This window comes from Psychrobacter sp. ANT_WB68, from assembly GCF_008369115.1.
In the GTDB taxonomy this organism is placed as follows: Bacteria; Pseudomonadota; Gammaproteobacteria; order Pseudomonadales; family Moraxellaceae; genus Psychrobacter.
On record NZ_VOAZ01000002.1, the window covers coordinates 346029 to 461371 of the forward strand.

Here is a 115343-nt window from a genome sequence, read left to right on the forward strand (position 1 = left end):
CGCGACTTCTCGTGCTTCAGCCAGTTCCTCTGCATGTAAAAACTGAGTGTGAGCGGGTGCCCTTTTAGTACGTGACCACTCTTCTAACATCTCATACTTTATTTCTTCAGTAATCATCGAGACTTTTTCTTCTGAGGTAATATCATCGTAGGTGAGTTCCATACGATGGCCGTTAGGATCAAAGAAATAGATAGAGTGGAAGATACCGTGATTGGTCACACCGACCACATCGATACCGTTTTCTTCTAAATGCTTTTTAGCAGCCATCAAAGCATCACGGTCTTTGACCTTCATCGCTAGATGTTGGACCCAGTTAGGGGTATTAGGGTCAAAACCCATTTCAGGCTGATTAGGTACTTCAAAAAATGCTAAGACATTGCCATTACCTGCATCTAAAAATACATGCATATAAGGGTCAAAAGCTTTAGTCGAAGGCACATGGTCTTCAGCGAATGCTAAGATGAAATCCATATTGAGATATTTTTTATACCATTCAACGGTTTCTTTAGCATCTTTGCAGCGATAAGCCACATGATGGATTTTTTCGATTTTAAAACTCATATCAATGTCCTTTTGATAAAGCATGCGATTTAATAGACTGTCAGAGCATCATTAACAGGTAATAAAGATCTGACAGTGTGTTCCGTTTGTTTGTACGCCTAGTTTATATTCGACTGCTATTTGTCAAAATAAAATGTCAGCGCAGGCAGTACTTTGCCACGCACTTCACCAAAGCCGACACGGATTCCGTCTTTTTCACTGTAGCCTTTCATAATCACGGTATCGCCATCTTCGATAAAACTGCGTGTCTCGCCGCCTTTTAAAGTGACAGGTTTGGTGGCATTCCACGCAATCTCTAACATCGAGCCATAAGAGTCTGGCGTCGGTCCTGAAATCGTCCCTGAGCCCATCATATCACCTACTTCTACTTTACAACCCGTGATGGTATGGTGGGTTAGCTGCTGCGCCATTGACCAATACATATATTTAAAGTTGGTCTCACAAATTACAGTGGCTTCGTCAGCATTTTCAGGAAGTATCTCTACTGATAGAGTGATATCGTAGCTATTGTTGCTGTCTTTTTCGGCTAGATAAGCCAGTGGTTTTGGCTCTTGAGTCGGGCATGGGGTTTTAAAAGGTGCTAATGCATCCATGGTTACAATCCAAGGCGACACTTCAGAAGCAAAGGTTTTGGCGTTAAATGGACCTAAAGGCACATACTCCCATTTTTGAATATCGCGGGCTGACCAATCGTTGAGCAAAACCATGCCAAAGATATGCTCAGCTGCTTCATTGACTGCAATCGGTTGACCAATATTATTGCCTTTACCAACGACAAAGGCGGTTTCAAGCTCAAAGTCCAAACGCTTACAAGGCGAGAAAATAGGGCGGTCATCGGCATTCGGTTTCAACTGACCAGATGGGCGTATCACATCCGTGCCACTAACGATAACGGTGCTGGCGCGTCCGTTATAGCCAACTGGCATTTCAGTCCAGTTAGGGAGTAGGGCGTTATTTGGGTCACGGAACATAGTGCCGACGTTGGTCGCATGTTCTTTAGAAGAGTAAAAGTCAGTAAAACCGGGTACTTGAACGGGCAGATGCATGGTGACGTCTGCTTGCTTAAACAGAGCTTTTCGCTGCAAGTCTGCATTGTCGCGCAAGGTGTCATTATCATCAGACAATAGCGTTTGAATAGTTATGCGAGCCTTAGTCCAGTTTTCGCGACCAGAATCAATAAAGGCGTTTAGGGTTGGCTGATCAAAATAGGGGCCGCCAGTCAAACTTAATAAACCTTCTGCTTCAAGTACCGACAAATCCAGCACTCGCTCACCGATAGCGACGCCAGCGCGACGCTTACCGTCGACAGTATCACTAAAGATGCCGTAAGGCAGGTTATGAATTGAGAAGTCAGAATCATCGGCAATATCGATAAATGAAGTGAGGTTTTTGTCAATCGTTGACATGGGGAGCTCCTTGCTAAAGCGTCTATTGAATTACGTTATAATTAACTACTTACGTATAATGTAATTTATAGCTTGATACATTGCAAGGTTTTTTATGCAGTGTTTTTACAAGTATGAATCTTATATGGTCCTCTCTTACTAGGGAAAGCGTATCTATTGCAACTGTTTTCAATATTAAACAACATGAATGTAAGGCATAAAAAAAGCTGAGAAATAACCCAGCCTTTTTCTTAATTAGTTTTTTATTTAATCGCGTCAGATAATTAATCTTTTAAGACGTCGACCATCGCATTGGCAACATAATCGATATTACTGCTGTTTAGGCCAGCAACACACATACGTGAGTTCGATACCATGTAGATACCAAACTTGCTTTGTAGTTGCTCGACTTGTTCAGGCGTTAGACCTGTGAAACTAAACATGCCGTTTTGCTCAGTTAAGTAATCGAAGTTGCGACCAGGAATTTTTTCTTCCAATACCGACTTGAGCTTTGAGCGCATAGACTTGATGCGGTCACGCATCGCATATACTTCGCCAACCCATTGCTCATGTAGCGCTTCGTCGTTCATGACGATATCGACCACGCGACCACCGTGTGATGGTGGGCTTGAGTAGATACGACGTACCGTAGAGTTCAACTGACCAAAGACGCGCTCAGTCTCATCTACTGTTGGGCAAACAACTGATAGACCGCCGACACGCTCGCCATATAGCGATAAGTTTTTAGAGAATGAGTTGCTGACAAATACTGGTAGACCCATTTCGACCGCTTTACGTATAGCGTAAGCGTCGCTGTCCATATCTTCGCCAAAGCCTTGATAAGCGATGTCCATAAATGGAATCAGCTCACGCGCTTGAATGACATTTAGCACGGTATCCCACTGCTCACGAGTCAAGTCCATACCGGTTGGGTTATGGCAACAAGGGTGCAGTAAGACGACATCGTTTTTGTTCAAGGTTTCAAAAAAAGCAATCATTTCATCAAATTTGATGCTGCTGGTCGCTTTGTCGTAATACGGATATTTACCGACTTCGACGTCCGAGCCTTCAAAGATAGCAATGTGATTGCCCCATGTTGGATCGCTGACATAGCACTTAGACTGCGGGAACCATTCATGGATAAATTCTGCGCCCACTTTTAAGGCACCAGAACCACCGATAGTGGCAATGGTCGCCACCAAACCGTCTTGTAAGATTTGAGCGTCTTTACCAAACAGCAATTCCTGACAGCCTTTACGGTGTCCGGGCAAGCCGGCCATTGGTAAGTAAGGACGAGGAGAGATTGGGTCGGCAATACGCTCTTCAGCCGTTTTGACACACTCAAGGACGGGCAATTTGCCATCCTCATCATAATAAACGCCCACGCCTAAATTGACTTTATCTGGGTTGGTGTCGGCGGCAAACTTATCCATCAATCCTAAGATCGGGTCACCGGCATAATAATCGATACGTTCAAACATTTTTTTTCCTTACAAGGGAGATGAGTTAAGGCGTTAAAAAGCATAAACCAGTTTGGCGATTAACTCAACGTTAGATTCAGTGATACTGATTAATTAACGCATTTTTTTGTTTATTGGCAAGTTTTTTGCTGAAATTGAGCCTTTGCTAAACTTAAGTAATGATTTGGTTAAAGGAGGCGTTAATACGCTTAAACACTCTGTAAATCATCAAAGTGGCTGGCAAAGTAAGCCTGCAAAAATTGCTTAAAGGCAATGCTGGCCGGTGATAATGCGCGTGAGGAGCGTTGGTAAATAAAAAAGCGGCGCATTTTGACTGGTTGTGCCAATGGGCGCATTTGCAAGCCGTTGGCGCTGACCCAATCTATCACCTCCGGCATATAAGGCAAGCACAAGGTAATACCAAAACCTTGACGGGTCATCTCAAGGGCAGTGGACATGAAGTTGACTTTATAGCGCGCTTGCTGGATGTGGTTGGCGATATTCTCATCAAGCTCGGCAGTTACTTGCTCAATAAATGGACCTTGTAAGGTAATAAGCGGAATATCTACCAAGTCTTGCCAAATAATTTCAGATTTTTGCGCTAGCACGTGGCTATCAGGCATCACCACGCAAAACGGCAGCTGGTATAACAAATCGGCGCTGATGTCATCCTCTGATTCCATAAAGCCAAGTTCAGTACCGACGCCCAAATCCACCTCGATGTTCTGAATGTGTTCTAAGACATTTTCTGCCGAACAATCAAGCAAAGATACGCTGATATTGGGATGGACTTTAGCAAATTGGGCAATGACCGCTGGCATGGAAGAGGCGGCAAATTGCGAGACGGCAAGTCGAACCTGACCTTGCGCCAAACTTGTCAAACTACTGGCTTCATTTTCAAACAGCTGCATCTCATTTAAGATACGCCGCGCTTGCGGTAATAAATGATGCCCGACGACAGATAAAGACAGCTGGCGCGTGGTGCGATCAAACAACACGATACCGAGGCTAGATTCGAGCTCTTTAATCAAACCACTGACAGCAGATTGAGTTAAATGCATCTGCTCACTGGCACGGGTAAAACTGCCATTGTCGGCGACGCTGACGAAAGCGGTCAATTGGCGAATACTGATATTCATAAGTAAACCTGATAAATAAATCAAAAAAAACGATTAGTCTTATAAATCAAGCTAATCTAATATAACTCACTCGTCAATAGGAATACTTGATGAAACTTATTTTTTGCTAATTTTTAGCGATTTATACCACCAATCGAAATTAAGGATGATGACAATGTCAGAGTTAAAGGCAGATTTATTTGAAAACCCAATGGGATTGCAAGGGTTTGATTTTGTCGAGTTCGCCTCACCTCAACCACAAGCCGTCGCAGAATTATTTGAGCAGCTGGGTTTTACCCATGTGGCCAATCACCGCTCAAAAGACGTCGCTTTATACCGTCAAGGTGATATCAACCTTATCATCAACCGTGAGCCAAAAAGCCAAGCCAGTTACTTCGTTGAAGAGCATGGCGCTGGTGCTTGCAGCATGGGTTTTCGGGTCAAGGATTCTAAAAAAGCCTATGAGCTGGCGATTGAAAAAGGCGCGCAGCCAGTAGATGTGCCAACAGGGGTGATGGAGTTAAGACTGCCTGCTATCAAAGGTATCGGTGGCTCGCTTATCTATTTGATTGACCGTTTTAAAGACGGCGAATCTATCTATGACGTCGATTTTGAATTCTTACCAGATATTGACAGACGCCCTGCAGGTTATGGCTTTAAAGTTATCGACCATCTAACGCATAACGTTTATCGCGGTCGTATGGCGTATTGGGCAAACTTCTATGAGCGCATCTTTAACTTCCGTGAAATCCGTTATTTTGATATCAAAGGCGAGTATACCGGACTGACCAGTAAAGCGATGACCGCCCCTGATGGCAAAATCCGTATTCCGTTAAATGAAGAGTCTAAGCAAGGCGGCGGACAAATCGAAGAATATTTGATGCACTTTAATGGTGAAGGTATCCAGCATATTGCTTTAGCCAGTGATGACTTATTTGCCAGTATCGATAAGCTAAAAGCTGCCGGTATTCCGTTGATGACAGCGCCGAATGAGACCTATTATAAAATGCTGGATGAGCGCCTACCAGGTCATGGTGAGAATATCTCTGAGCTACAGATGCGCGGTATCTTGCTAGATGGTACCACTGAGGGCAATGTTCCGCGTCTGCTCCTGCAGATTTTCTCTGAAACTATTTTAGGTAGCCCAGTTTTCTTTGAGTTTATCCAACGTAAAGGTGATTACGAAGAAGGTTTTGGTGAAGGTAACTTTAAAGCACTGTTTGAGTCTATTGAGCGTGACCAAGTCCGTCGCGGCGCCATTGGTCAGTCAGAGACAGAAGCACTGTAATTTAGCAGAGCTCAGAATAAGAAGAAGTTACGAATAGACAAGACGAAAGGATGCCGTCTTGTCTTCATGAGCCGTCATTATGATGACAGTCATTTTGGAATACCGGTTTAGTTAAGCTTATTTACACTTAGTTTAACTAAGGTATCTTTACGACAGGTTAATGTAATGATGCAAAGCTAATGTACCCACGGCAATAAAAGGAATACAGGCATGGAGCGCCTATCACAGACAACGTCTCATAGTAAAACCGTCAGTGCCAATAGTGTGGTTTCAACACCACTAGCGACTGATGCGTCTCATCTCGACAATACAACTCCTAAAAAGCAGCCTTATTTATCGCGTCAACCAGACAGTGATGGTCATATTCATTACAGTGCAGATGAAAATACGATGTGGCAAGCGCTGCTTGAACGTCAAGCCAAGCAAATACATAATCGTGCCTGCTCGGCATATCTAGATGGGCTTGAAGAACTGAATTTACCATCGACACATATCCCGCAGCTACATGATATCGATGAGGTGCTGCAATCCACTACCGGTTGGAAAACTGCTGCGGTTCCTGCGCTCATCAGCTTTGGTAAGTTTTTTAAACTACTGGCCAATAAATCTTTTCCTGTCGCGACTTTTATCCGTCGATTCGAAGACATGGACTATATAGAAGAGCCTGATATCTTTCATGAAATCGCTGGACATTGTCCACTACTGACCCATCCTGCTTTTGCGGCCTTTAATGAGACCTATGGCAAGCTGGGTCTGAATGCCAGTAAAGAAGAAAGGTGGTTTTTGGCACGGCTTTATTGGTTTACCATCGAGTTTGGCTTGGTTGGTAATCGTCCTGAAAATCGCAGAATCTATGGCGGTGGCATCTTAAGCTCACCCTCTGAAACCCTCTACGCGCTCAGTGGTGATGAACAACAGCAATCTCAGCCCCAACAGCCTCAATGCAAACAACCTCAATATGAGCAGCCCCATTACCAACGACCTGAGTATAGAGCGTTTGACTTGCTGGATGTGCTACGTACGCCTTATCGTATTGATCATATTCAGCCGATTTATTATGTGATTGATGATTTAAATACGCTATTTGACATCGTCAATAGCGATATTATGAGAGTGGTTAAACAAGCGATGTCACTTGGATTGTTTGAACCCACTTATGGGGTAAAAAACTCCTAAACGATTGAGGAAAAAGCTTGGCATTATTTAAGACCTTGCACTATTTAAAACGTGGCATTGTCTAAATAGTTCGGTGCTGAAGTAATAGCGTCAACAAGGACGTTCGTTTATTAACAAATAATAGTTAACATAAAAGGAAATTATAATGACTACATTATCACAAGCCAGCTGTGAAGCCTGCCGTATCGGCGCACCGACCGTCGACGATACGGAAGCACGCGAGCTATTACAACAAATCCCTGATTGGTCGCTCATCGAAGTCGACGGCATCAAGCAATTACAGCGTCAATATAAATTCAAGAATTTCGTTACAGCAATGGCATTTGCCAACGAGCTTGCAGACATCGCTGAAGCAGAAGGGCATCATCCGGGTATTTTGGTAGAGTGGGGCAAGGTGACAGTCACTTGGTGGTCACATAGCATTAAAGGTCTGCATCGCAATGATTTTGTCATGGCAGCCAAGACCGATAGCCTAACGGGTAAGTGATGAGGGTGGCAATAAGCATTGCAACTCATTAAACTTGTCCAACCCAAAACCAACCCTAACGCCAGAATATATATGATGGCACCATAAGGATGTGTTATGCCTCCACAAGTACTTACTGAGCTATCTCCTAAGGTAGCTTTTATCATTGCTAGCGTTGTCATCGCGATTATGGGTGTGACCATGATCGGCTTTGGCTGGGTGCCGCATCTGTCATTGATGCTTGCTATCGTTGTTTTATTAGGCCTTGGTATGTATAAGGGTCTAAGTTTCGAGAAGATGCAAGAGCAGATGTCGTCGGGCGTTGTCAGTGGTATCGGTGCTATTTATTTATTATTTTTTATTGGATTGCTGGTCGCAGCGCTTATGATGTCAGGCGCTATTCCTACCATTATGTATTATGGTTTCGATCTTATCTCGCCGCAGTATTATTATATTTCTGCTTTTGTTTTGACTTCAATTATTGGTGTGGCTCTAGGCAGTAGTTTGACCACAGCCGCGACGCTAGGTGTGGCCTTTATTGGTATGAGCAATGCCTTTGATGCCAATGTCGCAATTGCTGCTGGCGCGGTGGTTTCGGGTGCCTTTTTTGCCGATAAAATGTCGCCTTTGTCAGATACTTGTACGCTTGCTTCTTCTGTCGTCGGTATCGATTTATTCGAGCATATTCGCAATATGATGTATACCACGGTACCAGCGTGGCTCATTACGGCTGGGCTATTTTGGTATTTTTCTGGGCAGACAGGTACCGGCGACTTAGGTCAAGTGACCTTATTGCAATCGCAATTAGTCGATAGCGGCTTAGTCCATGGTTATGCGGTGCTGCCGTTTGTCTTGCTAGTGGTATTAGCTTTATGCCGAGTAAATGCCATCTATACCATCATTTGTACGATTGCGACCGCTTTAGTGATTACTTATCTGCATAGTAGCCCAAGTATTGGTCAGCTAGGCGGCTATCTGTTCGCTGGTTATACGCCTGCCGAAAACTTAGAGCTAGGCGAAGTGGCAGGTATGATTTCACGTGGTGGTATGCAAAGTATGTTCTTTACGCAGACTATTGTGATATTGGCGTTAAGTTTGGGCGGTTTATTACGTGCCTTGGGCATCTTGCCAGCGTTATTGTTAGGTATTAAACATATGCTGACAAGCTCAGGTCGTGCCATCTTTGCCGCGGCGATGGCGGCTCTAAGCATTAACGTGCTGATTGGTGAGCAGTATTTGAGTATCTTATTATCAGGGACTGCGTTTCGCCCGACGTTCGAGCGTTTAAATTTACACCCTAAAAACCTATCGCGTACTATTGAAGATGCGGGTACGGTTATCAATCCATTAGTACCTTGGAGCGTGTGCGGCGTGTTTATCAGCCAAGCATTAGGTGTTCCCGTGCTCGATTATCTGCCTTATGCCTTTTTCTGTTATTTATCGCTACTACTAACCATATTGTTTGGCTTTACAGGGATAACGATCACGCGCAAAGATGGGACTAATGTTCGTAAGCACCATAAAGCTCAACTAATTCAAGCAGCTAATTAACGAGAGGCTGTTTTACAAGCTAAGTCCATACAATATGAATTGCTCAAAAAAACCACTTTAATCCGATTAAAGTGGTTTTTTTTGAAGCACTATTGACCTTTTTAGCTTTGTATTTGGTATTTATAGTAAGTTTCCAACCCGTGAAAGTATTAGGGTGATAGCGAAAAAACAAGTGTTTTGGACAATTGAATGATATATCTAAAAGTAACTGAATAAGAGATAATAGGTTTTATAGATGTCTAACCACTAAATATGCGTAGAAAATGCGGATTTAAATACTGCTGCCGCTTGGTAGTGGCAGAACACTAATAATTTTACTTAAATAAAGAGGCAGCCCTAAATGACCCATAATAATCCATATAACTTAATACCCTTGCAGCCTACGGGAAGAAATGACACCAATACTGCGAATACTTATGCGCCTGAAGACATGATTAAAATATACGAGCAGCAGTTTCTTACCGAAGTACCAGAGGATAAACTCACAGAATTTTTGCCTTTTTTAAAAGCTTTTTATGATATTGATGACCATACATTAGATGTCAGTGCCGTTATTTTCGATGCTATCGCTGATTTCTGTATTATTTATAATCATAAAGTTAAAGTAGGGCGTTATCAGATATTAGAAGGATTGGTAAAAGAAGATATTGGAGAAGACGAAAATGATGCAGAAGGCGAAAGCTCTGAAGAGGAGCAAGTACAAGCTTATACACTGGAATGTAAGCGTACTTTTTTCATCAATGATGTAGAGCTGCCTTATCATTTTAATTTATTTATTCATGGCGATAATTATTCTACCTTGACTAAAAGAGAAAGCTTGTTAGAAAAAATGTACTGGTTTGTCAGTGACAGTTTTAATGAGCAATTATTAGATAGCTCTAAAGATACTGAGAGCTTGGCATCTATTAATGAGAAACTGGCAAGCTTGGGTATTCGGGAAATGGATCTGACTACTATTCATGAGCTAGTGGACTATATAGAAGACAGCATCATAGATGACGCCATGGCAGAAGCCGTTAACAAGCTATTGGATGAAGCCGAGTAGAATTGAATATACTTTCCACTGTTAAAAAACGACCACGCTAAGCTAATTAGCGTGGTCGTTTTTTTGATAGGATAGCAAATTTTAAACAGCAAGCAATAAAAAACCCTCGTAATCGATAGATGGCGAGGGTTTCGTATATGGTACCGGTGGTCGGACTTGAACCGACACGCTTTTAAAGGCAACGGATTTTGAATCCGTCATGTCTACCAATTCCATCACACCGGCGTGTTAGGTGATAAAGTTTATATAATGCAAACATTATCGAATTGGGCTACAGGGTTAACTCTGTATAGGCTGCGTATTATAGCAGCCTATTTTTGAGCGTCAAGAATTATTTATCATATTTACGATAAAAATTCATTTTAACCAACGAAGGCACGTTCGACGGCATAATCCGCTTGCACACCCATGCGTGGAGAAACAGTAAGACCAAAGTCATCTAAAATCGCTGACACTTCGGCGTTAAAAGGCATGCTACCGCAAATCATGACACGATCGTCGTCTTTATTCATAGGAGGCAAACCAATATCTTCAAAGAACTTACCAGATTTCATAAGGTCAGTGATACGTCCGGTATTTCTAAAGTCTTCACGCGTGACGGTAGGGTAGTAAATAAACTTCTCGCGGTACCATTCGCCAAACAGCTCATCATTAGGCAACTCATTTTCAAACATTTCACGATAGGCTAAGTCTTTGACCTGACGCACGCCGTGTACCAAAATAATTTTGTCAAAACGCTCATAGACTTCAGGGTCACGTGACAAGGCTAAAAATGGTGCAAGTCCCGTGCCAGTTGATAGCATATATAAATGCTTACCCGGTAATAAATCATCTAGTACCAAAGTGCCTGTGGGTTTTTTACTGACCAATAATTCATCGCCAACTTTGATATGCTGCAAACGCGAGGTCAATGGGCCATCTTGTACTTTAATAGAGAAAAATTCCAGATGCTCTTCATAGTTAGGGCTGGCAATCGAGTAAGCGCGCAATAGCGGTCTACCATCGACAACGATACCAATCATCGCAAACTCGCCATTACGGAAGCGTAAGCCATCGTCGCGCGTGGTTTTGATGCTGAATAGAGAGTCATTCCAATGATGAACCTCTGTGACCGTTTCGGTGCGGAGTTTTGACATAAAGCCCTCGTTAGTAAGTGGTAATGTGTATTCGCAAATTGAAATCTGTGTTAAATAAAAAAGTTTAACGTTATGTAACGTTTTAATAAAATAAAGATTTTATTGAGTCAGACAAGCAAATGGCGCCAGCAAAAACCGTTATTTTAACATTATTATCAGGTTTTATAAGACGTCAGGTTTTATCAAATCAGCCTTGTTCATAGAGTAAGTCTTGATGCCCGTACTTTATGAATGAAGGCTTTGTGAGTGCAACTGTATGAATGCAAGCCATTCTCAATAAATTTCTCGCTCATCATAACAAACTTTAAAGTAAAAATCCGTCTGGCTGCCTGTCTGTAGCATGATAAAATGGAATATCGTTAGCGAATAATTTTCTATGATTGGCGCGTGCCATTTATTATCAGCCATTTATTTCTTGGGATTGGATTTATGACTTGTCAGACTACGGCACATTTAAGTCATCATATTTCGCCTATTATTGGCTACCATCGTGCACCGCTGTCGCAAAAATTTGGCGCCCCAAGGCAGCCAAATTTGGTGGCGCTCACCAGTGTGATTGAGATGATTGCGCCGTATGATACGCCAGCCGCATTTATCGGATTGGAAGACTTTAGCCACATTTGGGTCAGTTGGCAGTTTCATCATAACTATCTATATAAAGACAAGTTATATAAAGACAAGCAGACCAGTTTAGATAACCATAATCAGCAAGAGAAAGTCGATAGCGCTTTTCGCCCGCAAGTTCGCCCGCCACGCTTGGGTGGCAATCAAAAAATCGGCGTGTTTGCCAGTCGCAGTATGTATCGTCCATCCGCGCTTGGATTGTCTGTGGTAAAAATTGAACGCATTGAGATTGTACAAGATCGAGTGTTACTTATTATCAATGGTGCTGATATGATAGATGGTACGCCCATCATCGATATCAAACCTTATGTGGCTTATAGTGATGCGCTACCTGATGCACAAAGCGGCTTTGCACCCTCTGCGCCACACTTATTGGATGTGACTGTTACTGAATTGGCTTATGAGCAGTTTATACAAATTATAGCCAATCAGATTATTCATAGTGAAACAGAGGAAAGCGCTAAAAATAAGCAACCATCAGTCAAAGAATTGATTGATAAAATCCAAAGTCAGTTAGTAATGCCTGATCTTGATACTATCAAAGCCTTGATAGCCCAAGACCCGCGCCCCGCTTATCGGCGTACAGAGACACATGCGTCATTTGTTATGCGCTATAAGTCTGTTGATGTCAGCTTTCAATTGCTGGAATCAGGTGAATTACAGATAACGAATATCGTCAAAATATAGTTAAAGTAAATATCGCCGCCGACCAAATGCTCTAAACCATAGAAGAAGACAACTATGCCTGCTCAAAAATATTCAATAGTGATTGATTTACGTTGGTGCCTAGATGAATTGTTGGCAGACAGGGTGATTGATCAGCGGGGCTATAATCTGGTCATTACCAGCCGCCGTAATAAGGCGCAGCATCCGCTCTTGACAATTAGTGAGTTTGGGCTACCAAATGGTCATGCGCTTGATAGTAATTCTGAGAATAAATTAACGCTGGCGTGGCTCAATCAATGGTTGGCTGCCAAAGCAGATATGCCGCTAGTGCGTATTGACCCGTTAAAGGTCGATGTACCGGCAGTAACGCAGCTGATGTCGTTTGAGTATGCACGCTCGCAGCATATTTTACCGATTGAAGTAACGCTTGATGAAGTGGTTATCGGTACCGATCAACCGTTTTATACCGATTGGCATGGCAATATTGAAAAACTTATTAAGTCAAAAAGCTATCGTACGGTCTTTATTAATCCTGAACAAATCAATCGCTATCGGCAGGAGTTTTATCAAGTCACGCAAGCGATTGCGGGGGCTAACTCCCTACATAAACGTGCCGCAGCGGATGTGACCAATGTCGAAGCCTTGTTGCAGCTAGGCGATAACACCAATCCCGATGCCAATGACCAACATATTGTCAAAGTCGTCGATTGGCTGTTGCAATATGCCTTTGAGCAGCGCGCCAGTGACATTCATCTAGAGCCACGCCGCGAGACAGGGAAGGTGCGCTTTCGTATTGATGGCGTGCTGCATAGTGTGTATGAGATGCCACTCGCCATTATAGTGGCGGTGACCGCACGTATTAAAATACTAGGGCGGCTCAATGTGGCAGAAAAACGTAAACCGCAGGATGGACGATTAAAAACCCGTACGCCCAAAGGGTTAGAGACGGAACTGCGTCTCTCTACTATGCCGACTGCTTTTGGTGAGAAGCTTGTGATGCGGGTGTTTGACCCAGAAGTATTGGTGCGCTCGTTTGCCCAGCTTGGATTATCGGGTAAGCAGCTTGATACTTGGCATGAGCTGACCGCACATCCAAATGGCATTATATTGGTCACTGGTCCGACGGGCTCAGGTAAAACGACCACTTTATATAGTACGCTTAAGCAACTCGCCACTGAGCAGGTCAATGTCTGTACGATTGAAGATCCGATTGAGATGATTGAGCCAGCCTTTAATCAAATGCAGGTCAATCCAGGGGTTGATTTACATTTCGCCGATGGTATTCGCTCCTTGATGCGTCAAGACCCTGATATCATTATGGTTGGCGAGATTCGTGATGCTGAGACCGCAAATATGGCGGTACAAGCATCTTTAACGGGGCATTTGGTACTTTCAACGTTGCATACCAATGATGCACCCAGTTCAATTACTCGTCTGCATGACCTGGGTATTCAGCCATTTTTAACCTCAGCGACTATTTTGGGCGTCATGGCGCAGCGTCTGTTACGGACATTATGCCCGCACTGTAAGCAAGCGGTTGATGTTACGCCAGATAGCGAGATTGCTATTCAGTGGCAAGAATTGGTTCAGCCTTGGCGCGCATCAGCGCCAGCCCAAGTTTATACAGCGCAGGGCTGCGAGCATTGCCGCCATACGGGTTATCAAGGTAGGATTGGTCTGTATGAAATCATGCCATTATCCAATGAGCTAAAAAAACTGGTCGCCGCCGATGCCAATCTAGATGTGCTCAAGCAGCAAGCTTACCGTGAAGGTGTGCAGCCATTGCGATTATCAGGAGCAAAGCGTATTAGCGAAGGGCTAACAACCATAGAAGAGGTCATGCGCGTGGTGCCATTACATTGAGAAATGCCTTTAAAGTATATGCTGCGATAACAATGAGGTTTAAAAATACTTATATAGACGTTCGTTAAACAAGAATTGAAAAGCATGCTTATCAGGGCAATTAATACTATTACGATAACCAAATACAGATTTTAAGATATTCCATTTATTGATTTTTATTAAAGAGATTATTTATGTTTACTGATAGCCACTGTCACCTAAACCGTTTGGATTTGACCAAGTATGATGGTCAATTATCAGGCGCAATTGCCGCTATGAAAGAAGCCAATGTGACTCGTGCGATGGCCATTATGTGTGATTTCGCTGAATATGATGAGATTGCCAATATTGTCAGCACCTATGGCGATGAGACGCTAAATCTTGGTATGAGCGTCGGCATTCATCCTTGTGAGGATATCAGCGTTTTACAATCTGCGACTGTCGAGCGGCTGATAAAAACGGCTGATGCTAAGCATGTATGGGCAATAGGGGAGACGGGGCTGGATTATTACTGGTCGACAGAAAATAAAAAAGAGCAACAAGCCAGCCTTGAGCGTCATATTCATGCCAGCCAAAGCTTGAAGAAACCCCTAGTCGTGCATATGCGTGATGCCAAAGAAGACACACTGGATATCCTAAAAGCAGAAGGCGCTGAGCATGGTATTATTCATTGTTTTACCGAGGACTGGGAAACCGCCAAACGGGCGCTAGACTTGGGGTTTTATATCTCATTCTCGGGCATTGTTAGCTTTAAAAGTGCCAAAATGATTCAAGATGCGGCAAAAAATATGCCTAAAGATAGAATACTAATCGAGACCGACAGTCCGTATTTAGCTCCTGTCCCTAAACGTGGTAGACCCAATGAGCCAGCATATGTGCCTTACGTGGCAAGCTATCTTGCCGAGATGTACGGCTGTAGTGGCGAGGAAGTAGGTGTACTGACTGCAAAAAACTTTGAGAATTTACTGGCACAGTATCACTAAAATGGTTATGCTATGACCACTCAGTCATTTATTGGCTAGTCTGGTGGTTTTGTTTTATAAGTATTCATAATGCTTAACTTAACCCTATGATTATCAATGACTATTTAGCAAACATAAGCATATTTCCTTTGGTGGTATTTGTATAGCAGTTGTATGATTGATACGTGCTTGGGCGATACACTGATGTAAATAATGGTGATATGCATGATATTGTCAGATTTTAGGAGAGATTATGAGTCGTCAGCACCAGTTCAAGGCACGAGAAGAGAATATCTTAGCGATGGCAGAGCAATTGCTACTTGAGTCAGGCGATGGTGATATCACTTTGGACAGTTTGGCAGACCAGCTTGATTTGGCTAAAGGTACCTTATATAAGCATTTCTCCAGTAAAGATGAGCTTTACTTGCGTATTATTATCCGTTATGAAGAACAGCTGTTTGAGATTAACCGTATTGATGACTGTCCTTCGGCAGGTGTCGCTCGTATGATTTTTCAACAGTTATTCAATCCGCAAAAAGCCATGTTACTTAACCAAATCGAAGAGCGTTTAGCGGCATCGGTGACGGGCTTGAATCGCTTATTTGGTGAGCTTTACGATATTCGCCGTCAGCGTATGAAGCGTTTAATTGATATTATCAGTGCTTATTTACAAGAGCAGCATAGTAGCTTAAGCACGCGTGACTACTTATCTTCGATTTGGGCGATGGGTCAAGGCGGTGCTGGATTATTAAACTCAAGTTTTTATCAGCGTTACTTAGGTCGCCGTGATACCTTGCGTTATGCCTTTGTTCAGCAAATGCTCGAATTGCCAAGCCATTATCCAGCTGTTGACGACGAGGTGATGGATGAGGATATGCAAGAGCTAGTAGAACAAATCGATACTGAATCAGAAGAGCACCGCAATACCAATTACTAGATTTCTACTATATTTTGAATATAGCGGGTCATTATTTTATAAAAATCCGTGTTGTCATATTCTGTATGGCAGCACGTTAAATTTATATTCTACAATGTTTATAAGTTCACAGTTTTTATAACTCGTCACATCTATCGTCTTGTATACACAATAAATATATCGTCATTTTAACGAGATGACGCCATTCTAGATGACCTCTGTATGTCAAAGTCGACTTCCTCAATAGTACCTCATCAGATGCACAGGCAAGCGGGATTTACCCTTGTCGAAATTGTGGTGGTGGTTGTCATCTTATCCATATTTGCAGGTATGATGAGCTTATCGGTTGGTAGCAGTGAATCGCGCAAAAACCGTGCTTTCTATGAGCATTTAACGGATTCATTGAGCTATGTAAGGCTTTTATCGGCTGAGCATATGCAACCCATGGGTTTAAGCTTACAAGCGGATAAACAAGGTCAAATCACGCCCGTGATTGTCACTTTATCTAATCCTTATATTGCTTACCAAGCTCAGGCTTCCACCTCTTTTAGTGGAGACAGCACACCTAAGAACGCTATGGAGCTGTCAGCAGATTTGACGAGTATGTCAGGTGCTGCTTCAGATAAAGTGCCCACACCAAGCTGGGAGATTGAGCCAGAAGTTAGTTTGCCTGTCTTACCTGCTGGTGTGAGTATAAGGGTGCAAAGCTTGGATGCGGGTAATCAGTCAAACGCAGAACAAACGCAAGCGATGCAACCATGGTTTACCGACCAAAACGTACCACAATTACTATGGTTTGGCACAGGTCAGGCAACGCCTGTGACGATTGAAGTGCGTCATAATTCGCGTTTGGTAGGCGAGGTCATTACGATTATGCCTGATGGCAGTATGTCGATAGGGCAAGGGCGATAGCTAATGATAGATAAAGATAAAGCTCTAACTACTAAGCTAAATAGAAAACCAATTCCACTAACACCATCCCTATCAAAACGTGAGCACGGATTTACCCTGATTGAAGTCATGGTTGCTTTAGCCATTTTAGCAGTCGTTGCTGTCGCTGCTAGCCGTGCCAGTAGCGCGTATTTAAGCTCAGTAGAGGTATTGCGCACACGCACACTGGCGCAGTTTGTCGCACAAAACGCCGCTGCGGATTTGCGTATTCAAGATACTTGGCTGACGGCCAATAAAACCCAAACTATCAATGCCCAAGGTCGCGATTGGCAAGTGACGATGACTGTTGCTAATGCCATCACACCCGCATTAAAACAGGTGAATATCGCTGTTGCCCCCATTATAGACGGACAGACAGGCAGTGCAGTGACGGATATCAATGTGATGCTAAGTAACGCTGAGCAAGAAGTGGGTAGTTTGGATTTAACCAGTTTAGATCCAAATAGAGGTAATCTGTGAGAGCGCAGCATGGATTTACTCTGCTTGAGCTGATGGTTGCGATGGCAATATTTGCCATGCTGGCAGTTGCAGGTTGGCAGGTATTTGATGGCGTTAACCGTGCTCGTGAACGTGCGCAATTTCATGCTGATAATTTAGCAGTTTTGCAATATGCCTATTTGCAATTACAACAAGATATGGGACAAATGATTCCCTATCAGGCATTAGATACTCAAAAATCTAATTCCTCAAGCAATAACGCCGCAACGAATAATGCTAATAATAGCAATCAAGAGAATGTACCAGCGCCTGAACCTTTTATGAGTCTAGACGGTGAGCGTGTCAGCTTTGTTCGTTTTACCGACCCTGACCCTCGTTATCAAAGCAGCGCCAGTCTACAGCATATCGAGTACATTTTTGCTGATGAGCGCTTAATTCGCCGTCAATATGTCAGTCTTGGCAGTGACAGCATAAGCTTAGATAGTATCTTGCTTGATGGCGTGACGGCGGGGCGCTGGCAAGCTCATTTACCTGAAGTAAGTGCTAAGTTCCCCAATAAAGACAATCGTAATAACATCAGCAATAACACACCATCAGGGCAGTTGGCGAATTCAGCCAATGCACAGCCTGAGGTTATGCTGTTACCAAAAGGAATTGTTATTAACTTTACTTATCAGGATATGCCAATTACTTGGCAATGGGCACTGACTCCTCAACCAATACCAAATATAAGCAAAAATACTAGCAACAATCCTAATGGTAGTAACAATAACAATAACAATAGTAATAGTAATAACAATAGTAATGACGGTATCAATAACGGCAACGAAGCCAATGGCAATGTAGAAAATAATAATTCAGGCAATAGTAATGAAAATGCCCCATTTGGTCAATGATAGAGGCTATTTATGCCAAGTAAGCTAGCAATGAAGCCAGTTACACCCATGAATGCCAACTCCCAACGTGGAGTCGCACTACTGACTATCCTATTATTAGTGGTCAGTATTACTGTGGTTGCAGGGGCGATGCTTGCCAGTCAAAAGATTGCCATTAGGCGCAGCGGCTTATTGTTTGACCAAAACCAGCTCTTACAAGATATCAATGCGGGTCAGCAATTAGCCGTTACTCTCATTCGTGCTGATGCTAAATTAAATGACACTGATAGCATGCAGGATATTTGGGCACAGCCAATACCGCCTTACACGATAGGCGGACATAGCATTGGCATCGAATTACGCGATGAGGGCAGTCGTTTTAATATTAATAATTTATATCATAATGGCGCCGTTGATACTGCTGCCTTGGCAGTATTTCAAAGGTTGCTCACACAGCTAAATTTAGAACCTGATATCGCCATTGCGCTCCTTGATTATCAAGATACCGACAGCGAAGTATATCAAGATGGTGGTGATGAAAGCGTGGTTTATGCTCAGCAGTCTAATCGCGGCGCGGACAACGCCTTACCCAACCAAGCTTTAGTCAGTATTGATCAATTAGAACAGGTCAAGGGTGTCAATGCGGAAGCATTAGCGGCGTTACGCCCGTATATCACAGCGGTACCGTATTATTTACCCATTAATATCAATACTGCCAGTCCCGTTTTGCTGGCCGCTTTGGTTGATGGTGCGACCAGTCAGCAAATGCAGAGCATCGTTGAATTACGAGCAAAGCAAGCATTTGGCTCTATTGATGACGTATGGCAGTTGCCGATATTAAGTAGTGTAAAAGAAGAGCAGCGCAAAGCGTTAACACCATTATTAGCGGTTGATAGCCAAGCTTTTATGGGGCTTATTACTGCGAGTGATAATGCGGATAATGGTCAGGTAAGGCAACGCTTTGCGACTGTTGTCATTAGTAAAACTGCCGCTAATGCTGAAATAGGAAATAGCACCACTAATAGTAATAAAAACAGCAATGATGCTAATAATACCGATAGTAATGCTAAAGACTCTCAAAACAATGACAATAAAAAGCCCAAAGAAGTACGCGTAGTAACGCAGCGGCTTTGGGCTTTTCGACCGAGTTTTTAATGCCAATAACTATATGAGGGCAACGACACAATTACCTTTAAAAAGCTTATAAGGTAACTATCATCAAACTGCTCGCAAAGATTGAGCGTAATTAATCACTTAAGCGGGTTTCTTCGGTCGATTTCCAGTTGTAAGCACCATAAAACAGCATCTGTGCTTGCCGAGTACAGTTATGCAGCATAAGCTGCTTTTTATTTTCAATCTCAGCCAAGTCGACTTCATCATCATGGTCTTCGGTATAAGTCAGCTCTAGCCAATCAATAATCCAAGAAAAAAACATATTCACCCCAGCTTCAGCCAGCAGCCGACGGTCATAAGTATTGATATGGTTAAAGGCAGGCTGGAGGGCTAAATCCTCTGCTAGGCTTTGTCCGTGCTTTTTAATCAGCTCGTTGATGGCTTTACGTACCGCTTCTGAGCCGCCATAGCGTTCGCTGACTAAGAATTGCCAGTAGCAAGGCTGCTCGCTGACCATATATAAAAACATCTGAATACTTTTAGCGATTTGACGCTCAAAGCTACGTTTGCGCCCAATTTGCAAGTTTTCACTTAAAGTAGCAAGCGTACCGCCCAACTCTTCGATAACCAAGGCACGACCAAGCGATTCCATATCATCAAAATGGCGATAAAACGCAGTCGGTACCACACCAACCTCGCGTGTGACTTGCCTGAGACTGATTGAGCTAAAAGACTGCCCTGTCATACATAAATCGAGCACCGCATTAAAAAAAGCGTGCCGAGTTTGAAGTTTCTTTTGTTCGCGACTACTCATAATATTTCAAAATTACCTGATAGATGTCTATCATACTCATTTCATTGCGAAAATACGAATAAAAAAGACGGTTATCGTTGATGGTTTGGTTTTAGGTTTGTTTATACTGGCTTCCAAACTTGTTGCTTAAACAATGGTGCCCCAATGCCCTTGTAGCTCTTGTGCCAATCGATACGCTTCATGGTCATTCATACCCGTTATAAAATCTAAGACATTGAGCATATTGTGATAGGTATTATCGGATAAAACCCGACGCTGCTCATCGAGATGCGGCTGGAGCAATTTTAGCAGACGCTGCTGCTCAAAGGACATTAAAGACATTGGCGCGCTGGTCTCATTTGTCCAAGCTAATGGCATAAAAGCATCGAGCAGGCGCTGAAGACATTGATTGGCCATCAGCTCCATCCGTACTTTGCTTGGGTGATTAAATATCTTCTCACGTGCCAATTGCTTAGCTTGGCCGATGCCGCTCTGCACGGCCGCATCACAATGGGTAAATAGGCTGCCATGTAGCGTCCCTGCCAGCATAGCGTCACTGTTGGCCACAAAGGCATCGGTAACAGCATTGACCAAGCGCATCATTGCCCGTGCTCGCAGTGATGCCAAATGTTGTCTGACTGACACTTGCGTTGGTACATTGAGATGATTAGGGTGCTCGCCAATCAACTCGTAAAAAATAGCTGCTACCTCCGCATAGGTTAGCATATTCAAATTGATACCATCCTCTAAGTCTATCAACGCATAACAGATATCGTCTGCCGCTTCTAATAAATAAGCCAGTGGATGACGAGCAAAGCCATCGTGCTGCTCCGAGCGCGGTAGATGTAAACACGCTGCTAGCTCTTCTAGTTGTGCTGCTTCACTATAAAAGCAGCCAAATTTTTGCATGTTGGTGGTGGGGCTACCTTGATAAATGCCATTGCTATGGGTCGCAAGCCAGGGGTATTTCATAAACGCGCCCAAAGTGGCACAGGTTAGGCGCATACCGCCCATATCAGGATGATGCTCATTGCGGGCAAGGATACGGAATCCCTGCGCGTTGCCTTCATAAGCGAGCAAATCCAACTGCTCATTGCTATTTAGATTGTGCAAGAATTTTTGACGGTTAGGATGCATAAACCAGTCACGAATGGCGTACTCTCCAGCGTGACCAAACGGTGGATTGCCGATATCATGAGCGAGACACGCCGCTTGTACAATAACGCCGACATCAGCGGGCGCTACGCCATTTGGTAAGCCGCCATCCAGTTTATCATGCAGCTTCTCTGCGGCCATGATGCCCAAAGAACGCCCAATACAAGAAACCTCTAGCGAATGCGTTAAACGCGTATGTATGCCTAGCTGATTGGTCAGAGGATGGACTTGGGTCTTTTGATTCAACTGGCGAAAGGAGTGTGAAAATACCAGTCTGTCGTAATCTTTATGAAAGGAGGAACGTGCGCTGTCTTGGGCAGGGGCTTTTTTATTACTACCTAAACGTTGGGCACTAAATAGTCGCGCCCAGTGCTCAGATGAAGTGCTTGGTTGATCAAATTGAGTATTCATAAATCGTAGTCCATTATTGGTTATTATTATTTTAAACGATTTCAGCTATTCTAAAAATTTTGTATAGATAAAAGGCTGGTACTTACTATAGTAAAATCAAGCGCATAAAAAAGCCAGCAACGAGGCTGACTTTTGGTTGTTCAATCTTAAGACTGTGTAAACATGCTATCCGCTTTACTAAACTTTGAAAGTTAAACGTTAAAACGGAAATGCATCACGTCGCCATCTTGTACGATATAGGTTTTGCCTTCTAAGCGTGATTTGCCAGCTGCTGCAGCGCCTTTTTCACCGTTGTATTCGATAAAGTCATCATACGCAATTACTTCAGCACGAATAAAGCCACGTTCAAAGTCGGTATGAATCACACCAGCGGCTTCAGGAGCGGTTGCGCCAACAGCGACTGTCCAAGCGCGAACTTCTTTTACGCCAGCAGTAAAGTAAGTCTGCATATCAAGCAAGTCATAACCACCGCGAATCACTTGATCGAGACCTGCTTCTTCCATATCCATTTCAGCCAAGAAGTCTTTTTTGTCATCTTCATCAAGCTGAGCAATTTCCGACTCGATTTGGTTGCATAGGGCAATGACAATAGAGTCTTCGCCAGTGGCATAGTTACGGACTGCGTCAAGATATGGGTTATTCTCAAAACCATCTTCAGCAACGTTAGCGATATACATGGTTGGTTTTAGGGTAATAAGACCATAACTTCTGATGAGTTTTTGTTCGTCTTTGTCTAGATTGGCACCGCGAGCCGCTGTACCTTCCGCTAATAAAGGCTCAATTTTTTTGAAAATATCAAGCATGGCGCTCGCGTCTTTATCACCGCCTTTGGCTTTTTTGGTTAAGTTGTGGATAGCGCGCTCAACGGCTTCCAAATCTGCCAAGGCTAATTCGGTATTGATGGTTTCGATATCATCAATCGGGCTGACGCGGCCGTCAACGTGGACGACGTTGTCATCGTCAAAGCAGCGTACCACGTGCGCAATCGCATCGGTCTCACGGATATTGGCTAAAAACTGGTTACCCATACCTTCGCCTTTTGAAGCGCCCGCAACCAAACCTGCGATATCAACAAACTCCATCGTCGTCGGTAGTACGCGCTCAGGCTTGACGATATCAGCCAGTTTTTTCAGGCGTGGATCTGGCACAGGTACGATACCCGTATTGGGATCTTTGGTACAAAAGGGAAAGTTTTCAGCGGCGATACCCGCTTTGGTCAAGGCGTTAAACAGGGTGGATTTACCCACGTTTGGTAGACCGACAATGCCGCAATTAAAACCCATAACATGCTCTCAATATATTAATAAAATCAGCCAGTATAAGACTTGGTGCTTAGTCATTATCAAGCTCAGTAAAATAGTAACTCAAAATTGGGCGTATTGTAGCAAATTACAGCCAAAATAGGTGAGGATGTTGTGCTTACTGTTTCAATTTTTATAGTCAATAACAATACTTAATAACGATTTAATATCATCACTTAATATCAATGTTCGTTATCAACGAAGCTCAGAGCTTTGTCTATTATGATAAGCTATTAACTATAAATGATGATTCACGCTGCTACGCTGTTATCAATAGATAGCACGACAAACCATACCAAAGGCAATTTTTAATAATGACCACCATTTTTGCTACCCACCATTATAATTATCCGCAAAATTTCATTGATATGAAACCCAAGCTTACGCGGCTCGAGCAGGCGATTAAAAAGCTCGAGGCCAATTTGCTGGATGCAGATAATGAGGTGTTAGAAGAGAGGCTTTCCAGTCACTTAGGTTTGCAAGTGGATTATGCCAGAGAGCTTAATGCCAACCAACTATTGGCGGCAACGACTATTGAGGGCAAGGTATTGGTCATCGCTGGTGCGGGCTCTGGTAAAACCAAAACGTTGACTTATAGAACCAGTTACCTGATAGAAAACGGCGTAGCGCCAAAAGAGATTTTGCTATTAACCTTTACCCGTAAAGCGGCTAATGAGATTAAAAGTCGGGCTAGAACTTTACTGGCAAGCCGTCTCGCGGATAATAGCCATATAAATGGCAAGGCGCTAAACGATATCACTAGCGGAACTTTTCACTCTTTTTGCAACATGTTATTGCGCCAATATTCAGGACTGCTTGGCATCAACCCGCGCTTTACTATTTTAGACACGGGCGATAGTGAAGACGCCATCGACTTAATTCATAAAGAAAAGAAGTATCCAACCAAGATAACCAATCAGGCATTTCCGCGTAAAAAAACGTTGCAAAATATCTTTTCAACTTCTAGAAATCGCCGTATTCATATCCGCGATTTAATCGAAAACACTTATCCTGATATCGCCGTGCATATTCCCATTATTGAACAATTGGCCGTTGACTTTCATGAGTATAAACGCGCCAACCATTTATACGATTTCGATGACATCATCAGCCAAGTGGTACGGCATCTAAAGCACAATGACACCTTTCGACAGCTACTACAAAAGCAATATCGTTATATCATGGTCGATGAATATCAGGATACCAATATCCCGCAAAAAGATCTGATTGACCTTATCTGTGCGCCTATGTCGGTATCGCTGATGGTGGTCGGTGATGATAACCAAAGCATCTATGCGTTTCGCGGTGCTAATTATGAAAATATCTTATTGTTTGGTGAAAGTTACCCTGAAGCAAAACTGATTAAATTGGAGCAAAATTATCGCAGTACGCCAGCGGTTTTAGACTATATCAATGCTTTATCGGCTCAAATCACTTTAGGTTATCAAAAGCAGCTGTACTCGGACGTGTCAATAGAAGGCACAAAGCCGGTCTTTCGCCGTCTCAGTGACGAAACCAAAGAGGCAAAATATATTGCCGATAAAGTTATTGAATTAAAACCGGACTATGATTATCAAGACTTTGCGGTATTGTGCCGAACGTCCTTTCAATCTAACTACGTTCAGCTTGAATTTATGGAGCGCAATATTCCATTTATTGTCGTAGGCGGCATCCGCTTTATTGAAAGACGCCATATCAAAGACGTCTTAGCGTTTGTCAAAATACTCTATAACCCGAATGATACGATTGCATGGCACCGTATTTTGACCTTGTTTAAAGGGGTGGGGGCGGTGACGGCGACGCGCTTGACCCAAGCAATTAATGCCGATAACAATTCCTTCGAGCCTCTATTAGCACCGTCATTTGCGAAAAAAAGCCCACAGCTTAAATCATTGCATGCGACTTTAACCAAAGCCAGTCAGGCCGCATCGGTCGAAATGGTTATTGAGCTGATTCTAGAGTTTTATATTCCAGTTTTAAAAACGATTGAAGAGAATTGGCGGGAGCGCAGCGAGGACTTTCGTGTACTCAAAAATTTGGCTACAGAATATGACAGTCTCGATAAATTCTTAGAAAACCTTGCCCTTGATCCGCCGAATGATTCAGTTGCGACAGCGGGCGAGCCTATGCAAGGCGAAGAAGGTATCGATAAAAACAGGGATAAAGTTACTATCTCTACCATTCATAGTGCCAAAGGGCTTGAATGGCCAGTCGTTTTTGTCAATTCATTGGTCGATGGGATGACGCCGCATTATCGCTCGCTCAGTGATTTCGAAGAGCTTGAGGAAGAACGTAAGCTTTTTTATGTCGCTTGTAGTCGCGCTAAGAGCAGGCTGTTTTTAACGGCGCCCGATTATTTTTCAAGCTATTCAGGATATTTCGATAAGCCGTCACGGTTTATCGCTGAGCTGCCTCCTGATAAGCTGACGGTCGAGACCAGCAAAAAATCTATAAATGAGAGTGAGAATCCGATTTGGTGGTGATAAATAGAGGATAGGAAGCATTGTTAACGCTAAGACAATCATCAAGTCATCAAAGCTGCTAACATCACAAAACTTAGCAGCTTAATTCTGTGATATTGATTAGTTTTTTCTTAATCTCATTGATCTAAATCATGGCTATTTTGTGAATCACCCTTCCATTATTCCTATCGAAAATATCTTCCTCTGAAATGTATAACCAAAAGTATTTAATAGCAAAAATATTTATATTATAAGGGTTTAATCTGGCGCTCAATGCGTTACTATTACTACCTTATCTAGTATTTCTCATATTTTATACTTTGTATTAAGACCTTAAAAAAGGACACGTTATGCGCTATGAAGTGATCGTTATCGGTGCAGGGATGGTCGGCACCTCAGTTGCTTGGCATCTACAAAAAAATAACGCTCAAGTTTTACTATTAGACAAAAAACTACCGGGCTCTGAGACTTCATACGGCAATGCAGGTTTGATTCAACGCGAGGCGATTCATACGCATCCGTTTCCACGCCAGTTAACTGAAATGATACGCGTATTGCCAAATCAAGGAACCGATATTCGCTATCGCATTCCAGCGATTTTGCGTTATCATCAGGCGCTATTGCAGTATTGGAAATACTCTACACCCGCTTCAGTTAAAAAAATCGAAGCGGAATGGCAGACACTGATTGAGCATTGCACCAGTGAACACCAAACCATGATTAGCGCCTCTGGTGCTGACGAACTGATTACGCGTGACGGTTGGTTGCAGCTGCATCGCTCTGAAGAGACTTTTCAAGAAGCCATTGCTTCCGCTATTGATGCACGCAATCAAGGTGTTGAGCATAATGTATTGACGGTAGATGAATTAAAAGTAATGGAGCCTAGTGCCAATTTTGACGAGTTCGTAGGCGCGATTCATTGGCTCAACTCTTGGCAGGTTTCAAACCCAAGCTCGCTCGTAAAGGCTTATGCCAAAAACTTCCAAGAGATGAATGGCACCATTAAAGAAAGCAGTGTCAAAGAAATTGTGCAAGAGGAAAGTGGCTGGAAAGTCATTACCGACAATGACACTTATTACAGTGACAAGTTAGTCATAGCCGCTGGACCTTGGTCTAATGATTTAATCAAACCGCTTGGCTATGATTTGCCGTTGTTCCCGATGCGCGGCTATCATCAGCACTTTAAAGTGAATGAAAAAAATACCATTCATCATAGTATGTTTGATATGGATAAAGGCTTCGTGATGGGGCCAATGCAACAAGGTATCCGCATTACTACCGGCGCTGAGATGACGACGATGAATGCGCCAAAGAACTTTGGCCAATTAAATACCGTATTAAAACTTGCTCGAAAAATCCTGCCTTTAGAAGATGCCGTTGAGAGTGAAGCATGGGCAGGCTCACGTCCTTGTATGCCAGATATGAAGCCAGTTATTGGCCCTGCGCCTAATCACGATAAATTATGGTTTGCTTTTGGTCATAGCCATCAGGGCTTCACTTTAGGACCGATGACCGGTCGTCTGGTTGAAGAGATGATTCATGACAAACCAACACTCGTTGATATTAAACCCTTTGGCGCTGATCGTTTTTCTCGCTAAGCAAGGTTTAAATAAAACGTGATTTATTTATATGCTCATCTATTTGAAAGTATTAAAAATTAAGGATAATAATCCATGCAAAAGCTTCATAGTAACCAACGGATGAGTCAAGTTGTGATTCATAACCAAACTATTTATTTATCAGGTCAAGTTGGCAATAGCGATGATGATATCAAAGCCCAGACTTTAACTTGCCTAGAAAAAGTCGAAAAACTACTGCAAGAAGTGGGTAGTGATAAATCGAAACTGCTATCAGCAACCGTCTGGTTAAAAAGTATGTCAGATTTTGCAGCAATGAATGAGGTGTGGGATAAATGGTTTGAAGGTTTACAGCCGCCCGCACGCGCATGCGGCGAGTCTGCGCTGGCTCGTCCTGAGTTATTGGTCGAAATTACCGTTATCGCTGCTGAATAAACGCTTAGTTTGATATTCAAAAGAAGTGGACAAGGTAGCTATTACTTTGTCCTTTTCTATAAAATAAACCCTACTCTTAAACTCTTAGCCCGATCTGTTTTCTAGTCTTATAAAGTTTTTGATTTACTCATTTATCAGTTCATCTAATAGCTTTGTATTATTAAGACGATGTAAATTTAGCGTTAATAACCTTATATTATCAAAACTATCGTTTAAAATTAAATCTTGATAGTCTTTTATTTGATGAGCTACTCTGTTCAGTAAGTCTTCAGTGCAATGAAGTGTTAGCTTTTTAAAAGCTTGATAGGATTCTTCAATCTTGCCAAGTTTATAAGCGTTTAAACACCATTCGTAATAGCACCAGTATTGATAGATGTTATTTATAATAAATAAGCGATTACCTTGAGGTATAGTTAGTTCACTAGCTTGTTTGGCATAGCAATACGCTAATGCTGCATTCTTGTTCCAACTGTGTCTTCTAGATAAGTGGTACCAGCACTCTGCCCTCATTGGGTCGAGCTCTACCCCTAAGCGCCAGTAATATAGAGCTTCTTTATAGTTTTCTTTCCTTTCGAACAGCAAGCCTAGCTCTGTGTAGCTACAATACACCTCGTCTTTCCATCCTTCATTTTCTAATATCACTCTTTCTTTATACCATTCAATGGATTGATCAATCAATCCTGAGTCTCTATAAGATTGAGCGCAATAAAAAGCATAGCGTGGTAGTAAGTCAGTATCTTCTCCAGAAAAATAAGCTTGTTTAAGCATCTCAGCGTCATCTGAATATTTGTTTTTATTCAAACTTCTATTACCTTTTCTACCTGATATAACACGATAGTCACCATTAATTTCCTCTCGTGTTTTTTCATCATTACTTTTAAGAAACTCATGCAAAACTCCGTGCCACTTATATGTACCATTATTTTTTATAATCAACTTTCGGTAATATGTAAGAGTGTTTGACTCATCTGACATCTGGAAATAGTAAGCATCTTTCTTTAGTTCTGGTAAGTTCAAATCACCACATACAGAATCATCGGCATCAAAAATCAAAACATAATCTCCTTTGCCTTTGCATTCATATAAAGCAGCGTTTCTATTGTGGCTGAAGTTTTTCCAAGGTTCTTTATGTATATGACCTTTTATACCTTTATTTTTAAAAAAATTCTTGATAATAGCAATGGTAGCATCACTAGATCCAGTATCAGAAACAACCCAGTAAGTAAGTGGAAAGTAGGAGCAAATATTCTCTAACGTATCTTCAATGATATGACTTTCATTTTTTACAATCATATTAAGGCAAAGTGACATAATTACTCTCTTATTCTACTATTGCATACCGACTTTCTTCCTTGAAACAGCTTCATAAAAGACAGTTGATATATTAGGTAATGGGCAATGATTGTTTTGATATCGGACTTAGCGTTTAATCTAAGCTAATAAAGGGCATTAGTATCGTAAACCATATTAGCTATATCTAAAATATTGTTCAATTATAGATATGGTGCTAAATCTTATCAACTTTAGTTTTAAGTTTTTTATTTCTGTCAACCTTGCTGATAGAAGTAACCACTGTCATTCAACATTTGCCATTACTCATATCCATTACTAAAATTTAGGCTATAATCCTCTTCAAATAAAATCCTTAAAATTTTATTCCTACATTAATAATTCAATTATGAGTCGCTCAGCTGTTCAAAGAACGATGCCATCATTAATGCTATGAATACCATCAAAACCGTTAAACGACTTAGCGCTGTTAATTGACGCGCAACCAAACAGGGCCACCAATCATGATTAATACCAAAATATATAAATCTATTTATGTTTTAGCAGAAAAACTGCTAGAAGCTGACAGTAAAAACGATCAAAAAACCTTTGATGTGCTGTATGCGCAGCTAAAGGATCTCTGTATTGAAAACGAAAAGAGCGATAAAGACCATCCTGAACAGTGGGAGACATTGGCTGACTTTACCGAGGATTTGGATGAAGCGCTGGTTATCTACCAAAAAGCATTAGATAAAGCCGCTGCGATTAATTCAAAAGATCATTTAGCATCGATAGCCTTTTCTATGGCTGAGCTGCAAATCGAATTGGGTCAGACAGATGCTGCTATCGAAAACCTACAAAATGCTAAAATTAGTGCCAATAAAATCGAAGACAGAGAATTTAAAGTTGAGATAAATGAATTGTTGACCAAGCTCTTGGCACAGTAATTTTAGCTATTGCTATTTGTTATTGAGAAAAGCGCCTTTTATTATTTAAAGAAGCGCATGTAGGCCGACAGCATTATTTTACGTTATAAAATGCTGATATGGTTATTAACGTCCAGTCCAGACCGCATGGCGCTTTTCAATAAAGGCGTCAATGCCCTCACTTACATCATCCGCCATCATGTTGCAGGTCATTACCTCGCTGGCATACTCATAAGCATCCGCCAACTCCATATCCAATTGCTTATAAAACATCGTTTTGCCAGTGGTCACAGCAACTGAAGATTTGGCAGTAATGGCGTCTATCAAAGATTGGAGAATCGAGTCTAATTGTTCAGCGCTTGCCACACGATTGATGAGTCCTTGCAGCAGTGCAGTATGGGCATCGATAAATTCACCGGTAATCAGCAACTCAAATGCCTGCTTACGAGATAGGTTGCGACTGACTGCTACCGCAGGGGTAGAGCAGAACAATCCTACATTTATGCCAGAGGTTGCAAATTTGGCATTGTCCGAAGCAACCGCTAAATCACAAGCTGCGACCAGCTGACAGCCAGCAGCAGTTGCTATGCCTTGCACTTTGGCAATGACCACTTGTGGCATGCGATTGATGGTGAGCATCATCTGGCTACATTGCTCAAATAAGGCGCGCTGAAAAGCCTCATCTGGGTTGGCACGCATCTCTTTTAGATTATGTCCGGCACAAAATGCCTTGCCATTTGCAGCAATCACCAATACTTGTATATTTGTGTCTTGCGCAATATTGTCCAGCTCCGCTTGCATAACGGCCAGCAACTCAACCGATAAAGCATTAAATTGTTTAGGACTGTTAAGGGTTAAAGTCACAACGCTGCCTGAGTTTTCTCTGATAACCAAAGGCTCGTTAGAGTCTATAGAGGAAGAGTGTGATTGAATGGGGTTAAATTGGGTCATTTATCGTCCTTGATAATATGTTTATAAACTTAGCATAAAGTATAAAAGCGATTTAAATCATCACTCAAATAGTAGCATGCTTAATCAGTTAAGCAATAGCTCAGTGACATGGATACAGCTGATATAAAAATAGCGCTCTTATATGCTAAGAGCGCTATTGCAGTAAGAAATTATTTTTTTATAAAAAGCTGTATTCAAATGGTGCGCTTACTACAAAGTATTATGTTTATTTTATACTTTGACCTAGTTTTATCGCCGCAGCAATATTGGCAGCGGTTATTTCAATATTGTGATAAGCGTTTTTAAAGACATTATCAATCGTATCTAGTTTTTGGATACTGGGCATAATGACATCGAATTGACTGGTCTGAGCCGATTCTAGACCATCAACACTACCGCAAATAGCAATCACTGGCGTCTGGCTCATTTTAGCAATTTGGCTGATGCCGCCAGCTACCTTACCCATCGCAGTTTGGGCATCAAGTTTACCTTCGCCAGTGATGACTAAGTCTGCATCAGAGATATGCTGTAATAAGTTGGCAACTTCTGCAACTGTATCAAAACCCGACTTCAACTCAGCTTGGCAAAAGCTCATTAACGCATAGCCAAGTCCACCTGCTGCGCCAGCGCCCTCTATCTCTTGGTAATTCTGATAGCCTTGCTGCTCGCAGATAGCGGCAAAATGACTTAACGCTTGATCCAAATCATTGACTTGTTGCGAGCTAGCGCCTTTTTGAGGGCCAAATATTGCACTCGCACCTAACGTGCCACATAGAGGATTGGTTACATCACAAGCCACCTCAAACACTGTCTCTAATACGCTGGTATGGAAGCTTGTCGCATCTAATCGTTGCAAACTCGCAAGCGCGCCACCGCCTTGGGCTAACGTAGTATCATCACTATCATGAAACGTCATGCCAAGCGCCGTTAGCATACCAACACCCGCGTCATTGGTAGCACTACCACCAAGACCAATGATGATACGTTTGACCCCTTCTTCTAAAGCATCTGCAATCAGCTCGCCAACCCCATAGCTGCTCGCGATGACTGGATTGCGCTCTGCTACAGTCAATAGATGTAAGCCGCAAGCTTGGGCGACTTCGATCACCGCAGTCGCATCAGGCAGTAATAAATATTTTGCGCTAATAGGCCGCATCAAGGGGTCATGGACGCGCACTTCTTTCCAGCGCCCACCTAACACATAAGATAATACCGCAGAGGTGCCTTCGCCACCATCTGCCATAGGCAATAGCTTATAGTCCGCATTAGGAAATACTTGACTGAATCCAGCTTGGATAGCATGGCAAACATCTAGTGCCTCTAAGCTTTCTTTAAACGAGTCGGGGGCGATTAAGATTTTCATGAAATGCTCTTATATTTTTGATGAGTCAACTAAGGCGTTAGATAAATACCAAGGTCAATAGCCAGATAAAGATGATACTGGTCACGCCTTGAATACCAGTTGCTACTGAATGAGCTTTATAAGCCTGCGCCACACTCATACGGCTAAATTGGCTAACAATCCAAAAAAAGCTGTCATTAGCATGTGAGATAGTCATCGCGCCTGCACCAATAGCCATCACACAAAATACGCGACCAAGCTCACTGTCGAGACCTATTTGACCCAATAATGGTGCAACCATTGCTGAGGTAGTCACCAAAGCAACCGTGGTCGAGCCTTGCGCTGTTTTGAGTGCAGCAGAGACAATAAACGGCATAAAGACACCAAGCCCCAGGGCGGATAAAGTCGTCCCCAAATAATCACCTATTGGTGTGACTTTGAGCATAGCACCAAACGCGCCGCCAGCACCGGTGATTAAGAGAATAGGCGCTGCGACGACCAAGCCTTGAGAGATGCTATCACTGATTTGCTGTGTTTTCTGTTCAGTATTGATCAGTAAAAATGATAAAAACAAACCAATCAGTAGGGCAGTTAGTGGATTACCAATAAATACTAAAATATCTGTTATGGTGCCAGTACCAAATGGTGCGCTTGGTAAATTGGCAACAGACGATAAGCAAATCAATACAATAGGCACAATAATAGGTAAAAATGCCATGGTCGCTGACGGCAGCTTGCTATATTCGTCGCGAGTTTTCATATTGTCTGGCACAGTCGCGGCTGGCGCGTCGAGTGCATCGATATTGTCAGGAGTGACATCAAGAAAGCGATTAGACCATAGCCAACCGGCAAGTACCGCAACGATAGTGACGACGATACCGACCATGATGACCAAACCCAAATTTGACTCAAGTCCCAAGTTTCCTGCTGCCGCAATCGGACCGGGTGTTGGCGGTACAAAGGTATGAGTGGCATATAAGCCAGTTGCTAAGGCAATACTCATCGCCACACTTGAGACTTTTAAGCGCTCAGCTAATGACTCTTTTAACGAGTTTAAAATAATATAGCCTGAGTCACAGAATACCGGTACAGACACTACAGCACCTACGATAGACATGGTCAAAGTAGGGAAGCGTGGTCCCAAGACTTTGATGACTGTTTCCGCCATTACAATAGCAGCGCCCGTTTTTTCAAGGATTAAACCGATAATGGTACCGAAGACAATCACCAAGCCGATATATCCTAAAATACCGCCAAAGCCATCAGAGATGGTTTTGGCGACTGTATTAAGCGGTACTTGATAAAACAGTGCGACCAAAAAGGCAGATAGTATCAACACTAAAAAAGGATGCCACTTGAGTTTTGCCGTGGCAAAAATAATAAAAAGAATGGTCAGCACCAGCCAAAATACGATCATCACTGTCTCTATATAGTTGTTAATGTCTTATGACAAATTATGAAAATTATGCAGCATGCTCTTAGCTGAATCTCAATAGTCATATGAATTTTTAAAGGGGCATATTCTATAGTAAATCCATGCTACTAGGGAATCTATTCGGCTCATCTTCAATTTTATTCATGGTAAAGCCGAGATACTCTGCTAGTATGTGGTTTTCGTTTGACACGTACTAGATTTAGGATGCTTCCTTTGACCATATTTACCGCTCCAGTAATTCCCAATATTGAAAATAATGAGCTACGCCAGCAGCTACAGCAAGTTATTGATTTAAAGACCAAGCCGCTTGGCGCACTTGGGCGCTTAGAGAGCCTTGCGCTGCAGTTGGGCATGATTCAAGGGACGCTCACGCCAAAGATTGAGCAGCCACAAATTCGAGTATTTGCTGCCGATCATGGTTTGACCAAGCATGGGACATCCGCATTTCCTAGTGCCGTGACCGCGCAAATGGTTTACAACTTTCTGCAAGGCGGCGCTGCCATCAATGTATTGGCACGCCAGCATAATATCGAGCTGAAAGTAGTTGATGCTGGGGTAGATGCTGACTTTGCCAATTCTCCTTTTAAAGACCATCCGCAACTACTCGATTATAAAATTCGCCATGGTAGCCGTGACGCCCTGACAGAAGCTGCGATGACAGAAGCGGAATGTTTAGCTGCATTAGAAAGCGGTATGAACGTGGTTAAGAACATGGCAGGCAATCTATTGATTGTCGGTGAAATGGGCATCGGTAATACTTCAGCTGCGAGTCTATTGCTGGCGAGACTGGGCAACTTATCCATCGCTGATTGTATTGGTCGCGGCACAGGACTTGATGATGCAGGATTAGAGCACAAAGCGAGCATTCTAACGCAAGTTTTAAAGCGTCATAGTGAAGCACAAGCGCCATTGGAAGTACTTGCTGCATTTGGCGGGCTTGAGGTTGCTATGATGGCAGGTGCACTGATTCAGGCTGCCAGTGAGCGCCGTATTTTATTAATTGATGGTTTTATCGCCAGTAGCGCATTATTGGTTGCTGAATGCTTAACACCGGGTGTGGCGCAGTATGCTATCTTTGCGCATCATTCAGTCGAGCCGGGCCATGTGCATTTATTAAAACTGCTAAATGCTGAGCCATTACTCAATATGGGTATGCGCTTAGGTGAGGGTAGCGGTGCGGCATTAGCGTATCCACTATTACAATCTGCCTGTGCCATTATCAATGAGATGGCAAGTTTTAGTGATGCTGGTATCAGTGAGCAAAGCAAGTGATGCCAAGCTCATCATCAAAGCTGTCTATATTGCAGCGACTTCGTTATGAAGCTCGATTGGTATTGGTAGCTATACAGTTTTTAACCCGCCTACCTATACCGTCTTTTAGTCATTATGATCCGCAATGGCTACATCAAAGCAGCCGTTATTTTCCAGCAGTTGGCTTATTGGTTGGTGTCCTTTGTGCTGGGGTATTTTGGCTTACTAGTCTCTTATTTACGCCATTGGTTGCAGCAGTGATGAGCACGGCTTTTGGCATTAAGCTGACGGGTGCTTTTCATGAAGATGGTCTTGCTGACAGCTGCGATGGGCTGGGCGGTGGGCTAACTCGCGAGCGCACCTTAGAGATTATGAAAGACTCACGCTTAGGTACTTATGGTGTTTTGGGTTTGGTGTCAGCGCTATTACTTAAGATTAGCTTGCTTGCTGCGATGCCAGTATCCGTTGCTATCGTTGCACTCATTATTGGACATACTGCGTCGCGCTTATTTTGCATTAGCTTACTGACGCTATTGCCTTATGGCGGTGAGATTGAACATGCTAAGGCAAAACCGATGGCGCAGCAGCTTACGCCATTACAAGGGCTCTATAGCAGCGGTTGGCTCATATTGGCGATTATTTTGGTCACACTTATATTTCCCAATAGGATGCAGCAGATTGGTGTTGTTCAGTGGTTGTTAGCGCTGGTGTTAGCGCTAGTAGCCACTGACTATATGCGGCGCTTATTACACAGGCGGCTTGATGGCTATACAGGCGATGGACTCGGTGCGACGCAGCAGCTTAGTGAGATTGCCATTTATGTAGGGCTTGCTGCTTCATTACCATTGATATAGGATTTACCAATCACATATAGGAAATAATCATTAATGATTCTTTATATTTGGCGTCACCCCAAACCTATGGCGGCTAATGGTTTCTGTATCGGGCAGACAGATATAAAGGTCGATAGACGCAAAATTAAACGTTTGGCTAATAAAATACAGCGTTTTGTCCGTCTGCATCAATTACCAAAAGTGATTTGGGTCAGCCCGTTACAGCGCTCATTAAAAGTTGGTGAGATACTGGCGCAGCAAGGGTTTCAATGTAAGGTTATGCCTGAGCTTGCTGAAATTAATTTTGGTAAATGGGATGGTCAGGCTTGGGCACAAATACCGAAACAAGAAATCGATGATTGGTGTAATGACTTTGCTGACTTTGCACCCAAGGGCGGCGAAAGTCTACAGCGATTATTCAATCGTGTTGAAAGCTGGATAAATGAAATGACTATTGAAAACAGCGAAAGACCGTTATTAGCAGTCGGTCATGCAGGCTGGATTAATGCTGCTAGTATGATAGTCGCTGGGCAAGAGGTACCGAAGATAGCCGCTGAATGGCCACGACCTATGAACTATCTAGAGCATCGTCAACTAGATTTTTATCCAAAAAAAACTGACCTTTCATAAGGGCCAGTTTTTTGGATAGTAGCTATCTTAACAACTTATCTTTCTTAAGAACCTATCTTTCGCCAATTCATCAATAAAGACTTCCTAAACTATCTTATCAAACCAAGCTTTATTGTCTTTAGGACTCATAGAATCAAAACTAATATAGATACCTTCGTCATCTAAAGTCGCGTACCAGTGATCATCGTTATTACCCGTCAGCACCTGAAAGTATTTATTATTAACAATTCTACCAACGGTATATATCTCGCCTTTTGAATAAAACTCGTTACCTTGAATACATATTAATTTGTCATCAGTGTTTATCATATTATCCCATTTTGTCCATAAGCATGTAAATATACGGATATAGGATAGCAACTGGGTTAATACTATTAAAGATGATTTAATAAGCAGTATTTTATTATTAAGTATGAGTTATACAGTTGTTTTATTACCAATTATTGCTCTTATATACCATTGTAACTTTTTATTAAAGATAGCTCATAAACCTTGGCGACGTTTAAGAAATAAAAAAGCCAGCAACATGACGTTACTGGCTTTTCTTTAGACTCGTACTAAATATTACTCTTCAGAGTAATCTTCGTTCTCGTCTTCAACTTCTTCTGCTGAATCTTGGTTATCGCCATCTTCTGAAAGAATGGTAACTAAAATAGTAGCAGTAACGTCGTGGTGTAGCTGAATATCAACATTATATTCGCCAACTTGACGTAAAGTGCCTTCAGGTAGCTTGATTTCAGCACGGTCAACTTCTAGACCTGAGTTAGTCAATGCTTCAGCGATATCGCGAGTACCGATAGAGCCGAATAGCTTGCCTTCGTCACCTGATTTAGCGCGCATGATAACATTAACGTCCGTTAATGCGTCAGCACGTTCTTGAGCAACAGCTACTTCTTTTGCTTCTTCAGCTTCAAGCTCAGCACGACGTGCTTCGAACTTTTCAATGTTAGCTGCAGTAGCAGGTAGTGCTTTACCCAAAGGGATAAGAAAGTTACGTCCGTAACCTGGTTTCACATCGACAGTTTCACCGAGTTTACCAAGGTTGACGATACGCTGTAACAAAATAATTTGCATGAGTCATTCCTAGTTAACGGTTAACCCTGATGGTTATCAGTGTATGGAAGTAGCGATAAATAACGAGCTTGCTTGATAGCAGTCGCTAGTTGACGCTGATATTTAGTAGATGTACCGGTAATGCGGCTTGGTACGATCTTGCCATTATCACTAATATACTGTTTTAGCAATTCAACATCTTTATAATCGATGTGAGTGATGCCTTCAGCAGTGAAACGGCAGAATTTGCGACGGCGATAGAAACGTGCCATGAGTATTCTCCTTTAATTAGTCTTCACTGTGGTCGTTGTCGTCACTATCGTTTTCACGACTGTCAGGACGACGAGTAGTTGCTTTGCGTGCGCGTTTTTCATCGGCATTCTTGGCTAACTGCGACTCTTCAGTGACAGCATCGTCACGGCGCATAACTAGACTACGAATGATCGCGTCGTTATAACGGAATAATTCTTCAAGTTCAGCTAAAGTCTCGCCGTCAGTTTCGATGTTGAAAAGAACGTAATGAGCTTTGTGAATCTTGTTAATTGGGTAAGCCAGTTGACGACGACCCCAATCTTCTAGACGATGGATTGCACCGCCGTTATCTTGAACCAACTTGATATAGCGTTCAACCATGCCGACCACTTGGTCGCTTTGGTCTGGGTGTACAAGTAACACCAGTTCGTAATGTCGCATTATGACTCCTTACGGATTAGTAGCTATTAACCCTATGTTAATAGCAAGGAGATTTATAAGGTAAGCCCAAATTTTATCGAATTTTACAGAAAAACAATAGGGGATAAGCTTAGTTTATAAAGCGCCGTATTATAACAGTAGTCAGTGCTTAACACAAAGGTTAATCACTGAGCGGCTGTCAATAAGTTATAAAAGTAGTAAATGCTGCTTTATCAATAAAAAAGCAGCGTCTAAACACCACTTTTTAATATAACTTTATGATATTTCTATCAATAATTTTTATAACAAGTTTATAAGCCTATTATTTTACTTTTGGCTGTTTGACTAATTGACTGCTATCCGCTTTTACCACTAAGGTTTTAGCAAGTTTGTCATGCCAACCGATATTTTCAGGGCTTTTTGATGCCATATAATAATGAACGGCAATCACCACAAAACCTAAAAAGCTGGTAAAAGAAAATAATAAGTTATAAATAATGAACAATAGCAACGTACGTATGCCGATAAGCTTGGTAAAAGATGGCAAGCGATGGGTCGTTTGATCAACGACGCGAATACCAGTAATCAGCTTACCGAGTGATTGTCCACGCAAAGTGATAAATACCAGCTGCAGCGCAAACAAACCAAATACCATTACTTGCGACACCATCAAGGTGGTGCTAGGAATACTTTCCATCAGTGTCATTGAGTACTGATAAGCGGCATCCATATTTTGGATATTTTGGAATTTAGTGTAATCCACGTCCATCTTGGTCAGTGCCATGACGAGCGGAAAAATCGCTAATATATACAGTAAGCCATTTAGCGCAGTCGCTAAGACCCGCGACATGATAGGTGCAAGGACAACATCACCGATGACTTTATCTGTGTCTGATATCTTTTTAGCGGCGCCGGATTTATTCAATGACACCTTATTATTTGGTGTGTATTGACGGTTGGTTGTCATGTCCACTTTGCTGTTTTTAGTGTTTTCTGCTGGACGCTCAGGCTTGCCATATAGGCGATCTAGCGATACCGATTTTTTGTCTTTATTAGAATCTGCGTCATTATCTTCTGGGAAGATAGTGACATTGTTAATAATAGAATCGTTAACCTCTTCCGTTGCTATAGGAGCAGGACGGTAGTAGGTTTGATTGTTGGTTAAGTTGCCAACACGCTGCCACTGATCTAATCCTTCATGCCATATCAAATCATCTAATACGACTTCGCCAGAAGTGAGCATAATATTGAGCTGATCCAAGGTGTATGGACCGGCTTGTACGTTATTTCGAGCAAGGAAAATCTGCATAATTGCCTACATAGTTAGTCATATCTCAAGTCACTGTTTTTAAAAAGCTATCTTTAAAAAACGGCTTTTAAGTCACTTTTAGTAATACATTATATTAGGGTCTATTTGAGAAAATCAAATAGACCCTAATGGTTATATCTTAAATGACGGTGTGAATTAACGCTGTGACTTAACGTTACGGCTTACTTCGCTTCTTCACCCGCTAAGAAGAACCAAGTATCTAGCACTGAGTCAGGGTTTAATGACACTGAGCTGATACCTTGTTCCATGAGCCAGAAAGCTAGGTCTGGATGGTCTGATGGACCTTGACCACAAATACCAACGTATTTATTTTGCTTACGGCAAGCGTCGATCGCCATAGACAACAGCTTCTTAACGGCAGGATCACGCTCATCAAACAGATGTGAGACGATGCCTGAGTCACGGTCTAGACCAAGGGTTAACTGGGTCAAGTCGTTAGAACCGATTGAGAAACCATCAAAGTGCTCTAGGAACTCTTCTGCCAATAAAGCATTAGTTGGTAACTCACACATCATGATAACACGCAGGCCATTTTCGCCACGTTTTAGACCATTTTTCGCTAGCAACTCGATGACTTCTTTGGCTTCGCCAACAGTACGTACGAATGGAATCATAATCTCGACGTTGGTCAAGCCCATTTCATCACGTACACGTTTAAGGGCTTTACACTCAAGCTCGAAGCAATCACGGAAGTTGTCAGATACATAACGACTGGCACCGCGGAAACCAAGCATTGGGTTTTCTTCAGATGGTTCGTACAGCTTACCACCTAATAGATTGGCATATTCGTTTGATTTGAAATCAGACATACGAACGATCACTGGCTGATCCATAAAGGCAACGGCTAGGGTTGAGATACCTTCAACCAATTTGTCCACGTAGAAATCAACCGGTGAGGCATAACCTGCGATGCGCTCATTGATGGCTTGTGCAATTTCACGTGGCAAGCTGTTCATATTTAGCAATGCTTTTGGATGCACACCAATCATACGGTTGATAATGAACTCTAAACGCGCAAGACCGATGCCTTCGTTTGGCATTTGGGTAAATGAGAAGGCGCGATCTGGGTTACCAACGTTCATCATCACTTTAAAGGCAAGCTCTGGCATAGACTCAACAGAGTTGGTCTGTACTTCAAAATCAATCTGACCTTCATAAATAAAGCCAGTATCACCTTCAGCACAAGAAACAGTCACGTCTTGACCATCAACCAATAATTCAGTGGCATTACCACAACCGACGATTGCTGGAACACCAAGCTCACGGGCGATAATCGCCGCGTGACAGGTACGACCGCCACGGTTAGTGATGATAGCAGAGGCACGCTTCATGACTGGTTCCCAATCTGGATCCGTCATGTCTGATACCAATACATCGCCGTCTTGAACTTTGTCCATCTCGTTTAAGTTACTAACGATACGTACTTTACCAGCACCAATACGTTGACCGATTGAGCGACCTTCACATAGGATTTTAGCATCGCCAGTATTGATGACATAGCGCTCCATGACATTGCTGTCTTGGCGGCTCTTAACGGTTTCTGGACGTGCTTGAACAATAAAGATTTCATTGGTATCGCCGTCTTTTGCCCACTCGATATCCATGGCTTGACCGTAATGCTTTTCGATGGTCATTGCTTGTTTGGCAAGTGAGTTAAGCTCTTCAGTCGATAAAGAGAACTGCATGCGGTCTTGTTTTTCAACATCAACGGTTTTTACTGATTTCGTGGTACTACCTTCATCACCATAAATCATTTTCTTATGCTTGCTACCTAGGTTACGACGGATAATTGCAGGTTTACCGTTAGCAAGTAATTGTTTTGACACATAGAATTCATCAGGGTTAACTGCGCCCTGTACGACCATTTCACCCAGACCGTAGCTTGAGGTGATGAATACGACTTGATCGAAACCACTTTCTGTATCTAGAGTGAACATGACACCAGCAGCGCCGGTTTCTGAACGTACCATGCGTTGAACAGCAGCAGATAACGCCACGCCTTCGTGCTCAAAACCTTTATGAACACGGTAAGAGATAGCACGGTCATTATATAATGAAGCAAATACTTCTTTAATGGCAATTAGGACGTTATCAATGCCGCGAATGTTCAAGAAAGTTTCTTGCTGACCGGCAAATGAGGCATCTGGCAAATCTTCAGCAGTTGCAGAAGAACGTACAGCAACCGCAATTTCTTTACCGTCGCTCATTGCTTCGAATGATTCACGCACAGCTTGCTCAAGATCTTTTGGCAGCTCTTGTTCAATAATCCAAGTACGGATTTTTTTACCTGTTTCAGCAAGCTTGTTTACATCATTAACGTCAAGTGTTTTAAGCTCGTTATTAATTTTGTCTAGTAAGCCTGTTTCTGTCAAAAAGCGGTTGAACGCATTTGAAGTGGTCGCAAAGCCACCTGGAACGCTGACACCCAAATCAGATAGATGGCTGATCATCTCGCCGAGCGAGGCATTCTTGCCACCAACCATATCAATGTCGTCTTTTCCTAGCTGATCAAGATTGATTACAAGTGCTGTAGATTGCGCTGCCATGATAACTCCAGAAAATAAGGTTATTTAGTAAAGATTATAACGGTCGATTATACCTCTATATTTGGATAATTTCGATACCTAGAACCAAAAAATTCGTCAAAAAGATACAAATTGTGGGGATTGCTACATATTTGAGCCCATAGAACGTAATATATGGATGATAGAATATAGTGATAATACAAAGGTGGCTTGTTTTATTACTTTATAAATAATAGCTATATACTACGTAAAGAAGGCAGAATCGCCATGGAACAGCCTTAAAATTTGCGCTTCTCTTTTGTGTCTCTATATATAGGTAACAATATCATTATCATTGAACCAACTATTCATAATCATACGTTTGATGATTTGCTTAAGTTTTAAGGTTATTTCAATGCTCACTTTATATGGAATAGCTTTTATATATAAAACTTTTGTACATATACAAAAGCTGTGAAGTGTACGCCTGTAACATTCATTTCTATTAGACGGGTATTATGCGTATAATATAGAGCATAAATAGGATCTGGACGCGACCGTGCTATTTAACAGCAAATGACCATAAGTAGCATGGCGACATTATGATAATAAGTTGTCATAAACAGCTATTAAGAGCCGATCGAAGATTTTTCAGCGCTATGCAAAAGCGATTATTGAGGTTTTAACGTTTTAACAAAGGTGTTCACGTTATGTTCGCAAACAATCCGCCCGAATCAGCCAATCCGACCATCCAAAACGAACAAGCATTACAGGTAGATAACGCCCAAAATATAAGAACAGCCTTTTTTATCTCTGACGGTACGGCTATTACCGCAGAAACCCTTGGACGCGCTATTTTAAGTCAGTTTGCCTCTGTACCTTTTGAAACCCGAGTCTTGCCCTATGTTGATAGCTTAGAGCGTGCCGAAGATGCCGTTGAACAAATCAACACTGCTTATCAACGTGATGGTTTATTGCCATTGGTATTTGATACGATTGTAAGTCCTGATATTCGTGAAAAAATCAATTCGGCGCATAGCTGTAATCTGGATATGTATGAAGGTTTAATCGGTCGGGTAGCGGAAGAAACCGGTGTCGAGCCAGACGGACATTCAGGCCATGCCCATGATGATGTCGACTCAGAAACTTATAAAGAACGTATTGATGCTGTGCATTTTGCTTTAGATAATGATGACGGCGCGCGCACCCGTCATTATCATGCGGCCGATATTATTCTAATCGGCGTTTCGCGTTCTGGAAAAACACCGACCTCATTATATTTGGCGCTACAATTTGGTATTCGGGCGGCAAACTATCCTTTAACTGAAGAAGATTTAAACGACAATAAGCTGCCTAAAGCCTTACGTGAGCATAAGCATAAGTTATTTGGCTTATTAATCGATACTGATCGATTGGTAAAAATTCGCCAAGAACGTCGCGCGGGTAGCCGTTATGCTAGTTACCAGCAATGTCAGCAAGAGCAGCGGGCAATACAGGGGATTTATATCTCGCAAGGGATTCCAAGCCTTGACGTGTCAGAAATGTCTGTTGAAGAGATTGCTACACGTATCTTGCAGATGACGGGTCTTAAGCGCCGTATTGGTTAAAAAGACAATTTAACGTGAAATATAAACATTAAGATAAAATATAACTATTATAGAGAATGCTATGAACCTATCTTATAAGTCTACTAAAAACTCTTTATTGCTAACGGGTCTGTTAGGTGCTGCTACTTTACTGAGTGCTTGTCAAACATCGCCATTTGCTCGTGAACCAATGCCTGAGCCACGCTATATTCCAACAATCGTATTGGGTGAAGCGCAGACTTTGACGATTATGCCAAATCGTGTTGCTTGTGCCTCAGCATTACCTATGCAGTGCTTACTGGCTAAATCTAGCAAAGATGGTAGTGTTTTTCAGGTGCCTTACGATTGGATTGACGATTTCAAACCAAGCCTTGGTACAGAGTATATTATTAGCGTACGACCACAAATTGATGAAGCTAAGAACAGTCTGACTGGGCATTGGACATTGCAAAATATCCTATCACAACGTATGGTAGGCAAACTTTAGCGCCATGACCCTAACTTCATTTATAACGGTAGACATTCATGGCCTAAAAAACAAATAGATTCATAAATTAATAAAGAGGATATGATGGGAAGCAAACCTATAAGCGACGCGACCAACGATATTGGTAAAGATACTCACACCGAAGTGTCCAATAAAGAGAGTGGCCGCGCGCCAAACCCTGAGCATACTGAGGGTAAGAATAAAAAAGAAAGAATTGAGCAAACCCATGAGCAAGTCACCGACGATATCATGCATCACCCTGACTTGGTTAATCCACTAGATGATATCCGCATTGATATTAAAACCCCTTTTACCAAAGACTCGCAGCGCATCAAAGGCGATAAACATAAGTATGAGTATGATGTTGTCGTCCTAGGTGCAGGGCCTGCTGGTGAAGCGGCTGCTATGAAGCTGACTAAGTCTGGCAAAAAGGTAGCGGTTATTGATCCGCGCGAACAGGTCGGCGGTAACTCTACGCATGTTGGCACCATTCCAAGTAAGGCATTACGTCAATCCGTTTTTAACTTGATTAACTTTCGCCGTGATCCTATGTTTACCAAGGCGATGGAGTATCAGCAAGTACCGCTAAACCGCGTGTTAGCCAACGCTCGTCAGGTAATACGCAATCAAGTGAGTACGCATACGCGCTTTTATGAGCGCAATCGTATTGAGGTGATTCACGGCTGGGCAAGCTTTATTGATGAGCATACCTTAAGCGTCGAAAAAGACGAAGGTGTCTTTGAAACCGTCACCTTTAATAAAGCCATTATTACCGTTGGTAGTCGTCCTTATCGTCCTGATATTCTAGATTTTAACCATCCGCGTGTTTTTGACTCTGATAAAATCTTGCAAATGGATTATGTGGTCAAAAAAATCATTATTTATGGCGCAGGGGTGATTGGTTGTGAGTATGCATCTATCTTTACTGGTCTTGGCTATAAAGTTGACTTGATTAATAACCAAGATCAATTGCTCAATTACCTAGACAGCGAAATTAGTGATGCCATCGCTCATGATTTTAGACAATTTGGCGTACTTATTCGCAGCAATGAAGAGATTGATCATCTTGAAACGCATGATGATTATGTGGTCTTGCACCTAAAAAGCGGCAAGCGCATTAAATCGGATGCCATTCTTTGGTCAAACGGGCGCTCAGGTAACACAGAAGGCTTGAACTTAGAAGCAATCGGGCTTGAAGCCAATAGCCGTGGTCAGCTCAAAGTTGATGATACCTATTGTACTGGTGTCGAAAACATCTATGCCGCTGGTGACGTTATCGGCTGGCCATCATTGGCTTCTGCCGCCTACGATCAAGGACGCTGTGCGGCGGCCTTCATGGTTGGCGATAGTGATGCAGAACCGGTATCGAGTGTGCCAACAGGTATTTACACCATTCCTGAGATTTCTTGTATCGGTAAAACTGAACAAGAGCTAACCGATGAAAAAGTTCCTTATGAAGTCGGGCAAGCATTTTTTAAACATCTGGCACGCGCGCAAATCATTGGTGAACGTTCAGGTGTGTTAAAGATTTTGTTCCATCGTGATACGCTTGAGATCTTAGGCATTCATTGTTACGGCAATCACGCGTCAGAGATTATTCATATCGGTCAAGCAGTCATGAAGTGTAAGAGTAATAATACCCTTGAGTATTTCGTCAATACGACCTTTAACTACCCAACGATGGCAGAGGCTTATCGTGTGGCAGCCCTCAATGGTTTAAATCGCGTTTTTTAAAGGTTAATTTTTTAACTGTTAAATCGTAAAGCAAGATACATAAAAAAGCGCCTGCTCAATGAGTAGGCGCTTTTTTTGTGGCATTTTTTAATATCATAAGTGCTATAAAGCTCTTTTTAACTTAAAAAGCGGTTTTGCTTTGCGCGGTAAGCCAACGAAAAAGCAGCAGTAATATAAAGTAAAATAGCCACAATCCTGCCAATGCATAAAATCCCGTCGCGACTTGGGCTACACTGGCACCCATCTGATTGAGCTGAACAGAAGTATTGATGCCAGGTGTCGTCGGTATTAACCAGCGTATGATTTGTAAAAATTCTGGTAATTGATGGGCAGGCCATGGATAACCACTGACAAAAAACATCGGTAGTGAGCTGAAAATTAAAATTTGCATACTGCGCTCACGCTGGCGGAACCACAGCCCAAACACACAGCCGAGGGTGGCGACGGTCGGACAAAATAGCAGCAAAAATAACAAGCTGCCGAGCATGTTTTGTCCGCGCGGATAATGATGCAGCTCAAAGGTCCAGCCATAATAAAAGCAGCCGATGATAAAGCTGAACATACTGAGCGCTGCAATACGTCCGAGCCAGCCGCGAATACTGGTGGCATGACGACGCTGCTCATACCATGTACCAATCAACATCGCTGTAGACATCAAAAGGGTTTGCTGCAGAATAAGAATAGCTACCGCTGGCACCACATACGCGCCGTAGCCTTCGGTTTGGTTATATAAAGGAATAATTTTTAAGGGTACCGCTTGCGTGCTTGCCGCTGCGGTCGCAGAATACGCGCCTTGCGCCACGCTTTTTTTAATCTCAACCCCTGCTGATACCGTACTGACCGCTTGTAGAAACCCCATTTGGACGTTTTTATTTAGCAAGAAATAGCCGCCATTACCCAGTACGCTGACGCTTGCCGCTTTTCCAGACAGTACTTGCTGCTCAAGTCCGCTTGGAATAATCATATAACCAGCGATGTCATCTGACCATATAGCCTCGATGGCATCTTGCTCATTGAGAAAGCGCTTGGTATCTAGCTGTGGGCTTGCACTGGCGTAACGGACGATGGTTTTAGATAAGTTGCTGTTGTCTTGATCAATAATACCAACTGGCACATGGTTAATCACTTCCGCTGAATACGGCCAAGGATAAAAAAAGCCATAAATAATCGGTGCAATCATTAATAATAACAGCACGCCTTTATCAGAAAAGACGTCCTTAATAGTTTGCAAAAAACTGCCTAAAAAGCTTTGCGATGAAGAACAGTCTTTTGAATCTGCTGCTGCGTTAGATAACTTGTCTTTTGCTGATACAGGCTCTTTTGGTGAGCCAGAATCTTTTTTTAACATAGACATTAGCGTGCTCCCCAGCGTTCAGGATGTGCGAGCGCGCGTTTGCTCAATAAAGTGGTTAAGAACATAGCAATAAGGGTCGCTAACGTCAGTCCATAGACAATCGGGAGTGAGATGGCAACGGGTGCTTGCATCTGTAATTGCGCGATATGCAGCTTAAGATAATGGGTGAGTGGTAAGACGTCTGACCAATGCTGAGCACTGTCACTGATGGCGATATAAGGAAATGTCACCCCTGCAAAAGCATAAGAAGGCGCTGAGATAAACCCCGTAGACGATAAGCCCATACGTAATGAAAATGAGGTTAAAGTAAATATTGCCCCAAGCCAAAATGACAACATCATAAGCAAGACAAGACCGATATAAGTCGCAATAATGGAACTAATAGCGAGCGCTTGTTGCGGAGCGGCCAGCCACAACGCCAGAACTGACCATAGGCTATAAGCTAGTATTGGCCAAAAGTACTTACCCAATAAACCAAAGAGTAAAACTAATACACTTGCTTTTCTAGGCTTACTATCTATAACAGAGGTGTTATTGTCTTCAGCAGAGGTCGAGGCTGCTATGATTTTGCTGTTTGCAATGTTAGTTTTAATATTGGTTAAGTCAGGATGACCGCTTTCAATAAAGTCATACCAACGACCGATTTGCTTATCGCGTAGCTCGCGACCAATGGTGGTGGCACCGATTACCATGGCCAAGATATGTAGCAGCGCCGGGATAACGGTGGATGCTAAAAACTGCTGATAATCCGTTGCGGCATTAAATAAGCTAATACGCTGAATACTAATGGGCGAGTAAGCAATCGCTGCTTGTGACGGTGCCATGCCTTTTTTCACCAAGCGCTGTATCTCAACGCCTGCTGATAGCGTACCAATTACTGATTGTACACTGGTCTGGATGATGCCAGAGTGAGTACCGTATTGGGCGTTTACTTGCAATACAATCGGCGCAGGTTTACTGGATGAAATATTGCGCGAAAAATCTTCAGGAATAATAACTACCGCATAAATATCACGTTGCAAGAGGGCAGCTTCTACCGCTGCTGGCGAGTGATAAAGCTGTCTGACCGTTAGGTTCGGGTTGGCTTCCAAATAACGCACGGCAGTATTGGCAATAGGACCGCGGTCGTTATCCATTACACCGATGGGTAAATCGGTAATTTGTATTTGTGAAAATATCCACCAAATCAATAGCACAGTCGCAAGCGGTATCCAAAGCACCATGCTTAAATCCCATGGGTTTTTGGCTAAAAAACGTCGCTCGTAGCCAGCACTGCGTACAAAAGAGCCAATTAAACCCTTTTGCTCACTTAACTTCTTTTGCTTAGTCAAGCGCATGGTTTACTCTTGGCTCTGATTAGCAAGGGCTGGATTGATATTGACAACCACACTCATACCCGAACGAATACGACGATCAGGAGCTGATGGACGCGCTTTAACCTCAAAGGTACGTACATCAAAACCATCGTTATTATTGGTTGGACGCCAAGTAGCAAAGTCAGATAATGTTGAGGTGGCATAAACGGTAAACTGCTTGGTATAAGGTTTTTCAGGCGATGACAAAGCGGGAATCGTACCCATAAAGCGCTGACCAATCGCAAACTGATTTAAATAGGTTTCGGTCACGTTGAGTACCACCCATTGATCATTGGTATTCACCAAAGTAAGTAGCGGCACGCCTTGACCAATGACTTCGCCAGCATTAACAATGACATTATCCACGATACCAGCAATCGGGCTTCTTAGATTGGCTTCTTCTTTTGCGACCAACGCTTCTTCTAGTTGTGCATCGACTTGGGCAACTTGGGCGGACGCCGCTGTCTTATCTTCACTACGTGCGCCTTCCATTGCCAAGTCGTATTGTAAACGCGCCGCTTCAGTCTGGTCTTGAGTAGCCAAATATTGCGCGTAGGCTTCATCACGTTTTTGCCGTGCCATCAGTCCTTCTTCATACAGACGATTGACCCGCTGATAGGTGTTTTCTGCCAAATCAGACGCCGCTTTATTGGCTTGCCAAGCCGCTTTTGCTTGCGCAATTTCTTGTGGACGGGCGCCATTCTCTGCTTTATCGAGCTGACTCTGTGCCATTTGTTTACCAGCACGTGCTTGATTTATCTTAGCGTTAATCTCAGGTGAGTCCATCTCAATCAATTGCTGACCGACCGTAACCGCATCCCCTTCTGTGACCATGATTTTCGCGATACGTCCTGGTACTTTTGCGGCGATGGACGTTTCCTGCATTTGCATCTGCCCTTGCAGGGTAATGACTTCAGGCTCGTTGTGCTCACTGCTTTTATACAGACCATAAGCAATTGCCGCTAAGACAAGCAGTACAAGAAGCCTCAAAATCACCTTTTTTATCATGGCAGCTTTATCCGCTTTTGCAGGCTCGCGCTTATAAGGTGGCGCTGCTTGCTCTTGATTAATATCAGCGGTATCGACCACAGATTCAGTCGGTTCAGTGGCATCGATGGGCGTTTGCTCATTATGACTGCTGCTTGATTCAGCGGATTGGTCTGAATCATTTAATTTGCGTGAGTCGCCTGATTCATTATTAGATTCAGTCATGACAGTGAGATTCCTAAAGCAATAAGGTCGGTAATAAGCAGAATAAGTCTGATTTTATTCAATCGTGTTATTTAATATGTCTTACTAGGTAGGCTATTGGCCATTTCATGCTATTTTCTGTGCCCTGTTATTTGCTATACAGGGTCGGTAGTCGAATATCAGCGGCGTTGAGATAAGCATTAAAGGCAAGGGGCGTCCCGCAGCTTTGCATCAGAGCGGCAAGAGACTGTACATAAGTATTCGCTGCTTGCGCCTGTTCTGTACGAGCTTTGAGTGATTGCGTCTGTGCTTGTACCACATCGATAGGTGTATTCACGCCTTCTTGCAACCCAAGTTGCCGCAAGCGTAATACCTCCGCTGCCAGATCCACATTACTTTGCAATGCCTGATACCGTGACTGGGCATTATTCACATCATGCCAGTTTTTTTCGACCAACAATAATAGGTTGTCACTGACCTCAATCTCAGACAGATCGGCTTGGCGTATTTTGGCATTACTGGATGCTAGTGAAGCGGTTTTATCGAGCCCACCCCAGAGCTTCCAACTCGCTGAGATACCCGCGACCCAACTGGGGTCTTTTTCAAGTTGTCCGTAGCCATAAAGCATGACAGTAGGTTTGTAACCGGTATCAGATAGCGCATGCAGTTGCTGAGCCTGTGCCCGTTTAGCGGCGACTTTTTGCAGACCTGGATGATTGCTCAGTGCCAAGTCTTGAAAATAGTTGACATCAGGTAAAGGACGACTAGAGACAAATAGAGGCGTGGTCGGTTTGATGCGGTAATCGGTACGCAAGAGACGCTGCAGCGCCATCATCGCAAGACGCGCATCATTATTGGCATTGACCGATTCACTTTTTGCATCGGCAAGTGCCGATTGGGCTTCTAGGCGATCGACACGTGAGATAAAACCTTCTTCAAAAAGACGCTGCGCCATATGGTCAACCTGCTGCACTGTATCATAAGCATCTTCGCGTAAATAGGCGGCAATAATGGCCAATTGTGCTTTAAAGTAACGTTCAATTAAGGTGTTATAAAGCTCATTTTTATCTAGTAGGCTATCTGCTACAGCTTCTTGGGTACGAGCAGTGGAAGCGCCTGTCAATGCCGTAGTGCGTCCAGCAGTATAAATGGGCCATACTACACCGAGACCTGCGCCAGTCGTTGAACCTGAGCGCTTTAAGTTGTAATTATCTGGGATACGCTCGCCGACCAATTCACCAAAATCAGGCAAATTTGCTATGGGTGGAACAATGCTATCAACGCTACTATTTATATCGTTGATAATGCCGGTTTTAATCGTTGATAAATCAATATCTGCATCTAAGTTATACGCACTGGCAGAGACTCGCGCAAATACCAATGGATTGTCTATAGTTTTTAGGGCGTCAGTTTCATATTCGCTCGCAGCAATCGCTGCTTGATTGGCGGCAATTTTGGGCGAAACTTGCAATAAAATATTTTGCGCCTGCTCAAGACTAAGCAGGCTAGATACCTCTAAGGGATAGCTGTTATCAATGCTTTTATGGGTGATAGGATCGATAAGAGTGCTTAAGCCAGTTTTAGATTCAGCTTTATCCATCTCAATCTCTGTCATCGCCGCTCTATTTTGTACGCTACTTTTTTGAGTTTCGTTTTTATAAGTTTGAGTACGATTGGTTTGAAGACGGTTTTCTTCAATGCTGCCCGGATCGGCCGCATCAATAATTTGCGTCACTACAACTGGCGTTGGCTCATTTTGTGATGTGATATTATCATCGTGAGCGTTTGCGGAGTTAGACGCGGCTAAGCTCATGAGCGTAACCGTCATCACAGCAGTAGACAGAGTCGATAAAGCAAATTTCATAAGTCACATAAGCCATTAATTAGAATGCAAAGTGTTTAGAACGTGTTCATGCAGGGCAATATTATAGACTATTAAGAGAAAGTAAAAATTGGTTATTAATAACAAAGCATACACTGTAGGGCCATAATGGCGACGGGTCAGTGCTCACTATTTGCTTATTTCACGTTGAATGAGCCCCTTTTTTATGTTAAGTGTCTCATTCAAGGATAAGTGATAGCATTATCTATAGATATATCTATGATTTTTTGATAAAAAGTCGTTTAAATAGCAATAAAATCCATGCAATAAGTATTATTAGTAAATATATGGTTATAAAAATTAGCTGTTAAAAGTAAATAAAATAATATTATATTTAAAATAGGACGTGAGCAATGGCAGGATATATTTTAGCGCTAGATCAAGGCACGACATCGAGTCGCGCGATTTTGTACGATGACCATGCCCGTCCGATTAAAATGGCGCAGCAGCCGACGACTTTAAAGACGCCGCAAGCAGGTTTCGTCGAGCAAGATGCACAACAGATTTGGCAAACACAGATTAGCTGTGCCCACGACGTGATTAATCAAGCAGGACTACTTGCAACCGATGTCACCAGTATTGCGATTACCAATCAGCGTGAATCTATCGTGATGTGGGATAAGCAAACGGGTAAACCTTTAGCGCCTGCCATTATTTGGCAAGACCGCCGTACCGCAAGCTACTGTAAGACGCTTGCTGCAGAAAGCGCGAGCGGTAAGACAGATAATAACCATGATGATATGGCAAGCGAGATACAACGTATTACAGGGTTGCGTTTGGACCCTTACTTTAGCGCCAGTAAAATTGCTTGGCTATTAGAAAACGATCCTAAATTAAGGGTACGCGCTAATAAAGGAGAGATTGCTGTTGGCACCATAGACAGCTGGCTTATCTATAAATTAACGGGTGGCGAGCACGTCATTGAAGTGACCAATGCTTGTCGCACTCTGCTATATGATATTCATAAACTTGCGTGGTCAGAGGAGCTATGTGCCTGTTTCGCCATACCTATGAGTATATTGCCTAAAGTATTACCATCTGATGGGGATTTTGGCAAAACCAAAAAGGGACTATTTGCTAAACAAATTCCTATTCAGGCGGTATTAGGCGACCAACAAGCGGCGTTGTTTGGACAAGGCTGCCTTGATGCAGGCATGGCAAAAAACACCTATGGCACGGGCTGCTTTATGCTGATGAATATAGGTCAGACGCCAAAACTGAGTGAGCATAAGTTGCTAACGACCATCGCTTGGCAACGTAAATCAACGCCAATTCGTCCAGACAATTTATCATTTGATCAAATCGTCCAGTCTGGTAGACGTATGCTACAACCACCCAAAAAAGAAGTCACTTATGCCTTAGAAGGTAGTGTGTTTATGGCCGGTGCTATCGTGCAATGGTTGCGTGATAATCTGGGTATGATTCAACAAAGCGGTGAGGTTGAGAGTTTAGCGCGGCAAGTAGATAGCAGTGAAGATGTGGTTTTATTGCCGGCATTTACAGGGCTTGGCGCGCCTTACTGGCGCTCCGACATCAGTGCCAGTATTACCGGTATGAGCCGCGGTACGACCAAAGCTCATATCGCGCGTGCGGCATTGGAAGCGGTGGCGTATCAAACTTATGATGTACTCATCGCTATGCAGAAAGACAGTCCTCATCCATTGACTGAGCTAAGAGTCGATGGCGGCGCTGCTAATAATGACTTACTCATGCAGTTTCAAGCTGACTTATTGGGAGTGCCTGTACTGCGCCCCAAAGACACAGAAATCACTGCCAAAGGTGCGGCTTTGTTAGCTGGATTAAAAACGGGTTTATATGATGAAGCAACGATGCAAACGTCATGGCAAGTCGACCGTATTTTTGAGCCTGAAATGTCCGCCGATACTCGTCAGCAGCATCTTAATAAATGGCAACAAGCTATTGATAGAGCGTTAAAAGTAATGTAATTGTTTAACTTGAGACATTTAAGCGTTATGACAACTCAGTTAAAGATTACTTAAAGCGCTCCGGTAACCTACAAATTCGTGATAAAGATACAGGCTGTAACGCAAGGCAATCGCAATTTGGACAAAGTTTACATAACCTGTCTATCTGTCGCTATTCATAAATCCCTATACTTTAGATGAGTTAATAAGCAATACCGCTGATATTTAATTTTCTATTGATTAATAAGTTAGCAATTAATAAATCTAATATATAACAAATAATTTAAGGATAATATTATGAATAACGATGGACGCATTACAGACCCTAACAACCGTGTAATCGCTGATGACTATCTTGAAGTCGGCGATAGAGAGCGCATAATCGATGACAATGAACGTCGATTAACTGGCACTGATCATGATATCCATGGCAATAAGATTATTAGACATGAAAATGATAATATCATCGAAGAGCATGATGCTGTTGATCGTAATGCTGTCAAGCATATGTCAAAAGAGAGCAGAGAAGATTTGAATGCTGACCCAATCACAGGTGAGCCAGGCTCACATCCGCTAGGTACAGGTATCGGTGGTATCGGTGGGGCAGCAGCAGGTGCGGCTATTGGTACAATGGCAGGTCCGTTAGGAACCTTAATCGGCGGTGCTATTGGTGCTATCGTTGGTGGCGGGGCTGGCCATGCAGCAGCAGAAGCGATTGATCCGACTCGCGAGGAAGCTTATTGGCGTGCAGCACATGCCAATGCTGATTACTATCGCGAAGGTCATGACTTTGACCGTGACTTACATCCAGCGTACGCTGTCGGTTATGCCAATCGCGCTCGTTATCCAGCCGATGCTCGTTTTGAAGATCACGAATCAGATTTAGAACGTTCATGGCATGAAGTAAAAGGTGAGTCGCGTTTAGAATGGAACGATGCGCGTCGCGCAACACGTGATGCATGGAATCGCGTATCTTAATAGTAGTGATATCCTTACCATGTAAGAATAAAAAGTAATGGTAAATGAGCTTTGACTTATTAAGCTTAACCAATAGGTTATTTGATATAAGTAAGTAAATAATACGAAAGCTTACTCTCTCATTACTAGAGTTATTCTGATTGTAGACTTTGCTCTACTAACAGACAAAATAAGACAATTTTATGCTACTTTAAAGCCTCCAAAGGTTTCTTTGGAGGCTTTTTTAGTGTATATTTTTATACATGAATATACTTAATGTTGTTATGTATAAATATATTTAATGGTAAGACATAATTATCAAGAATAATAATAATAGGTAATTTATGATTGAAGGCAATGATTCAAAGCAGTTTTATATAGCGACTGCTAATTTACTTAATTTTGCCAATCCTAACCGAGTTTATTACGAAAACGCGCCTGCTTATACCAATAAGGAATACGAGCATAAGCTGCGCGGCATTACCGATTTGTTGGTAAAAGCACATGCTGACATTATCGCTGTACAAGAGGTATGGGATAGTCATGCGCTCGAGGCATTGGCGATTTCACTGGGTTTTAAGCCTGAGCATGTGATCAGTCCGCTGGCCAGTAATGACAGTGCAAGCCCTTATACCCAAGGCAAGGGAGCACAGAATACACCCGCCGTTGGTATTATCACTCGCTTCGAGCAGTTAGAGAGCACGTTGCTACAAAAGGTAGAACCAAAAGCGGTCATTGATATTCCTGATATAGGACCTTATGAGCGCTTTACTCGCCCACCGCTTATATTACGAGTGAACGCTTATGGGCAGCCGATAACGATTATTACTGCCCATCTTAAAAGCAAACGTGCTTTGTTCTTACGTGATGCAAACGGTAATCTGTTAGAGGATATGAACGATCCCAATATTCGGGTTCGTGCCAAACTGCGTAGTTTATGTATACGCGCAGCAGAAGCTGCCTCTATTCGCATGTCTATTATTGAGCGCTTACATCATACTCGCGAGCCGCTGATTTTGTTAGGTGATATGAATGATGTCACCGGTAGTGTCACGACCCAATTGATGACCGAAACTGGTGAAGTCAATTATGATAAAAGTATGCGTGACGTGGCATTGTTTGATGCGGCTCGTATCCAAGCCCGTTACGGTTGGATGAAAGATGTTGCTTATACCCATATTTATCAGGGTATGCCAGAAGTTATTGATCAGTTATTTGTTTCTGAAGAGTTTTTATCTGATAGTAAGTTTTCGCTCGGTCAGGTTGAGCGAGTTGACTACTTTAATGACCACTTAAAGTGGGATTATGCTGATAGAGTTACTGATCATGGTATTATAAGAGCGAAAATAAAACTTCATAATTAATCCTGTTTGACAGTTAATTGGTGAATTATTTTTTAACCTATTCATGTCCCTTGCTTCATAGTATACAAGCGTTTATCATGCCTCTTCGTTGAGTATAGTAGCGGTGCTATTAGCCCAAATTACCGGTTGATAGAATGTGGTCCTTTAATTTAGGACAGATACTATCTGATGAAGACTATATTTATGAAGATAGGGCGTAACAATAAGAGATTTATAATGAGCGAAAATAAAGACGACAAAATTGAAGATGTGCTGGTAGATTCAGAGCTGGCAAAAAAACTGGTCCCTAATAAATTTAAATTTACCAGTCAGCAAGGTCGTGCACGCCGTCAAAAGCTACTGATGGGCGCGAAAAAACTGAGTGAAACTCAAGCGATTAATGATATTACTTTAGCGGCTGTCTGCGAAGAAGCAGGTATTCCAAGAGCTTCTGCTTATCATTTCTTTCCAAATATCGAAGCGATATTTTTAGCATTGCGTTTTTTGAACGCGATCGATATCTTAGAAGTATTAACAACCGTTGAAACGGGTGACTATGATAGATGGCAAGCGTATTTGACCGCGTTGATTGAGCGCTGTGTAAAAATCTTTGATGAAGATCAAACCAAAGCCAAGTTGATTTATGACACCAATACCCCTGATTTTGAAGGCGACAGTTTTGGTGAGCATATGGACAATCAAGTGGTGCAATTGGTATACAAACGCCTATCAGAGCGTTATGAAGTGCCCAAGTTTGAAGATATTCAAGATGTGTTGTTGATTACTTTTAGTATTATTAACGCCATCTTTACTGTCTCTTATCGCCGTCATCAGAGCATTACTGATAAGTATTTGCAAGAAGCCAATACCGCGTCTATCGCTTATCTGCGCTGCTATCTGCCAGAAAAATTACCACGTAAAAATCGTTAATATTTATGGAATTAGGCTAGAGTTTTAAGCTAAATAACAAACGTAAAAAAGCCGACATGATGTCGGCTTTTTTGTTGCGCGTTTTTAATAAACGTTTATTAAATATTGATTGAACTTTTATTGAATATTGATTGTGCTGTCAATGCGCCTACTTTTTATCAATCGTTGCTAGCACTTGACCATTACAAGTATCATCGCTTGAGTCTAGAGGTGCGTATTCTTCATAATAACGCACGATGAGCGCTTGTAAAGTAACGTTGGTTTTTGAATCATGGGCATTGACGAAAGCTTCGCGTGCTTGCTCAAGCCAGCGATCGGCCATCCGAAAATGACTGTTTGATGATTTTACGCCACGTTCACATTGGTCGGTAGCTGCCCATATTAATGCCACTTCACTAAAAGCTATTTCACGCGGCGCATTCACGATACCGCCACTATCTTTAAGGGCGTTTAAAGTTGCCCATAAATCAGGTCGCATTAACGTTGAGGTCGATGGGATATCTTCAATAAGCTCAAGCGCCTGTTCTTGATTATTTTTTAATGCTTGTAGAATAGTCTCTGCAGCTTGGGCGGCTTGCACAGCAGTGTCTGAACGACTATTCATACTGTCTTTATGAGTAGCGTAGTTCAGCCAAGCTTGAGCTTTGTAAGCAAAATATTTCTGGCGGGTGGTCATGTCTTTTTGCTGATAAACTTGTAGTTCGTTCAGCATGCAATTCATGGCGCGCTGTTGTACACTTTGGGCTGTATAATCAGTCGCTTGGCTTGTAGTGTCAGTGTTTTTTCTGATAAGGCAGTAGTCTGTTGCATTTAGCGTAGCGTTTTTTGGCGAAATGCTTGTAGTCGATACACAGGAAATAGTTGACAGAAGCAGTACAGCTGATAGCGCAGCACATAGGGGTTTTTTGTAAGGAACTGCTGTAAATGCAGAGTAAGGCATAAGATAAACCTTATAATAAGGTAGTGGGTATTAGAAGGTTGTTTGGACGGAGTTTAAAGTAGGTATCTTCTATAGTGGTGTCGTCATCGAGAGTATTTTAGAAAATTTAATTAACTACGGTATTCAATGATACATCAGTAGATTTTTTTGCAGGTAATAGTTTGATGTTCCAACGAATATAACGGTATTCAACAAGAGGGGTTTTAGTGACTTTACCAGCTACTTGACGCATTAATGGTATGTCAGCATAGTTTTTTCCATCTATACTAGCTTGAGCACTAATAGGATATGCTTCACCAGTGAATGTCATGCTGGTGGGGATTGGCAGGGTAATAGTTAAGTCATTGATATCTTGTGCTAAGGTATTAGTGTAAGTGACTTTATACTGAATAATAGTGCCAGCTGCTGCAGTTCGTACAGGTATGTAAGTTATTTTGCCTCGCTCATGGATAACTACTTTATTCGTTATCAGTTCCATTTTTAGTCCATTGTTAGCATAGGCCGTATTGTATAAAAATCCAGAGAATAGAGGTACTAATACTATAATCTGTAAAAGACTAAGGCGATTCATATTATATTTCTTCCTCAACTTATATCACTATCTGCTTGCGTATTAAGTATAAATTTGCTTATTGTCATTGGCTATTATGGACTGTGAATATTGCATCAAGATATAAACTAGATAGCGCCTCAAGATTTTAAGAATTATGATGTAATTCTAACGAATATGCTATTTAATTATGGAGTGTTAAATAGTGATGACTTTATCTTCAGATAACTAACTATAAATATTACCTTGTTTTTATAGTCATGTTTGGATTATGAACTTTCCATAATTGAACCTCACTTAAATCTTTATTAATAACTAATCTTAGTATTATAGGTGGTTTATTTTTGATAAAGGATATGAGGTGTATAGACAGTATTAAACTTGCTAAAAATCCTTAAGTAAGTCATTGCAAGAATAGCGAATTATTATCGACTCTGTCTTCAAATATTCATCTAATAACTAATCACTATTTATTTCAGAAATACTTGTCATATTGGCATTTATTCATAGCTATAAACAAACCCTTAATAAGTAACTATAATAGAGTGTCATTATCATTTGATAGTGAGTGTCAGATATAGGCTCTCGTCAGGTTTTACAACGATATCTATTTATCTCGCTATGCTAATAGACAGTGATATAAGTTGCTTAGATTTTTCTGTCATCACCATGAAATATAATGCAATGCTTAGATGCAGCAAGGAAGTCATCAAGTAATCGATTGCTCATTAGAATACGTACCACACTCTGATTTAATAACACCCTGTCATTGTGCAGGGCTGACTGATAAAAAGGATTAAGAAAGATGAATTATTATAAGGATGCTGATAGCACCGAAACCCAAGAATGGCTGGAAGCCTTTGAGTCCGTTATCAAACATGCTGACAAGGATCGGGCGCAGTTTTTATTAAAAGCGTTATACAACATGGCGGTACAAGAAGGGCTGCCCTTTAACCGTCTCGATACGGCGTATATCAATACCATCGCAGTCGAAGATGAACCGATGTACCCAGGCGACTTGACGATTGAGCGTAAAATTCGCGCTTTGATTCGTTACAATGCGTTGGCAATGGTTATGCGTGCCAATAAAAATGACGATGATTTGGGTGGTCACTTAGCGACCTTCGCTTCAAGTGCGACTCTTTATGAAACAGGCTTTAACCATTTCTTCCGTGCTGCCAGTGATCATTTCGGCGGTGACATGATTTATTATCAAGGTCACTCAGCGCCTGGTATTTATGCGCGCTCTTATTTAGAAGGTCGTCTGACCGAAGAGCAGTTAGAAAACTTCCGCCGTGAAGTGGGCGGCAAGGGTCTCTCAAGCTATCCGCATCCGTACTTAATGCCAGATTATTGGCAGTTCCCAACCGTGTCGATGGGCTTGGGTCCGATTATGTCCATTTACCATGCGCACGTGCATCGTTATATGGAAAACCGCGGTTTGTTAGAGAAAGAGGATCGCAAGATTTGGACGTTCTTGGGTGATGGTGAGACCGATGAGCCAGAAAGCTTGGGTGCCATTTCGCTTGCCGGCCGTGAGAAATTGGACAATTTAATTTGGGTCGTCAACTGTAACTTACAGCGCCTTGATGGACCAGTGCGTGGTAACGGCAAGATTATTCAAGAGCTTGAGTCCGTATTCCGCGGTGCTGGCTGGCGTGTAATTAAGGTGATTTGGGGTGGTCAGTGGGATACCTTGTTAGATAAAGATACGACTGGTGTGCTTAAGTATCGCATGGAAGAAGCGGTCGACGGTGAATATCAGTTGTATGAAGCCCGTACGCCTGAATTTACGCGTAAAGAGTTTTTCGGTAAATATCCAGAGCTAGAAGAGATGGCAAACGAGCTATCTGACCATGATATCTCACGCTTAAACCGCGGTGGTCATGATCCGATGAAGGTGTATGCTGCTTTTAGTGAAGCCATGAAAACCAAAGGTCAACCGACCGTTGTCTTGGTCAAAACCGTTAAAGGTTATGGTTTGTCGACCCAAGCGCAAGCGGTAAATAAATCGCATCAAATCAAGAAATTGGATCATGAAGCCCTGATGTATTTCCGTGATCGCTTTGATTTACCTTTTACCGATGAAGAGTTAGAGACGCTACCGTTTTATCGCCCGAAAGAAGATTCTTTGGAGATGAAGTACTTAAAAGGTCGTCGTGAAGCCTTAGGTGGTCATCTGCCCAATCGCCGTAGTGGTCATATTCCATTGAATATTCCAGATTTATCTATTTTTGATCGCATACTGAAAGGCAGTAATGGTAAAGAACAATCGACCACCATGGTGTTTGTACGCCTCTTATCTGCGATGTTAAAAAATAAAGACATTCAAGACCGCGTTGTGCCTATCGTTCCTGATGAAGCGCGTACCTTTGGTTTAGAAGGTATGTTCCGTCAATTGGGGATTTACTCGGCTTCTGGACAAAAGTATACCCCAGAAGACAGTGAAGCTTTGATGGGTTATAAAGAAGCCATCGATGGTCATATGCTAGAGGAAGGTATCAACGAAGCGGGTGCGATGAGTACCTGGATTGCACTGGCAACCAGTTATTCTGTCAATGCGTTACCGATGATTCCAATGTATATTTACTACTCGATGTTTGGTTTCCAACGTATTGGTGACCTTGCATGGGCGGCAGGTGACTGTCAGGCGCAAGGCTTCTTACTTGGCGCAACAGCAGGTCGTACTACGCTAAATGGCGAAGGCTTGCAGCATCAAGATGGCCATTCTCAGATTCTATTTAACGTCGTACCAAACTGCGTGACTTACGATCCTTGCTTTGGTTATGAGCTGGCAGTGATTATGCATGATGGTCTACGCCGCATGTATGGCGAGGGCGAACGCGTTTATTATTACTTAACCTTAATGAATGAAAACTACGAACAACCTGCTATGCCAGAAGGCGTGGAAGAAGGTATTAAGCGTGGTATGTACTTGCTAGAAGACAACGGCTCAAGCCAAGTTCAGCTACTCGGTTCTGGTGTTATTTTACGTGAAGTACAAAAAGCGGCACGAATATTACAAGACGAGTTTAACATCAGCTCCAATGTATGGAGCGTGACCAGCTTTAACGAGCTGACTCGCGATGGCATGGCGTGTGATGACTATAACCGCCTGCATCCGATGGAAGAAGAGATAGTGCCTTGGGTTACTGAGCAGCTGGCTCCGCACGAAGGTATCGTGGTTGCCGCAACAGATTATATGCGTAACTACTCAGAGCAAATCCGCGCATGGTTACCGGACAATCGCCCTTATACGACTTTAGGTACTGATGGCTATGGTCGCTCAGACACCCGTGAGCAATTACGTAGCTTCTTCCATGTCGATGCCGCTCACATTGTTGTAGCAACGCTTAAGCGCTTAGCCGATGAAGGTGAAGTTGAGATGCGTCTGGTAAAAGACGCTATTTCAAGCTTTGGTATCGAAGCGGATCAACCGCCTGCATGGCAACAACAGCCTTATTATGATCATTTCCCAGACGCGCCAGCCCCTGATAATGTTAATCCGAGTCCTGTACCAGAGTTTGTCGATGAAGATGATGATGAAATAAGTAGCGAAGGTCGCGCAGAGGACCCAGCTGACGCCGCCTTACTCAATGATGATGACGTCAAAGAATAGCCAAAAGACAAGGCAATCATAATACAAGGAGAATTACGGATGGACATTAAAGCCCCCGATTTGGGTGTTGATAGCGCCGAAGTCAGTGAGATTATGGTCGAAGTTGGCGACGTTATTGCAAAAGACGACAATATCATTTTATTAGAATCTGACAAGGCGTCAGTAGAAGTACCGAGCTCGGCTGCCGGCAAAGTAACTAAAATTAGCGTGGCAGTTGGTGATCAAGTGAGCGAAGGTATGGTCCTCATTGAGATTGATAGCGAAGCTGATACTGACAGCCAAAACCATAGTCCAAGCACTGATACAGAAAATAAAGGAACGCCAATCGCTGATCAACAAAATGAAAATCAAGCAGACAGCAAAGCAGCTCAATCAAATACTTCTAAACCTGTCCAACAAACAGGTGAACAAGCAAGAAAAGCAACGACTCATGCCTTGCCGGACTTAGGAGTCGATGAAGCGCAAGTGTCTGAGATTATGGTCAGTGTCGGTGATATCGTCAGTGCTGATCAGTCGATTTTGTTGATTGAATCTGATAAAGCGTCGGTTGAAGTGCCGGCGCCAGAAGCTGGAAAGGTTGAAAAAATATTAGTGCAAGCCGGTGATATGGTCGCAAACGGTCAAGACTTTATTGTCATTATTGGTGAAAGCTCTGATAGCACCAGTAGTACGAATGAGACTAAAGCACATATTTCTCAGTCGCAAGAGTCAAAAGCTGCTGATTCAACCAATAAAGCTGAGTCGGCTGAGAAATCTCATCAGTCGCAGACAACAAGCGCGCCAAAACAAGCTACTAAATCTACGACTGATACTAGTGCTGCAAATGATAAGCTTACCGAAGCACAAGTCAATAAAAAAATGGTCGATATCCATGCCGGTCCTGCCGTGCGTAAGCTTGCGCGTCAGCTAGGAGTTGATATCTCCCAAGTAACGGGTTCGGCGCTCAATGACCGTATTTTAAAAGAAGATTTATTTGCACATGTGAAAGATAGCCTGAATACTCAAAAAACGGTACCTGCTAGTGTTAATGGAGTCAGCTCAAGCCTACCAAGCTTACCTGATATGAGTAATACTGAAATATGGGGTGAGACAGAGGTACAAGACTTAAGCCGCCTCCAAAAAGTGTCAATACCGCAGCTTAATTATAATACCTTACTGCCGCAAGTGACGCAGTTTGACTTGTCTGATATCACTGACACTGAAAAGTTACGTGGTGAGCTCAAAGGCAGTATGAAAGCAGAAGGTATCGGTTTCACTATTTTAGCCTTTGTTGTTAAAGCAACTGCGTATGCTTTAACCCAGCATCCACGTTTTAACAGTCATTTGAGTGACGATAATACCCAAGTTATCTTACGTAAGAGCGTCAATATGGGTATTGCGGTGGCGACTGACGACGGCTTGATTGTACCTGTCATCAAAAATGTGCAAGATAAAGGTCTGAAGCAGATTGCCATTGAAATTGGGGAACTTGCGGTCAAAGCCCGTGATAAGAAGCTAACGACCAAAGACTTGCAGGGCGCAAGCTTTACGATATCAAGTCAAGGTAATCTAGGTGGTACGGCATTTACGCCACTGGTAAATTGGCCACAAGTGGGCATTTTAGGGATATCAGAAGCAAGTATGCAGCCTCGTTGGAATGCAGCTAAGCAAACCTTTGAGCCGCGTTTGATGTTGCCACTATCGCTATCTTATGATCATCGCGTGATTAATGGCGCTGATGCAGCCGTATTTACCCGCTATATTGCAAGCTTATTGGCTGATCCACGCCGTATTTTGCTATAGGTTTTATGGTTAAGCAAAAGTAATATGATTTATAAAAAGACTGTCTACGGATGGTCTTTTTTATTGTATTAAGTAATTGTTTTAATTAACAATATTTTTATTTGAATTTGATTTGGTAGCCGTTTTGGTAGCCGTTTTGGTAGCCGTTTTGGTAGCCGTTTTGGTAGCCAGTAGCTTTAATTTTTGACTATTTGTAGCCATAGGAGAATTTAATTATTTATCTATTAACTGTCAGGTTTACGAGCGTCAACGGTTCGGACAATTATATTTATCGGCCGCACCTCGTTATCATCAGTAACGCCCTTATCAAGTCCCAGTAGCTTTGCTTTTGACATGGTAGCAGCAACCATAGCAGACGCCTGTCCATTGGCTTTGGCGGTCAATCTAGCATCGTCCAATTCTGTCATCAGGTCATCAATATTCATTTGCATTCTTTATCCCATAATATTTTTATAGGCTTGGCTTGCGTCATTAGCTGATATTCCAGTGATATTAAATACTACTGGTTTGTTGTCTGCATAAACATCTTTCAGCACTGGCTTATCTAACCCTATCAGCTTTGCCATAGTAGCAGTGGCTTGTATCATTGCAGACGGTTTGCGGTCGTCTATCGCTATCTGTCGAGCCTGTTCCAACTGGTCAAGTAAGTCATCTAATGTTAATTTTCTAATAGTCATGATTTTATAATCCGTTCGTTCTCATCAACTTTAGGCGCTACTAATCTTATCACTGTAGGTCTGTTTGCTATTGGCTCAACGTCTTTGAGCTGTGGCTTATCTAATCCTAGTAACTTGCTTTGGCTCATTGTGGCTGTGACTATGGCGTTTGGATTGCGGTCATCAATCGCTATCTGCTTTGCTAACTGTAAATCTTGGATCAAGTCGTTAATGTCAGGTAGTCGCATTAGTAGAATGTCCTTATCAGTTTGTTTGTCAGCTGCTCATACTCTACTAGCAGTCGCTCATATGTGCTGTGATGCATTCCTTTAGGACGTTCACCAATGCCATGAATAATCCCTACTTGCCAGCCTAAACGCTCACGTAAGGCGTTCAGATTACTATAAATGCGGTCAATGGGTTGCTGTAACTGACTGCCATAATTTGCACCAATGCAATGACGGCAAACATATAAGCCAGCGCAATATAAGGTTGATGTTCTTTGATAACACTTAGGACAAAGCCACCAGTAACGATTACCGCCATAGTTGCATGATGTTTTTGTTAGCTGAATAGAGTATTGATAGGGTTTGCTGCGATGGGTGTAGCTTACTTCGATACTTTGAGCATTACCTTGTCTTAGCTGCTCACGATAGCGTGAGATAGGTAACTTTAAGTAGTCGTTTAGGCTGTGAGTAGTGGCAAGTGCTGGCATGTTATCTAAATCATTAACTAATTTGGTATATTATAACATTACAAATCAACTATGTGATTAAGAGCTATTGCATAAAACATAGTTATATCTATCGCATTGATTGCTAATTTGTGTACTTTAGTTGGTTTGTATAATACTATCTATAGTACAAATTAATTTAGTTATCTTGACAAAATCACTAAGGTTTCATATATGAATAAATTCTTTATCATTAGTTCTTTATTAGTTCTTTATTAGTTCTTTATTAGTTTTTGCCTCAGTTCCTGCATCTGTATAATCAAGAAAGCTTATAGTTCGCAAAAATAAGAAATTTTCAGTGATCCGAAACTGAGTTAGAAGCTCATTACCAAAACCATTAAGTATGCTGAACAAGAGATATCTAATCATTGGCTATGTACTGAAATGAACTTCAGTGAGCATGAGTAGCTAGTAAAATATTAACAATAAACATTAAAAAGGTTTCGCTATGATCACTAACGTTATCCAAAAAGGCAGCAACATCTACATATATAACGAAAGAGGAGTGGTTCAAGCTCAGATTGGTTTAGGAATGGGGGAGAGGTCTGGTTTGAAAGGGTTCACTGCTCATTCAGTAAGTGTTCAGCAAGGTGATACGATTTGGAACTATGATGAACATGGTAGTCTTTACGGTCACGGAGTTTATGTAGGCGATGGTGGATTGAGCTCTTCCAATTTTAGTTCTAATAGTTCATCAGAAGGTGGGAGTATTTGGGTTAGACTAATTGGTATTATCGGATTTATAGCTGCATATTACTTCTTTTTCCTAAAATAACGATTTTATTAATACTTAGATTAACATATGAAGTGCAATTTCAAAGAGCAGGTGAAAAAGAGGCCTAGATGCGCTAGCATCAAATCTACTATCCACCGCCAAAGTGACATTGCAACCATGAGCTATACACATCTAAGCCTAGAGGAACGATATCAGATTTATGCCCTTAAAGGGGCACAACATAGTATTAAATTTATAGCAGGGGCGTTAGGCAGAAGTCCAAGCACCATATCAAGATAGCTTAGACGCAATAAAAGCCTACGAGGGTACCGAGCAAAGCATGCAGACAACACAGCTAAAGCGAGGCGAGCAAATAATGCCTTCACCATCATTTTAAACGTCTGGGACTGGGTAGTGACTAAGCTTAAACTGCAGTGGAGTCCTGAGCAAATAGCAGGCGTTCATAGTGGAGTCAGTCACATGAGTATCTATTGTTACTTATGGACTGATAAGAGGCAAGGCGGCACGCTATGGCAATATTTAAGACGCAAAGCCAAACCCTATCGTCAAAGGCTTACCACTGAGACTCGTGGGCGTATTAATGACAGGATCTCAATTCATGAGCGCCCTCATGTAGTAAAAGAGCGATCCCGCATCGGTGATTGGGAAGCGGACACCATCATTGGTTAAAACCACAAACAAGCTATCTTGACAGTAGTAGAGCGAAAGACAGGTTTGGTTAAGATGAAGCGAGTGACTAAAAAGAGTGCTCATCTGGTCGCGGATGCTATGGTAGTTATGCTAACTCCAGTGAGACTACACGTTAAGACGATTACATCCGATAATGGCAAGGAATTTGAGGATCATAAAGCTATTAAGTAAAGACTCTATAGTGGGTTCTACTTTGCTGATGCTGATGCTGATGCTGATGCTGATGCTGATGCCTCATGGCAACGAGGAACAAACGAAAATACCAATGGCTTGATTAGAGAGTACTTGCCTAAAGGATGTGACTTTAGACAAGTATCTGATGATGAGGTACAAAATATTGAAGACAGATTAAACAACAGACCAAGAAAGCGTTTGGGGTTTAAAACGCCAAACCAGGTATTTTATTCCATTAATTAGCGTTGCACTTGGTGTGTTAATCTAGGTTTATTTATATATCCATAGATGGGGAAAATGGGGAAAATGGGGAAAGTAGGAAAGTGAGTTGCTAAAGCATTGGTATATATGGGTTATAGTGTTTTCCCTTATAAATGCAAAAAGGCAAGTAAGGAAAGTTAGCAGCTGGTTAGCCGTTTACTTTCCCCACTTGCCTAGTGAGTCGATAGGTAGGAAAGCTGGCTAGTGTATGCATAGCAAGCGTTCTAGCTGTTGTTTTCTCACTTTCCTAGTTTTCCCCTTATCTAGCCGTTAATAGTTCAGGTCTTACTTGTATGGTTCTAGCCCTGCCATTGGTTATGATCTTAATATAACCCTCGCTTTCTAATACCTCAGCTATCAACTCAAAGTTATGCTTTTGCCGTAAATACTTAGGGGTAACCTTGCTTTGAGCCGTTGAATAAGCCAGTTCTTTAACGGACTGCCTATTGCAGTAATTCACTAGCCAGCTGATTAGCTTTTGAGCGTCATTATCACCAGATTGGGGCTTGTCAGTGTATCGCATACGCTCGCTTATCGAGTAGTCAGTCAATAGCGAGGCTCTATGTATATCTTCGGCTGATATAACCCGTCTACCATCAAAGTAAGCAAGTATCGAGGCGATACGACTGGCATTTTCGTGTAAGCGTCTGGCATAGCTTGCATACTTCTCTAACTTACCGCCTTTGCATAACTGGCTTTCTTTATCGGTTTGATAATTGGCTAAAGCCTTTCTAGCCTGCCTATCTTTAAAGGGCATATTAAAGCGGATAATATTGCCCTCGTTATCTCTCTCCACACTATCAGCAATGGGGTCTAGCAGCGTTTGGCATCGTTGCCAGTAAGCCTGCAATCTGGGGTCTTGTTCTGGTTTAGCGTCTAGCCTTTCATCAGTGTTATAAACTATTTGACCGTTCATATTGTCAGGAAAGGCAAACAGAAAACGAGGTAATAAGCCTTGACCGTTCATAGCCTCATCATTTAATGCTGGTGCGATTACTGGTGGCTGTCCTTGCAAGTCTAGGATAAACCTAACCCCATTCATGCTGTTTTGCTCTATGGTGTCATAACGAGGGGATAGTAGCCTATCAAATGAGCCACTACTCCATATGTCACATATTTGGCTAATGTTACTTTTTGCGGTGTCACTGGTTAAGCTATGACCGCTTAGGAATAACGCTGCCTCAGCCGTTGACCATGCTATATCAGTAGTATTACCGATCAGCATATTGTCTAAAAAGCCTTGAATAGTGCCAGACTTGACTAAAAGTATAGATTGCTTAGGTTTGGGGTTTTCAAGTAACCATAGCTCTAAATCTTTTTTTGGTGTGCTGGCTTTTTGTGCAAGCCATTCATCTAGCAAGGTTCTGTATTCTTTGCGCTTGTCGTTTTGATAATTGAATAGCTCTTTATGGGTAAAATCTACCGTTCTACTTTTACCGCCTCCGCTTTCTGCCTCAGTGAGTAAAAATAGCGAGGCTGGCATAAACTTATCACCTAAAGCATAAGGGGCGTTTATGTATTGCTGAATAATAGTACCTAAAGCCCCTAGCATGCATTGCCCTGCCATTGCTGGCGGTACTTGTGCATGATAGGTAATTGCCGTTAAAGCATCTCTGAGTATCTCTCCATCGATGCCCCATGCCTCTACTGGGTAGGGTGTGGCTTTACTGTCTTGGTCTGCTATATCGCCTAACAGCCCCCACGCATCAGCTAACAAGTCTTTAATGATAGTTTCATGGTCATTTAAAACATCATCAAGCGTCTGGTAATTATCAAACCATAGCAGCAAGTCAAAAGTAGTTATTATCGCTTTGACGTTTACCCCTAGCAGTGGCTTGGTTAGCTGGTCTTTTTTATCTATGGTAGCAGTAATAATAACTCGCTTAACCTCTGCAAAATGCTTAACCATGTCATTAAAATGATAGGGGTTAATACTCACTAAAATAGTGACGTTTAGCCCTTGGCCTAATAGCTGCCTGTATAGCTCTATGCCTTCAGTAAGACTTTTTACTGCATACCAGTCACTATCTAAACTAAGATTACCAATAACAAAAGCACTGGGCTGGCTTGGGTCTGTTACCTCTATGGGTTCATCACTATTAGGCGTATAAATGCCTATATTGGCTGGCTGGTGCAAGTTATTGCTTAATACTATAGCCACCTTGCCAGCGGTATCTACTATTTCACCTGATATGTAAAATTTAGCATTAAACTGTCGTATTTTATCGCCTTGACCTAGTGCTATAAGACTGGTTAATACTTCATCATTTGCTATAATCTTATCTGTAGTTTGCTTTGAAGTGCCTAGTAAAGTGTTAAGCCCCTTGTCATCAGCTTGGGGCTTTGCTTTGTCTGTATCATTCATCATTGCCCCCCTTTATACTTGCCATGCTTTACCTGTGTTGCTGCCCGTTTGATTTGGTGGTAGCGTTGCATCTTTTTATCACGCCTTTTCTTTTCCCTGCCATGTATTGATTTAGCATAGGCAAGTTGAGCATCCATGAATGTTTTAGGGTTATCGCTGCTCATGACTTACCCCTTGCAATTGCGCTGGCTCGCAAGCGATCAATGCCAATGCTAAGCCAATGCCTATAACCCATGCCATAAAGATGATAAAGCTAAGTAGTAAGCCGCGTTTTTGCGGTTGGCTGGTGCTGTGTGGCCCGTGGCTGGATTTTGATTTGCTTTTGTTATCGTTGGTCATTTCTTACGTCCTCCACGTTAAAGGCTATTTCTGCTATGTTTTTCGATAACTCTTTGAGTGAACTTACTTGCCTATTAATTTTGGGTATCATTAACAGGTTTTGCATTTTGTTCTCAAGTTCTGCAATTTCTGTCATGGTGTTAATGATGGTTACATTGGCATGTAAGGTGATGATTAGCTGGTCGATGAAGTCATCAGGTATCATCAGCATGCCCTTATCTTTTAGCCCGTCCATCACTTGATTTATAAAGGTGTTATCACTCATGGCTTGTTACCTCCACTGTTGGTAAGGTTATAAGCCCGTCCATCATTTCACTAACAATGCTTGCCAGCTCGCTATTAGCAAGTAAGGCGCTTCTAACTGCCACTATCACTCCCTTGCTTGCGTCATCATTGGTATTGATAGCACTAAGTGCCATTGCTAGGCTCTCCGCATCGTTTGATAGGTCTTGTATGCGGTCATTAATGACAGACAAGTAATAACTATCTACTGCCACTAGGCGCGGTTCTAATATGTCGTTTGGCTGGCTCATGATTGCACCCCACTAGCTAGATTATCGGCATCAATCCAATAAACATTCCAGTGCTTGCCGTCTTTATTTACTCGCTTGCGCTGTATGGTTAAGCCTGTATTTTCTAACTGATTAATGCGAGTGGGTAGCGTGGCTATTCTATAAAGTTCGATAGCTTGCCAGCGTGTGATTGATTGACCTGTCAAAAGATGATCTTTAATGATTTGGTTTTGGCTGCGTTTTAGCTTATCCATGATTAAGCCCCCTCACAATCTGATTGCTGACTTTCAATAAAGTGCAAAATATCGCTATTCCTAAACATAGGAATACCGTTTATATCAATTGGCTTAGGGAATTTGTCAGCTTTCCACCAGCGTCTTAGTGTTTGGTGGTGTAGTCCGATTAGTTCGGCTGTGGGCTGAATGCGTGAATAGCCTTGAGGGTTTAAAGGGGCTGGTTGCTCATCTTTAGCTTGATTGCTGTCATTGATTGTTGGATTGATATTGGTCATAAGATCACCTGTTAGTTAATGGTTAGTAACAGGTGTCATATTAGGTTTACGATAGGTAGGGCGGTAGCTGGGTATTCTAGCAATCAGGGGGCAATTCTAGAATTTAAGGGTCATTACTTACAAATAATTTGAGTTTCCATTACTTAGCTCAACATATATCTTGTTCTTAATCTTTTCACGCTCAATAGTTTCATGCTTTTTATTGCCATAATCATTCCGAGCGCATCTATCAATGATTGCTTGTGGTACTGGATAAGAGTCTTTTAACCATTTATTAACTTGGTCCATCCTTAGTTCAAGATGGGGTAGTAGGTCAACTATCAACTTAGCTACTTGCTTACGCATTAACAAATTAGTGCCCTTATCGTAACTCCATATTTTTTCAGCTAAGGGGAATACAATATTTTGCATTTCAAGAGTGTATTTTTGAATAGGTGTTAATGTTAGTGGATATTCATGTTTCACCAAGTTATCGGTTTCTTTATCCACAAGTATATTAGATGTTTGCATGTTTTCGAAAAAGCGCGCTAGTGCATCGCTATGCGTAGATGTGGAATTATAAGCTTTTTCTTGTGCATCTAAATATTCGTATATTTTTATCATCGCTTGTTTTTGTATGCCATCAACGTCTTGTAGTCTTATCTTATTGTTAACTTCTACTTTTACGATCTGATTACAAGATATAATTTCATCGATTCTTTGTTGTGGTAAACCTGATACGAGATCACCTAACCTAAAAACACTACCGATAGAGCCTTGGCTGATATAGCAAAACCCTTTACCCATAGCCTCATGAGCTGCATATTTCTCTTTGAAACTAATTTGCTGTAAAGCTTGCGACTGGAATATCTCTAATAATGAAAAGTAATAATCTTTATATTTTTCACGGGTTGAATAAGGAAACCCCATTATTATGCAAAAATCCGATGTTTTTGCTATATCGTTAAGGAAAATTTGAGTAGTTTCACATTCATTTTTATCATCACCTTTAGAACTAATATAACCCAAGTTTTTCTTATACATTACTGTGGTAGATGAAAATAAGCTTAGATTTAAATAAGTTGTGATCTCTTCTAAATTTGACTGCTCAAAATCAACAAGCAGTTCTAGAAAATTACAAATATTTATGTACTGAGCTTCTGTATCTTCCTTATATGCTTTCAGGTATTCCTTAGCTGTCATTAAACTCACATTCACACCTTTACACACCTTTTTATAAAATAAGGTGCAAGGCGCTGGCTGCTTTAAGGTGTGTAAATCGCTGCCGTTCGGGTAATTAGTCCTAGCCTTGCAATTGGTACTGATAGCCCTTGAGCTGTCAAAACTGGTTCATCTGTTTATTATATGGCTTTAGCCGTGTTTTTGTTTGGCTGCTTTCTTAAAGTCTGCACGGATCACGTTATCAAACTTGCCAGCCTTAATATCGTCTAAGTAGTTGGCCCATGCTGTCATCATGTCCGCTCTTTGTTCTAAGCCTGTCATACGGTTGTATGCTGTACCATATGCGTTAAGCATGCGGTGGCCTAGTGCCAGTTCGGTTATCAGTTCATCATAGCCTAGTCGCTCCATTAGCATAGTTTTTGCGCTACTTCTAAAACCGTGTGGGCTGTGAATATCTTTATAGCCTTGTCCGTTATTCATTAGATCACTATTCAATACTTTGTTGATTGCTTGCGTATGGTGATAAGGCTCTTTTTTGCGTCTTGGGTTATGAAATACATAGTCGCTATCACCTGTAAGCGGCTTCATCTGCTCTAATATGGCAATGGCTTGCGGTGCTAGGGGTATAACAATACTGGCTACCATGTCGGCCCTGTTACCTGCTTTCTTTGGCTTAAGTTCCCATTGTTTTTTAAACCAATTAATATCTGTCCACTTCATAGCACACATGTCACCAACTCGAACAAACGTTAATGCTAATAGCTGCAATACGCGCTTATTGTGTAGCTGGCTTGCATCGTCTAGCTGGTCAATGTCTTTTAGCAGTTCGGCAAATTCTTTAGGGTCTGTTAGTGCTGCATGATGTTTTACTTTGTGATTAATAAGTGTCCCTTGTAGGTCGCTGGCTGGGTTGTACTCAATAATCATATGAGCCTTAGCAATCTGTAGAATACTTTTTAATATAGTTTTGACCTGCAAGCCCTTATATGAATATGTCTTTTGTATGTCTTTAATAAACTTAATGACGATACTAGGGCTAATATCTGTCACTTTCATATTTCCTAGTTGTTGCTGGATAGGCTTTATTGCAATGTTAATGTTTTTGATACTAGACGGTGATAAGTTTTTGCTGTGCTGTACTTCTAACCATTCATTGATGAAATTATTTAAGGTGTTTTGGCGGTCTGTTATGTCTTTTTGCTTGGTATCGGCTCTATGCTCTATTGGGTCTATGTCTTTGGCTAACAGTTGCATGTTATCGCTGTGATATTGACGGGCATCGGCAAGGCTTAACGCTGGGTATTGTCCTAGCGTCATGTAAGGGCGTTTGCTTGTGATGGGGTGTGTGTAACGGTGTCTAAAATCGGCTGTAGCGTCTGGGCTATCTTTGTGTGGTCTTATGCGTACCTCTAAGCCTTTATAGCCGGCTATAGGGTAACTGATAGTCTTGCCAGCTTTGATAGTGTCTTTGATTGCCCGTTTGATTTGGGTATCAGTTGTTAAGTCTATTTTGATTGTCATCTTATCACCTGCAAACTGGTAGCCATTTTGGTAGCCGTTCAATTGGCTTTTTCACACTTGCACTAACGTTATCACAAGTAACATATTAGCACTAAAGGTATGTAAAATAAAGGCTTTGAGATTATCAGGTTTTATCAGGCTTTATCAAAAAACGCCATCTACGGATGGTCTTTTTTATTGTCTTCTATTTAAAATAAAAGGTATTCACAAACATAAAGAAGCCAGCTATTAAGCTGGCTTCTTTTATTCATGGCGTTCAGTTTATAGCAATGGGCTATATTAGAACTGTTTTACAAAAGCAACGCCATATACCCAAGGGCTGATATCAATCTCACCAATATCTACGCCATCTAAAGTAGCATCGGTTTTGATGTCCATATAACGGGCATCAATACGGAAGGATTCAGTAGGCGCAAATGGGATATCAAGACCGATATGACCAGCAACACCAACGCTATCATCAAGATCTAGATCACCACCAGTAGAGATTCTTTCTTTAAAAAAAGTAGTATAATTTACACCAACACCAACAAAAGGCTTCACATTCATAGGCATGTTATAGCCATCGAAGTGATATTGTAATGAAAGAGTAGGTGGTAAATGTTGAGTCTTACCGGTTAAGGGAGCTGAACCATCTTTAGCATTTAGTGTAAAGTCATGATGAAATGGAATCGCTGCTAGTAGTTCAACACCAACGTTATTAGCGATAAAGTATTCACCACTGATGGTTGGACGTACATCGCCATCAATATCAACAGAGTATGTATCATTTAATACACTACCGTTATCGCTCTTAGGGTCCACATAGTGTGCGCCAGCAGCCACCGACCAAGTACCAGCAGGTACAGCGAAAGCAGTGGTCATAGTAAGTGCAGTTGCAGCAGCCAAAACTAGGGATTGTAGTTTCATCGTTTGATTCCTCAACGTAATAGATGATTATTGGTCAATTTCTAATGAGGGATGACATTAGTGACCGATACACAATGTTATAGTTGTACTTAACTCGTAACATTATCTATCTATTATAATACAAAAGCCTTACCAGAAGTAAGGTTTTGAATAGAAAGAGGTAATATTTATATTTTAAGTTACAGTTACGACTAAGTTGATAGGCTAAGTTAGGATTTGTTTTTTTAATGGCTTACGTTACTTCAATGAGGCATTTTTTTTGCTATTTACTAAAGGATTTGGTTATATATTATGCTCGGCTATTGTAGTAATTCTCCGCTTCGCTGTGAAAACGCCCGTTCCTTAAAGCTATTGAACCAAGTAGACTCCTGTTGCCCTAACTGTGGTTTATTCTTATTACCTGCGCGAAACCTAAGTAATCAATTATAGGCTGATCAACAATTTTTACGCTTCGTTTTCTTAGCGATTGCTATGCTATTGTTAGCAGTAACCTACATTTATTATCTAAATTTTGTATAATAATGACTAGTGATGCGTAAATTAAAGACGCCTACCCATTTTTTTGGTTTGAATTTTGAAAAAGTTGCTATTCAAAATACTACTTATGAAATAAAGGTTTAAAAACAGCTCATCAAAAGCTTGCAAGCGAAACACTTTCTTATGGTAGATGAGTCATGACTCCCTTTACGGATATCTCATACCTAATTCTTTATTAATATAGGATCGGTGTTACCACGCACCGCATATAGGGACGCCATGCTACTCCAATCTATACGGCGCTTGCGTCTTTTCGTCTATAATATTTTGCAAAACGATGAGCATGACACGCTCTTTAGTCGCTATGTTGACTACTTCCTCATTCTTTTGATCATGGCCAACGTCACGGCGGTCATTGCTGAGTCCGTTGACAGCTGGTATTATCCGTACCAAGATTATTTTACCTGGTTTGAAAACTTCTCGATTATCATATTTTCTGTCGAGTATTTGCTCAGGTTATGGAGCGTCGCTGAAGCCAAACCGGACAATACGACTTGGCGCCAGCGCTGGGAATGGCTAAAAAGTCCGTCGGCGTTGATTGATATCATTGCGATTGCACCCGCATTTTTGAATTTCTTCGTCAGTATCGATTTACGTTTCTTACGTATTTTGCGTCTGTTTCGCATTCTTAAGCTCACCCGTTATTTTGCCTCATTACGTATTTTATTGGTGGTTCTCAGTAAAGAAAAAGGCTCGTTTCAAGCGGTTATTTTTATCTTAATCATTATGATTGTGACCGCATCGAGTGGTATTTATTTGGTAGAAAATCACGCGCAGCCAGAGGAGTTTGAATCAATACCCAAAGCTATGTGGTGGGCGGTAGTCACCTTGACGACGGTCGGTTATGGGGATGTAACACCTATTACCAATGCAGGCAAGATCTTGGGTGCAATCATCACCATATTGGGCGTCGGTCTGGCGGCATTACCGGCCGGTATTTTGGCGACAGGGCTGGCAAATGAGCTCAGTCAGCGCCGTGAAGAGCTTGAACAAGATTTTCGAGGACAATTGGTTGATAGTGATTTTGACTTGGTTCAGAATCAGATGATGATTGAAAAAATCCGCCGCGAGCTTGGATTGGATAAAGAGCAAGCACAAGAGATTGTGCTGCAAGTATTGCGTGAGCAAGAGCTGGAGCGCCGCGAAAGAGAAGTGCGCCAAAAGAATTTTTGCCCGCATTGCGGTGAGCCGTTAGAGTAAAGCTGACGTTTGAAGTTTTTTCTTAAATTAAAATTTTTAGTATATAAAACGAAAAGGGTGAAACGCTATTTAATAACGTTTCACCCTTTTTTATGGATAGGCAACAATCATTTCTATATTAAGGATAAATGCCCTATGGAACAGGCAGGACGCGTGCCAGTTCATGTGCCACTTCTTGCGCGGCTGTTGATAAATCGGTCGCAGGCAGGGGTAGGTTTTGTAAAGTCAGATGCCAATCATCCACCTCTCGGCGCAAGTGCGCCACCCAAAGGGTAATACAGTCACGCGGCAGCTGCTTTAAGTTGACTTCAAAAGAGCGGTTACCTTCATCATCACTTAAATGAATTTCACCTTTTTTGACCCTGCTAAAAGGCTGTCCATGATAAGAGTTGGCCATTAAAGCAATATGAGTGATGTGAGCGGGAATTTTATCCAAATAAAGCCTGATTTGCTCTTGATCAAGAGGGGCAAGGTACATCGCTTGCTCACCGCGGTCTTTGCCATTGAGACTATCGCCTTGATGTTTGACTGATTCCGCTTTATCACGTAACTGCTTAAACCAAACGATATCGCTGATGGTACAGTTGTCGTCATAGAGTACGCAGGCTAAATCGATATCAATGGCGCCTTCATTTTTTTTGAAGCGCTTCTTTAAGTTTTTAAATAATCCTTTTTGCTCAATCTTGGTAAATTCATAATTGAGCGCAAAAAATAACGTCCCCGCATCCAAACCCAGCCCTCTTAAACTGTCTGAAAGTAGTGATGATGGGATAGTGGTCGACATAACATTCCTTTTGGATTTTTAATTTTAAAATGGTTTTTTAATAATATAAGCGTCAGTGTGTTTGAGAATGGCTATTAGATTTTCATAATCATTAATAATGATAGCGGTCTTTCTTTATTGTCGCTATTCATCATTTAATGGTTTGTCTAATACGGCTTGATAAAGCAGCGCGGGCTTGGCATCTAATAGACCGCTACCAAAGCCACGTAACCACCAAACCAGTTGCGAGGTTAAGTTAACGGTTCCTTGTATGGTCAGGGTTTCATCGCTATTGACGATGACTGTTTGGTCTTCACTCAGCTTACTTTCCGTTAAGCTTTTGCCCGCTTGTTTGGTAAATTGTAGCTCAACCACGGTATGTTTTCCATGATCAGGCAGCTGGCTAAATAGCGGATGACTAAAGCCCATGCCACCTGCATCTAAATAGTTATCCAGTTGAAAGTTGTCTGGTGTCTTAGCCGCGCTTTCTAGTATCTCGACGCTGGTAAATCGATGCAAAGCAAAGGTACGAATAATCACTTCTGGGTCATCGGTACGCGTTGTCAATAGATAAATAATTACCCCACGCTGGATGATAGCGATAGGATTTAATATGTATTCGCTGGCTTGTGACTTATCACTACGGGTATAGCTGGCTTTTATTTGTAATTGATAAAATAAAGCATGATAAATATTGTCTTTACTTTCCAAGTCGATATGCGGTGCAATCAAGGGCTGAGTTGCAGGCTCGATACGCACTCTGTCAATCCATGAGTGCGTGACTTTGCTGTTTTTAAGCTGCCTGCGTGCCAAATCAAACCAAGGGAATAGCTCATCTAAAATAACGGGCGGTAACAGCTGGCTTAGATTGGCTTCGACCATATTAAAGGCAACCGCTTGTGATAAGTTCATATGCGGTAAACTTTGGAGTGGCGCATCATCTTTCCAGCGCCAACCCTGCGGATTGGCATTGTTTTTTTCGATAGGAAAGCGTTTGGCAAGGGCATTTAAGTCGCGTTGTACCGTGCGCAAACTGATGTCAAAGCCTGCCAACATAAGCTGTTCGTAGACATGAGTGGTGCCTACCCAGCGATTGCGCTGCAATTGCGACAGTACTTGCCACTGCCGCGCCGTTGTCGCTGCTCCATGACGATTATCCACTGCCTCTTCAGACACTTTATTATCTGCAGCAGCTTCTGCAGTCACTAGAGCAGTCGCTGGCTCATCAACAGCTGCTTGAGCATGTAGACTCAGACTATCAGCGTCAGTAGAATGTACAGTCATTAAGAGATAACCTTTATTCAGTCACGGGTTTGGTTGCTGGCTTCTATAAGTCGTTTGTCAATTAGTCAGGCGAATGACAAAAAACCAATCATCGCAGAAAAGCATGGCAACGTCTAGGGATGCTCTTCTGTATTTATATCTAAGTTTGCATCTGAGTTTGTATCTAACTTATCTTTTTCTTTCTTCAATTTTTTTTGTTTGTCTTGTTTTTTTTGACGCTTGGCTTGGCGCTTTTTCTTGGCTTTCTTTTTTGACTTTTTATTATCGACTTCGTCATCAGCGCTCTGATTCTCGTCCCACAGCATCAAACGGCTTAGTACTTTGCCAAATAAGGTTTCTTTACGGTATCGACTTTTTTTATTCATGGTATCGACTGGTAGACCTGTCATTAAGGTCAAGGCTTCACTTAGGGTATGTACGCCATAAATATGAAATTGCTCTGCTTGAACGGCGGCAATGATGTCGTCACGTAGCATTAATTGTTTGACGTTGGCCATTGGAATGACCACGCCTTGTTGTCCCGTCAGCTCTTGCTCACGGCAAGCGTCAAAGAAACCAGCAATTTTAGAATTGATACCGCCAACCGCTTGGACCTCGCCTAACTGATTCATCGAGCCGGTAATCGCAAAAGATTGATTGATAGGGACGTTTGCTAGAGCAGATAGCAATGCACAGCCTTCACTGACCGTCGCACTATCACCATCGATATGGGCATAACTTTGCTCAAAAGCGAGCGAGGCACTAAAATTTAGTGCATGATGCTGACTAAATAAGGCGCGTAAATAGCTGGTCATAATCAGCATGCCTTTGGCATGTAAGCTACCGCCTAAATCCACATCGCGCTCGATATCGAGGATTTCGCCCGCGCCGATATTTGGCTGAATGACCGCTGTCAGACGAGCGGGCATGCCAAACTCGCTATCGGCATAGCTGACGACAGTGAGCGCGTTTACTTGTCCGACAGCATCGCCTTGGGTCTGAATGAGCTGCTGGCCATTTTTTAGCTCATCCCAATAGAGGTCGCGCAAATATCCTGAGCGCTCATCCATATCGTCAATAGCATAAGTGACGTGAATGGCGCTAACGATGTTTTGACCGCTCAAACGCGCATGGCGGTTGGATTCATGTAAGAGCTTAATCAGTAAATCACTGTGCAAGCTTAAGCGGTCTTGGTCTTCTGCTTGTAAGCTTAAATGCTCAAGTAAAGCGGCTTGGGCGCTACTATCAAAAGGATAGAGGTTGGCATAATCAATGATGTCAGCCATTTTTGCCACCAATGCCAATTCGTGCTCAGGGCTGCGAGTCACATCATCATGAAAATCGGCGCGTACTTTAAATACGGCATCAAACTCAGGCTCAAGCTCTAGTAATTCGTAATATAAATCTGCTTCGCCAAGTAAAATGACTTTGATATCAAGGTCAATGGGTGCGGGCGCGAGCGATAGGCTACCCGTTAAGGTGAGCATCTGCTCAAGGCTTGATAGCTTGATTTTACGTGATTGGAGCGCGCGCTTAAGACCTTGCCATGCATAAGGGTGCTCAAGTAAGTGACTGGCTTCTAACAATAGATAGCCGCCATTGGCACGGTGCAGGGCACCTGCTCGAATCATACTGACATCGGTGGTCACCGTGCCCAATTGGGTGATTTGCTCGACATGACCCAATAGGTTTAAATGCGTCGGCAAGTCTTCAAAGATGACAGGTGCCCCACTATCTGATGCGTGACTGACAATGACGTTCACTGCATAGCGGCTCGGCGTTGTAGCGAGGACTGCCGTCACAAATTCTTCGTCATCGCCATTGACGATACGCTCGACATGCGTGACCATATCGGCAAATACGGTTTTTAGATAGTCGATAACCAATGGATGGGCAGCGAACTGCTCATAGATAGGGGCAAATAAGGGCTGTAGTGCTCGACGTGCAATATTGCGATGTAGCGCTTCAATCGCATCATTGGCTTCGTCTTCTAATTGCTCTAACGCGATGGTTAACTGACTTAAACGCTTTTGCATATGGTTCTTTTGCGCAAAATTATTTAGCTCAGCTTCATATTCGCTCTTGTCATACTCGTTGTTATGGTTGTCATCAGACTTATCATTACTGTGTTTGAGAGTGCTGTGTTCTAGAGTGCTGTGATTGAGATGGCCTTCGAGAGATTGCTCAGTTTTTTCTGTCGCTGTTTGATTTTTTTGACTGCTAGCAGTTTGTCGATTATTAATAACGGGACTGTTTTCTTCTGCCGACAATTTACTAGGGTGTACAAATACCGCTTTATTATCAAATGAGCGAAACGTCAATGCCAAATCGTACTGTTTGCCTTCCGTATTTAGAGCATCGTAGGCTTGACTCTCTTTTTGATGAGTATCATTTTTGATGGCTTCGATTTTGCTTTGATATTGATCGCTACGAAAACGCTGGCTGAGTCGTTTTTTGGCTTGCTGCCACAACTGATTGACCTGCTGTTGTAGTATTGTCGCTTGACCGGAAGGTAGACGCAATGCCTGCGGTGTACGTGGATCAGTAAAATTGTATACATAGACCCAATCATCGGGCGTCGGCGCATCAGCGGCAATTCGTTGCAATAAACGACTGATAACGGTGCGTTTACCCAAGCCGTTTTCACCAGCGGCAAACACATGATAGCCGCTGGCATGAATATCCAGTGCCGTGTGCAATGCTTTAAGGGCACGCTGTTGCCCAAAGCCGACATCTAAATCGGGGGCAGTGCGGGTATCGGTCGGTAGCTCATTGGTATCAGTATAGCGCTTAAGCTGCTCGGCGCTGAGAAGGCAGCGCTTATTAACCTCGATGAATACGGGATGAGGCGTGGTAGGTATGTCTAACGTGCTATCTGTCGGCTTTTTGCGTGCCGGGTTCGTTTTAGGTAGCTTAGTTCCTGATAACTTTGACTCTGCTGATTTTTTGGCAGCGGTTACCATAGGATTGGTGTCTGTTGGATCTAAATTCATAGGTGTTTTTTGCAGTTCGGTCATAGTTATATCGTAAGTCGTTTTAAGAGGGAGGAATGGTTATTGAGTTTTTGATATTTAAGCGCTAAGTTTAGGGATGTATTTTTAACAATGGATAAACACATCTTACAAGATATAGTAGCGTTTTAGACAAGTGATTAGGCGCAGTTTTGTATCATAGTGCGATAAAATTTTTTACCGATTAAGTTGAAATAATAGGCATTTTGACGCGATAGCTTGATGACTGTCTAAGAAGATAAGCCTTCAATATAGTCGTAGATAGTATAAGATGGCGTACATTGGCGCAATCTGCAACTATTCAATGAGCAGCCTGCATGATAAAATAGACGGTTAACATGTCAAAACTGGATAATCCCCGTATGTCAGATTCTACTAAAACCTCATCATCATCTGCTAGCATGGGTAAAATTCATATTGACCCGACAGGTTTCGTAAAGCTTGGTGGGCAATTGCCAACCTTAGCAAATATCTTGGCGCAAGCAATAAATGAGCTGGGCCTTACATTAAGTGAAACGCAGCAGCGCACGTTATTATTGTATTTAGACCAGCTTTTATTATGGAATAAAGCGTATAATCTGACCGCTATTACCGATCCGGTCGAAGCGCTCATCAAACATATCATCGATTGTTTGGCTATTATAACGCATTTACCGCCAGGGTCTCTGCTTGATATTGGCACGGGAGCGGGCTTGCCTGCGGTTATTATCGCTATCTGTCAGCCTGAGCGCCAGTGTACCGCCCTTGATAGTAATCAGAAAAAAATTCGTTTTATTAAGCAAATCAGTAGCGAGCTTGGTTTGAGTAACATGCACCCAATCGCCTCGCGTATTGAAGCGCATGAAGCCAGCTACGAGGTGGTAACATCGAGAGCCTTTGCCAGTCTGATCGATTTTGTCGAAGTCGCTCAGCCACGCTTGTCCGATAATGGTTATTTATGCGCGATGAAAGGTAAAGCCCCAAGCGATGAAGAATTACAGGCGCTAGATGGCGATTGGCAAATTAAGACGATTCAGTTAAAAGTGCCTCGTTTACAAGATAGTCGTCATTTAATTGAATTATCCTATAAAAATGTCTAAGCTATGAGCACGCAACGTACTGTAAGACAACAATTGTTCTATAGTAAGAAGTGAATGACCTGCTCACTTATACGCCAGTGTTTAAATAACCATATAGGTAGGCATCAGGTGTTTGAGTAAAATGATAAGCACTGGCAGCAAACATGCTTAAGTAAAAATCAGTAATAGATCCTAATTAAATTGAGTGAGTGTATGGAAATCATAGCAATTGCGAATCAAAAAGGCGGCGTGGGTAAAACCACGACGGCAGTGAATTTGACCGCCAGCTTAGCGGCCAAGCGCAAGCATGTACTGCTGATTGACTTAGACCCACAGGGTAATGCGACCAGTGGCACTGGCGTGGATAAGAATGAGTTAGAGCTGACCATCGCTGACGTGCTGCTTGATGGTGTTACACTGTCTGAGGCGATTGTGAGTAGCCCAGCAGGGTTTGATGTCATCGGTGCCAATCGTGATTTGGCAGGTATGGACATCACTTTAATGAGTAAGACCAACAGTCATGAGCTTTTTAAAACGGCGATGGCGGAGCTGGTTAATGATCAAGTTGCGGCCCAAAAGCCTGCTTACGATTATGTGATTATCGATTGTGCGCCAAGCTTAAACTTGCTGACGATTAATGCTTTGGTTGCCACCGACAGCGTTATTATTCCGATGCAGTGTGAATATTATGCGTTAGAAGGTTTGGCGGACTTGTCACAGACAATTGAGCGTCTCACTGAACTTAATCCTAAGCTGTATATTCGTGGCGTGGTCAGAACCTTGTTTGATGCGCGTAATACCTTGGCGCGTGATGTGTCTGCTGAATTAGAGGCGCACTTTGGCGAGATTATGTACCAGACTCATATTCCAAGAAATATTCGTCTAGCAGAAGCGCCGGCACATGGCTTACCAGTTATCGCGTACGAGAGATGGTCAAAAGGCGCACGCGCGTATCAAAAACTGGCGGCTGAAGTGATGAAACAGAGTCATTAATCAAAATCACTAATCAAAAGTCATGAATCATCAGTTTGCTGGTTTAGCTCAAACATGCATTAAAAACATCAAACTATATTTATCAGTAAGCCGGCAGTAGCAATCATTTGGCTTTTTATTTTAGCGTTAGAGGATAGGTAATCATGGCAAAGAAAAGAGGGTTGGCTGCCAATCGAGGCTTAGATGCTTTATTAGGGTCGATCAAAAAAGAAAAACAAATTGCCGCCTCTGCCTTACAAGATGATACGGTGGTGCGTGAGGCTACTGTGCCAGCTGAAATGTTGGAAAATGAAACGTTAGTATCTGACAAACAGCATGCCAGTGCAGCAGTCAAAACTGCTCAGAAACCTTCTGCCTCGCAAGTGACGGATCAATCTACTGAAAGTAATAATCGTAAAGCGCGGACCATTAAGAAAAGTCCTGCTAATAAAACTCGTGGAAACGTGACAGAAAATAGCGCCCCTGAAGATCAAATCAGTTTGGTGCAAATCGATGTTATGCGTCTGCAAGCAGGTAAGTATCAACCACGCCGTGATATGAGTGAAACTGCGCTGGCAGAATTGGCCTCTTCTATTGAACAACATGGGGTGATGCAGCCGATCGTCATTCGTCCATTACTGGCGAACGAAGACAAAAGCGAGGCGTTGGTTACTCACGAGATTATTGCGGGTGAGCGACGCTGGCGTGCGGCAAAAATGGCGGGTAAATCTGTTATACCAGCGATTGAGCGTGCATTGTCCGATGAGTTGGCCATTGCATTGGCATTGATTGAAAATATCCAGCGTGAAGACTTATCAGTGATTGAGCAGGCCGCCGCCTTACAACGTTTTCATACAGAGTTTGGTATGAGTCATGCCATGATTGCCGAAGTTGTTGGTAAGGCGCGTACCACGGTATCAAATCTGCTACGTCTCAATCAGCTTCATGATACGGTCAAAGACCATTTGGCAAACAGTGCTTTAGATATGGGGCACGCCCGTACATTGTTAGCTTTATCATCAGAACAACAGCCTATCATTGCGCAAAAAATCATTGATGGTGGTATGACGGTGCGCGAAGCTGAAAAGTTGGTAAAATCCATTCTACAACCTGCTCCTAAAGTCAATCGCACTGAGCAAGTACAGTCTCGTGATGTTGAGCGTTTGACCCAACGTTTAACCGATATGTTAGGGGCGGAAGTAAAGCTCAAACATAAAAAAGACGGGCAGGGTAGTGTTGAGATATTCTTCCATAGCCAAGATCAGTTAGCAGCCTTGATTAAGCATATAGAAGCGCAAGCTTAATATGCTTTAAAAGCTTGAACTAACTATTCAAATGTAAACCATCTTTTAATAATTTATAAAAACATAGAAGAGAGTCAGTATGTGGGAGCTGGTAAAAGCAGGTGGTTGGCTGATGACACCTATCGTGGTGTGCTCAATATTGGCATTGGTAATTATTATCGAACGTAGCCACACTTTGCAATTTAATAAGATTGTGCCCAATAGATTGCGCGAACAGCTGATAACTCGCCTACGTGAAAACGGTGATATAGGTCGTACGCAGTTGATGAATGTGAAAGAAAAGACCCCTTTGGGCGATATTCTAGCGACCGGTCTGCTTTACCGCCAATACGGCTTAGACTCCATGACCATGCATATGCAGAACCGCGCGAGTGTGCAAGTGCATCAGTTAGAAAAAAATATCAATATGCTTGGCACCATTGGTGCGATTGCGCCATTGCTTGGTCTGTTGGGCACGGTATTAGGTATTATCTCGTCGTTTTTGGCGATTACGGATGGTGCGATGCAAGACCCAACCATGCTTGCTGCTGGCGTGTCACAGGCATTGATTACTACTGCTGCTGGCATGATTGTCGCTATCCCAGCTTTGGTTGCCTATCGTTATTTTCAGCGCCGTATCATCGATATCAATGCGCAGTTCGAGACGCAAGCCGGGCTGATGATTCAAGAGTTATATGATTATCAGTTGTTAGATAATATCAATAGTTCTGCTGCTATTCAGCCGACTACTCATGCAGCAGTAGATAGTAAAGCGAGTCATGTAAGTAATGAGCTTTCAATTGACACCTCAGATTTAGATAATACGGTTGCGGCCACTTAATTCTATTGCGCCTATTAAGCTAACCCTACTAATTATTGCGATAGTAGTATCAAACATTAATGATATGAATTACTGCTTATTGAACCTGTACATTTAAGCACATTAAAGAGAGTGATATGCGCTTTAGAAAACCGACCGTTGAGCCGCTTGAAATCAATCTCACACCGATGATTGATTGTTTATTATTTTTAATCGTGTTTTTACTCCTTGCTACGTCGTTCAATCATTTTAGTCGCTTAAATATCATTCTTCCTGAAGCTGAGGGTGTGGCACTGACAGAAGAAAAGAACAGTATTGAAGTAGCTGTGCAAGAAGATGGCAGTTATCTGGTCAATGGAATTACCCTTGCCAGTAGCAACGAGGCTGAATTGACCAGCATGCTACAGCAAGAGGCAGGAAGTAATCGTGATATGCTGTTTGTCATTGCCGCCGATGCGAATGCCACGCATCAATCTGTAGTACGCGTCATGGATATCGCTGGTAAATTGGGTTTTTTAAATCTAAATATCAGTACGGTTGTGCCACTTGGTCAACCTTTACCGCAATAGATTTTATGGTGTTTGATAAAGAGGTCAAGCTTATTAAGCGCTATTATTGTTACTCTTAAGCCTTTTACTGCTCTATCTGATAACCGTTCGCTACTTTTTCATCTGTGTCATTCATTCTTTTTTATACCTAAATTGAGGCTTTTATGAGCCAAGCTAATCAACCTGACTCTAAAAAAACTTCCGCTAAAAAACTGTCAGCAGCACCGTCCAGTACGCCTAAACATAAGACCTTATTACGTCTATTAAGCTACCTTAAACCATATTGGTGGGCATTATTACTGACAGTTATCGGCTTTGCTATTAATGCGGCAACAGAGATTTGGATTGCCAAATTATTGCAATATATCACTGATGCGATTAATCAAAACGATCAAAGTAAGCAGGACTTATTTCCATTTATTATTGTGATGTTGTTTTTCGTTCGTGGCGTGGGAAGCTTTTTGGGTAACTATTATACGGCGTTAGTCTCGCGCAATCTTGTGTACGAATTACGTGTACAGGTATTTAATAAGCTACTGCGTTTGCCAAGCTCTTTTTATTTAGCAAATCCAGCAGGAACAATTTCATCCAAGCTTATTTTCGATGTAGAGCAGGTGACCGCAGCCAGTACCGATTCGTTGAAGACTCTGTTACGCGACGGCTTGACAGTAGTGGCTTTGATAGGGTTTTTGCTTTATACCAACTGGCGCTTGACCTTAATTTTATTCGTCGTATTACCACCGATTTTATGGCTCATACGGGTGGCTTCAAAGCGTTATTTAAAGCTTTCTAAGGGTATTCAAGAAACCATGGGTGATGTCAGTCATATTACCAATGAAGTCATTAATGGTTATCAAGTGGTGAAAAATTACGGCGGACAAGCCTATGAATCTAAACGTTTTGATACGACGTCGAAGAAAAACCTGCGCCAAGGGATGAAGGTCGTTGTGACCAATAGCATTAATACCCCTGCCGTACAGTTATTGATGGCGATGGCCATGGCGGTGGTGGTATGGCTCGCGCTGCGCCCTGCGGTGATAGATAATATTTCAGCAGGTGAGTTTATCTCTTACATTGCTGCAGCGGGGCTATTAAGTAAGCCTGTGCGTTCATTGACTGATGTCAATCAACAGTTGCAAAGAGGGCTCGCGGCCGGCGAATCAATATTTGCTTTATTAGATGAGCCGGAAGAAGCAGATACTGGTGTACTTAGTCCTACTTTGGCAGGTGAAATTAAACTGGATAATGTCAGTTTGGTTTATCCTGATTCAACCGTGGCGCTACGTGACTTTACTTTAGATGTGCGTGCAGGAGAAACAGTGGCATTGGTTGGGCGTAGCGGCGCTGGTAAATCATCCTTAGTCAACTTGCTTACTCGTACCTTAGACACTTCTTCAGGGCAAATTACCCTTGATGGCATGCCGATTGAAGATATTAAACTTGAGAGCTTGCGTGCCCAGATTGCCATGGTCAATCAGCAAGTGGTGCTCTTTAATACTACGGTGTTTAATAATATTGCTTATGGCAGTTTGGCGGATAAGACCCAAGCTGAGGTTGAGCAGGCTGCAAAAGATGCTTTTGCCCATGACTTCATTATGAAAATGCCTAATGGCTATCAAAGTGAAATTGGCGCTGAAGGTTTGCAGCTGTCTGGTGGTCAACGCCAGCGTATCTCTATTGCTCGAGCCTTATTAAAAGATGCACCGATTTTGATTTTAGATGAAGCGACTAGTGCTTTAGATAATGAATCAGAATACTACATTCAGCAAGCGCTGGATAATGTCATGAAAGACCGTACCACGCTAGTGATTGCACATCGTTTAACGACGATTGAGTCAGCGGATCGTATTGCTGTGCTAGATGGCGGTCAGATTGTCGAGCTCGGTACGCATGCAGAGCTGATGCAATTAAAGGGTCATTATGCGCAAATGTATGCTCGCGATTTTGAATAAATGGACTGCAGCCGCTTTGGTTAATACTATCTTGTAGAATGCATTGTGCTCAGTAACTAGGGCAAATAGCGAGGCTAAACAAATAGGCTAAATAACTGAGGGTGAGTAACAAATCATCATGAGTATTGAAACCACAATGATAGATGCATGGCAACGTCAGGCCGCTTGGCTCTGGCTACTGTTGCCTGTTAGTTGGTTGTATGGATTCATCACGTTGCTACGTCGTCAGGCTTATAAAGTAGGTCTGTTTGCAAGTTATCGTGCGCCTATTCCGGTGTTGGTCATCGGCAATATTACAGTGGGTGGCAGTGGCAAGACACCGTTAATCATTGCGTTAGTGAGTCACTTGCAAAAGCAAGGAATAAAGGTAGGTATCATCAGTCGCGGTTATGGCGGTGATAGTAGTCAAATGCCAGCTTTGGTTCATACAGGCAGTTTACCGAGCATCGTAGGTGATGAGCCTTCTTTAATTGTCAATATAACTGGCGCTGCTATGGCAGTATGCCCTAATCGCGAACAGGCGATTACTGCCTTGTTAAAGGCTTATCCCGATTTACAACTGATTATTGCCGATGATGGTTTGCAGCACTATGCATTGCAACGTGATATTGAATGGATTGTGGTCGATGCGTCACGTGGCTTTGGTAATCAGCAGCTGCTACCAACGGGTTTTTTACGTGAGCCTATATCACGCCTACAGGGCGCAAATGTGGTCTACCATGAAAAAGCCGATATGGCGGCCACGGATGACAATAAGAAGGCTCAATCTACTCGTTTAACCATGCATCTACAAGCTGAGAAGTTGCAGCCTTTATGGAGTTCTACTGCTGAACTAGATAGCTCAATTGTCACAGAAGCAAAAATGCCCGTGCCAAATAGTCGGGTACATGCGGTAAGCGGTATCGGCTATCCACAACGTTTTTTTGATACTTTACTATCGCTCGGTTTCGATGTCGTTGGGCATGCGTATCCCGATCATTATGACTTTAGTTTGTCTGAGCTTTTACAATATACCCAGCAGCCGATTATTGTGACCAGTAAAGACGCGGTTAAAATAAAAGCATTATTATTGAATGCGACTAGCCACCAAATACTTAGCGAGGAGTATCAAGAACTTGTTAATCGCTTATGGGTATTGCCAGTAACCGCGGTGTTATCGGACAGTTTTTATGCCAACTTACAGCAGCAATTAAAAGCTTTAAATATTGATATCACTACTGGCTGAAGTCTAAAATTTTAAATAATTTTTTATAGGAATACACCATGTCGTCAGTCTTAATCTCAGCTGAAACAACGCCCGCCAAAACGCATATTGTCATTCCTGCACGCTTTAAAAGCACCCGTTTGCCTGGTAAGCCATTGCTAACCATCCATGGTAAGCCGATGATACTTTGGGTGGCTGAAAAGGCAGAGTTGGCTGATTTTGCGGATGACATGTGTATTGCGACGGATGATGAAGCAATTGCCAAAGTTTGTATAGATGCAGGCTTTGATGTGGTGATGACGAGTAGCGCGCATGCCTCAGGCACTGACCGCTTAGCTGAGGTCGCGGCTATCAAAGGCTGGGCTGAGCATGATATCGTAGTCAATATGCAAGGCGATGAACCCTTGGTACCGGCGTTATTATTAGAGCAAGTCAAAGCATTGTTGGTGCAAGATGCAGATAGCGTGATGGCGACTTTATGTGAACCTATCGAAGACTACGAAACTTTTATGCGTCCATCGGTCGTTAAAGTCGTCAGTCAGACATCTGACCACCTACAGAGAGCATTGTATTTTAGTCGCGCGCCAATCCCTTGTGACCGTGATGTAGTACTGGCAAATGACAGCGCTACACAGCAGCAAGCGCCAAAAAATGCTTATCGCCACTTGGGATTATATGCCTATCGCGTGAGCTTATTGCAGCAGTTTGTACACTGGCCGCAAACGCCACTCGAAACACTTGAAAGCCTAGAGCAATTGCGGGTATTAGAAAATGGTGGCCATATTGCTATTGCCTCAGCAGCCTGTCATCTACCGGCAGGCGTCGATACCCAAGAAGATTTGGATCGTCTCAATGCCATGAGCTTAGTGGATTTTCAAAATTACTGATATCAAATGATTTAAAATAGCCTAAGTAAAATAACTGGTATTTTTGATTAAAAATAGTCATTTTATTCGGTCTTTAAAGGTTTCGAATGTATAGCAGATTGAAGGTGTTCAACGTCTTAAAGGTATTGAGCGATGACTATGGGTAAGATAACTGAAATGACAAGCACAGTGCCTTTAAACGATAGTATTTATTTTGCACCGCTGCTACCGTGGCAAAGTGAGGTATGGTCACAGCTGACAAAGCGGGTATTAATGCCGCAGCAATCTTTACCGCATGCACTTTTAGCGGCTGGCATGCAAGGAATGGGTAAGCGTGCTTTTGTCTGGCGATTGGTGGCATGGTTGTTATGCCGTGAGCGCGATAGCAACCATCTCGGCGCTTGCGGTGTTTGTGAGAGCTGTCAATGGCTTAGATCAGGGACGCATCCAAGCTTACAAGTATTGCCAATTGTTGGTATGCCCATCAATGCCGATAACGCTAATAATAAAGAGGCGGCGAATATTACGGCGAAAGACAAAAAAACTGCCAAAGCCGCTAGTAATGCTGCGTTAAAAATAAAGGTCGATGATATTCGTGCTTTACAGCCTTTTATTTATCAAGGCGGGCAGGGCATGCGGATTTGTGTACTAGATTATGCAGAGCAAATGACCGTTGCTGCCGCCAATGCGCTGCTTAAAACCTTAGAAGAGCCACAAGCGCAAGTACATTTATTTCTAATCAGTGACACCCCCGCGCAGTTATTGCCAACCATTAAGAGCCGTGTTCAGCAGCTGGCATTACAAACGATTGACCCTGCTGTTTCAGTTGATTATGTCACTAAGGCTTTAGGCAGCACGGTTAACCGTGAGGCGGTCAGTACGGCTGCCATTGAGCAGCTCATACAATTGGCAAATGGTGCACCTCTAGCAGCGGTTGCCCTTGCGCAAGCGCCTTGGTATAGCAAGCGCGCGCTATGGATCACAACGTGGCAAGCGTTACGGAGCGGTAAACGCAGTAGCGTGGCGGCAAGCGACTATTGGCAAACCCAGTTGAGTATTAGCGAGTTTATTCAACTGTCTGAGCTGATGCTGGTTGATATGCGCCGTGTGTGTTTGGGTCTCGATGCACTGCAAAAAGACGTTGATTTATCCGCATCATTAAACAATTATCAACCTGCTGAAAGTAACTTTGAGATGTTTATAAATAATCTGCAACAAACAAAAATTGCCCTACAACAAAATGTGCAAGAAAAATTCGCTTATGATAAGCTGATGCAAGAACTGGCTTATTTATAACTTAGATTAAAATAAAGTAAACCTCATTAATGAAGGAAGCGGACGATGGCAATGCCAGGACGTGGCGGGATTTTAACCTGTCATATTGAAGATATGGAAACGTTATACGCAAGCTATTTATCCTTTGTGACCAATGGCGCGTTGTTTGTACCGTCTGATAGGATACAAAAATTAGGCGACGAGGTGTTTATCGCCGTAACTTTGCCTAATTCTAGCGAGCGCTTGCCTATGAACGGTAAAGTGGTTTGGATTAATTCTAAAAGCCAAAGTGGGCGACCAGTGGGTTTTGCTGTGCAGATAGGTACAGATATCGCTGGGTTAAGAATAAAAAATGAGGTCGAGCGTTTATTGGCAGGTAAGATTGATAGCTTACAGTCGACTTATACCATGTAGTGGTTACGCATAGCAGCAATCGTATTCACTAGGATTATTATAAATACTAGCGAAATAATATAAAAAAAGCAGCCTCGTAATATATAAGGCTGCTTTTTTGTCAGTAAAATTTCTTAAATAAGACGTGAATGAATGTGTTTAATAACGCGGTGGCACATACATATCATCAGGAATTGGCTCGCGGTAGTATTCATCATCGCGTTTCCGTTCAGGTAGTTCAACCTCATCACGCGCTACTTCTTGATAAGGGATCTGCTCAAGTAAATGGGCAATACAATTGAGTCGTGCGCGTTTTTTATTATTACCTTCGACGACCCACCACGGCGCTTCAGGAATGTGTGTGCGCTCAAACATGGTCTCTTTTGCCTTGGTATAATCTTCCCAGCGGCGGCGTGATTGCAAATCCATCGCCGACAGTTTCCACTGTTTAAGAGGGTCGTGAATCCGACTCATAAAACGTGAATGCTGCTCATCATCGGTAATCGAAAACCAGTACTTGACTAAACGAATACCTGAGCGTACCAGCATGCGCTCAAATTCAGGTACCGATTGGAAAAACTCTTCGTACTGCGCATCAGTACAAAAACCCATGACACGCTCGACACCCACACGGTTATACCAGCTCCTATCAAACAAAACAATTTCGCCAGCGGCAGGCAGATGCGCCACATAGCGCTGGAAATACCACTGTGATTGTTCACGTTCTGTTGGAGCCGGTAGGGCTGCAACGCGGCAAACACGTGGGTTTAAACGCTGAGTAATACGCTTGATAGCGCCACCTTTACCAGCAGAATCACGCCCTTCAAATATCACTACAATACGTTCACCGTATTCAACAACCCAATCTTGTAGTTTGATAAGTTCTCGTTGCAGCCGCAGCAGTTCTTGAAAATAGGTACGGCGATCAAGCTTTTCTTGCTCACTCATCTCGCGCCCATCAAAACGAAAGTCGCGCACGTAATCATCTATCTCATTTTCAAGCTCTTCATCATAGCTATCAATCAAGTCTTGATGCATTTTTCGGCGCAGCTCGTCGCCGAACACTTCTTTATCCATCCTTGTAATGAAACTGCCTTGTTCCAGTGCTGACAGCTTGCGCCGCTTTGATGTGCTTAAGGTTTGTTGATCAATAGATAAGGGATCCTTGCTCATAGTAAGCTCCTAATAAATATTTTTATGGCTGCCTTTTATTATGACAACTCTTTATATATACAGCTACTTTAACATATCTAATGATGCAGCTATGAGTGAGCAGTGTTTGCTTGTTGCATTCGCTTTATAAGACTCTCATCTAGACAAAAAAACACCCTCTAATCAATAGATTAAAGGGTGTTTTAAAAGCTTGGTATTATTTATTGGCCAACAATAACATCCTAGAGAAAATTATTTCTCTAGGATGCAAGTCACACCTTGACCACCGGCGGCGCAGATAGAGATAAGCGCACGACCTGAGCCTTTTTGATCCAGTAATTTAGCAGCAGTAGCTAAGATACGCCCACCCGTTGCCGCAAACGGATGACCTGCGGCAAGTGACGAACCATTAACGTTTAGCTTGCTACGATCGATAGAACCTAGTGGCGCATCAAGACCTAGACGCTCTGCACAGAACTTCTCATCTTCCCAAGCAGCCAGTGTAGATAGTACTTGTGAGGCAAAGGCTTCATGAATCTCATAAAAGTCAAAATCTTGCAACGTCAGACCAGCACGCTCAAGCATACGCGGTACCGCATAAGCTGGCGCCATGAGTAAGCCTTCTTTATCGCCAGATTTACCGATAAAGTCCACAGCAGCCGTTTCTTGATGGACAATATAAGCTAATGGCTTAAGACCATGTGCTGCTGCCCACTCATCAGTACCTAATAGTACACAAGAAGCACCATCAGTTAGTGGCGTAGAGTTAGCCGCTGTCATAGTTGGATTGGCGTTCTTTTTGCCAAACACAGGCTTCAATTTAGCCAATTTCTCAAGCGTAGTATCTGGGCGCAAGTTGTTGTCGCGAGTCAGGCCTTTATATGGGGTGATTAGGTCATCAAAGAAACCTTCATCATAAGCGCGTGCTAGGTTTTGATGGCTTTGGAATGCAAGCTCATCTTGTGCTTCACGGCTGATGTTCCACTCAAGTGTGGTAATCGCTTGATGGTCGCCCATTGATAAACCGGTACGTGGCTCACCATTTTGAGGGGTATCAAGCAAGTCTTTTGGATTTAGACCCATTAACGCTTTTAGACGTTGTTTGTTGTCTTTAGCCGCACCCAATTTAATCAGTACTTTACGTAAGCCATCACCGACCGCGATAGGCGCGTCAGAAGTTGTATCAACACCGCCAGTAATGGCCGAATCGATAATACCAAGCGCGATTTTATTGGCAGAAGCAAAAGTTGCTTGCAAGCCAGTACCACAAGCTTGTGAGATATCATAAGTTGGCGTGTGTGGGTTCAATGCGGTGCTTAACGTCGCTTCACGAGTTAAGTTGATATCGCGGCTCAGCTTCATGACCGCACCAGCAACCACTTCACCAATTTTTTCGTCTTGTAAGTTAAAGCGTTCAACCAAACCATCTAACGCTGCGGTTAGCATGTCTGTGTTGCTGACATCTGCGTATGTACCGTTTGAGCGAGCAAAAGGAATACGATTGCCACCTAGGATAGCCACGCGATGCTGACCTGAGCTAAGCTTGGTTGGGCTGGGTTTTTTAGCAGTCGTATTGGTTTTCTTAGCGCTGGTCGTATCGGCTTTTTTATCAGCATCTTTTGCTGAATTGTCATCTTTAGCAACCGTGCCTTTACTATCTTTAGCAGCGCTGTCTTTTTTAGGGCTCGCTGCTTTAGTGTCCGCTTTTTTCGACTCAGTGGCTTTTGAATTTGCTACTGTATCGAACATGTTTGGCTGTTTGGTTTCTTTAGAAACTGACTCTTTCGCAACAGTTTCAGTGTTTTTTGTATCACTCGCTTTTACAACGGTGCTTTCAATAACAGGGCTATCAGGGTGATTATTTTTATTACTCATCATATTATCCTTAAAAAGTATGGGTAGAAAAAAAAGAAGAAAACATTGATTAAAAGAAAAAATACCCTTAAAAAATGCTTAAAACGTTTCAGGCAAATTGTATTCAGATTTTATTACTGTTATTAGATTGCAGCATTTATTCGGGCACATATTACACAACAAGGTGGCTCATCATAAGGCGTTTTTTAAGACCTTACTGTATATCTTTAGCAAATGATGTGACGCTAATTTTAAGCTATCGCAAGCTTCAATGATAATCAACACTAGACAACATCAACAGATTAGACTGGCTGGTACTGATTATTTGCATTGCATAAAGCGCTATTTGATAATATATTGTTATCTATAAACGCATTTGCCATAACTTATAAGTTAGATTTTAGCATAAGTTGGGCATTTTGAACGTGAGAAGAAGTTGCCATCTTGTATACTGGCTTGTCTACAGATTGTTATAGACATTGGTGGCTTTTGGACTTGTTTTGTATGGAAGTGTATAGTTGAGGCAGTTGTAAGCCCACTTACTAAATACTAATAATTTTTATCAATGCTGGGGCTGGTGAGTCTTTATAATAGGCGCATTGCATTTTTGTCTACTATTATTTAACCGTTAACTCTTAATTTATTTATAAATTCTTATTCTACTCATTAACTATAGGATTATATTATGTCAGACCGTTATGGTGATTTTGTTCAGTCTTCTATTGGTAAAAAAGTGGCAAAAAACTTAGGCTTGCCTATGCCAGTAGATCTTGATCGTTTTGATAGTGGCCAGCCGTTAGTACGTGGAAGCTTATTGGTTGGTCGTGCTAATGGTGACAATACAGCGATCAGTGAGTCAGTAGCCCGTATTTTGTCAGAACTGCACGCTGAAGTGTTTGTAAATAGCAGTGATAATGTGAAAGATGCACTGTCTGATGCTGGCGTTAAAGCTAAGGCCAATACAGGTGGCGATGATAAATTTAAAGTTCTATTATTTGATGCCAGTAATATCAGTAACGCTGATGAACTGAAACAAGTGTATGAATTTTTTCATGCCGTTGCGCGCCGCGTAGAGAAATCAGGTCGCGTTATTGTCATCGGTCGTCCGCCAGAAGATATTACTGATATCGAAGCAGCAATGGCTCAGCGTGCGCTTGAAGGTTTTGTGAAGTCTGTCGGTAAAGAGTTTAAGCGCGGTATTACCGCCCAGCTTATATATGTTGAAGAAGGCGCTGAGAAAAACCTAGATTCAACATTACGCTTTTTCACCTCAGCACGTTCAGCTTACGTTTCAGGACAAGTGGTACGTGTTAGCAACGGCGATAATGTTGAGGTTGATTGGGCACAGCCTTTGGGCGGCAAAACCATGCTAGTCACAGGCGCAAGTCGCGGTATTGGCGAAGCAATTGCCCGTGTCTTAGCACGCGAGGGCGCTCATGTTATCTGTCTTGATGTGCCACAGCAGCAAGCTGACTTACAAAAAGTTGCGAGCGAAATCAGTGGTTCAGTCTTAACCGTCGACATTACCAGTGAAGATGCGGGCAAAGAAATCGCAGAAGCCGCGCAAAAACGTGGTGGTTTAGATTCAGTGATTCATAATGCTGGTATCACGCGTGATAAGACGCTTGCCAACATGGATGAGCAAAAATGGGATATGGTTATTAATATCAACTTGGGCAGTATTGCCAAGCTTAACCGCTACTTGCTTGATAACGATGTGCTAAAAGAAAATGCGCGAATTGTTTGTGTCTCATCAATCTCAGGTATCGCTGGTAACTTAGGTCAAAGTAACTATGCGACTTCTAAAGCAGGTGTCATTGGTTTGGTCAATGCCACTGCTAAGCAACTAGAAGACAATGCGAAAGGTATGACCATTAATGCCGTCGCGCCGGGATTTATCGAAACGCAAATGACAGAAGCGATTCCATTTGCCATTCGTGAAGCCGGTCGCCGCATGAACTCAATGAGCCAAGGCGGTTTACCAGTAGATGTGGCCGAAACCATTGCATGGTTTGCCTCACCAGCTTCTGGTGGTCTAAATGGTAATATCGTACGCGTTTGTGGTCAAAGCTTATTGGGTGCTTAACAGACACATGAGGCAGGCACAGTTTTGCTTAATAAAATAGAGGATCGATCTCAATTAAGCCTGTAGTAAGTATATGATATCCAGTGAGATTTTGGTTTTAGCTCACATATGCTTACGAAAAAATTGCTGATATATTGTAATAAAGCTGCCCTAGGGTGGCTTTTTTATGATAAAAACACAGTAATAATAACTTGCCTTGTTTCTCATAGGTTTTGTCACTTTGGCGAACGGTTATTACTTTAATCATAAATAGCTGTATTGGGTAAAAGGAATGCCTATTTATTGGGCAAAATTACTTTTTAATAAACGCTTATATTAATTAAAGCCCTTACCAATAAACGAATGCATCGCATTTTACATCTAGCCAGAAAATTTGCTCAAGCCACACTTAGGATTTATTATGTCAGACAAACATTATGATGCGCTGCCAAAAGCGCATACCACTTACGCTAATATTGTTAAAAGTTTATTGCCTATTGGTAATAATGGTAAAGTCAGTCGCGATCAATTGCCACAAGCGACGTATTATGTAGACGACTTACACATTGATCAAAGCAATCTCGATGACTACCGTAAGATTTGTGGCTTCACTGATAATGGCAAAGTGCCTGTGACGTATTTTTCGGTCTTATCACAAACGCTGCAGATGAATATGATGGTGAAAGAGCCGTTTCCATTTGCCATGTTAGGATTGGTACACGTGGATAATAGCGTGACTCAGTATCGTCCTATTGGTGAGCGTGAAACGGTTGCCATGGCAGTGAAATTTGATAATTTACGTGACCATGCCCAAGGTCAGCAGTTTGATTTTGTCACGACTGTTAAATCAAACGATGAAGTTATTTGGGAAGGGACGTCTACTTATTTATCACGCGGCAAAAAATCAAGCAGCAAAGATAAAAAAAGCACGCCGCGTCCAGTAACCGTTAAGCCACCAGTCGATGAAGACGGTGTGCACAGTATCTTCGAAGTGCCAGAAGATATCGGTCGCCGTTATGCGTTTGTTTCAGGTGACTTTAATCTTATACATTTGCATCCGCTCTCAGCACGCGCGTTCGGTTTCCCTAAAGCCATTGCTCATGGCATGTGGTCGAAGGCTAAGTGTCTTGCTTTAATGGATGAGTTGCCAGATGCTTGTACGGTAGAGGTATCATTTAAGTTACCTATCTTTTTGCCAGCTGAAGTAGAGCTTATCGCGGAACCAGTCGCACAGCTCAAAAATGCAGGTGATACCTGTAAGTTTGGCTTATATAGCGCTAAAAACCACAAGCCGCATCTTGCAGGTGTGATTAAACTACAGGGTGAAAACCAGTAAAACAGACCAGCTTCTTAACATTCATATTTTACGAACATCTCAATAATTATGACTTTACATGAAAATGCAACAAGCGCAGCTGAGCCTAATAGCGTAGCCGTGATAAATCAAAGCGCTGCCAATGATCAGAATGATGCTAGCGCTGTGGATAATGGTATCAATCTAGAAGATATTTTTGAGCCTTATTTTCGTCCTGAGGAAAACACCATTGTATGCGGTGCACTGGATGAAGCAAAAGTAGCTGCTTTGGCGGCCGCTGGCGTTGAGTTGGTGCTTAACTTGCAGCCTGATGATGAGCTAAGTTTTGATGAGCGAGCGGCGGTCGAGGGTTCTGGCATGGCTTACGAGCAGCTACCTATCAGCGGTGTGAATGATTTAAAACAGCTAAAGATATTGGCATTTGATAACATTCTACGTCAGCATCATGGCAAAAAAATTGCCATGCATTGTGGCTCTGGTAATCGTGCTGGTGCTGTAATGGCACTGCGTGCTGGCTGGCTACGTGGGCGTAAAATAGATACCGCTATGGAACGTGGGCGTAGTCATGGTTTAACTAAGCTTGCAGAAGAGGTCCATAATCGCTTATTAGTCCCGCGCTAAACTCTGTAAGTTAAGCGATGGGTATGATGAAGTATTATTAGATAATACTCATCAGTATGGCTCAACAAAAAGGCGACCACTAGGTTGCCTTTTTGTTGAGTCAATTTCATCAGCCGGTATTTTTTTAAGTGTAATGACCGTCTCTTATAACTTAGATTAACCAATGAAGCGAGTAAGCAATGATAAAAAATAATGAGAAAAATAACTATAAAAATGACAATGAATCGATTGAAACAATTGCATCTATTGATTCTGACCTTCAGCAGCGATTACAACAATTGCTAACAGATTTACAGCTTGATGATGCGCCAGCTGGTGGCGCATTGGTGGTTTATCAGGCGGGGCAATGCATTGCAAAAGCCAGTACGGGAATGGCACGAGCGGATTTGCCATGGAGGCCTGATACTTTATCGCTTAATTTTTCGACGGGTAAAGGTGTTTTGGCGACTTTGGTGCATGTGTTGGTCTCACAGCAATTACTCAATTATAACCGACCAATTGCTGAGTACTGGCCAGCTTTTGCCGCCCAGGGAAAAGAGCAGATTACTTTACGTAGCGTGATGTCGCATCAGGCCAATTTGTTTTCGATTCAGAGTATCGATGTCGATAATGAAACCGTGCTCGATTGGAATATGATGCTAGAGAAAGTCGCCGCCATGCCGATAACAGCGCCAGAAGAGAGCGATTTATATGATAGCGCTTATAGTGCATTGGTTTATGGTTGGGTCTTGGGTGGCGTGATAGAAGCCGTTACCGATATGTCGTTAGCTGAGGCACTGCGTCACTATTTGACAGAGCCTTTAGGGATTGCAGATAGCTGTTATTTCGGGGTGCCGGAAAATAAGGTAAAAGACGTTGCCCATTTGGTTAAATATTTTGAAAAAGCAGAGCAAGAAGACAACTTAGAAACCCATCAACAAGACGGTCAACAAGGCAGCCCAGAACAATCGCGACCTCGCCGCAATAAGCCAGTATTAAGAGCAGACTCTGCCAATACCTTATACACTTATACAAATCTACCGAGCTATAGTTGTTGGCAAAAAATCGCGACAGCCAATCAAACAAGCGCAAATGAAGCTACAAAGGTAGATGGGCTACCAAGTCTAGATACGGCAAAAATTAATCGCTTATACTTTAATAATAGCCAGCTCAATTTAAAAAATTATAAATCAGCCCTTGTACTGGCCAATAAGCAACCTATTGATTATTATGATAAACGGACTCTACAAGCCATCATTCCTGCTGCTAATGGGGTGGCTTCAGCGCAAGCACTGGCGACTATTTATGCCATGCTAGCCAATGGCGGCGTATGGCAAGGTAAGACACTGATTGATGAGGCAACTTTTAAGCAGCTATCAACCCTACAAGTTACCGGCATGGATGCGGTGATGCCGGCGAAAATGAACTGGCGTTTGGGCTATCATCGCAGGTTTAGTATTTGTCACAGCGAAGCTGATCATGATAGAGCACAAGGCTTCGGTCATATGGGGTACAACGGCTCGGTCGCTTGGTGTGATCCTGAACGCCAACTGTCATTGGCCTTTATCCATAACTTTGATGTAACGATGCTCAATGATATTCGTCAGTTTGCGTTGACGGAAGCGCTATTAGGTCTGATAGATGCTGAGATTTAATGAGCATTAATGCTTTATGAATATCTGTTTTATGGATGAAAAATGCTATTCGTGCGTTTTATTCGGCGTCATTTTAAGCAGTCTAGTGGCACTTAAACCATGGATAAATATAGAAGTTAAAATCACAATTGAACACACTATCCAAAGTTTAAGGGCATCCTCATTATTAAAAAATCCTTGATTGAGCGCATAAGATAAATAATATAAGGTCCCAATACCGCGAATACCGAGGGCAGAAATAGCATATTTTTCGGTACGTGGGAGATTCAATCCTGATAAAGCTATAAAGCCGCCAATAGGACGAATCAGTAATAAAAAGGTGAAGCTGACAATATAGACGCGCCATGTCAGCTCAACCCCAGCTTGCAAGCCTTGACCTAAAAACATGCCAAAGATGACCAATACCAGTGACATCAGTAAACCTTCTGATTGCTCAGCGAAATCGTGCAGTTTGTGATGATAGCTGTGTTTATGCTCTGAGCGCCGAAAGGCAAAGGCTGCTACAAACACCGCAATAAACCCATAACTATGGACATATTCTGCGAGTCCATAGGCAAGCAATGTGATGGCAATGACCACATACCCTTGGGAAATAGTGGTGTTGTGACTGTATTTTGAAAAGACCAGTTTTGCTAAAACTTTACCAACGACAATCCCAACCACCAAACCTGCACCAATTTTCCAGAGCACATCATGCGTGAACCAAGACCAAAGCATCTCACCCGTGAACTGCTGACCTCCGTTATAGGCTTCCGCTATCTTAATCGCGAGATAAACAAAAGGAAACGCTAACCCATCATTTAGCCCCGCTTCTGATGTTAACGTAAAGCGCGGTGCGTCTTCGCCACCGGTATTAGGCGGCCCAACTTGAATGCTAGAGGCCAGTACAGGGTCAGTCGGGGCAAGTACAGCGCCAAGTAATATAGCAGCACCTAGCGTCAAACCAAAAGCATAATAGCCTAGGACGGCCATCGCAAAAATACCAATCGGCATGGTAATAAGCAGTAATCGGACGGTCGGACGCCATAATCGCCATGACAGCTCAGTGTCAATCTTGATACCTGCACCCACCAATGAAACCAATACGACAATCTCGGTCAGTTTTTCGATAATTAGACCATTATCAATTGGGTTTAAAAAAGACAGGCTGGTCCACCAATAGCCCATCAGTAAACCGAAGCTCACCTGTAACATAGGTAATGAGATGGGTGTGCGTTTAAAAATAATAGGAAACAGCGCCCCAAATAAAAAGGCAATGCCGCAGACCAATAAGAATAAATTGTAGTTTTCAATCATAAGCTTGATGCACGCTATTTTATTGGGTTTAAAATTTGATATTAGAGGGTGTTTAATAGCCCTTAATAATGAAGGTAAACGCTTTTCAATACCGCAAAAAAACGTTATCAGAATAGCGGCTACGTTGTTTTTTGGTGAAAAAAAAGCCTGCATAGCGCAGGCTTAGTCTTACTTTAAAAATATACTTTTATAAAATTATCAGCAAAGTGCTTGGTTTAACGCTCAACCTGACTAACATCACGTACAGCGCCCGTATCAGCACTGGTGGTCATCGCCGCATAGGCGCGTAGGGCAGGAGTCACATGACGCTCCCGGTTTACAGGTTTCCATGCTTTGCTACCACGACTTTCCATTTCTTCACGGCGTGCGGCCAAATCAGCATCGCTAACTTGCATATTAATCGTACGGTTTGGGATATCAATATGAATGGTGTCGCCTTCTTGCACTAAACCAATCGCACCGCCTTCAGCAGCTTCAGGGCTGGCATGACCAATAGACAAGCCTGATGTACCACCAGAGAAACGGCCGTCAGTTAATAGCGCACACTCTTTACCCAAGCCTTTTGACTTTAGGTAAGTAGTCGGATAGAGCATTTCTTGCATGCCCGGTCCGCCTTTAGGACCCTCATAGCGAATGATAACCACATCACCTGCTACAATTTGATCATCAAGCACCGCAGCGACGGCGTCATCTTGTGACTCAAATATACGCGCGCGTCCAGTGAAAACCAAGATGCTGTCATCGACACCGGCGGTTTTGACCACACAGCCACGCTCAGCAATATTGCCATACAGGACCGCTAAGCCGCCATCGGTTGAATATGCATGCTGAGCACTACGGATACAACCTGACTCACGGTTGACATCAAGGTTTGACCATTCTTTTGATTGTGAGAACGCTTCAGTGGTACGGACGCCACCAGGGGCTGCGATATAGCGTGCACGTGCTTCAAGATTGTCAGGATTCATAATATCCCATTTATCAATCGCTTCTTTCAGCGTGGCACTATGAATAGTCGGCAAATCGGTGTGGAGCAAACCAGCACGGTCAAGCTCGGCCAACAGCGCAAAGACACCGCCAGCACGATGCACATCTTCCATATGATATTTTTGTGAAGCAGGGGCAACCTTAGCAAGGCAAGGCACACCGCGACTTAGACGATCGATATCATGCATTTTAAAGTCGACTTCAGCTTCATTAGCGGCAGCCAGCAAATGTAAAATAGTGTTGGTTGAGCCACCCATGGCGATATCTAGAGTCATCGCATTTTCAAAAGCTGCTTTTGTGGCGATAGAACGTGGCAATACAGAATCATCGTCTTGCTCATAGCGGCGCTTGGCCAACGACACAATCGTGCGCCCAGCTTCTAAGAACAGCTCGCGACGTAGCGAGTGCGTTGCTAATAGAGAACCATTACCTGGTAATGCCAATCCTAATGCTTCGGTCAAGCAGTTCATAGAGTTAGCAGTGAACATACCTGAGCACGAACCACAAGTCGGGCAAGCTGAGCTTTCAATGGCTAGCACGTCTTCATCGCTGATGTTGTCATCAGCAGCATCCATCATTGCATCAACGAGGTCAAGCTTGCGAATGGCATTGCCTTTACTATCAGTGCTATGGACGTCGCTAACACCATCATTATTATGGCTATGAGCTACGGTACTGGCGATAATTTTACCCGCTTCCATTGGGCCACCTGAGATAAACACCACGGGAATATTAAGGCGCATTGCGGCCATTAGCATACCAGGGGTGATTTTATCGCAGTTAGAGATACACACTAACGCATCGGCACAGTGAGCATTGACCATATACTCAACTGAGTCGGCAATCAAGTCACGACTTGGCAGTGAGTACAGCATACCGCTGTGTCCCATGGCAATACCGTCATCGACGGCAATGGTATTAAACTCTTTTGCGACGCCGCCTGCTTTTTCAATCTCACGTGCGACCAATTGTCCCAAATCTTTTAGATGCACATGACCCGGTACAAACTGCGTAAAGGAGTTGGCAATCGCAATAATCGGTTTGCCAAAGTCGCCGTCAGTCATGCCAGTTGCACGCCATAGGGCACGAGCACCGGCCATATTACGACCGCCAGTAGAAGTTTTTGAGCGATAATCCATGTGATATTCCTTACAAATGAGCGAGATTTATTAACGTGTGCAGCATCCGCTGTCATACTGATAGTGTGCTTTTTAAGCAGTGTTAGTACTAGTGAATAATACTAAGTCGTTACCATACCATTAGATATGAGTAACTGAAAACTATCAACCCATCGCGTTTAAGACTTGAGGGTCAATATTTAGGCAAGGCGCTCTAAAATGGATGCCTCGAACCAAGGTAGCTCGCCTTTATCCGCTTCTAGTTTGGCGATGACGACCAAGGCGTGAGTCGCTGGCAAGAACTGATAGTCAGAGCTGGCATCAATAGTTAGTATTTGCTCATTATTTTCAGCTTGCTCATCAATACTGATTAACGCAGGTTTGGCGTTTTTATAAAGGACGTCAATACGACCAAAAAACTGCCACTCTTTAAAGGCGGCAGTAAGCGCATCCGCTTTATTTTTGGTATAGATTTGCTGGGTGTCTTTGCCCGTATTGGTCCAATGTAGGCGTACGGCCAATTGCAGCGCTTCACTGAACACTACCAATGAGCCAATTACTTTGACATGCCAAGGGCTGGTGATGAGCGCTTTATCGATACCTATCAGGGCGGCAGCCTCATCAGCTGTCATCGAGGTATTAAACTGCGCAAGCAATGACGGCGTTAGCGGATAGGTTTGTTTGATACTGTCATCCAAACTATCGTAATGATATAAAAAGGGCAGCGGCATATCCTGCGTGATGATTTTTTTACTGATTTTGCAATTATGGATACGCCAACTGATTGCCTTATCGGTCAGTGCTTCAGCTAAGATAATGGTGTTTGGATCAAGAGTTTGCGCACGAGTTGCAACGTTGGTGCTTTCTACCTCAGTATCAATGCTAACTTGATCTGTCGCATCTGTTGTAGAGCCAGACGGCAGCGTTGTACGAGAGGGTTCTGAATAAGTGGCGTTGTTATCTGATGATTGAGTTGGCAAGGCAGTCAAATCCATAAACGTAGGGTGATTAAAATAGAGGATTAATATAACATTTAAAGCGCATCCTTCGTCAATCAATTAATCGTTACATTTACGGATTGCTGAATCGGCGCTGTTAATTTATCAGACACTTGTACTAAGCTCATATTTCGTCCACTATATTTGCTTAGATATTTACCCTTTAATACCGATAACCAAGTACTGATAACGAATTAAGGAATAAAAATGAGTCAAGATAACCAAACTAAATACGATGACAATAATATCTTTGCCAAAATGCTCAACGGAGATATTCCCTATCATAAGGTTTTCGAGGACGATAAAACCTTGGCTTTTATGGATATTATGCCGCAAGCAAAAGGTCATGTATTGGTGATTCCTAAGCAAAAGGCGATCGATTTAACAGACCTTGAGCCAGAATATGCCGCCGCGGTATTGATGACGGCCAAAAAAGTCATGCAAGCGCAACGTCAAGTATTTGAGCGTGAGGGTATTATTCAAATGCAGTTAAATGGCTCGCAAGCAGGGCAAACTGTTTTTCATTATCACGTGCACCTGATTCCATCGAGTATTCATGAGCTAGGTCGTCATGCCGTCACGCAAGCAGATCAGGGTGAACTTGCTGAAATGGCAAAACAGTTAGCAGAGATTATTAATGCTTAGTTTTCTAATTTAGGCATTAATAAGAGCATTGATAAATATAAGCATCGATAAGAAGGCAGCTAACAAGTTGCCTTTTTTATTGCTGAGTAATAGTCATGTAACAAACGTTAAAATAGTGTTACGAGTACTAAGTTGCTTTGGGAATTAAGGCAAAATTATGCTAAAAGTTGTTTTCAACTTAGCACTTGCACTCATTAGCATGGTTAAGCGAACGATTGCTAAGTGAGCTACTTATAAATGAGTTATTGATAGAAGATGCATTTTGTCCGATTTCACAAAACTTAGTATTAAAAATTCTACCAACAAAATAATTCCCACAAAAACAATAGCATAAGAACCAGCCTATGAAGCATAAAAAATTTCGCTCCACTATTTTGATGCCGGTATTCATACCGACAGCTATCGTTATGATTTTATTGGTCATAGGCGCTTCTATTAATCCAACAGCGGCCAGTAATCTATTCGGTGAAGTGCTGAGCTTTACCACTGAGACTTTCGGTTGGTTTTATATGCTGGCAACAGCGCTATTTTTGATATTTATTGTGGTGCTGGCGTTTTCGCCTTATGGCAATATTAAGCTTGGTCCTGATCATGGTGAGGCGCAGTATAATTTCATTGAATGGTTTGCGATGTTGTTTTCGGCAGGGTACGGTATTGCATTGCTGTTTTATGGTGTCGCTGAACCGGTGCTACATTTTGCAACGCCGCCTCTGTCAGAGCCTCAAACCATTGCTGCTGCCAAAGAAGCGATGCAGATTGCTTATTTTCACTGGGGTTTTCATATTTGGGCGATCAACGGTGTTGTCGCGTTGACGTTGGCTTATTTTGCTTTTCGTCAAGGTTTGCCTTTATCAATGCGCTCGACGCTTTACCCTATTATTGGTGACAAAATATACGGGCCTATCGGTCATGCGGTAGATGTATTTGCTATCTTGGGCACTTTATTTGGGTTAGCAACCAGCTTAGGTATTTCTGTCTCGCAGATTAATACGGGCTTAAATTATTTAGTCCCTAGTATCCCAGTGAATACTACCGTACAGGTCATTGCCATTACTTTAATTACTGGTTTGGCTCTGATATCAGTATTGGCCGGTATGGATAAAGGGGTCAAACGCCTGTCTATCTTGAATATGATACTGGCAACATCGCTGATGTTGTTTGTGTTTATCGTTGGTCCTTCCGTATTTATTCTAAATGCCTTTATGGAAAATACGGGCAGTTATTTGGGCAATATCGTTGAGCGTACCTTTAGCTTACAGGCTTATCAGCAGGGTGATTGGATCACCAGCTGGACGCTGTTTATCTTCGCATGGACGATTTCGTGGTCACCGTTTGTCGGCATATTTATTGCTAAAATCAGCCGTGGTCGCACCATCCGTGAGTTCATCGCGGGTGTGATGCTGGTACCGACAATTTTTACCTTCTTTTGGTTTGCCGTATTTGGTGATACGGCGCTAAATATGATTATGGTACAAGGCTATGAGTCATTAATTACTGAAGTACAGAATAATCAAGCGATTGCTTTGTTTAAGCTACTTGAGAATCTACCTTTTACGCAAGTAGTGTCAGCGCTGGCAGTCGTGCTTATTATCACTTTTTTTATCACCTCGTCTGATTCAGGGTCCTTAGTTATTGACTCGTTAGCAGCAGGAGGTCGTAGTGATACGCCAGCGTGGCAGCGCACGTTTTGGGTGGTGATACTAGGCGTTGTTGCCTCTGTGCTTTTGCTGGCAGGGGGTCTACAGGCACTACAAACGGCGGCTATCGTCAGCGCCTTGCCGTTTACTATTATTATTCTGATCGCTATGTACGGTATGTGGAAAGCGTTACGCATCGAGGGGCATCGTGATGAGAGTTTGGCGAACGAGAATCATTTGCCGCCCCATCTGCTTAAGCTTGATGCTTGGCGTGATAGGATTGATTACATCACTGAGCAAGCAAGTCGCGAGGATGTTTTAGATTATATTAAGGGTACTGTCATGTCATCGATGACTGAAGTGGCTGAAAAGTTTAAAGAGACTGGCTGGCTACCTGAGGTGAACTACGATGACACAAATAATCGAGCGGTATTGGAGCTGCAACGTGGCGATGACGTGGAGTTCTGGTATGAGGTACGCTTGACGCATCGAGATGCGCCTGACTACTATAAAAAAGGTAAAACCACTAACACATCACAAGAACACTCTTACCGCGCACAAGTTTATCTGCGCCGTGGCGGTCAGACTTATGATTTGTACGGCTATCAGTCTGAATCAGTAATTAACGACATCATCGATCAGTTCGAAAAATATCTGTACTTTTTAGATGAGTCACCTAATAGCTTACCTTGGCGTATGCAAGAGCATGATGATGACATTACCTTAGAGCAGGGCAGTGTGTTTGATAGATAGTTGGTTTGGCTATTAAAATTTAATACTTATTAGGGCAAGTTATTCACGTGAATGACTTGCATTAAAGTCAAGAACCCTTAGAATAACCGCTTGTTTTCACTACAAATCAAGCCGTTTTTTATGTCCACTGATTCTCCAGTTTTACCTTCGTCTTCGCTCATGTCTGACCATCCTTTACTGCAGCCCTTGGTCATTGGTGGCTTGACGATTGAGAACCGTCTGATGGTTGCACCGATGGCTGGCGTGACTGACAATCCATTCCGCCGACTCTGTAAATCCTTTGGCGCCGGTCATGCGGTCAGTGAGATGATCATCGCTGATACGGCGCTTTATGCGCGTAAAAAGTCCTTGTATCGTGCCAATTTTGATAACGAGATAGCACCTATTTCTGCACAGATAGCAGGCGCGGAACCTGACAAACTGGCAGAAGCCGCCCGCTATCAGATTGATAATGGTGCACAGATTATTGATATCAATATGGGCTGTCCTGCCAAAAAAGTGTGCCGGAGACTGGCAGGATCGGCATTGCTGCAGGATGAGGATTTGGTCGCGCGTTTATTAGATGCTGCGGTAAATAGCGTCAATGCGCCTGTCACTTTAAAAACCAGATTGGGCTATGAGAATGGCCGTGAGAATATTTTGCGCGTTGCAAAGCGAGCAGAGCAGGCGGGTATTGCCGCGATTGCCATTCACGGGCGTACGCGTGAGGATATGTATACGGGCGAGGCGCGTTACGAGCTGATTCGTGAGGTCAAAGAAAGTATTAGTATTCCAGTCATTGCCAATGGTGATATCGACAGTGCGCAAAAGGCGCAGCGTATCTATGAGTTGACAGGCTGTGATGCGGTGATGATAGGACGTGCGGCTCAAGGACAGCCTTGGATATTTCGCGATATAGAGCATTTTTTGCGCTCAGGAGAGGTGCTTGCGGCGCCTAATGTGAGCGAGATAAAAGAGATTGTACTGGCGCATTTGCAAGAGCTATATGCGTTTTATGGTGAGTATTCAGGCTGCCGGATTGCTCGCAAGCACATTGCGTGGTATACCACCGGCATTCCTAATTCTAATGCTTTTCGCCAAGCAATGTATGGTGAAGAAAGCACCGCTGGACAGTTTCGCGTGGTCGAAGATTTTTTGCAGGCGCACGAATAGTAAGTAAGCAAACGGCTCACGCTAAGTGCCTGTTCAATGATCAAGCAGGCTTTAAAGCTCTTCCACTTTAGCGGTATTTGGTTCTTTTTTGAGTGCTGTATTTTCTTTTTGCCAAGGAAATTTACCTTCTAACTCTACTTGTAGTGACAAGCTTAAAAAAGTTCGAATGAGTACGATAAAACCTAATACTAGGACGCTGCTTAACGTCGGTTCTGTGACGACAGTCGCCATAATATCGGCGGCGATGAGTACCTCTAATCCTAACAAAATAGATTTACCGACGGTTTGTCTGATTTCGATATAGGTCTCGTGATTAAATCCACTGGTTAGGCGAATCCCTCGATAAAAAGCAAAAAACAGTCCAAAAAACATGATAAGTACGCCAATGACTTCGACTATCTTAGCAATTAAATCAATGTAATGAGCTAGAGTTGCAATCAAAATAGATACTCCTTATCCATGCTTGGTGAAAAGCGTAAGTCTGAGCAATACTGCGATTATACGTTTATTAATCCTTATAATCGTCAAATTATCTGGCTGAGACGGCTGTTTTGTTCACTTTAAGCCATGCTTTTTTGCTATGCTGTAATCGAACATTCATAGGCATAGAACCAACAAAAAGGATTTTTTATGGCCAATCCCTCAAAAAAAGCAATCAACAAAGCGGTCAAAGATAAGCATATCATTATCACAGGGGCATCAAGCGGTATTGGTGAGCGTACAGCGTATTTACTTAGTGAATGCGGTGCGCATGTTATCTTATTAGCACGTACCGAAGACAAACTAAAAGCCGTTAAAGAAAGTATCGAGGAGCTTGGTGGCAATGCCAGTTATTACCCTTGTGATTTGACCAATATGGATGACATTGAAAAAGTTAGCACGCAAATTTTGGCAGATTTCGGACATGTTGATGTATTGGTTAATAACGCTGGCCGCTCAATTCGCCGCTCGGTTCATGAGTCTATTGATCGTTTCCATGATTTTGAGCGTACCATGGATATCAATTATTTTGGCGCCGTCAAAATCATTCTTGGGTTTTTGCCGACGATGATTGAACGTCAGACTGGTCAAATTGTTAATATCTCATCCATTGGTGTGCTGGCAAACAGTCCACGTTTTGCCGCTTATGTTGCCTCAAAATCGGCATTGGATGCCTTCAGCCGCTGCTTGGCTGCTGAAGTAAAGGGGGATAATGTCACAATCACCAATATCTTTATGCCATTGGTGCGCACACCGATGATTGAGCCTACTAAGCTTTATCGTTACATGCCTGCGCTTATGCCCGATGAAGCGGCGATGATGGTCGCTAAAGCGATTGTTCATAAACCAAACAGTATTGCCAGTAACATGGGTAAATTTGCGTCAGCTACTTATTCATTAGCACCCGCTGTCAACGTTGGTATTCAATCGATGGGTTATCGTATTTTCCCAAGCACCCGTGCTGGATTGACTACGGATAGAAAACCAAACCTTGCTCAGCGTGCCTTTGCCAGAATACTACCGGGTGAACATCATTAGGATAGGGTTTTTATTAGCCTTGATTTAAAATTAAAAAAGGATGCTTCGTCATCCTTTTTTTATGCATTGCAAAGTATTAATAATTTATATAAAGAAGTAGGATAGAGGTGTTTTTTAAGATATTTTCTGGTTAGGAGTTGAATGTTTAGCTGTATATTATATCTACTAATATCTTCAGCGAATTCTTTCATTTACCATAACACCCCTTGTGGGAACAGTCGGCTTATTTTAATTTTACTAATGTAGTGGCACTTTAGGGCGTAATCTCAATTCAAGTAATAATATATAAATCAAATGAAGTGGCTGACGTCTCTTCATTTGACTACGATTTATCTCATTTTTATTATCATTTTAAAGTGATAACACATCCTGGTAGTTTTAAAAGTAAAACGTGGCTTTGAATGAAGCAATCAACGGCGTTTTCTAAGACGTTCGGCATTGGGAAGTACTTGTTTTTCACTTAAGTATTTCCAATAGCGCTGCGGCAAATACTGTTTGTGTAGGCGTGGGTTCTTACGCTCTTTAATATTGAAGTTGGTAAAGTAACCTTGCCAGAATTTTCGATAGCGCAGTTCATCAAAACTATGAATACTGGTAGGGTTGCGCAGTAACGCATCGTCAAGATCAGTGATGGTTTGCAATTCAGCAGGACTCGAGGACGTACTTTTCCTCTTATCATACTAAATACCGTAGCCGTGAGTCAGATCATAAATGGCTTAATGCTGATCTTGATAACGCTGACAAAAATGCTCACCAATGAGGGGGAACACATTAAGGTCAGGCTCGACTCTAGCAAAATAAATATCCTCAATGGTATGTTTAAAACGCACGAAAGCTTTCATACGATTTCGCCAACAATTAATTGTTCCTTTACACGATCCTCTCATTTATATACTCAATAGCAATAGCAATAGCAATAGCAATAGCAATAGCAATAGCAATAGCAATAGCAATATCAATATAGTGTTTAATCCCTTACTATCAGTGTGTATTTAGCGATTTAATTCATAGTGTATTTTATAAAATAATAATATATGAATTAAGACGAAATGGAAAAACAATCTGATAAGGAATAAATATGTCACCTACCTACTCACTACAGCGCCGTACCTCTTGGCGTGGTGTATTCGCCGGTCTAGTTATGGGCCTCATAGTAGTAATGGCAATGATCGCCCTTGCGTTAATGCTAAGTTCATTTTTGCCTTTTGATTTAAAAGGCACCAGTATTGCCGCTGGTATTTATGCTGCGGTCACTTCGATAGTGAGTGCGTTTGTAGCCGGTTACTTCGCAATCAAGTTTTCAGCACCCGAAGCTTTGTTTGGTGATGGCACAGATATTGATCCAAAAGATGCCAGCTTAACGGGTATGCTTACTGCTGCCTTAATCGTATTACTCACTACATTCTTTGCCATGAGTAGTGCTACTAGTATTTTAGCGACAGCAGGCAACGCTGTAGGATCTACGGTTAGTGCGGTTGCTAAAACAGCTGCTACGACAGCTACCATTGGCGCAACTGCTGCTGGTGTAGCATCACAAAGTGAAGGTGTGCAGCAAAAAGCACAGGAAGTTTATCAGCGTGTATCAGGAGATATTAGCGAAGCAGATATACAAGCAATGGTGGCAAAAAACACTCAGAACTTAAATGAACAACAAATCGCTGCAGCCAGTAATGTGATCAAAGATATGTTTGCGCAAACTAAGAGCCAAGTTAGTGACATGGATTTTACTGATTTGAACACATGGCGCAACATTGACGTCTATGCAAAACAACGTATGGAAGCTATTGAAACGATGCTGAAAGGACCTGAGCTTATTACTCGCTTGGAACAAGAAGGGTTAACGGAAGCACAAGCAATGGAAGTACGTACAGAAGTTCAACAGTCATTTAATGAGTATAAAGTGAAAACTGAGCAGTACATTGCAGAAGCAAAACAAACTGCTGAGCAAAAAATGCAACAAGCTGAAAACGTCGCACGTAAGACAGCTTTGTATACGGGTCTGTTTTGGTTGATCAGTGCTCTCCTAACCTTCATTGCTAGTATGGTCGGTGCCAAAAATGCGGCAGCAACCTACCGTTTAGATAAGCCTATTATCACTTGGGGCGATAACGTTAAATAGATATCAAAACTTTGTTCATTTGACATATAAGTTTCTTAAAAATATCCAAAAAAAGCTTAATCGTACTGACTTAGTATTAAATATTCGACAACTAATACATTATATTATAATAAGGGATACAAATCATGGATAATAAATCTTTAAATAACAACGACATAGATGCTGGGTCATTGGATCATCCTAAGAATAATACTGTGACCTCTGTAGAGGTTGTAAAGAACGATGAAGCTATATCTGAAGAACATATAACAGACAAGTCTGACAAAGAAGATAAATACAGCTCGGCTATAGGTAATATCTATCAATGGGCTTCTAAGCTTAAGGATGAGTTCAAGTCTGAAGCATCTGATATGACGCATGAAGTCTCTGAAAAAGCTGCTGCTATGATACTCAGTCGACTCTTAGAGGGAATAGATACTGAGCTTGAAGCTTTTGATAAGCAAGTAGAAGCCTCCAAAGAGTTATTAGCTAACGCAGAGGCTGAACGTAAGAAAATTGCTGATAAGAAAAACAAATACCAAGATATGATAGACCAATTAGAAAGCTAATTAATAATTTAGCTAATAACAATTACTGATCCAGTGTTATATGCTTGCGTTAGAAATCAAAATTTTTTTATATTTACAAGGTAACTTGAGGGGTCATATATTAAAGTTGATAAGTTTTTACTAAAAGCAGTAGCAGCGTGTATCGTGATTTTAGTGTTGTTGGCTATCATCATAACAAAAATCAATTTAATGCAGTTTAAGATCCTATAACTTACCTTAGTAATATTATTGGATTTTATAACAAAGAGTAAGGCCAATGAGTTTCAAAAAATATCCAATAGAATGTCCCAAGTGCGAACACAAAACACTTCTTACCGATGATGATGCAAAAGATATAATTTATTATGGTAAGAATAATGAGTCTGGTAATATATGTGATAAGTGTGGTTGCTCGATATGTGTTGAGTATAATAACTTCTTTAACGAAGATAATATGAGAACAAGCATCTATTCATGAGATCTAATGCAAAATAAAGAGCCTTAAATTTATTTGTAATGCTTTTTCATTTCTTCTGCAAATAAGGAAATATCTAGGCCGTGTCTCTAAGATAAAGCCGACAGGCATTGCATGATACCTGTTATACCAAATCCTACATAAAACAACAGAGGCGCATTACCGTTGTATTCAAAAGTTGCTAGGATAATGTATCACTCTCTTATTCAAGCGGGATTGCTAGAGTAAGATTTAATCAAAATAATATGTTTTAAAATAACAAGGATGAGATATTAATTATGACTATTGCAAAAAATATTGAAGTGAGTAGTACCTCTAAGGCCAGTTTTGAAGATGCGATTCAAAAGGGGATCGCTCAAGTTGCCAAGACTATTAATAATATCGAAGGAGCTTGGATAAAAGAACAAAAAGTGGGTATTACTGATGGCAAGATTGATAAATATCACGTCATTATGATAGTAACTTTTGTTGTTAGTCCTGATTCCGATTTAAGCTAATTTACTATTATTAAAATTTAGACCAGTTATTAATGATATATCTTATAAAAAAGACTGCATTTGCAGTCTTTTTTTGATTGTTTTTAGGTCTAAAGTGTGATTCAAATAATGATTGCATAACGCTTACTCTCATTAGGGTATATCCAAAAAGATATGTTCAAAACAGTCTAATATGAGGCTATAACAAGCAAACCAGCTTACTTAAACGAGTGGTTATTGTCAGTCATCAAATAGGTAGTTCCTTATAATCAGCGATATTACTGTCTCTCCGAACCATATACTGTATTTATGGCAAGTAAATGATCTAGTATAGGCGTAGAAAGATTGTCGAGTGAGTTTCCGTTAAAATTAACCCATTCTAGAGTAGTGAGCTGTAAAAAACTCTCAGGTAGCTCTCTAAGTCCACAATCCGTAAAATTAAGCTTGGTTAGGCTAGTAAGCTGATGAATACTATCTGGAAAAGATTCGAGATGACAGCGAATAAGATTAAGCTCAGTAAGGTTGGTAAGTTGCCCAATGCTATCAGGTAGGCATTTAAGGTTACAATTAATAAGATCAAGCTTGGTTAGGCTAGTGAGCTGGCCAATGCTGTCAGGTAATTCTTCTAGATGACAGTGACTAATAAAAAGCTCAGTTAAATTATGTAGTTGCCCAATACTATTAGGAAGGTTTGTAAGCTCACAATGATTAACATACAACTTAGTTAGGTTAGCGAGTTGCCCGATGCTATCAGGAAGATGTTTAAACGCACAGTGAATCAGGTCCAGCTGAGTTAGGTTACCTAGTTGACCGACATGATTAGGTAGGTGTTTAAGATCACAATTATTAATAAACAGCTTAGTAAGATTAGTAAGCTGACCAAGGCTTTCAGGTAATTCTGCCAACTCACAGTCAATCAGATCAAGTTCCGTAAGATTAGAGAGCTGATCAAAGCTGTTCGGCAAGTATCTAAGCTTACAGCGACTAATAAAAAGCTTACTAAGATTAGTAAGTTGTCCAATATTATCAGGTAGCTGTTTGAGCTTACTATCATCAATAAGAAGCTCAGTCAGGTTGCTGAGTTGCCCAATACTATCGGGTAATTCTATAAGGTTAGAATGATAGATAGAAAGCTTGGTTAGATTAGTAAGTTGTCCTATATTTTGCGGTAAACGACTCGAATTAATACCACTAACACTAATTTCTACAAGATTCGTCAGATAAGTGATTTCGTCAGGTATGTAACCCACTTTATAGAGGTCTCTATTTTCCTGTTCGTCTAGACCCACTCCCTCAGACTCTAATATTTCTAGTTTTTTTATTGCCAGTAAATCCTCTTTATTACGAGGAACTTCAGAGTCAAGCAATTCAAATTTGTCTGCCCATTCCCATATTTTCTTAATCCAATTATCGTCATCATCTAACGTTTTATTAGAAGTATTGGAGATTCTCTGATAATAGTTATTATTATCTTGAAACATAGCCTTGCTCCTTAGCCCGCTTGGTTAATCAGCATATTACGCAAGTTACCAATAGCTTTAGTAGGGTTTAAGCCTTTTGGACAATACACCACGCAGTTCATGATACCGCGGCAACGGAATAAACTGAAAGGATCTTCTAAACGTAACAAACGTGCTCGAGTATCTGTATCACGACTATCTACAGCGAAGCGGTTAGCGTTTAATAGCGCTGCTGGACCTAAAAATTTATCAGGATTCCACCAAAATGATGGACAAGCAGTTGAACAACA

Annotated in this window: 102 protein-coding genes, 1 tRNA gene and 2 pseudogenes (2 of these 105 cut by a window edge); 54 read left to right on the forward strand and 51 right to left on the reverse strand. The window is 42.3% G+C overall.

Features of this window, described 5'->3' with window-relative positions; genetic code table 11:
- The 4 genes from FQ084_RS06580 to FQ084_RS06595 all read right to left on the reverse strand — a co-directional run.
- A protein-coding gene (locus FQ084_RS06580) for a VOC family protein (protein ID WP_149489840.1) crosses the window boundary here: on the reverse strand, nucleotides 1-561 show its 5' portion. It extends 15 nt beyond the left edge of the window; the window shows 561 of its 576 coding nt (coding positions 1-561); it begins with the start codon at nucleotides 559-561; its stop codon lies beyond the left edge, outside the window.
- Nucleotides 562-677: 116 nt separating this feature from the next.
- Nucleotides 678-1967 carry a fumarylacetoacetase gene (fahA, locus tag FQ084_RS06585; protein ID WP_149489841.1) on the reverse strand — a complete coding sequence of 430 codons (1290 nt, stop codon included), beginning with the start codon at nucleotides 1965-1967 and terminating at the stop codon, nucleotides 678-680.
- A 263-nt stretch (nucleotides 1968-2230) separates the two neighbouring features.
- Complete coding sequence (locus FQ084_RS06590) at nucleotides 2231-3427, reverse strand: aromatic amino acid transaminase (protein WP_149489842.1); 1197 nt, start codon at nucleotides 3425-3427, stop codon at nucleotides 2231-2233.
- Nucleotides 3428-3615: 188 nt separating this feature from the next.
- Nucleotides 3616-4545 (reverse strand): LysR family transcriptional regulator, encoded by a 930-nt coding sequence (locus FQ084_RS06595; protein WP_149489843.1) that lies wholly within the window; start codon nucleotides 4543-4545, stop codon nucleotides 3616-3618.
- Nucleotides 4546-4699: 154 nt separating this feature from the next.
- Here FQ084_RS06595 and hppD point away from each other — a divergent pair, with 154 nt between their 5' ends.
- From hppD to FQ084_RS06620, 5 genes are all read left to right on the forward strand, one after another.
- Complete coding sequence (gene hppD, locus FQ084_RS06600; protein ID WP_149489844.1) at nucleotides 4700-5812, forward strand: 4-hydroxyphenylpyruvate dioxygenase; 1113 nt, start codon at nucleotides 4700-4702, stop codon at nucleotides 5810-5812.
- 210 nt (nucleotides 5813-6022) lie between these two features.
- A complete protein-coding gene (phhA, locus tag FQ084_RS06605; RefSeq protein WP_149489845.1) occupies nucleotides 6023-6988 on the forward strand; it encodes a phenylalanine 4-monooxygenase in 966 nt (321 codons plus the stop codon).
- Nucleotides 6989-7133: 145 nt separating this feature from the next.
- Complete coding sequence (locus FQ084_RS06610; protein WP_149489846.1) at nucleotides 7134-7475, forward strand: 4a-hydroxytetrahydrobiopterin dehydratase; 342 nt, start codon at nucleotides 7134-7136, stop codon at nucleotides 7473-7475.
- Between the two features lie 96 nt (nucleotides 7476-7571).
- The gene (gene nhaC, locus FQ084_RS06615; RefSeq protein ID WP_149489847.1) at nucleotides 7572-9005 is read left to right on the forward strand and encodes a Na+/H+ antiporter NhaC; all 1434 of its coding nucleotides are present in this window, start codon (nucleotides 7572-7574) and stop codon (nucleotides 9003-9005) included.
- Nucleotides 9006-9345: 340 nt separating this feature from the next.
- A complete protein-coding gene (locus tag FQ084_RS06620) occupies nucleotides 9346-10050 on the forward strand; it encodes a hypothetical protein (RefSeq protein ID WP_149489848.1) in 705 nt (234 codons plus the stop codon).
- 138 nt (nucleotides 10051-10188) lie between these two features.
- Here the strand turns inward: FQ084_RS06620 and FQ084_RS06625 are convergent.
- A tRNA-Leu gene (locus FQ084_RS06625) sits at nucleotides 10189-10275 on the reverse strand.
- Between the two features lie 137 nt (nucleotides 10276-10412).
- The gene (locus FQ084_RS06630) at nucleotides 10413-11186 is read right to left on the reverse strand and encodes a ferredoxin--NADP reductase (RefSeq protein ID WP_149489849.1); all 774 of its coding nucleotides are present in this window, start codon (nucleotides 11184-11186) and stop codon (nucleotides 10413-10415) included.
- 429 nt (nucleotides 11187-11615) lie between these two features.
- Between FQ084_RS06630 and FQ084_RS06635 the strand changes: the two genes are divergently transcribed.
- The 8 genes from FQ084_RS06635 (at nucleotide 11616) to gspK (ending at nucleotide 19615) form a co-directional block, all read left to right on the forward strand.
- Complete coding sequence (locus tag FQ084_RS06635) at nucleotides 11616-12497, forward strand: SAM-dependent methyltransferase (RefSeq protein ID WP_149489850.1); 882 nt, start codon at nucleotides 11616-11618, stop codon at nucleotides 12495-12497.
- Nucleotides 12498-12551: 54 nt separating this feature from the next.
- Nucleotides 12552-14339, forward strand: a complete 1788-nt coding sequence (locus tag FQ084_RS06640; protein ID WP_149489851.1) for a GspE/PulE family protein — start codon at nucleotides 12552-12554, stop codon at nucleotides 14337-14339.
- Between the two features lie 173 nt (nucleotides 14340-14512).
- Nucleotides 14513-15301, forward strand: a complete 789-nt coding sequence (locus tag FQ084_RS06645; RefSeq protein ID WP_149489852.1) for a TatD family hydrolase — start codon at nucleotides 14513-14515, stop codon at nucleotides 15299-15301.
- A 232-nt stretch (nucleotides 15302-15533) separates the two neighbouring features.
- Nucleotides 15534-16217, forward strand: coding sequence for a TetR/AcrR family transcriptional regulator (locus tag FQ084_RS06650; protein ID WP_149489853.1), 684 nt, complete (start codon nucleotides 15534-15536; stop codon nucleotides 16215-16217).
- 201 nt (nucleotides 16218-16418) lie between these two features.
- On the forward strand, nucleotides 16419-17108 hold the full coding sequence (locus tag FQ084_RS06655) for a prepilin-type N-terminal cleavage/methylation domain-containing protein (protein ID WP_149489854.1): 690 nt from the start codon (nucleotides 16419-16421) through the stop codon (nucleotides 17106-17108).
- A gap of 3 nt (nucleotides 17109-17111) precedes the next feature.
- Nucleotides 17112-17606 carry a type II secretion system minor pseudopilin GspI gene (gene gspI, locus FQ084_RS06660; RefSeq protein ID WP_149489855.1) on the forward strand — a complete coding sequence of 165 codons (495 nt, stop codon included), beginning with the start codon at nucleotides 17112-17114 and terminating at the stop codon, nucleotides 17604-17606.
- Nucleotides 17603-18481 carry a type II secretion system minor pseudopilin GspJ gene (gene gspJ, locus FQ084_RS06665; RefSeq protein ID WP_149489856.1) on the forward strand — a complete coding sequence of 293 codons (879 nt, stop codon included), beginning with the start codon at nucleotides 17603-17605 and terminating at the stop codon, nucleotides 18479-18481. The genes gspI and gspJ overlap by 4 nt, the downstream gene beginning before the upstream one ends.
- A 12-nt stretch (nucleotides 18482-18493) precedes the next feature.
- Nucleotides 18494-19615 (forward strand): type II secretion system minor pseudopilin GspK, encoded by a 1122-nt coding sequence (gene gspK / locus FQ084_RS06670; RefSeq protein WP_262880683.1) that lies wholly within the window; start codon nucleotides 18494-18496, stop codon nucleotides 19613-19615.
- Nucleotides 19616-19706: 91 nt separating this feature from the next.
- Here gspK and FQ084_RS06675 read toward each other — a convergent pair whose 3' ends face one another.
- From FQ084_RS06675 to ychF, 3 genes are all read right to left on the reverse strand, one after another.
- A complete protein-coding gene (locus FQ084_RS06675; protein ID WP_149489857.1) occupies nucleotides 19707-20387 on the reverse strand; it encodes a TetR family transcriptional regulator in 681 nt (226 codons plus the stop codon).
- A gap of 126 nt (nucleotides 20388-20513) precedes the next feature.
- Nucleotides 20514-21932, reverse strand: coding sequence for a deoxyguanosinetriphosphate triphosphohydrolase (locus FQ084_RS06680; protein WP_149489858.1), 1419 nt, complete (start codon nucleotides 21930-21932; stop codon nucleotides 20514-20516).
- A 191-nt stretch (nucleotides 21933-22123) separates the two neighbouring features.
- Nucleotides 22124-23215 (reverse strand): redox-regulated ATPase YchF, encoded by a 1092-nt coding sequence (gene ychF / locus FQ084_RS06685; protein WP_149489859.1) that lies wholly within the window; start codon nucleotides 23213-23215, stop codon nucleotides 22124-22126.
- Between the two features lie 332 nt (nucleotides 23216-23547).
- Here ychF and FQ084_RS06690 point away from each other — a divergent pair, with 332 nt between their 5' ends.
- The 3 genes from FQ084_RS06690 to FQ084_RS06700 all read left to right on the forward strand — a co-directional run bounded on the left by FQ084_RS06690 (nucleotide 23548) and on the right by FQ084_RS06700 (nucleotide 27707).
- Complete coding sequence (locus FQ084_RS06690; RefSeq protein WP_262880684.1) at nucleotides 23548-25716, forward strand: UvrD-helicase domain-containing protein; 2169 nt, start codon at nucleotides 23548-23550, stop codon at nucleotides 25714-25716.
- Between the two features lie 329 nt (nucleotides 25717-26045).
- A complete protein-coding gene (locus FQ084_RS06695) occupies nucleotides 26046-27293 on the forward strand; it encodes an NAD(P)/FAD-dependent oxidoreductase (RefSeq protein WP_149489861.1) in 1248 nt (415 codons plus the stop codon).
- Between the two features lie 75 nt (nucleotides 27294-27368).
- The gene (locus tag FQ084_RS06700; protein WP_149489862.1) at nucleotides 27369-27707 is read left to right on the forward strand and encodes a RidA family protein; all 339 of its coding nucleotides are present in this window, start codon (nucleotides 27369-27371) and stop codon (nucleotides 27705-27707) included.
- 123 nt (nucleotides 27708-27830) lie between these two features.
- On the opposite strand, the gene FQ084_RS06705 is transcribed toward FQ084_RS06700, so the two are convergent.
- The gene (locus FQ084_RS06705; protein WP_188032915.1) at nucleotides 27831-29018 is read right to left on the reverse strand and encodes a glycosyltransferase; all 1188 of its coding nucleotides are present in this window, start codon (nucleotides 29016-29018) and stop codon (nucleotides 27831-27833) included.
- A 482-nt stretch (nucleotides 29019-29500) separates the two neighbouring features.
- On the opposite strand from FQ084_RS06705, the gene FQ084_RS06710 reads away from it, so the two are divergent.
- The gene (locus FQ084_RS06710) at nucleotides 29501-29923 is read left to right on the forward strand and encodes a tetratricopeptide repeat protein (RefSeq protein ID WP_149489864.1); all 423 of its coding nucleotides are present in this window, start codon (nucleotides 29501-29503) and stop codon (nucleotides 29921-29923) included.
- A gap of 105 nt (nucleotides 29924-30028) precedes the next feature.
- Here the strand turns inward: FQ084_RS06710 and FQ084_RS06715 are convergent, their stop codons facing one another.
- The 3 genes from FQ084_RS06715 to FQ084_RS06725 all read right to left on the reverse strand — a co-directional run bounded on the left by FQ084_RS06715 (nucleotide 30029) and on the right by FQ084_RS06725 (nucleotide 33612).
- Nucleotides 30029-30853: an enoyl-CoA hydratase gene (locus tag FQ084_RS06715; protein ID WP_149489865.1), complete on the reverse strand. Its 825-nt coding sequence runs from the start codon at nucleotides 30851-30853 to the stop codon at nucleotides 30029-30031.
- A 226-nt stretch (nucleotides 30854-31079) separates the two neighbouring features.
- Complete coding sequence (locus FQ084_RS06720; RefSeq protein ID WP_149489866.1) at nucleotides 31080-32216, reverse strand: glycerate kinase; 1137 nt, start codon at nucleotides 32214-32216, stop codon at nucleotides 31080-31082.
- Nucleotides 32217-32253: 37 nt separating this feature from the next.
- Nucleotides 32254-33612 (reverse strand): GntP family permease, encoded by a 1359-nt coding sequence (locus tag FQ084_RS06725; protein ID WP_149489867.1) that lies wholly within the window; start codon nucleotides 33610-33612, stop codon nucleotides 32254-32256.
- A 222-nt stretch (nucleotides 33613-33834) separates the two neighbouring features.
- Here FQ084_RS06725 and cobT point away from each other — a divergent pair, with 222 nt between their 5' ends.
- From cobT to FQ084_RS06740, 3 genes are read left to right on the forward strand one after another with little or no spacing between them, the layout of a single operon-like run.
- A complete protein-coding gene (cobT, locus tag FQ084_RS06730; RefSeq protein WP_149489868.1) occupies nucleotides 33835-34902 on the forward strand; it encodes a nicotinate-nucleotide--dimethylbenzimidazole phosphoribosyltransferase in 1068 nt (355 codons plus the stop codon).
- A complete protein-coding gene (cobS, locus tag FQ084_RS06735) occupies nucleotides 34902-35735 on the forward strand; it encodes an adenosylcobinamide-GDP ribazoletransferase (RefSeq protein ID WP_149489869.1) in 834 nt (277 codons plus the stop codon). Before cobT ends, cobS begins: the two co-directional genes overlap by 1 nt.
- Before the next feature lie 33 nt (nucleotides 35736-35768).
- Nucleotides 35769-36344: a histidine phosphatase family protein gene (locus FQ084_RS06740; protein ID WP_149489870.1), complete on the forward strand. Its 576-nt coding sequence runs from the start codon at nucleotides 35769-35771 to the stop codon at nucleotides 36342-36344.
- 84 nt (nucleotides 36345-36428) lie between these two features.
- On the opposite strand, the gene FQ084_RS06745 is transcribed toward FQ084_RS06740, so the two are convergent.
- The 6 genes from FQ084_RS06745 to ppsA all read right to left on the reverse strand — a co-directional run bounded on the left by FQ084_RS06745 (nucleotide 36429) and on the right by ppsA (nucleotide 41945).
- Nucleotides 36429-36653, reverse strand: a complete 225-nt coding sequence (locus tag FQ084_RS06745; RefSeq protein ID WP_149489871.1) for a hypothetical protein — start codon at nucleotides 36651-36653, stop codon at nucleotides 36429-36431.
- A gap of 255 nt (nucleotides 36654-36908) precedes the next feature.
- Nucleotides 36909-37418 carry a 50S ribosomal protein L9 gene (rplI, locus tag FQ084_RS06750; protein ID WP_149489872.1) on the reverse strand — a complete coding sequence of 170 codons (510 nt, stop codon included), beginning with the start codon at nucleotides 37416-37418 and terminating at the stop codon, nucleotides 36909-36911.
- Between the two features lie 20 nt (nucleotides 37419-37438).
- Complete coding sequence (rpsR, locus tag FQ084_RS06755) at nucleotides 37439-37669, reverse strand: 30S ribosomal protein S18 (RefSeq protein WP_010198808.1); 231 nt, start codon at nucleotides 37667-37669, stop codon at nucleotides 37439-37441.
- Between the two features lie 16 nt (nucleotides 37670-37685).
- Nucleotides 37686-38090 (reverse strand): 30S ribosomal protein S6, encoded by a 405-nt coding sequence (gene rpsF / locus FQ084_RS06760; protein WP_149489873.1) that lies wholly within the window; start codon nucleotides 38088-38090, stop codon nucleotides 37686-37688.
- A gap of 301 nt (nucleotides 38091-38391) precedes the next feature.
- Nucleotides 38392-39378, reverse strand: coding sequence for an RDD family protein (locus tag FQ084_RS06765; protein ID WP_262880685.1), 987 nt, complete (start codon nucleotides 39376-39378; stop codon nucleotides 38392-38394).
- Nucleotides 39379-39560: 182 nt separating this feature from the next.
- Entirely contained in the window at nucleotides 39561-41945 is a 2385-nt protein-coding gene (gene ppsA, locus FQ084_RS06770; RefSeq protein WP_149489874.1) for a phosphoenolpyruvate synthase, read from the reverse strand.
- 668 nt (nucleotides 41946-42613) lie between these two features.
- Here ppsA and FQ084_RS06775 point away from each other — a divergent pair.
- The 3 genes from FQ084_RS06775 to sthA all read left to right on the forward strand — a co-directional run bounded on the left by FQ084_RS06775 (nucleotide 42614) and on the right by sthA (nucleotide 45710).
- The gene (locus tag FQ084_RS06775; protein ID WP_149489875.1) at nucleotides 42614-43510 is read left to right on the forward strand and encodes a pyruvate, water dikinase regulatory protein; all 897 of its coding nucleotides are present in this window, start codon (nucleotides 42614-42616) and stop codon (nucleotides 43508-43510) included.
- A 61-nt stretch (nucleotides 43511-43571) separates the two neighbouring features.
- Complete coding sequence (locus tag FQ084_RS06780; RefSeq protein WP_149489876.1) at nucleotides 43572-43976, forward strand: DUF4377 domain-containing protein; 405 nt, start codon at nucleotides 43572-43574, stop codon at nucleotides 43974-43976.
- Nucleotides 43977-44060: 84 nt separating this feature from the next.
- The gene (sthA, locus tag FQ084_RS06785) at nucleotides 44061-45710 is read left to right on the forward strand and encodes a Si-specific NAD(P)(+) transhydrogenase (RefSeq protein WP_149489877.1); all 1650 of its coding nucleotides are present in this window, start codon (nucleotides 44061-44063) and stop codon (nucleotides 45708-45710) included.
- A gap of 121 nt (nucleotides 45711-45831) precedes the next feature.
- On the opposite strand, the gene FQ084_RS06790 is transcribed toward sthA, so the two are convergent.
- The 4 genes from FQ084_RS06790 to FQ084_RS06805 form a co-directional block, all read right to left on the reverse strand.
- Entirely contained in the window at nucleotides 45832-47064 is a 1233-nt protein-coding gene (locus FQ084_RS06790) for an ABC transporter permease (RefSeq protein WP_262880686.1), read from the reverse strand.
- On the reverse strand, nucleotides 47064-48401 hold the full coding sequence (locus FQ084_RS06795) for an ABC transporter permease (RefSeq protein ID WP_149489878.1): 1338 nt from the start codon (nucleotides 48399-48401) through the stop codon (nucleotides 47064-47066). The genes FQ084_RS06790 and FQ084_RS06795 overlap by 1 nt, the downstream gene beginning before the upstream one ends.
- A 3-nt stretch (nucleotides 48402-48404) precedes the next feature.
- Nucleotides 48405-49631 carry an HlyD family secretion protein gene (locus FQ084_RS06800; RefSeq protein ID WP_149489879.1) on the reverse strand — a complete coding sequence of 409 codons (1227 nt, stop codon included), beginning with the start codon at nucleotides 49629-49631 and terminating at the stop codon, nucleotides 48405-48407.
- A gap of 127 nt (nucleotides 49632-49758) precedes the next feature.
- Complete coding sequence (locus FQ084_RS06805) at nucleotides 49759-51474, reverse strand: TolC family protein (protein ID WP_149489880.1); 1716 nt, start codon at nucleotides 51472-51474, stop codon at nucleotides 49759-49761.
- Between the two features lie 371 nt (nucleotides 51475-51845).
- Between FQ084_RS06805 and glpK the strand changes: the two genes are divergently transcribed.
- From glpK to FQ084_RS06825, 4 genes are all read left to right on the forward strand, one after another.
- Nucleotides 51846-53438: a glycerol kinase GlpK gene (gene glpK / locus FQ084_RS06810; protein ID WP_149489881.1), complete on the forward strand. Its 1593-nt coding sequence runs from the start codon at nucleotides 51846-51848 to the stop codon at nucleotides 53436-53438.
- Nucleotides 53439-53924: 486 nt separating this feature from the next.
- Nucleotides 53925-54395, forward strand: a complete 471-nt coding sequence (locus FQ084_RS06815; protein ID WP_223144867.1) for a hypothetical protein — start codon at nucleotides 53925-53927, stop codon at nucleotides 54393-54395.
- 323 nt (nucleotides 54396-54718) lie between these two features.
- The gene (locus FQ084_RS06820; protein WP_149489883.1) at nucleotides 54719-55738 is read left to right on the forward strand and encodes an endonuclease/exonuclease/phosphatase family protein; all 1020 of its coding nucleotides are present in this window, start codon (nucleotides 54719-54721) and stop codon (nucleotides 55736-55738) included.
- 216 nt (nucleotides 55739-55954) lie between these two features.
- Nucleotides 55955-56647: a TetR/AcrR family transcriptional regulator gene (locus tag FQ084_RS06825; RefSeq protein ID WP_149489884.1), complete on the forward strand. Its 693-nt coding sequence runs from the start codon at nucleotides 55955-55957 to the stop codon at nucleotides 56645-56647.
- 148 nt (nucleotides 56648-56795) lie between these two features.
- Here FQ084_RS06825 and FQ084_RS06830 read toward each other — a convergent pair whose 3' ends face one another.
- Together FQ084_RS06830 and FQ084_RS06835 are read right to left on the reverse strand one after the other, a co-directional pair.
- Nucleotides 56796-57587 (reverse strand): hypothetical protein, encoded by a 792-nt coding sequence (locus tag FQ084_RS06830; RefSeq protein ID WP_149489885.1) that lies wholly within the window; start codon nucleotides 57585-57587, stop codon nucleotides 56796-56798.
- A gap of 106 nt (nucleotides 57588-57693) precedes the next feature.
- Nucleotides 57694-58158: a hypothetical protein gene (locus tag FQ084_RS06835; protein ID WP_149489886.1), complete on the reverse strand. Its 465-nt coding sequence runs from the start codon at nucleotides 58156-58158 to the stop codon at nucleotides 57694-57696.
- A 784-nt stretch (nucleotides 58159-58942) separates the two neighbouring features.
- Between FQ084_RS06835 and aceE the strand changes: the two genes are divergently transcribed.
- Nucleotides 58943-61756 carry a pyruvate dehydrogenase (acetyl-transferring), homodimeric type gene (gene aceE / locus FQ084_RS06840; RefSeq protein ID WP_149489887.1) on the forward strand — a complete coding sequence of 938 codons (2814 nt, stop codon included), beginning with the start codon at nucleotides 58943-58945 and terminating at the stop codon, nucleotides 61754-61756.
- Between the two features lie 39 nt (nucleotides 61757-61795).
- Complete coding sequence (locus FQ084_RS06845; protein WP_149489888.1) at nucleotides 61796-63538, forward strand: 2-oxo acid dehydrogenase subunit E2; 1743 nt, start codon at nucleotides 61796-61798, stop codon at nucleotides 63536-63538.
- A 224-nt stretch (nucleotides 63539-63762) separates the two neighbouring features.
- On the opposite strand, the gene FQ084_RS06850 is transcribed toward FQ084_RS06845, so the two are convergent.
- The 4 genes from FQ084_RS06850 to FQ084_RS06865 are packed head-to-tail and all read right to left on the reverse strand — an operon-like array spanning nucleotide 63763 to nucleotide 64909.
- On the reverse strand, nucleotides 63763-63963 hold the full coding sequence (locus FQ084_RS06850) for a hypothetical protein (RefSeq protein ID WP_149489889.1): 201 nt from the start codon (nucleotides 63961-63963) through the stop codon (nucleotides 63763-63765).
- 9 nt (nucleotides 63964-63972) lie between these two features.
- On the reverse strand, nucleotides 63973-64215 hold the full coding sequence (locus FQ084_RS06855) for a hypothetical protein (protein WP_149489890.1): 243 nt from the start codon (nucleotides 64213-64215) through the stop codon (nucleotides 63973-63975).
- Nucleotides 64212-64442: a hypothetical protein gene (locus tag FQ084_RS06860; RefSeq protein WP_149489891.1), complete on the reverse strand. Its 231-nt coding sequence runs from the start codon at nucleotides 64440-64442 to the stop codon at nucleotides 64212-64214. The genes FQ084_RS06855 and FQ084_RS06860 overlap by 4 nt, the downstream gene beginning before the upstream one ends.
- Nucleotides 64442-64909 carry a hypothetical protein gene (locus FQ084_RS06865; protein WP_149489892.1) on the reverse strand — a complete coding sequence of 156 codons (468 nt, stop codon included), beginning with the start codon at nucleotides 64907-64909 and terminating at the stop codon, nucleotides 64442-64444. The genes FQ084_RS06860 and FQ084_RS06865 overlap by 1 nt, the downstream gene beginning before the upstream one ends.
- 466 nt (nucleotides 64910-65375) lie before the next feature.
- Between FQ084_RS06865 and FQ084_RS06870 the strand changes: the two genes are divergently transcribed.
- From FQ084_RS06870 to FQ084_RS06880, 3 genes and pseudogenes are all read left to right on the forward strand, one after another.
- Nucleotides 65376-65702, forward strand: a complete 327-nt coding sequence (locus FQ084_RS06870; RefSeq protein WP_149489893.1) for a hypothetical protein — start codon at nucleotides 65376-65378, stop codon at nucleotides 65700-65702.
- A 117-nt stretch (nucleotides 65703-65819) separates the two neighbouring features.
- Nucleotides 65820-65942 (forward strand): helix-turn-helix domain-containing protein, encoded by a 123-nt coding sequence (locus tag FQ084_RS13460; protein ID WP_188032918.1) that lies wholly within the window; start codon nucleotides 65820-65822, stop codon nucleotides 65940-65942.
- 12 nt (nucleotides 65943-65954) lie between these two features.
- Nucleotides 65955-66332 (forward strand): annotated as a pseudogene (locus tag FQ084_RS06880) (IS30 family transposase); the annotation flags it as partial.
- 715 nt (nucleotides 66333-67047) lie between these two features.
- On the opposite strand, the gene FQ084_RS06885 reads toward FQ084_RS06880, so the two are convergent.
- The 10 genes from FQ084_RS06885 to FQ084_RS06925 form a co-directional block, all read right to left on the reverse strand.
- Nucleotides 67048-69153: a DUF3987 domain-containing protein gene (locus tag FQ084_RS06885; protein ID WP_188032919.1), complete on the reverse strand. Its 2106-nt coding sequence runs from the start codon at nucleotides 69151-69153 to the stop codon at nucleotides 67048-67050.
- Nucleotides 69153-69317 (reverse strand): hypothetical protein, encoded by a 165-nt coding sequence (locus tag FQ084_RS13255; RefSeq protein WP_188032920.1) that lies wholly within the window; start codon nucleotides 69315-69317, stop codon nucleotides 69153-69155. The genes FQ084_RS06885 and FQ084_RS13255 overlap by 1 nt, the downstream gene beginning before the upstream one ends.
- Nucleotides 69304-69492, reverse strand: a complete 189-nt coding sequence (locus FQ084_RS06890) for a hypothetical protein (protein ID WP_149489897.1) — start codon at nucleotides 69490-69492, stop codon at nucleotides 69304-69306. Before FQ084_RS06890 ends, FQ084_RS13255 begins: the two co-directional genes overlap by 14 nt.
- Nucleotides 69479-69757 (reverse strand): hypothetical protein, encoded by a 279-nt coding sequence (locus tag FQ084_RS06895; RefSeq protein ID WP_149489898.1) that lies wholly within the window; start codon nucleotides 69755-69757, stop codon nucleotides 69479-69481. Before FQ084_RS06895 ends, FQ084_RS06890 begins: the two co-directional genes overlap by 14 nt.
- A complete protein-coding gene (locus tag FQ084_RS06900) occupies nucleotides 69750-70025 on the reverse strand; it encodes a hypothetical protein (RefSeq protein WP_149489899.1) in 276 nt (91 codons plus the stop codon). Before FQ084_RS06900 ends, FQ084_RS06895 begins: the two co-directional genes overlap by 8 nt.
- On the reverse strand, nucleotides 70022-70258 hold the full coding sequence (locus FQ084_RS06905; protein WP_149489900.1) for a helix-turn-helix domain-containing protein: 237 nt from the start codon (nucleotides 70256-70258) through the stop codon (nucleotides 70022-70024). The genes FQ084_RS06900 and FQ084_RS06905 overlap by 4 nt, the downstream gene beginning before the upstream one ends.
- A 2-nt stretch (nucleotides 70259-70260) precedes the next feature.
- Nucleotides 70261-70515 carry a helix-turn-helix transcriptional regulator gene (locus FQ084_RS06910; RefSeq protein WP_149489901.1) on the reverse strand — a complete coding sequence of 85 codons (255 nt, stop codon included), beginning with the start codon at nucleotides 70513-70515 and terminating at the stop codon, nucleotides 70261-70263.
- A gap of 117 nt (nucleotides 70516-70632) precedes the next feature.
- Entirely contained in the window at nucleotides 70633-71706 is a 1074-nt protein-coding gene (locus FQ084_RS06915; protein ID WP_149489902.1) for a hypothetical protein, read from the reverse strand.
- A 159-nt stretch (nucleotides 71707-71865) separates the two neighbouring features.
- On the reverse strand, nucleotides 71866-73197 hold the full coding sequence (locus FQ084_RS06920; protein WP_149489903.1) for a tyrosine-type recombinase/integrase: 1332 nt from the start codon (nucleotides 73195-73197) through the stop codon (nucleotides 71866-71868).
- A 279-nt stretch (nucleotides 73198-73476) separates the two neighbouring features.
- Nucleotides 73477-74106, reverse strand: a complete 630-nt coding sequence (locus tag FQ084_RS06925; RefSeq protein ID WP_149489904.1) for an OmpW/AlkL family protein — start codon at nucleotides 74104-74106, stop codon at nucleotides 73477-73479.
- Between the two features lie 756 nt (nucleotides 74107-74862).
- On the opposite strand from FQ084_RS06925, the gene FQ084_RS06930 reads away from it, so the two are divergent.
- Nucleotides 74863-75843, forward strand: coding sequence for an ion transporter (locus tag FQ084_RS06930; protein WP_149489905.1), 981 nt, complete (start codon nucleotides 74863-74865; stop codon nucleotides 75841-75843).
- A 133-nt stretch (nucleotides 75844-75976) separates the two neighbouring features.
- Here the strand turns inward: FQ084_RS06930 and FQ084_RS06935 are convergent, their stop codons facing one another.
- From FQ084_RS06935 to FQ084_RS06945, 3 genes are all read right to left on the reverse strand, one after another.
- Nucleotides 75977-76627, reverse strand: coding sequence for a TerD family protein (locus FQ084_RS06935; protein ID WP_149489906.1), 651 nt, complete (start codon nucleotides 76625-76627; stop codon nucleotides 75977-75979).
- Between the two features lie 123 nt (nucleotides 76628-76750).
- The gene (locus tag FQ084_RS06940) at nucleotides 76751-77890 is read right to left on the reverse strand and encodes a helix-turn-helix transcriptional regulator (RefSeq protein ID WP_149489907.1); all 1140 of its coding nucleotides are present in this window, start codon (nucleotides 77888-77890) and stop codon (nucleotides 76751-76753) included.
- A 113-nt stretch (nucleotides 77891-78003) separates the two neighbouring features.
- Nucleotides 78004-80886 carry an ATP-binding protein gene (locus tag FQ084_RS06945; protein ID WP_149489908.1) on the reverse strand — a complete coding sequence of 961 codons (2883 nt, stop codon included), beginning with the start codon at nucleotides 80884-80886 and terminating at the stop codon, nucleotides 78004-78006.
- Between the two features lie 356 nt (nucleotides 80887-81242).
- Here FQ084_RS06945 and rsmG point away from each other — a divergent pair, with 356 nt between their 5' ends.
- The 10 genes from rsmG to FQ084_RS06995 all read left to right on the forward strand — a co-directional run bounded on the left by rsmG (nucleotide 81243) and on the right by FQ084_RS06995 (nucleotide 91272).
- A complete protein-coding gene (gene rsmG, locus FQ084_RS06950) occupies nucleotides 81243-81959 on the forward strand; it encodes a 16S rRNA (guanine(527)-N(7))-methyltransferase RsmG (RefSeq protein ID WP_149490202.1) in 717 nt (238 codons plus the stop codon).
- A 192-nt stretch (nucleotides 81960-82151) separates the two neighbouring features.
- Nucleotides 82152-82931, forward strand: a complete 780-nt coding sequence (locus FQ084_RS06955; protein ID WP_149489909.1) for a ParA family protein — start codon at nucleotides 82152-82154, stop codon at nucleotides 82929-82931.
- A 143-nt stretch (nucleotides 82932-83074) separates the two neighbouring features.
- Entirely contained in the window at nucleotides 83075-84214 is a 1140-nt protein-coding gene (locus FQ084_RS06960) for a ParB/RepB/Spo0J family partition protein (RefSeq protein WP_149489910.1), read from the forward strand.
- A gap of 79 nt (nucleotides 84215-84293) precedes the next feature.
- Entirely contained in the window at nucleotides 84294-85034 is a 741-nt protein-coding gene (locus FQ084_RS06965) for a MotA/TolQ/ExbB proton channel family protein (protein ID WP_262880687.1), read from the forward strand.
- 116 nt (nucleotides 85035-85150) lie between these two features.
- Nucleotides 85151-85582, forward strand: coding sequence for an ExbD/TolR family protein (locus FQ084_RS06970; RefSeq protein WP_025651795.1), 432 nt, complete (start codon nucleotides 85151-85153; stop codon nucleotides 85580-85582).
- A gap of 143 nt (nucleotides 85583-85725) precedes the next feature.
- A complete protein-coding gene (gene msbA / locus FQ084_RS06975; protein WP_149489911.1) occupies nucleotides 85726-87513 on the forward strand; it encodes a lipid A export permease/ATP-binding protein MsbA in 1788 nt (595 codons plus the stop codon).
- 118 nt (nucleotides 87514-87631) lie between these two features.
- Nucleotides 87632-88738 (forward strand): tetraacyldisaccharide 4'-kinase, encoded by a 1107-nt coding sequence (gene lpxK, locus FQ084_RS06980; RefSeq protein ID WP_149489912.1) that lies wholly within the window; start codon nucleotides 87632-87634, stop codon nucleotides 88736-88738.
- A 38-nt stretch (nucleotides 88739-88776) separates the two neighbouring features.
- The gene (kdsB, locus tag FQ084_RS06985; RefSeq protein WP_188032921.1) at nucleotides 88777-89604 is read left to right on the forward strand and encodes a 3-deoxy-manno-octulosonate cytidylyltransferase; all 828 of its coding nucleotides are present in this window, start codon (nucleotides 88777-88779) and stop codon (nucleotides 89602-89604) included.
- A 156-nt stretch (nucleotides 89605-89760) separates the two neighbouring features.
- Entirely contained in the window at nucleotides 89761-90879 is a 1119-nt protein-coding gene (locus tag FQ084_RS06990; RefSeq protein ID WP_410477330.1) for a DNA polymerase III subunit delta', read from the forward strand.
- Nucleotides 90880-90924: 45 nt separating this feature from the next.
- Nucleotides 90925-91272: a PilZ domain-containing protein gene (locus FQ084_RS06995; protein WP_149489914.1), complete on the forward strand. Its 348-nt coding sequence runs from the start codon at nucleotides 90925-90927 to the stop codon at nucleotides 91270-91272.
- Between the two features lie 138 nt (nucleotides 91273-91410).
- On the opposite strand, the gene ppk2 is transcribed toward FQ084_RS06995, so the two are convergent.
- On the reverse strand, nucleotides 91411-92424 hold the full coding sequence (gene ppk2 / locus FQ084_RS07000; RefSeq protein ID WP_223144862.1) for a polyphosphate kinase 2: 1014 nt from the start codon (nucleotides 92422-92424) through the stop codon (nucleotides 91411-91413).
- A 231-nt stretch (nucleotides 92425-92655) separates the two neighbouring features.
- On the reverse strand, nucleotides 92656-94278 hold the full coding sequence (locus FQ084_RS07005) for an acetyl-CoA C-acetyltransferase (RefSeq protein ID WP_149489915.1): 1623 nt from the start codon (nucleotides 94276-94278) through the stop codon (nucleotides 92656-92658).
- A gap of 664 nt (nucleotides 94279-94942) precedes the next feature.
- Here FQ084_RS07005 and FQ084_RS07010 point away from each other — a divergent pair.
- The 4 genes from FQ084_RS07010 to FQ084_RS07025 all read left to right on the forward strand — a co-directional run bounded on the left by FQ084_RS07010 (nucleotide 94943) and on the right by FQ084_RS07025 (nucleotide 99892).
- Nucleotides 94943-96343 carry a 3-oxoacyl-ACP reductase gene (locus FQ084_RS07010; RefSeq protein ID WP_149489916.1) on the forward strand — a complete coding sequence of 467 codons (1401 nt, stop codon included), beginning with the start codon at nucleotides 94943-94945 and terminating at the stop codon, nucleotides 96341-96343.
- 400 nt (nucleotides 96344-96743) lie between these two features.
- Nucleotides 96744-97658, forward strand: a complete 915-nt coding sequence (locus tag FQ084_RS07015) for a MaoC family dehydratase (RefSeq protein ID WP_149489917.1) — start codon at nucleotides 96744-96746, stop codon at nucleotides 97656-97658.
- Nucleotides 97659-97706: 48 nt separating this feature from the next.
- Nucleotides 97707-98258 carry a beta-lactamase hydrolase domain-containing protein gene (locus FQ084_RS07020; RefSeq protein WP_149489918.1) on the forward strand — a complete coding sequence of 184 codons (552 nt, stop codon included), beginning with the start codon at nucleotides 97707-97709 and terminating at the stop codon, nucleotides 98256-98258.
- 179 nt (nucleotides 98259-98437) lie between these two features.
- Nucleotides 98438-99892, forward strand: coding sequence for a serine hydrolase domain-containing protein (locus tag FQ084_RS07025; protein ID WP_149489919.1), 1455 nt, complete (start codon nucleotides 98438-98440; stop codon nucleotides 99890-99892).
- Between the two features lie 45 nt (nucleotides 99893-99937).
- Here FQ084_RS07025 and FQ084_RS07030 read toward each other — a convergent pair whose 3' ends face one another.
- The 3 genes from FQ084_RS07030 to FQ084_RS07040 form a co-directional block, all read right to left on the reverse strand.
- Nucleotides 99938-101188 carry a cation:proton antiporter gene (locus tag FQ084_RS07030; protein WP_149489920.1) on the reverse strand — a complete coding sequence of 417 codons (1251 nt, stop codon included), beginning with the start codon at nucleotides 101186-101188 and terminating at the stop codon, nucleotides 99938-99940.
- Nucleotides 101189-101403: 215 nt separating this feature from the next.
- Nucleotides 101404-103314: a dihydroxy-acid dehydratase gene (gene ilvD / locus FQ084_RS07035; protein WP_149489921.1), complete on the reverse strand. Its 1911-nt coding sequence runs from the start codon at nucleotides 103312-103314 to the stop codon at nucleotides 101404-101406.
- Between the two features lie 179 nt (nucleotides 103315-103493).
- Nucleotides 103494-104273, reverse strand: a complete 780-nt coding sequence (locus FQ084_RS07040) for a hypothetical protein (RefSeq protein ID WP_262880688.1) — start codon at nucleotides 104271-104273, stop codon at nucleotides 103494-103496.
- A gap of 225 nt (nucleotides 104274-104498) precedes the next feature.
- Here FQ084_RS07040 and FQ084_RS07045 point away from each other — a divergent pair, with 225 nt between their 5' ends.
- The 3 genes from FQ084_RS07045 to dusB all read left to right on the forward strand — a co-directional run bounded on the left by FQ084_RS07045 (nucleotide 104499) and on the right by dusB (nucleotide 108478).
- Nucleotides 104499-104936, forward strand: coding sequence for an HIT family protein (locus tag FQ084_RS07045; protein WP_149489923.1), 438 nt, complete (start codon nucleotides 104499-104501; stop codon nucleotides 104934-104936).
- A gap of 344 nt (nucleotides 104937-105280) precedes the next feature.
- Nucleotides 105281-107326 (forward strand): BCCT family transporter, encoded by a 2046-nt coding sequence (locus FQ084_RS07050; RefSeq protein ID WP_149489924.1) that lies wholly within the window; start codon nucleotides 105281-105283, stop codon nucleotides 107324-107326.
- 120 nt (nucleotides 107327-107446) lie between these two features.
- Nucleotides 107447-108478, forward strand: a complete 1032-nt coding sequence (dusB, locus tag FQ084_RS07055) for a tRNA dihydrouridine synthase DusB (protein WP_149489925.1) — start codon at nucleotides 107447-107449, stop codon at nucleotides 108476-108478.
- 51 nt (nucleotides 108479-108529) lie between these two features.
- Here dusB and FQ084_RS07060 read toward each other — a convergent pair whose 3' ends face one another.
- On the reverse strand, nucleotides 108530-108919 hold the full coding sequence (locus FQ084_RS07060; RefSeq protein WP_149489926.1) for a DUF1622 domain-containing protein: 390 nt from the start codon (nucleotides 108917-108919) through the stop codon (nucleotides 108530-108532).
- A 189-nt stretch (nucleotides 108920-109108) separates the two neighbouring features.
- Between FQ084_RS07060 and FQ084_RS07065 the strand changes: the two genes are divergently transcribed.
- A complete protein-coding gene (locus tag FQ084_RS07065; RefSeq protein WP_149489927.1) occupies nucleotides 109109-109996 on the forward strand; it encodes an SDR family NAD(P)-dependent oxidoreductase in 888 nt (295 codons plus the stop codon).
- 410 nt (nucleotides 109997-110406) lie between these two features.
- On the opposite strand, the pseudogene FQ084_RS07070 reads toward FQ084_RS07065, so the two are convergent.
- A pseudogene (locus FQ084_RS07070) lies at nucleotides 110407-110883 on the reverse strand (TIGR03915 family putative DNA repair protein).
- A 191-nt stretch (nucleotides 110884-111074) separates the two neighbouring features.
- Between FQ084_RS07070 and FQ084_RS07075 the strand changes: the two are divergent.
- From FQ084_RS07075 to FQ084_RS07085, 3 genes are all read left to right on the forward strand, one after another.
- Complete coding sequence (locus FQ084_RS07075; RefSeq protein WP_149489928.1) at nucleotides 111075-112115, forward strand: hypothetical protein; 1041 nt, start codon at nucleotides 111075-111077, stop codon at nucleotides 112113-112115.
- A gap of 125 nt (nucleotides 112116-112240) precedes the next feature.
- Entirely contained in the window at nucleotides 112241-112663 is a 423-nt protein-coding gene (locus FQ084_RS07080; RefSeq protein ID WP_149489929.1) for a hypothetical protein, read from the forward strand.
- A gap of 732 nt (nucleotides 112664-113395) precedes the next feature.
- Complete coding sequence (locus tag FQ084_RS07085) at nucleotides 113396-113614, forward strand: dodecin family protein (protein ID WP_149489930.1); 219 nt, start codon at nucleotides 113396-113398, stop codon at nucleotides 113612-113614.
- 257 nt (nucleotides 113615-113871) lie between these two features.
- On the opposite strand, the gene FQ084_RS07090 is transcribed toward FQ084_RS07085, so the two are convergent.
- Entirely contained in the window at nucleotides 113872-115074 is a 1203-nt protein-coding gene (locus FQ084_RS07090) for a leucine-rich repeat domain-containing protein (protein ID WP_149489931.1), read from the reverse strand.
- An 11-nt stretch (nucleotides 115075-115085) separates the two neighbouring features.
- On the reverse strand, nucleotides 115086-115343 hold the end of the coding sequence (locus FQ084_RS07095; protein WP_149489932.1) for a succinate dehydrogenase iron-sulfur subunit. 453 nt of this gene lie beyond the right edge of the window; the window shows 258 of its 711 coding nt (coding positions 454-711); the start codon falls outside the window, past its right edge; the stop codon is at nucleotides 115086-115088.

What these genes read in the sequence shown, in the direction of transcription:
- ppk2 (WP_223144862.1), bottom strand. Translation starts at nt 92,424, where the DNA reads ATGAGCAAGGATCCCTTATCTATTGATCAACAAACCTTAAGCACATCA.
- FQ084_RS06970 (WP_025651795.1), top strand. Translation starts at nt 85,151, where the DNA reads ATGCGCTTTAGAAAACCGACCGTTGAGCCGCTTGAAATCAATCTCACA.
- FQ084_RS06745 (WP_149489871.1), bottom strand. Translation starts at nt 36,653, where the DNA reads ATGATAAACACTGATGACAAATTAATATGTATTCAAGGTAACGAGTTT.
- FQ084_RS06965 (WP_262880687.1), top strand. Translation starts at nt 84,294, where the DNA reads ATGTGGGAGCTGGTAAAAGCAGGTGGTTGGCTGATGACACCTATCGTG.
- FQ084_RS06945 (WP_149489908.1), bottom strand. Translation starts at nt 80,886, where the DNA reads ATGACCGAACTGCAAAAAACACCTATGAATTTAGATCCAACAGACACC.
- FQ084_RS06865 (WP_149489892.1), bottom strand. Translation starts at nt 64,909, where the DNA reads ATGCCAGCACTTGCCACTACTCACAGCCTAAACGACTACTTAAAGTTA.
- FQ084_RS06995 (WP_149489914.1), top strand. Translation starts at nt 90,925, where the DNA reads ATGGCAATGCCAGGACGTGGCGGGATTTTAACCTGTCATATTGAAGAT.
- FQ084_RS06940 (WP_149489907.1), bottom strand. Translation starts at nt 77,890, where the DNA reads ATGACTGTACATTCTACTGACGCTGATAGTCTGAGTCTACATGCTCAA.
- phhA (WP_149489845.1), top strand. Translation starts at nt 6,023, where the DNA reads ATGGAGCGCCTATCACAGACAACGTCTCATAGTAAAACCGTCAGTGCC.
- FQ084_RS06805 (WP_149489880.1), bottom strand. Translation starts at nt 51,474, where the DNA reads ATGAAATTTGCTTTATCGACTCTGTCTACTGCTGTGATGACGGTTACG.
- FQ084_RS06595 (WP_149489843.1), bottom strand. Translation starts at nt 4,545, where the DNA reads ATGAATATCAGTATTCGCCAATTGACCGCTTTCGTCAGCGTCGCCGAC.
- gspK (WP_262880683.1), top strand. Translation starts at nt 18,494, where the DNA reads ATGCCAAGTAAGCTAGCAATGAAGCCAGTTACACCCATGAATGCCAAC.
- FQ084_RS06955 (WP_149489909.1), top strand. Translation starts at nt 82,152, where the DNA reads ATGGAAATCATAGCAATTGCGAATCAAAAAGGCGGCGTGGGTAAAACC.
- FQ084_RS07065 (WP_149489927.1), top strand. Translation starts at nt 109,109, where the DNA reads ATGGCCAATCCCTCAAAAAAAGCAATCAACAAAGCGGTCAAAGATAAG.
- ychF (WP_149489859.1), bottom strand. Translation starts at nt 23,215, where the DNA reads ATGGGTTTTAATTGCGGCATTGTCGGTCTACCAAACGTGGGTAAATCC.
- rpsR (WP_010198808.1), bottom strand. Translation starts at nt 37,669, where the DNA reads ATGGCACGTTTCTATCGCCGTCGCAAATTCTGCCGTTTCACTGCTGAA.
- nhaC (WP_149489847.1), top strand. Translation starts at nt 7,572, where the DNA reads ATGCCTCCACAAGTACTTACTGAGCTATCTCCTAAGGTAGCTTTTATC.
- FQ084_RS06990 (WP_410477330.1), top strand. Translation starts at nt 89,761, where the DNA reads ATGACAAGCACAGTGCCTTTAAACGATAGTATTTATTTTGCACCGCTG.
- FQ084_RS06930 (WP_149489905.1), top strand. Translation starts at nt 74,863, where the DNA reads ATGCTACTCCAATCTATACGGCGCTTGCGTCTTTTCGTCTATAATATT.
- FQ084_RS07085 (WP_149489930.1), top strand. Translation starts at nt 113,396, where the DNA reads ATGACTATTGCAAAAAATATTGAAGTGAGTAGTACCTCTAAGGCCAGT.
- gspI (WP_149489855.1), top strand. Translation starts at nt 17,112, where the DNA reads ATGATAGATAAAGATAAAGCTCTAACTACTAAGCTAAATAGAAAACCA.
- FQ084_RS13460 (WP_188032918.1), top strand. Translation starts at nt 65,820, where the DNA reads ATGAGCTATACACATCTAAGCCTAGAGGAACGATATCAGATTTATGCC.
- FQ084_RS07050 (WP_149489924.1), top strand. Translation starts at nt 105,281, where the DNA reads ATGAAGCATAAAAAATTTCGCTCCACTATTTTGATGCCGGTATTCATA.
- FQ084_RS06790 (WP_262880686.1), bottom strand. Translation starts at nt 47,064, where the DNA reads ATGTCTATGTTAAAAAAAGATTCTGGCTCACCAAAAGAGCCTGTATCA.
- FQ084_RS06590 (WP_149489842.1), bottom strand. Translation starts at nt 3,427, where the DNA reads ATGTTTGAACGTATCGATTATTATGCCGGTGACCCGATCTTAGGATTG.
- FQ084_RS06960 (WP_149489910.1), top strand. Translation starts at nt 83,075, where the DNA reads ATGGCAAAGAAAAGAGGGTTGGCTGCCAATCGAGGCTTAGATGCTTTA.
- FQ084_RS06855 (WP_149489890.1), bottom strand. Translation starts at nt 64,215, where the DNA reads ATGACTATTAGAAAATTAACATTAGATGACTTACTTGACCAGTTGGAA.
- FQ084_RS06650 (WP_149489853.1), top strand. Translation starts at nt 15,534, where the DNA reads ATGAGTCGTCAGCACCAGTTCAAGGCACGAGAAGAGAATATCTTAGCG.
- FQ084_RS06680 (WP_149489858.1), bottom strand. Translation starts at nt 21,932, where the DNA reads ATGAATACTCAATTTGATCAACCAAGCACTTCATCTGAGCACTGGGCG.
- glpK (WP_149489881.1), top strand. Translation starts at nt 51,846, where the DNA reads ATGGCAGGATATATTTTAGCGCTAGATCAAGGCACGACATCGAGTCGC.
- kdsB (WP_188032921.1), top strand. Translation starts at nt 88,777, where the DNA reads ATGTCGTCAGTCTTAATCTCAGCTGAAACAACGCCCGCCAAAACGCAT.
- FQ084_RS06725 (WP_149489867.1), bottom strand. Translation starts at nt 33,612, where the DNA reads ATGATCGTATTTTGGCTGGTGCTGACCATTCTTTTTATTATTTTTGCC.
- FQ084_RS07030 (WP_149489920.1), bottom strand. Translation starts at nt 101,188, where the DNA reads ATGATTGAAAACTACAATTTATTCTTATTGGTCTGCGGCATTGCCTTT.
- FQ084_RS06715 (WP_149489865.1), bottom strand. Translation starts at nt 30,853, where the DNA reads ATGACCCAATTTAACCCCATTCAATCACACTCTTCCTCTATAGACTCT.
- FQ084_RS06630 (WP_149489849.1), bottom strand. Translation starts at nt 11,186, where the DNA reads ATGTCAAAACTCCGCACCGAAACGGTCACAGAGGTTCATCATTGGAAT.
- FQ084_RS06655 (WP_149489854.1), top strand. Translation starts at nt 16,419, where the DNA reads ATGTCAAAGTCGACTTCCTCAATAGTACCTCATCAGATGCACAGGCAA.
- FQ084_RS07005 (WP_149489915.1), bottom strand. Translation starts at nt 94,278, where the DNA reads ATGAGTAATAAAAATAATCACCCTGATAGCCCTGTTATTGAAAGCACC.
- fahA (WP_149489841.1), bottom strand. Translation starts at nt 1,967, where the DNA reads ATGTCAACGATTGACAAAAACCTCACTTCATTTATCGATATTGCCGAT.
- FQ084_RS06870 (WP_149489893.1), top strand. Translation starts at nt 65,376, where the DNA reads ATGATCACTAACGTTATCCAAAAAGGCAGCAACATCTACATATATAAC.
- FQ084_RS06850 (WP_149489889.1), bottom strand. Translation starts at nt 63,963, where the DNA reads ATGAATATTGATGACCTGATGACAGAATTGGACGATGCTAGATTGACC.
- msbA (WP_149489911.1), top strand. Translation starts at nt 85,726, where the DNA reads ATGAGCCAAGCTAATCAACCTGACTCTAAAAAAACTTCCGCTAAAAAA.
- FQ084_RS07075 (WP_149489928.1), top strand. Translation starts at nt 111,075, where the DNA reads ATGTCACCTACCTACTCACTACAGCGCCGTACCTCTTGGCGTGGTGTA.
- hppD (WP_149489844.1), top strand. Translation starts at nt 4,700, where the DNA reads ATGTCAGAGTTAAAGGCAGATTTATTTGAAAACCCAATGGGATTGCAA.
- FQ084_RS07045 (WP_149489923.1), top strand. Translation starts at nt 104,499, where the DNA reads ATGAGTCAAGATAACCAAACTAAATACGATGACAATAATATCTTTGCC.
- FQ084_RS06895 (WP_149489898.1), bottom strand. Translation starts at nt 69,757, where the DNA reads ATGAGTGATAACACCTTTATAAATCAAGTGATGGACGGGCTAAAAGAT.
- FQ084_RS06710 (WP_149489864.1), top strand. Translation starts at nt 29,501, where the DNA reads ATGATTAATACCAAAATATATAAATCTATTTATGTTTTAGCAGAAAAA.
- FQ084_RS06700 (WP_149489862.1), top strand. Translation starts at nt 27,369, where the DNA reads ATGCAAAAGCTTCATAGTAACCAACGGATGAGTCAAGTTGTGATTCAT.
- FQ084_RS06695 (WP_149489861.1), top strand. Translation starts at nt 26,046, where the DNA reads ATGCGCTATGAAGTGATCGTTATCGGTGCAGGGATGGTCGGCACCTCA.
- FQ084_RS06920 (WP_149489903.1), bottom strand. Translation starts at nt 73,197, where the DNA reads ATGACAATCAAAATAGACTTAACAACTGATACCCAAATCAAACGGGCA.
- FQ084_RS06890 (WP_149489897.1), bottom strand. Translation starts at nt 69,492, where the DNA reads ATGACCAACGATAACAAAAGCAAATCAAAATCCAGCCACGGGCCACAC.
- lpxK (WP_149489912.1), top strand. Translation starts at nt 87,632, where the DNA reads ATGAGTATTGAAACCACAATGATAGATGCATGGCAACGTCAGGCCGCT.
- FQ084_RS06885 (WP_188032919.1), bottom strand. Translation starts at nt 69,153, where the DNA reads ATGAATGATACAGACAAAGCAAAGCCCCAAGCTGATGACAAGGGGCTT.
- FQ084_RS06935 (WP_149489906.1), bottom strand. Translation starts at nt 76,627, where the DNA reads ATGTCGACCACTATCCCATCATCACTACTTTCAGACAGTTTAAGAGGG.
- FQ084_RS06845 (WP_149489888.1), top strand. Translation starts at nt 61,796, where the DNA reads ATGGACATTAAAGCCCCCGATTTGGGTGTTGATAGCGCCGAAGTCAGT.
- FQ084_RS06900 (WP_149489899.1), bottom strand. Translation starts at nt 70,025, where the DNA reads ATGAGCCAGCCAAACGACATATTAGAACCGCGCCTAGTGGCAGTAGAT.
- FQ084_RS06800 (WP_149489879.1), bottom strand. Translation starts at nt 49,631, where the DNA reads ATGACTGAATCTAATAATGAATCAGGCGACTCACGCAAATTAAATGAT.
- aceE (WP_149489887.1), top strand. Translation starts at nt 58,943, where the DNA reads ATGAATTATTATAAGGATGCTGATAGCACCGAAACCCAAGAATGGCTG.
- FQ084_RS06775 (WP_149489875.1), top strand. Translation starts at nt 42,614, where the DNA reads ATGTTCGCAAACAATCCGCCCGAATCAGCCAATCCGACCATCCAAAAC.
- FQ084_RS06690 (WP_262880684.1), top strand. Translation starts at nt 23,548, where the DNA reads ATGACCACCATTTTTGCTACCCACCATTATAATTATCCGCAAAATTTC.
- FQ084_RS07010 (WP_149489916.1), top strand. Translation starts at nt 94,943, where the DNA reads ATGTCAGACCGTTATGGTGATTTTGTTCAGTCTTCTATTGGTAAAAAA.
- ilvD (WP_149489921.1), bottom strand. Translation starts at nt 103,314, where the DNA reads ATGGATTATCGCTCAAAAACTTCTACTGGCGGTCGTAATATGGCCGGT.
- FQ084_RS06620 (WP_149489848.1), top strand. Translation starts at nt 9,346, where the DNA reads ATGACCCATAATAATCCATATAACTTAATACCCTTGCAGCCTACGGGA.
- FQ084_RS06635 (WP_149489850.1), top strand. Translation starts at nt 11,616, where the DNA reads ATGACTTGTCAGACTACGGCACATTTAAGTCATCATATTTCGCCTATT.
- FQ084_RS06765 (WP_262880685.1), bottom strand. Translation starts at nt 39,378, where the DNA reads ATGCAGATTTTCCTTGCTCGAAATAACGTACAAGCCGGTCCATACACC.
- FQ084_RS06645 (WP_149489852.1), top strand. Translation starts at nt 14,513, where the DNA reads ATGTTTACTGATAGCCACTGTCACCTAAACCGTTTGGATTTGACCAAG.
- FQ084_RS06780 (WP_149489876.1), top strand. Translation starts at nt 43,572, where the DNA reads ATGAACCTATCTTATAAGTCTACTAAAAACTCTTTATTGCTAACGGGT.
- rsmG (WP_149490202.1), top strand. Translation starts at nt 81,243, where the DNA reads ATGTCAGATTCTACTAAAACCTCATCATCATCTGCTAGCATGGGTAAA.
- FQ084_RS06830 (WP_149489885.1), bottom strand. Translation starts at nt 57,587, where the DNA reads ATGCCTTACTCTGCATTTACAGCAGTTCCTTACAAAAAACCCCTATGT.
- FQ084_RS06905 (WP_149489900.1), bottom strand. Translation starts at nt 70,258, where the DNA reads ATGGATAAGCTAAAACGCAGCCAAAACCAAATCATTAAAGATCATCTT.
- FQ084_RS06820 (WP_149489883.1), top strand. Translation starts at nt 54,719, where the DNA reads ATGATTGAAGGCAATGATTCAAAGCAGTTTTATATAGCGACTGCTAAT.
- cobS (WP_149489869.1), top strand. Translation starts at nt 34,902, where the DNA reads ATGCCAAGCTCATCATCAAAGCTGTCTATATTGCAGCGACTTCGTTAT.
- FQ084_RS07015 (WP_149489917.1), top strand. Translation starts at nt 96,744, where the DNA reads ATGTCAGACAAACATTATGATGCGCTGCCAAAAGCGCATACCACTTAC.
- FQ084_RS06720 (WP_149489866.1), bottom strand. Translation starts at nt 32,216, where the DNA reads ATGAAAATCTTAATCGCCCCCGACTCGTTTAAAGAAAGCTTAGAGGCA.
- FQ084_RS06815 (WP_223144867.1), top strand. Translation starts at nt 53,925, where the DNA reads ATGTCAAAAGAGAGCAGAGAAGATTTGAATGCTGACCCAATCACAGGT.
- ppsA (WP_149489874.1), bottom strand. Translation starts at nt 41,945, where the DNA reads ATGGCAGCGCAATCTACAGCACTTGTAATCAATCTTGATCAGCTAGGA.
- sthA (WP_149489877.1), top strand. Translation starts at nt 44,061, where the DNA reads ATGGGAAGCAAACCTATAAGCGACGCGACCAACGATATTGGTAAAGAT.
- FQ084_RS06835 (WP_149489886.1), bottom strand. Translation starts at nt 58,158, where the DNA reads ATGAATCGCCTTAGTCTTTTACAGATTATAGTATTAGTACCTCTATTC.
- FQ084_RS06860 (WP_149489891.1), bottom strand. Translation starts at nt 64,442, where the DNA reads ATGCGACTACCTGACATTAACGACTTGATCCAAGATTTACAGTTAGCA.
- rplI (WP_149489872.1), bottom strand. Translation starts at nt 37,418, where the DNA reads ATGCAAATTATTTTGTTACAGCGTATCGTCAACCTTGGTAAACTCGGT.
- FQ084_RS07020 (WP_149489918.1), top strand. Translation starts at nt 97,707, where the DNA reads ATGACTTTACATGAAAATGCAACAAGCGCAGCTGAGCCTAATAGCGTA.
- FQ084_RS06795 (WP_149489878.1), bottom strand. Translation starts at nt 48,401, where the DNA reads ATGCGCTTGACTAAGCAAAAGAAGTTAAGTGAGCAAAAGGGTTTAATT.
- FQ084_RS06910 (WP_149489901.1), bottom strand. Translation starts at nt 70,515, where the DNA reads ATGACCAATATCAATCCAACAATCAATGACAGCAATCAAGCTAAAGAT.
- rpsF (WP_149489873.1), bottom strand. Translation starts at nt 38,090, where the DNA reads ATGCGACATTACGAACTGGTGTTACTTGTACACCCAGACCAAAGCGAC.
- FQ084_RS06925 (WP_149489904.1), bottom strand. Translation starts at nt 74,106, where the DNA reads ATGAAACTACAATCCCTAGTTTTGGCTGCTGCAACTGCACTTACTATG.
- FQ084_RS06675 (WP_149489857.1), bottom strand. Translation starts at nt 20,387, where the DNA reads ATGAGTAGTCGCGAACAAAAGAAACTTCAAACTCGGCACGCTTTTTTT.
- FQ084_RS06610 (WP_149489846.1), top strand. Translation starts at nt 7,134, where the DNA reads ATGACTACATTATCACAAGCCAGCTGTGAAGCCTGCCGTATCGGCGCA.
- FQ084_RS06640 (WP_149489851.1), top strand. Translation starts at nt 12,552, where the DNA reads ATGCCTGCTCAAAAATATTCAATAGTGATTGATTTACGTTGGTGCCTA.
- cobT (WP_149489868.1), top strand. Translation starts at nt 33,835, where the DNA reads ATGCTTCCTTTGACCATATTTACCGCTCCAGTAATTCCCAATATTGAA.
- dusB (WP_149489925.1), top strand. Translation starts at nt 107,447, where the DNA reads ATGTCCACTGATTCTCCAGTTTTACCTTCGTCTTCGCTCATGTCTGAC.
- FQ084_RS13255 (WP_188032920.1), bottom strand. Translation starts at nt 69,317, where the DNA reads ATGAGCAGCGATAACCCTAAAACATTCATGGATGCTCAACTTGCCTAT.
- FQ084_RS07090 (WP_149489931.1), bottom strand. Translation starts at nt 115,074, where the DNA reads ATGTTTCAAGATAATAATAACTATTATCAGAGAATCTCCAATACTTCT.
- FQ084_RS07080 (WP_149489929.1), top strand. Translation starts at nt 112,241, where the DNA reads ATGGATAATAAATCTTTAAATAACAACGACATAGATGCTGGGTCATTG.
- FQ084_RS07025 (WP_149489919.1), top strand. Translation starts at nt 98,438, where the DNA reads ATGATAAAAAATAATGAGAAAAATAACTATAAAAATGACAATGAATCG.
- FQ084_RS06740 (WP_149489870.1), top strand. Translation starts at nt 35,769, where the DNA reads ATGATTCTTTATATTTGGCGTCACCCCAAACCTATGGCGGCTAATGGT.
- FQ084_RS06825 (WP_149489884.1), top strand. Translation starts at nt 55,955, where the DNA reads ATGAGCGAAAATAAAGACGACAAAATTGAAGATGTGCTGGTAGATTCA.
- FQ084_RS06705 (WP_188032915.1), bottom strand. Translation starts at nt 29,018, where the DNA reads ATGTCACTTTGCCTTAATATGATTGTAAAAAATGAAAGTCATATCATT.